The organism is Lysobacter sp. 05T417 (assembly GCF_056396405.1).
The window spans coordinates 167,941-283,283 of record NZ_JBFTLK010000008.1; the positions used below are offsets into that span (position 1 = coordinate 167,941).

The window sequence follows — 115,343 nt, forward strand, 5'->3', positions numbered from 1 at the left end:
TGAGCAATGCGGCCAGGCTCGACATCACCGGCACCTCCGCCGGCGCCAGGCGCGGCTTCTACCAGAACAGTGGCACTCTGCTCTCGCTTGGCGGCGATAGTGCAATGAGCGTCACTGGGACTTCAACGACCTCCCACGCGGTGGTATTCGACGGCAACGTCGCCTTGATTGACAAAGCCAGATTGATCGCCAGCGGAGTTTCGTCTGGTGATGGAACGGGTGTCGCGGGATCAGGTGGCGGCGCTAGCTTGAGCATCGCCGACGATGCAGCGGTCACTTTTGATGGTATTTCGGCGGGTGGCGGTAACGGTGTCGGTTTCTGGGGCTCAGTGTCGTTGACGGAGAATGGCTCTCTCGACGCAACAGGGAGATCAGAGACTTGGATCGGCGTAGAGGTAAAGAATGGTGGCACCCTTTCTCTTACTGACAATGCGCGACTGAATTTGGTTGGTACAGTTGCCGCCGGGCCTTATGGCGGTGTGTGGTTTAACCCGACTGGCGTAATGAACATATCCGGCAATAGCGTGGCCAATGTAATTGGGACCTCGGAAGGCTCTTCCGTAGGTGTTCTCTTACGCTACAACGTCTCGGAGAATGGTTCACTCAACGTGACCGGAACTTCGAAGGATGGGGCTGGTGTGCAGCTTGGGAGCGCCGTTCCCAACAGCGTATCCGGAGGTATTGTCAACATCGAAGGCACTTCCACGAGTGGCACCGGAGTATTTATTCCGGTTGATAGAGAAACCACTGTCTCCGGTTCAGGCGAGTTGAACGTGAGTGGCTCGTCTATGACCGGTTCGGGAACTCAGATTGACGGCACGGTGACCACCACCGGCGACGGCAATACGACGGTGGGCGGCACCTCGGTCGACGGCTCAGGCGTCGCTGTGACGCCGACGGGCGTGATCGACACGTCGGGCACCGGCAACACCAGCATCGCCGGCACCTCCACCAATGGCTCGGGCACGCAGATCGACGGCACGGTCAACACCACCGACGAAGGCACGTCCGCAGTCGCTGGCACGTCGCAGACCGGTTCCGGCACTCAGATCGACGGCACGGTGACCACCATCGAAGGTGGCACGTCGACGATTGGTGGCACCTCCACCAGCGGCCCAGGCGTCGATGTCGATGCAACCGGCGTGATCACCACGTCCGGCAGCGGCACCACAGGCGTCAACGGCTCTTCGCAGACCGGTTCGGGTTCGCAGATCGACGGTACGGTCAACACCACCGGTGACGGCACGGCCAACATCGCCGGCACCTCGGTCGACGGCTCCGGCGTTGAAGTGACTCCGACAGGCGTGATCAGCACCTCCGGCACCGGCGACACCAACATCACCGGTACGTCCACCAACGGTTCGGGCTCGCAGATCGATGGCACGGTCAACACCAGCGAAGACGGCGCCGCCGCGATCGGCGGCACGTCCACCGCGGGTAGCGGCGTCGACGTCAATCCGACCGGCGTGATCAACACCGGCGACAACGGCGTGACCGGCATCACCGGTACCTCGGAGACGGGTGCGGGCTCGAACATCGACGGTACCGTGGCCACCACCGGCAACGGCACGGCCAACATCGGCGGCACGTCCACCAGCGGTTCGGGTGTTGCGGTCGCTCCGACCGGCTCGGTCACCACCGCTGGCACCGGCGACACCAACATCAACGGCACGTCGTCCACAGGCACGGGCTCGAGCATCGACGGCACGGTGACCACGGCCGTGGACGGCACCTCCACGATTACCGGTACCTCCACCGGCGGTACGGGCGTCGACGTCAACGGTTCGGTCAGCACCACCGACACGGGCAATACCGGCATCACGGGCACCTCGGTGACCGGTGCGGGTTCGAACATCGACGGCACCGTGGCCACCACCGGCGACGGCACCTCGACCGTTGCCGGCACTTCGACCGACGGCACCGGCGTTGCGGTCACTCCGACCGGTGTGGTCAGCACCACGGGCACGGGCGACACCAGCATCAACGGCAACTCCGCCAACGGGTCGGGCACGGCGATCGATGGCACGGTGAGCACCACGGGCGACGGCAACGCGACCATCGGCGGCACGTCTGTGGCAGGCCCTGGTGTGGACGTCAACGGTTCGGTCAGCACCACCGATACCGGCGACACGGCCATCACCGGCACCTCGCAGACCGGCAACGGCTCCAACATCGACGGCACGGTGACCACCACCGGTGACGGTACGTCCACCATTGGCGGCACGTCCATCGATGGCGCCGGGGTGGCGGTCACGCCGACCGGCACGGTCGAGACCTCGGGCACGGGCAACACCAGCATCGATGGCACCTCGACCAATGGCCCGGGCACGGACATCGACGGTTCGGTGACGACCAGCGAAACCGGTACCTCGGCCATCGACGGCACCTCCGTTGCAGGCCCGGGTTCCAACATCGACGGCACCGTCACCACGACCGGTGATGGCACCTCGACCATCGAAGGCAGCTCGACCAGCGGTTCGGGCGTTGACGTCAACGGTTCGGTCAGCACTACCGACACCGGCGACACGGCGATCACCGGTACCTCGCAGACCGGCAACGGCTCGAACATCGACGGCGCGGTGACGACCACCGGTGACGGCAACACGACGGTGGGTGGCGCCTCCACCGACGGCTCGGGCGTCGCAGTGGGTCCGACCGGCACGATCGGCACCTCGGGCACCGGCAACACCGACATCGACGGCACCTCGACCAATGGTCCGGGTACCGACATCGACGGCGCCGTGACCACCAGCGAAGGCGGCACGTCGACGGTCGACGGTACGTCGCAGACCGGTTCGGGCACCGACATCGACGGCACGGTGGCCACCACCGGCGACGGCAACACCACGATCGGCGGCACGTCCACCAGCGGTCCTGGCATCGACGTCGATGGTTCGGTCACCACCACCGACACCGGCAACACCGGCATCGGCGGTACCTCGGGCACGGGTGCAGGCACGAACGTAGATGGTTCGGTGACGACCACGGGCGATGGCTCCACCGCCGTCACCGGTACGTCCACCGACGGCTCCGGTGTTGCAGTCGGTCCGACCGGCACAGTGGGCACCTCGGGCACGGGCGATACCAGCATCACCGGCACCTCGACCAACGGTTCGGGCACCGAGATTGACGGTGCGGTGACCACCACCGAGGGCGGTACCTCCATTGTCGGTGGTACCTCCGTCACCGGCGCAGGCGTCGAAGTCGATCCGACCGGATCGATCACCACTGCCGGCACCGGCACGACCGCGGTCACCGGCACGTCGGAGACCGGTTCGGGTGTCGACAACGCCGGCAACATCGATGCCGCGGGCAGCGGCACGACCAGCGTCATCGGCGGCTCCATCAGCGGGACCGGCATCACCAATGTCGGCACCATCCACGGTGGCGACAACGGCCAGGTCAGCGTGACGGGCGCGTCGGGCACCGGCGCCGGGCTGATCGACTCCGGTTCGATCAGTGTCGACGGAAACGCCACCGCGGTGACGTCCAACAACGGCAGCAAGGAAACCATCACCCCCAGCACCGGCGGTACGGGTGGCGGTGGCGGCAATGGCAACGGCAACGGCGGCGTGAAGCCGGTGACGGGTTCCAGCTCCAGCGGCGGCGGCGGCGGTAACGCCGGCATGGCGGTGGGCGTCCTCGGACTGGGTGCCGCCGGCTTCTGGGCGGTCAGCAGCGGCGCCGACAGCTGGCACCTGCAATCGGCCGAACCGGTCACGGTGGAATCGGACGAAGCCCAGGCCTGGGCCCAGGCACAGCTGACGCAGGTCTCGGTCGACCTCGACCAGGGTTCGGCCGGCGTCCGGCTGCAGACGCAGCAGGGCACGGTGGATCGCCAGTTGAGCTACCGCGACGGCGCCGATGGCGTGAAGCACTTCACGTCCGAGGATGCCGGCATCAAGTCCGACCTGTCGGTGGATGTGGAGACCAACGAGTACTTCTACAGCGAGCAGGGCATGGTCGATGGCAAGCCGTACACAGTGAAGGCGCACGGTTGGCTGAAGACCGGCGCAGGCCCGGTGCAGGTCGCGGCGAAGTAATCGCCCCGGCGATTGCCGGCTACAAGCGGAAACGAGCAGGGGCGCCGGGAAACCGGCGCCCTTTCTCGTTTGGCCATCGTCGCAACGCCGCCCTGCACGAGTCAGGGGTATGCTTTGCGCCCCCGCATGCAGGAAGCACGATATGAGCGCTGTTCCATTCCGGTTGCTGCAACTCGATCACGTGGTGCTGCGTGCACGCGACCCGGCGCTGATGGAGGCGTTCTACTGCGATGTGCTTGGCTGCGTTGCCGAGCGGCGCGTGGACGCAGTGGGCCTGGTGCAGCTGCGTGCCGGCAACTCCCTGATCGACCTGGTGGCCGTGTCGGGCAAGATCGGGCGCATGGGCGGTGCCGGGCCAGGGGCCGAGGGGCGCAACATGGACCATCTGTGCTTGCGCGCCGATCCCTTCGACCGCGAGCAGATCGTCGCCTATCTGCAATCGCATGGTGTGCAGGTAGGCGAGTTCGGTCGGCGTTATGGTGCCGAAGGTGAAGGTCCGTCGCAGTACCTGCTCGATCCGGAAGGCAATCTGGTCGAACTCAAGGGGCCGCCGGACGAGGTGCCGATCGATACGGCGGCGTCCAATGCCAGTACGTGAGTTGTGCCGCCGCCGGTCCTTGATCGGCTGCCTTCACGCCAGAGATCCGTAGATGCCCACCGCTGCACCCGCACCCTCGCTTTCGATCTCTGTCCGCCTGCTGGCCCTGCTCCTGGGCGGCCTGGCGATGTTCGGTCCGTTCTCGATCGATACGATCTTCCCGGCATTCCCGGCCATCGGCACGCAGTTCGGTGCCGACAAGCTGGCGATGCAGCAGACCATCAGCGTCTATCTGATCGCTTATGCGGCGATGAGCATCGTGCACGGGCCGCTGTCTGACGCGATCGGGCGTCGTCGCGTGATTCTCGGCGGGCTGTCGGTGTTCGCGGTCGCCTCGGTCGGCTGCGCGCTGGCCACCGACCTGACGACACTGCTGGTGTTCCGCGCGCTGCAGGGGTTGTCGTCCGGCGTCGGTCTGATCGTCGGTCGCGCGGTGATCCGCGACGTGCTGCACGGCCACGACGCGCAGCGGCTGATGAGCCAGGTGTCGATGATTTTCGGCGTAGCGCCGGCGGTGGCGCCGGTGATCGGAGGCTGGATCCTGGGCTGGAGCCACTGGCCGGCGATTTTCTGGTTCCTGGTGGCGTTCTCGCTGGTGCTGCTGGTGGTCACCTGGCGGACCCTGCCGGAGACGCATCCGCCGCAAGCACGCCTGCCAATGGTGCCGCGCCGGCTGTTGCGCGACTACATCGCCATCGTCATCAACCCGCGCTTCCAGCGGCTGGCCGCCGCCAGTGCGTTCAACTTCGCCGCGCTGTGGCTGTACATCGCCTCGGCGCCGGCGTTCGTGCTCGACGTCCTCAAGCTCGACGAGCGCCAGTTCGGCTGGTTCTTCGTGCCGATGATCAGCGGCATGGTGCTGGGCGCGTTCGTGTCCGGGCGCGCGGCCGGCAAGGTCAGTGGCGAGAAGCTGGTGTCGATTGGATTTGCCTGTTCGGCCGTGGCGATGCTGCTCAACCTGGGCTACAACCTGTGGACCGACACGCCGCACGTGCCGTGGGCGGTGCTGCCGATGATGCTCAATGCGTTCGGTATCGCATTGGTGTTCCCGATCGTGACGCTGTCGATCCTGGACATGTACCCGCGCCAGCGCGGTTCGGCCTCGTCGATGCAGGCCTTCACCAGTCTGGTGCTCAACGCGCTGATCGCCGGCGTGCTGTCGCCGTGGATCAGCGACCACATGCTGTGGATGGTCGGCGTGGCCAGCACGTTCCTGCTGATCGCGTGGGGGTTCTGGCGCTGGGAGGCGCGGGTAGTGCAGGCGCGGTGCGCGGGCGAGCCGAGCGCGACGGTGCCGGAAGAGAGTCTCTAGAGCCAGGGGAGACCGTGATTCCCGCGAAGGCGGGAACCCAGCGACTGAAGGAGGGCAACGCCGCTGGGTCCCCGCCCACAAGGGGATGACCGGAGTACTCAGAATTCCGGCTGTGTCGGGTAATGGTGGCGCAGGGTCAGGCCGGTCCACCAGCCGCCGCGATTCCCCGAGAAGATCGAACTGATGCTGCTTCCGTTGGTCAGGTACTCGAAGTTGTGTCCCTCGGTAGTGGGGATATCCTTCGCGAAGAGCACGTACTTGCGATATGCGCCCGACGAAATGACCTTCTTGATCTGGGACGAATCTATTCGGGTGTTCACATAAGTCGTCGACCCCCATCCCGCACCGACAAACAGTGAGAATTTGTTGGGCTTTAGTGGATCATCTGTCCGGCACGTGATCACGATCGCCTGCTCGTCCAGCTCGCCTACTTTCACGCTGCAGATGTCAGTGTCTTCGACGATCGAATAGTACTTCTGCCGCTTCCTCGTTATCCACGGCGTCTGCTCGGTTTCAAACGTTCCAGTCGTGACGTTGAAGAACTCGTTGCGGTACTTTCCCGTCGAATCGACCGGGTAGGTGTCGATGGGGCACGCGGGACGGATGGAACGTTTGCGATCGAATGACTTGAAGCACAGGAAGAACGACGGAGACAGGAGGCCGGGTCCGGAAACCAGGGTGTTGTTCAATGCGCGTCCAGCCGCAGGCGCCGACGCCGGATAGAACGTGTAGGGGCCCGGATTCGCGCCGTTCCTGTCGCCCGGTACGTGATAAGGGTTCTGGATGGTTTGTATGGTTTCAAATCTCGCCGGGACGCTGCCCTCCACGTAGCGCAGTACGTCCACTTCCACGATGCGGTGGTTCTCGACCCGATCGAGGGCCACCCATTCCTGCTGCAGCGGGTATCTTGAGACGGTAGCCCGAAGCCGCTCTGCGTACTCTGGAAAACGCACCGCCGCGCTCTCGAGCGACCGGATGGTCGAGTACTCGTGGTTGGAGGCTTCAACCATATATCGGTAACCAACGAACGGGGCCTGTCCTGGACCCTGCGCGTAGTAGCGCAGCATCGCATTCTGGAAAAAGTTCAGTTCCCGGGCGGCGGTCAACGAGACGAAGCGGAATTCGTTCTCGGGATTGCTGCCGGCGTTGATGTACTCCTCAAGATCGTTGTTCGAAGTGCCGCGGGCCAGAAACCCGTTGCGGAATATTTCCTCGGGCGGACGACTCTCGGACCGGTACAGGTACTTGGGGCGGTGTTCCTCCGCCGTTGCGTTGCCGCAGAGCAGCGCGAAGGGAATCAGCAGCCTGGCAACAAGGTTCGCTGCGTGTGCGAATGCGGTTGGTGCGCCTCGTACGAGGTCTGGTCGTACAGGAGCGGGTGTGGCGACATGCATCGTCATCCTCCTTGGTGAACGAGCGTTGTGTTGGAACAGCCGCCCAGACCTTCCCCTTCGCCCACTGGCGAACCCATAAGATTTGTCTGGTCCCGTCATGCGGGAGGGTATCGTCGCCTCGCGCCAGGACCCCTTGCAGTTCGCGTGGTGCCCGTCAGGCCTGGCGGTACACGCGGCGCAGCAGCTCGTGGAAGTGATGCACCGCAGTCTCGCGCAACGGATTCAGGCGGCCAGGCTGGTAGGAACCAGACGCCATCCCGCGCTGCACGTCCTGGCAGATGGTGAGGTCCTCGAACTGCACTTCATCGCTGAAGTTGAGGTCGGCCAGGCGTCGCGCCGCGGCTTCCTCGGACTCGTCCATCGCGTAGTAGAAGTCGAATTCGACCCGGCACTTGTCCACGCCCCTGGCGATCACGCGGTTTGTCTGCAGGCGGCCGGGGACGATGTTGAGCATCGTGTTCGGCCAGATCCAGTAATACAGCGCATCGCCGCTGCCGTAGAGGTCGTCGCCACTCTCCAGCGGGCTGAACTGCAACGAGTACCAGTCGTGGGTCTGCGTGGTGTAGCTGCGGTAATCCAGCAACCGGTTCAACCCGGGGTGCACGTGCGGGACGTGGTAACCCTCCAGGTAGTTGTCGATGTAGATCTTCCAGTTGCAGTTGATGTCGTAACCGACGCGGCGGTGGTGGCCGTAGCGTTCCAGATACCGGTCGGCGCCGACGCGCTCGTCGATGCCGGCGACCATCGCGTCGAAATCGATCGCGTGTTCGGCATCGACCGCAGCGAACACCAGACCCTGCCAAGTGCGCACCGCCAGCTGCGGCAGCTTGACGTCGGCGACGTTGAAGTCGGGCGCGGTACCCATCTCCGGAGCCGAGCGCAGCACGCCGTCGAGGGTGTAGGTCCAGCCGTGGTAGCGGCAGCGCAGCGACTTGGCGGCGAGGCCGTCGCACGCGGCCAGCGGCCCGGCGCGGTGGCGGCAGACGTTGTGGAAGACGCGGATTTCGCCATCGGCGCCGCGCACGGCGATCACCGGCAGGCCATTGAAGTCGCCGACGACGTGGTCGCCGGCGTTCTGCAATTGGCAGACATGGGCCAGGATCTGCCAGCCGCGGTCGAAGATCCGTTCGCGATCGAGCGCGACGGTGCCCGGGTCGGCGTAGTAGCGCGCCGGCAGGGAAGTGGCACGGTCTGCCGGCTGGGCGGCAAGGGCGTTGGCGTCGAGCAGGTCGGGGCGGTTCATCGGGCCAGTATGCCCAAACCGCGCCCCGCCCTCATCCCATCTTCTTCCGCCAGCGGGATAAGGGCTTACTTCTTCTCCGCGGCCACGCGCGCCTCTACATCGGCCAGCATCGCGTCCAGCTGGCCGCGGTCGTAGGCCCGCCCCTTCATCACCACCGTGTCGATGCGGCGGGTCGCGGCGATGTCCAGGAGCGGGTCGGCGTCGAGCAGCACCAGGTCGGCGGCCTTGCCGGCGGCAAGCGTGCCGTTGCTGTCGTCGTGGCCGAGGAAGCGGGCGCCGTTGATGGTCGCCGCCTGCAGCGCCTGCAGCGGCGTCAGGCCGTACTTCACCAGCAGCCCGAGTTCGTCGTGCAGGCCGATGCCCGGGTAGTTGTACGAGTTGAGGAAACCGGCGTCGGTGCCGGCCAGGATCGTCACGCCGGCGGCCTGCAGCAGCGGCAGCACCGAGGCGTTGCGCTCGAAACGCAGGTGGCGCGCGGCGATCGCGGCGGTGTCGTCCTTGGCCGCGCGCTCCACGCGCCAGGTGTAGGTCGCCTGCAGGCCGGGGCCGATGTACTTGAGGTAGTCGTCGTGGCGATGGTCGTTCTGGTCGAGATAGGCCACGACCTGGCTGCCGTTGAGGGTCGGTGTGATCGCAGTGCCGCGCCGCGCCATGTGCTTGTAGGTGGCAGTGGCGAGCTTCGGGTCGAACGTGGCGTTCCACTGGGTCCAGGCATCGCGGCTGTTGATCTCGCCGCGGGCAATGGCCTCTCCCAGTGGCTTCTCCTTCGGCGAGCCGGCCTTGAAAGCGTAGTCGATGTGCTCGACCGAACTCAGGCCGGCGGCGCTGACTTCGTCGATGGTGATCGGATAGGGCACGTGCGCGGAGGTCTTCAAACCGCGCCGGCCGGCTTCCTTCACCGCGGCCATGAACAGCTCCGGCGACAGCGTGTTGTCGGTGATCTTGACGAAGTCGACGTTCCAGCCCTGCAGCTTGTCCAGGGCGGCGTTCAATTCGGCGACGGTGCCGATCTCTATGTCGCCCGGCCAGATGGACTTGTAGCCTTCGATCTTCGGACCGGAGGTGAAGATGCGCGGGCCGAGCAGCGTGCCGGCGGCGGTGGCGGCGCGCCATTCGAACACGCTGGGGCTGAGGTCGCCTGCGCAATCGCGCACCGCGGTGATGCCATGGGCGACGTACAGCGGCAGCAGGTTGCGGTTCTCTTCGATCAGCGCGTCACCGCCGCCGAAATGCACGTGCATGTCCCACAGGCCGGGGATAGCGAACTTGCCGCTGGCATCGACCGTCTGCGTGGCGTCGAAGCGTTTGGCGCGGGCGTCGTCGACGATGGCGACGATGCGGGCGTCGCGTACGGCGATGACCTGGTGCGGGTGGCGCTTGCCGTCGACGACGTCGATCACGGTGGCGTCGCGCACCAGCAGGTCGACGTGCTCGGCGGCGCGCAGCGCGCCGCTGGCCAGGGCCAGGGCAAGGGCCAGGGCGAGGGCCGAAGTCAGCAGGGGCTTGGTCATCGTGGGTCGGGTCCGGGGTGCGCGGCAAACCAGTTGGACGCCCATTGTGGACGTTCCGGCCGGGCGACGGGATGGCCGCGGTCACGGCGCCCGCCAATGCCCATGCTAGGTTTCTCCTGTCACCCCTATGGGCAAAGGAAACGGCGATGCGCGTGCATTTCCATGGAGCGGCGGGCGAGGTCACCGGCTCGCTGCACGAGGTCGAGGCGGCCGGCCGCAGGCTGCTGCTCGACTGCGGCATGATCCAGGGCAGCCCGGAGGCGGAGCGGCGCAACCACGAGTCGTTTCCGTTCGACCCGGCCGCGCTCGATGCGCTGGTCATCAGCCATGCCCACATCGACCACATCGGGCGCGTGCCGTTGCTGGTGCGGCGCGGCTTCAAGGGGCCGATCTACGCGCAGGAGGCCACTGCCGACCTGATGCCGGTGATGCTGATGGATGCGGCCTCGATCTCCGAAGGCGACGCCGAGCGCGCCAACCGCCATCGTCGCCAAGGCGAGCCGGAAGTGCTGCCGTTGTACACGCGCGATGACGTGCAGGCGGCGATGGCGCAGGTGCGCACGCTGCCATACGACCAGCGCAGCGAAGCGCTGCCGGGCATCGACATCGCGTTCCGCGAAGCTGGCCACATCCTGGGTTCGTCGAGCATTGAAGTGTGGGCCGACGGCCGCAAGCTGGTGTTCTCCGGCGACCTCGGCCCGAAGGGAACTCCGATCCTGCGTGATCCGGCCAGCATCGACCGCGCCGACCTGGTGCTGATGGAGTCCACCTACGGCGACCGCCTGCACCGCGACCGCGCCGAGACCATCCGCGAGCTGGGCGGCATCCTCGACAAGGCCTGGCACGAGGGCGGCAACGTGTTGATTCCCGCGTTCGCTGTCGGTCGCAGCCAGGAGCTGCTGTACTGGTTCGCGCGGCACTGGGACGAGTGGCAGATGTCGCGCTGGCAGATTTTCCTCGACAGCCCGATGGCGGCCAAGGTGGTCGACATCTATGACCGCCATGCCGAATTGTTCGACGAGGACGCTCGGCGCGTGTGGCAGGACAAACCCAATCCGTTCCGCCTGCCCAACCTGCACGTCACCGTGTCGCGCGAGGAGTCGATGGCGATCAACCGGATCGAGCGCGGCGCGATTGTCATTGCCGGTTCCGGCATGGCCAATGCGGGCCGCATCCTGCATCACTTCCGCCATCGCCTCGAACGCAGGCAGACGCATGTGGTGTTTGTCGGCTACCAGGCAGAAGGGACGCTGGGGCGGCGCCTGGTCGATGGTGCGCAGTGGGCGCGGATCCACGGCTACGACGTGCGCGTCAACGCGCAGCGGCACACCGTCGGCGGCTTGTCGGCGCATACCGACCAGCACGGGTTGATGCAGTGGTACGGCGCGATCGACGGGCCTCCGCCGCTGGCGCTGGTGCATGGCGAGGACAAGGCGCGCGAGGCGCTGGCGGGTGAGATTGGCGAGCGGTTCGGAGTAAAAGCGGTGCTGGCGCGGCCGGAGATGGTGCTGGAGGTCTGAGGGGGTTACGCGCCGCGGCGCAACGCAATCGTTTCCCACGTTGCCACCAGCACCATCACCGCGGTCGTCGCCACGCCCAGTCCCAGTGCCGACAGCAGGTGCGAATTCGCCGCGGGCGCCAGTGCAGCCAGCAGCACCAGACCGGCGCAATGCGACAGCGGCGGTGAGCGCCGGTCGTTGCTGGCCCATTTGAACAGGCCATTGCCGAGCAGGTACAGCGCCGGTCCGCCAAGGATCGCCGCGATGCCCCCAGTGTCGGCATGGCCGGGGTGCGAGAGCACCAGTTCGTCGGCCACCGCGCACACGATCACGCCGCCGATGATCAGCAGGTGCAGGTAGGTGTAGTTCAGCCGCGCCAGCCTGCCCGGGTCGTCGGAGTGGGCAATGCGGTGGCTGGCGCGCTCGGCGCCGCTGTCGAAATAGATCCACCACATCGCCACGCTGCCGAGGAACGCGCTGACGAATGCAATCACCGTCGGTGTGATCCAGGGTTGCGCGGCGAAGGTCGCACCGGTGACCAGGATCGACTCGCCCAGCGCGATGATCACGAACAGCGCGCAGCGTTCGGCGAGGTGGTGGCCGTCGATGTCCCAGTCGTGCGTGTTCGCCCGCCCCAGGCCGGGCACCCAGAAGTACAGCAGCGGCGAGACGTACTCGATCGCGACGGCGGTAATCCAGTAGCCGACCCGATCGGGCCCTTCGCGCAGGCCGCCGAGGATCCAGAACACGGCCGACAGCGACAGCCACAGCGAGATGCGGACAAAGTTGCGGTAGTGGACCTCGCTGCGCTGCCGCATGACGTACGTGACGAACAGCGTGCGGCCGACCTGCATCGATGCGAACACAACCGCGAACACCAGGCCGCGTTCGCCGAACGCCGCCGGAATCGACGACGACAGCAGCAGGCCGCCGAGCATCAGCGTGAACAGCATGATCCGTACGGGCGCGCGGTCCGGGTCGAGCCAGTTGGTGACCCACGACGTGAAGATCCACAGCCACCACACCGCCAGGAACAGCAGCAGCGTGCGCAGTGCGCCCTGCACGCTGAGATCTGCCAGCAGGGAATGCGAAAGCTGGGTGACGGCGAAGACGAAAACCAGGTCGAAGAACAGCTCGACCATGGCGACGCGGCTGCTGTCGTTCTGGCCGCGTTGGCGCAGCAGGGAAGTGGTCATGCGTCCGGGAGGTCAGTGGCGCCGGTGGCGATTGGCGAACGCCAGCAGCACCAGGCCGCCGATGATCGAAACGTTCTTCATGAAGTGCAGCAACTGCGCGCCGCGCTCGGGGCCGGCCAGCGACCAGAACGGATGCGACACCAGTGCGTCGACCAGCATCGAGATGGCGGCCAGGGCGGCCGTCCAGCGCAGTTGCCAGCCGCCGGCGATCAGCAGGCCCAGGACCAGTTCGGCCGTACTGGCGACGATCGCGCCGGTGCCGATCGATTCGCCGCCGGCCCAGGCCAGCAGGCGGTAGCTTCCCATTGCGATGAACACGCTGGCCACCAGGACCCGCCCGGCCAGCCATCCGGCATTTCGCTCCATGAGCCCGGTCTCGTTTACGACTTGGGCGAAGGGTCGCACAAACGGCCGGAAACCGCCGCAACCCCCTCCATCGCGTCTCGCGGCCAACGGAGATGCTCTTCTGCCCGTGAGAGAAGGGTCGGGGTGAGGGCAGCCCGCCCCCCAGCCTTAACCTCCAGCCCCGGATCCCGCCCTCCGGGGTGGCACCGGACCGGCCTTTCGCGTAGAGTCCGCCCCGTTCAGCGCACGGCTGCCTCCCCGCAAGGGTACGTTTCCCAGGTATGCCCGCCGTTGGTCCAGACATTGGGCCAGTCAACACGGCTTTTATCCCGCACGTCTTTCGTCGCGCAGACACGGCCCGGAGCATCCGGCAGCCGTCCAATTCGATCGCTCACAGCGCGGTATCAGGGAACGCTGGAGCCATCAACGCGACAATCGATCGCGCGTCCGCGTTTTTGCGTGGGCGTGACGGGCGTCGCGAGCACAAGGAGTTCCACCACATGACGTTCGAAACCCTCGGGCTTTCGCCCGCGTTGCTGCGCGCGCTCGCAGACCAGAACTACACCGTCCCCACCCCGATCCAGGCCGAAGCGATCCCGCTGGCCATGGCCGGCCACGACCTGCTCGGCGGCGCCCAGACCGGCACCGGCAAGACCGCTGCCTTCGGCCTGCCGCTGCTGCAGCGCATGTCCAAGCAGACCCCGGTCAACGGCTTCCGTCGCCCGCGTGCACTGATCCTGGTGCCGACGCGTGAGCTGGCGGTGCAGGTCACCGAGAGCCTGCGCAGCTACGCCCGCCACGTCCGCCTGAACATCGCCGCCATCTTCGGCGGCGCCGGCATGGGCCCGCAGGTCGAACTGTTCCGCCGCGGCGTCGACGTGCTCGTCGCCACGCCGGGCCGCCTGATCGACCACATGGAGCGCGGCACCGTCAAGCTCGACGCGATCGAAGTGCTCGTGCTCGACGAAGCCGACCGAATGCTCGACATGGGCTTCCTGCCGGCCATGAAGCGCATCCTTGCCAAGCTGCCGCGCGAGCGCCAGACGATGCTGTTCTCGGCCACGTTCGAGTCGCAGCTCAAGCAGCTTGCGCTCGAGTTCATGCATCACCCCAAGCAGGTGCAGGTCGCCGCGCAGAACACCATCGCCGAGACCATCGTGCACCGCGCCCATCCGGTCGACGTTGCCAAGAAGCGTGACCTGCTGGTCTCGATCCTCGCTTCGCGCCACACCGATCGCGCGATTGTCTTCGGCCGCACCAAGCACGGCTGCAACCGCCTCGCCGAGCAGCTCGAAGAGTCGGGCCTGGCTTCGGTCGCCATCCATGGCAACAAGAGCCAGGCGCAGCGCCAGAAAGCCCTGCGCGACTTCAAGTCGGGCAAGGCCCGCGTGCTGGTCGCCACCGACGTCGCCGCGCGCGGTCTGGACATCCCCGACCTGCCGCTGGTGATCAACTACGACCTGCCGATGGTCGCCGAGGACTACGTGCACCGCATCGGCCGTACCGGCCGCAACGGCGCCAGCGGTGAAGCGCTGTCGCTGGTCGCACCGGAAGAGGGCGGCCTGCTGCGCCAGATCCAGCGCATGCTCAAGGCAGACATCGAGCTGGTCTCGGTCCCGGGCTTCGAGGCGAGCCGTCCGATCCAGATGAACGCACCGATCCCGAACCCGCGCGGCGCCAGCCAGCCGCGCAAGCCGGCCCATCGCCCGCACGGCAAGCCGGCGGCACGTCACGCGCATGCCGGTCCGAAGCAGCATCGCAGCGGCGGCCAGGGTGCAGGCCGCGGCTCGCGCAGCGGCTTCAGCGGCTAAGAAATGCGGTAGGCAAAACAAAAAGCCCCGGTCGCGAGACCGGGGCTTTTTTGTGGCGTGCCGACAACCCGTCATTCCCGCGAAGGCGGGAACCCAGCGTCGTTGCTGTTGTACGCGCAGAGCAAGAAGCGGCAAGTCACTGGGTCCCCGCCTTCGCGGGGATGACGGTCACTCAGCCGCATGCGCGGGAGTGACGGTGTCCGATCACGCCTCCGGCGGATCCGAATCCAGCACCTGCACCGGAGTGCCGCCGCCAGTCGACTCTTCGGTCATGTGCGAGTCGGTCACCAGCATCACCACGCCCGGGCTCAGCAGCGGCAGCACCGCGGCGACGAAATCGTGCGGGATCACCACGCGATCGATCGTCTCCGGTCCCAGCAACATGCCCGATGGGTCCGTGCCGCCGGGGATGCCGATCGCACTCCAGTTGGGCATGCGGGTGCCTGGCAGCAGCGGGTTGTCGCCAGGCAGGAAGCCGTCCTTGACGATGTAGGCGTGCGTGCCGAGCGGCTTTTCGGGGTTGCGGATCAGCACGCGCGAACGACCGATCTCGATGCCATTGCGGTAGACGATCACGCGCTGGTCGGCGCCGCTGAGCAGGATCGACACCGGACCTTCGGTCGACACTTCCGGCCGCCAGCGGTACTTCTGTCCATTCTCGAGCGGCGGAATCGCCGCCTCGGCACCGGTGTGCGGATCGATCGGGCTCAGTGCGCCCGGGTGCACGATGTCCTCGGGCGACTCACCTTCCTGCGACACGACCACCGTCATGCCCATGTTCGACGAATCGAACAGATGGCGCGCGAACTCGGACGGAAGATGCACGCAGCCGTGCGATTCGGGATAGCCCGGCAGGCCGCCGGCGTGCAGGGCGACACCGTCCCACGTGAGCCGCTGCATGTACGGCATCGGTGCGGCGTTGTACTTGCTGGAGCGGTGGTCCTTGTCCTTCTGCAGGATCGTGAATACACCGGTCGGTGTTTCGTAACCCTTCCTGCCGGTGCTGACCGTGGTCACGCCGATCGGAATGCCATTGCGGTACACGTAGGCGCGCTGCTCGGTCAGGCTGACCACCACCGCAAGCGGACCGGCGCGATTGTCGCCACCCCAGATCCACTCACCGGGCTTGAGCTGCGCCGGCGTGAGCGTGGCCGGGCTCGATTCGCGCGCACCCCACGATGGCACCCCCGAGTGCGCGGTCGCGCTGAGGGTCAGTGCCAGGGCCAGGGCCAGGGCAAGCAGTGAGCGTGACATCGACGATTCCATCCTTTGAACTGGGTAAAGCGTAGCCGCGCCTGGCCGCGGGAGCCAGCCAGCGGCCTCATGCGGCCTTGCGGGAACGTCAGCCGGACGTGGCGCGCGGAGCGGCGTCGTGGCGCACGAAGGTATCGCGCTTCTGCCGCGCGGCCGGGCAATTGAGCAGCGCCGAGCGCGCCAGCCAGGCCTGGTCGGGGTAATACGAGAAGACGAACTGGCCACCCTTGAGCAGGTCGATCATCGGCTTGGCCACCGCACTGCGCACGGCCGGGCAACCCCAGCTGCGTCCCAGCCGTCCCATCCGCTTGCCCTGCGCCGGATCGACATAGGGAGCGCCGTGCATGACGATCGCGCGCGCCATCGCCGCGTCGTTCACGCCCGGCTCCAGGCCCTGCATGCGCAGCGAGTAGCCATTCTTGCCGGTGTAGGTGTCGGCGGTGACGAACAGCCCCAGGCTCGACTGGTGGCTGCCATCGCGATTGGAGAAATGCGTGGCGAGGTTGTCGCCCGAGCCCTGGCCGTGTGCAACCACCTCTTCATACAGCAGCCGGCCCGCGGCGAGGTCGAACACCCACAGCCGCGGCAACAGCGACGGCCGGCTGTAATCGATGACCGCCAGCCGCCGCGCGGTGGCGCCAACGCCGCTGGCCTGTGCGCACTGCATCGCGGCCTGGGCCAGATCCAGCACCTTCGGGTCCGCGCCCGGGGCCAGACGCGCCAACGGCGAAGCGGGCAACTGCGCGGCCTCCGTCGCCGCCGGCAGCTTCAGCACCGCCGGCGCATTGACCTTGCGCGTGGCAAGGCCGGGCGTGGCCGGCAGCAGGGCGGCGGCGGCCAGGAGAAGGGTTCGGGGCTTGAGCATCCGGCTATTGTCGTAAGGCATTGCTGAACCACGTATTTTGCGGCTGAAAATTGGAATTCAAGCGCGCTCCGGCCGCGGGTTTGTTCAGTTTGGGCGAAAAAAAACAGGCCGGCGAGAAGCCGGCCTGTTTTGTGTTGGGTGGAGGGATCAGCCCTTCTTGGCGGCGATCCAGCGATCGATCTTGCCTTCGAGGATGCTCAGCGGTACTGCGCCATCCTTCAGCACTTCGGCGTGGAACTCGCGGATGTCGAACTTCGGACCCAGTTCCTTCTCGGCCTTCGCACGCAGCTCCTTGATCTTCAACTCGCCGATCTTGTAAGCCAGCGCCTGGCCCGGCCACGCGATGTAACGCTCCGCTTCCGCCGTTGCCTGCGTCTCGCTCTCGGCCGAATTGTCGAGCATGTACTTGATCACCTGCTCACGCGTCCAGCCCTTGCTGTGCAGGCCGGTGTCGGTGACCAGGCGAATCGCACGCCACAGTTCGTTTTGCAGATAACCGAAGTAGTTGTACGGATCGGTGTAGACACCCAGGTCCTTGCCCAGCGATTCCGCGTACAGGCCCCAGCCTTCGGCGAATGCGGTCTCGCCACCGAAACGGCGGAATGCCGGCAGGTTCTTCAGCTCCTGCTGCAGCGCGAGCTGGAAGTGGTGGCCCGGGATGGCCTCATGCAGGTACAGGTCCTCGGCGTCCCACGTCTTGCGCGTCGGCAGGTCGTAGGTGTTGACGTAGAAGATGCCCGGACGCGTGCCGTCCTCGCTCGGCGTCTGGTACTCGCCACCTGCCGCCGACTGCGCGCGGAACGCCTCGACCGGACGGATCTCGAACGGCGACTTCGGAATCAGCGAGAACTGCTCCGGAATCTTCTGGTTGATCTTGCCCTCGAGCGCGCGGTAGTACTCGAGCAGCGCCTTCTCGTCCTTGAAGCTGAAACGCTTGTCGGTCTGCATGAACTTGAAGAAGTCCTGCATCGAACCCTTGAAGCCGACCTGCTCCATGACCTTCTGGATTTCGCCATGGATGCGCGCAACTTCGTCCAGGCCGATCTTGTGGATCTGGTCCGGGGTCAGGTCCGTGGTGGTGCTCTGCTTGGCGTTGAACGCGTACCAGGCCGCACCGTTGGGCAGCTTGTCCAGACCGACCGTGTCGCGGGTCTTGGGCAGGTACTCATCGTTGATGTAGGCGCGCAGCTTCTTGTACGACGGCATCAGCTGATCGGCGATGAGCGCGCGGTAGGCGTCGGTCAGGCGCTTCTTGTCGGCGTCGGAGAAGTCCTTGGGCATCTGCTGGATCGGGCCCCAGAAAAGCGTGTCCTCAGGCTTGGCCTTGATCAGCGAATCCAGCTGCGGGATCACCTTGACCATCAGCGGCTTGGGCTGCACCACGCCGGCGGTGACACCTTCGCGCATGCTGGTGATCGCCGAGTCGAACAGCGTCGGCAGCTTGCCGGCACGGGCCAGCCAGTTGTCGTAGTCCTTGACGGTCTTGAACGGCTGCGCGCCCGTGCCCGAGCCCAGCTGCACGGCCAGCGACGGCAGCGAATGCATCTGGTTGATCGGTACCAGCCAGTCGGGGTACTTGAAGGACTCCAGCGTGTCCTTGGAGTCCTCCACGAAAATCTCGTAGCTCAGCAGATCCTGGCCGCTGAGGCCTTCGCTGCCGATTGCCTCGACCTTGGCCAGCCACTCGCTGGTGAACTGCTTGGTCTGCTCGCGGTACTGCGCCGAGTAATAGTCGGGCAGCTGGTCGTTGTAGCGCGGGTCGCCCTGGAAGGTGGCAGCCAGCGGATTGAACTTGAGGTTGGCTTCCCAGTAATCGGCGTACAGCTTGTTGAGCTGGTCGGCCTTGGCCTGGGAGTTCTGCGTGGCGGCGGCGGAAGCGGCCGGGGCAGGGGCGGACGCGGTTTCAGTGGCGGGCTTGCAGCCGGCGATCGCGGCGGTGACGGCGACGGCAAGCAGGAGCGGGCGAAGCTTCATGGGTGGATCTCCTTGTGAACACGTTTTCCCCGATCCCTCTCACGCTTGCGAAATGGGGAACGGGGTAAGGGTAAGGCGAGGCGTCAGCCGCCTGCTTTTTCCGAAGCAATCCAGCGGTCGATCTTGCCTTCGAGGATTTCAAGCGGCACGGAGCCGTCCTTGAGCACCTCGGCGTGGAACCTGCGCACGTCGAACTTCGCTCCCAATGCCTTCTCGGCGCGGTGGCGCAGTTCCTGGATCTTCAGCTCGCCCATCTTGTAGGCCAGCGCCTGGGCCGGGATGGCCATGTAGCGTTCGGCTTCGGCAGTGGACTGTGTCTCGCTTTCGGCCGAGTTGTCGAGCATGTACTGGATCACCTGCTCGCGGGTCCAGCCCTGGCTGTGCAGGCCAGTGTCGACGACCAGGCGGATCGCGCGCCACAACTCGTTTTGAAGGTAACCGAAGTACGAGTAGGGATCGGTGTACACGCCCAGGTCGCGGCCCAGCGACTCGGCGTACAGGCCCCAGCCTTCGCTGAAGGCGGTCTCGCTGCCGAAGCGGCGGAACTTGGGCAGGTTGGTCAGCTCCTGCTGCAGCGCCAGCTGGAAATGGTGGCCGGGAATGGCTTCGTGCAGGTACAGGTCCTCGGCGTCCCAGGTCTTGCGCGTGGGCAGGTCGTAGGTGTTGACGTAGAAGATGCCCGGGCGCGTGCCGTCCTGGCTCGGACGCTGGTAGGAGCCGCCGGCTGCGGATTGGGCGCGGAAGGCCTCGACCGGACGGATCTCGAACGGCGCCTTCGGCGTCAGCGAGAACTGCTCCGGGATCTTCTCGTTGATCTTCGCTTCCAGTCCACGGTAGTAGGCCAGCAGCGCCGGCTCGTCCTTGAAGCTGAAACGCGGATCGCTCTGGACGAACTTGAAGAACTCCTTCATCGAGCCCTTGAAGCCGGTCTGCGCGATGACGGTGGTGATCTCGCCGTGGATGCGCGTGACTTCGTCCAGGCCGATCTGGTGGATCTGCGCCGGGGTCAGGCTGGTCGTGGTGGTGTTGCGTGCGTTGTAGGCATACCAGGCCGCGCCATTGGGCAGCGCGTCGAGGCCTGAGGTGGTGCGCGTGGCCGGCAGGTAGACGTCGTTGATGAAGGCGCGCAGCTCGCGATAGGCCGGCATCAGCTGGCCTTCGATCATCGCCTTGTACTCGGCGGTCAGGCGTTGTTTGTCGGCGTCGGAGATGCCGGTCGGGAAGGCCTTGACCGGCCCCCAGAACAGCGTGTCCTCGGCCTTGTCCTTGATCAGCGCATCGAGCTGCGGGATCACCTTCACCATCAGTGCGCGCGGCTGCACGATGCCGTTCTTCATGCCTTCGCGGCTGTTGGCGATGGCCTGCGCGAACAGCACCGGCACCTGCGCGGCGCGCTTGCGCCAGGCGTCGTAGTCGGTGGTGGTCTTGAACGGCTGCGCACCGGTGCCGGAGCCGAGCTGGGCGATGGTGGCGGCGAAGTTGTAGAACTGGTTGACCGGCTGCTGCCAGGTCGGGAACTGCTCGCCTTCCAGCTGCTTCTCGCGGTCGCGCACGAAGATCTGCCAGCTCAGCAGGTCCTGGCCGGCGAGGTTGTCGCTGCCGGCCTGCTTCACCGTCTTGAGCCAGCGCGTGTTGAAGTCGTGCATCCGCTGGCGGTACTGCGCCGACAGCGTGTTGGGCAACTGGTCGTTGTAGCGGCTGTCGCCCTGGAAGGTCGCCTGCAGCGGATTGAGCTTGAGCAGCTCTTCCCAGTACTGCTCGTAGAGCGCGTTGAGGCGGGTGGCCTTGGCGGACTGGGGTGCGGTTGCCGGCGTGGGTGCGGCGAAGGCCGGCGCGGTCGCGGCGGTGGCGAAGGTCAGGGCAAGGGCGAGGGCAAGCGGGCGCAACAACGGCATGTAGGGTCCCCGGGGCAAGGCCGAATGCCCAAGCATGGCCGAGGCGGGCGGGGACCGCTTAGGTCGGAAGTCACGAAATGGGCGGTTGCCGGGGCCCTTTCGTCCTAGACCCGCGCCGCTTCCTCGCGCAGCTGCGTGGCCCGGGCCTCACCCAGATAGCGCGTGATGCCCGCACGTACCAGGTAGATCGCCGGAATAAGCGCGACCGCGGCCAGCATCTTGTAGGCGTAGTTGACCGTGCTGACGGCCAGGAACAGCGACGTCGGCCACTTCTGCGGGCCCAGCACGAAGGCGATATAGAGCACCACGAAGCTGTCCACCAGTTGCGAGACCGCGGTGGAACCGGTGGCGCGCAGCCACACGTGCTTCTCGCCGGTGATGTTGCGGATCCGGTGGAACACCGCCACGTCGATCAGCTGGCCGAGCATGAAGGCCACCAGCGAGCCTCCGATCGTCCACAGGCCCTGGCCGAACACCGCCGCGAACGCGGTCTGGTAGTCGCTCACGCCCTGCGGTTGCGCTGCCTTGACCCACCACGAAGCCGGGGCGAGCGAGATGGCGGCAAACGCGAACGCGAAGCCGTACACGATCAGCCCCGCCGCCAGCCACGAGATCATGCGCACGCCGCGGCGGCCGAAGAACTCGTTGATGACGTCGGTCATCAGGAACACCATCGGCCACAGCAGCGTGCCGGCGGTGAAACTCAGCGAGCCGGTCTGGCCGAACAGGTTCCATTCCAGCGGCGCGATGCCCAGCGTGTCCTCGAGCGCGAATATCTTCACGCCGATGAATTCCGCCAGCACCGCGTTGACGCAGAAGAATGCGCAAAGAACGATGAACAACCACACCGCGCGGTCGTCCAGCGTGCGTCCCTGGATGCTCATGCGTCAGGCTACCGCTTCGAGTTCGTGTTCGACGGCTGATTCAATCAGCGAGTTGAGACTCACGCCGCGCGCTGCCGCGACGACGGCAGCCTTCTCGTGCGTCTTTCGATTGAGTCGAAGCTGGAGCTTTCCCGAGAAGTGCTTTACGGGATCGATTCCGCGCTCCCTGCACACGTCGAGGAATGCCTGAAGCGAGCGTTCGCCTTCATCGAGTAGCTGGGCAATGCTGTCGCCGTGGAAATCGGCGCCGCCATTGAGGCCCAGGAATTCACCGCGCAGGAGGTTGGTGTCCGGATCGAAACTGATCACGGCCTTGTGGCCGCGAATCTCAAGAATGTTGGTCGTGCTCATGGTTTCACTCCGTTTTCCTCAAGCCATTTGCGGGCGCTGGCAACCGCGCCCTTGTCTGTTTCCGGCTGAGGATGGGGGCGGTGAAATACGTAAACCTGTTGCTTCCAGATAATTGCCACGCGCGATCCTTCGCGCTCCTCGACGATCGCGCCCAAGGCCACGAACAGCGCCTCGATTTCACCCCATCGGATCGTTCCTGATACCGGGCGGGCGAAGATCGCGGAGAGTGTGCAGGCGTGCCGTCGGCGTAGCTCTGACGTCCTTGTCATGCACTGCATGGTACCAATTTATGGTACCGGGTCAACTGGCGCCAGGAATGCTCAGTGCTGCTGGGCGGGAGGGCTGAACGGGATCGTGTCGGGCGAGACCGCGCCGCCGGAGATGATGAAGCTCATCGCCTGGTCGACGCTCCAGTCGGTCGGGGTGATCTTCTCCACCGGCACGATCTCCAGGTAGCCGGAGGTCGGGTTCGGCGTGGTCGGCACGTACACCGCGGCCAGCTCGCGGCCGGTGCCCTGCTCGCGCAGCGTGCGGGTGACGAAGCCAATCGACTTCATCTGCGTGTGCGGGAAGTCGATCAGCACCACGCGCTGGGTGCCGTCGGGCTTGGTCTGCAGGATGTTCAACAACTGTCGGGCGCTGCTGTAGATGGTGCTGGCCAGCGGGATGCGCTGGATCAGCGCCTCGAACCAGCCCAGCATGCGCTGGCCGAACACGCGACGCGCCATCACGCCCGAGAACAGGATCACCGCGACCGTCGCCAGCATCGCCAGCACCGTCCTGACCCACGGTTCGACCAGCCACGACAGCGACTGCGGCGACGATGCCGCCAGGTTCTGCAGTACCGGCGTCATCAGCGGCTGGCTGATGTCGGACAGCATCACGAAGACGAACTTGACCACCACCCACGTCAGCCAGATCGGCAGCAGCGTGAGCAGGCCGGTCAGGAACAGTTTCTGCAGGCTGGGGCGGTTCGGGGCGGCGCGGCCGCCGGGGATGGGCTCGGACATGGCGCGGATTGTAGGGCACGGGCCCCGGTTCCGCGCTGGCGCGCTTCAGCGCTCGCGCACCAGGCGGAAGCCAACGTCGTCGTAGCCGCGCTCGGCCAGCAGGGTCCGCTGGTCCTGGCGACTGCGCCAGGATTCGCCGGCGACCTGGCGCTGCTGGCAATTGCTGCCGCAGTCGCGCAGCCACATCGACAGGGCGCGGTTGCCGCTGTCGCCGCGCAGGTGGGCGGCTTCCTCGGCGCTGGGCAGGCGGTAGCGGCGGCCGGTCTGGGCGCTGTACCACTGCGCGTAGGCCTGTGCATCTTCGAGCGAGATGCACACCACCGGGTCGTTCTCGTCCTGCGTGAAGCCGGGCTTCTGCCAGTCGCGCGGATCGATCATGCGCAGCAGCGAGGCACGCTCGCGGCATAGCGCCGCGGTGCGGCCGTTGGAGGCGGCGAAGCGTGCGTACTCGCGGCGCGAGACCGGGCGCGGCGTCAGCGTCACGCTGACCTTGGCGCTGGCCTGCGAAGTGACATCGATCGTGGCGCCGCGGGCCAGCGCGGTGGGCATGGCCTTGGCCTGGGCGAGCAGGCGCGAATTGAGTTTGCGCGGGAGTTTGAACTGGTCGGCCAGCGCGACGGTGCGCTGCGCCTCGGGCTTGTCGCGGCGCTTGATCGCCTGCTCGAGCCGGGCATCGAGCGCCTTGCCGGCCTGGATGCGCAGCTCGGACTGGGCCGGGGAGCTGACGGTGCCGGTCTGCTGGCCCAGGTTGTTGGCGTGGGTCAGCAGTTCGATCGCGCGCGCGTCCTTGTCCTCGCGCACGCTGCGCACGATCTGCGCGGACAGGGCGAGGGTGAGGTCGTCGATGGCCTTGGCGACATCCGGGTGGGTGCTGTCGGTGTGCCATGCCAGCAGCACGCTGTCGAAGGCGTTGGCATCGTCGGGTTCGGTCAGGCGGCCGCGTTCGATCTGCTGCCGGGCGTCGTCGAGCGCGCGTTGCAACGGCGCTTCCGGCAGCGGCTGCAGCATTGCCTCGGTGGGATCGTCGGTCGTCGTCGCCGTGGGCGACGTGGCGATCAATTCGGAGGGCGTGGCTTTGTCGTCGTCGTCATCGCGGCCGATGCTGAAACCCAGCACCACCAGCGTGACAGCGGCCACGGCCAGCGCCGCCCACATCGGCGTCGCCCAGCGGCGCGACGGCCGCAGGCGTTCGAACATTTCCAGCGCTGCCGTCCACGGCTTGCGCTGCTGCACGGCGCGGATGGACGCGGTCATCTGCGCGGCATCCTGGAAGCGGTTGGCGGCCTGCTTGCACAGTGCGCGATTCATGAAGCGCTGCCAGTGATGCAGGTGCTGCGGCAGTTTCGGAATCGGATCCTGCGCGTGCATCACTGCCATCGACAGCGCGTCGGCGGCCTCGAACGGCAGGCGACCGGTCAGCATCTCCCACAACAGCACGCCCAGGCTGTAGAGGTCGGCGCGGCCATCGACGTCTTCGCCGCGCGCCTGTTCCGGCGCCATGTAGGCGGTGCTGCCGACGGCGAGTCCGGCGGCAGTCACGCGCGGGCCGAAGCCACGGCGCAGGGCGATGCCGAAGTCGGCGAGCAGCACGCGTTCGCTGTCGTCGAACAGCACGTTCTCGGCCTTGACGTCGCGATGCACCACGCCCCGTGCATGGGCGTAGTCGAGCGCCGACAGCAGCGTCAGCGCGACTTCGACCGCGCGCGGCTCGTCCTTGCTCAGATCGCGCTGGCCAAGGTGGCCGCGCGGCAGGAACGGCATCGCGTAATAGGGCAGTCCGTCGACGGTGCGGCCGACTTCGTGGATGGTGACGATGTTGGGGTGTTCGAGGCGCGCGATCGTGCGCACTTCATTCTCGAAGCGGCGACGGCTGACTTCGTCGGCAAGCGCCAGCGGCAGCATCACCTTGATGGCGACCTCGCGCGACAGCGCGATCTGGTTGCCCAGATACACGGTCGACATGCCACCGTGGTTGATCACCTTGTGCAGGTGAAAGCCGGTGATCTCCGGTAATGGCGATGTGTTGTCGATGTTGGATGCTGATCCGGACATCGCGTCCCCCTGTCGCGAAACGGGAGCATACGCCGTCATTGCGCCCAGCTCACGACGCGATCCTCACATCTGCGATGTGAAGACAAATGTGATGACGCACAGCGTCAGTTTCTGTCGGAAATGGCTTGTTTTAAGCTACTTCGGGCGCGTCCCGATGCTCGGTTTTGCGCCGCACGTAGAGCTGTTTGCGCAAACGTGCGACGACATCGCCTTCGCTGTCCACCACGTCGGTGTTGAACCATCGCAGCGTCTTGCTGCCGGTGGCGGTGGCCTGGCGCAGTTCGGCGAGAACGCGATCGTCGAGGCGGAAATCGGCATGGACGGTGCCGCGGCCGGGCTTGACGAATTCGATCTCCGCGGCCTTGTCCCAGACCCAGTAGCGGCTGCCGAGCGCGTTCATCGTCAGCAGCATCCAGAACGGATCGGTCATGGCGAACAGGCTGCCGCCGAAGTGGGTGCCGACGTAGTTGCGGTTCCAGGGGCGCATGCGCAGCTCGACATGGGCATGGCGGTAGTCAGCGGCGAGGGCGGTGACGCGGATGCCGCTGAACAGGAACGGCGGCCAGAGGTTGAGGCCCAGGCGCAGGTGACTGGCTTTCATTCGGGAGCGGGAGCGGGGTGGGGCGGCCAGCCTGCCATACGGAGCCGTATTGAGGAAGGCCCGTCCGCCGCCGGGCAGGCCTCCCCGTTCATCCGTTCAGTGGCCTCGGCGTGGCGTCAGCGCTCGGCGGCAGGATCGGGAGCGTGACCTGCGGCGCCACTCCGCTGAGGGACTGGAGGAAGGCGGTGATGTCCTCGACTTCAGCCGGTGCCAGCTGGCGGCCGAGTTGACTGCTGCCCATGATCCGGACCGCCTCGCGCAGGTCCCAGACCTGGCCGCTGTGGAAGTAAGGTGCGGTCAGGGCGACATTGCGCAGCGGCGCCGCCCGGAACGCGTACTCGTCTCCTTCGGCCCTGGTCACGGCGAAACGGCCCGTGTCCGCAGCCGGCAACAGGTGGGCGGCGGGTTTGCTGACGACGCCGAACGGGTGGTAGCTCTGGCCACCGACATTGATGCCGTTGTGGCAGGCGACGCAGCCGGCGTCCATGAACAACCCCATGCCGCGTTGCTGCCTTGCATCGAGGGCGCCGTCATCGCCGGCGAGGAAGCGGTCGAACGGAGCATCGGGCGTGAGCAGCGTCGCCTCGAACGCTTCGATGGCGCGCGCCATGTTGTCGAAGGTGATGGCGTTGTTGCCGCTGTCGGGAAAGGCCAGTGCGAATGCCCTGGCGTAGCCGGGAATGCCCTTGAGCGTCGCCACCGCGCGCGCCGGGGTGTTGTTCATTTCGACACCGGCCTGGATCGGACCCTTGGCCTGCTCGCTCAGGTCGGGCGCGCGCCCGTCCCAGAACTGGGCGGCATTGAATACGGCATTGAACACGGTTGGCGCATTGCGCGGGCCGCGCTGAAAGCCGTGGCCGATGGATGTCGGGACGTTGTCCGCGCCGGCGGTGCTGAGGCTGTGGCAGCTGTTGCAGCTGATGACCTGGCTCGATGACAGGCGCGGCTCGAAGAAGAGCATCTTGCCCAGTTCGACTTTCGCAGGGCTGATGGTCTGGTCGCGCACGGCGGCCAGCTTCTCCGGGACGGGAGTGAAAACACCCTCGGCGCGCTTTCGAAGTGCCGCTGCGGCGGAATCAGCGGCAGGAGCGGTGTGGGTGGCATGAACTCCGGCGGCGGGTGTGTTCTGCGCGGTACCTGCGTTACCGCAACCGGTCAACAGCAGCGTTGCGGCGATGGCGGGAGACAACGTGATGGCAAGTGGAAGGCGTCGCATGGCGTCTACCTGGTGACCGTCAGCTTGCCCTTCATCTGGAACGAGTGGCCGGGGAAGCTGCAGAAGAATGCGTAGTCGCCGCCGGCGGTGAGCTTCTTGCCCGGGAACGACACCGTCGTCTTCTGTCCTGCGCCGATCAACGACGTTGCGGCGATGACGCGCGCGTCGCCCTTGGCGAGGTAGTTGTTGGCCGCGCCTGCCTTGATGCCGTCGCGTCCGATGGCCTCCATGTCCTTGCTTGTCGCGATCACGACGTTGTGGCCCATCGCCGCCACCGGCAGCTTGCCGGTATGCGCCAGTTCGACCGTGATGGTCGGGCAGGCCGCCGAAACGGTGACGGTCTTGAGGTCGAACTTCATCGCGTCGTCGGCCTTGAGCGCGATGGTGCAGTTGCCCGCGGCATGGGCGAGGCCGGTTGCGGACAGCAGGCCCAGGCAGAGCAGGGAAGTGGAAACGATCTTCGTGGAAGGCAAGTGCTTCATGGACGATTCCTGGGGGAAGAAGAGGATTGACTGACGACGGCCCAGGCCGGAAAGGTGCGGCGGGCCGATGTCGGCAAGGTAGGCGCGGGTGGGCGTCGACACCTTGATCTGAGTCAAAACGGTGCGTCGATGCACCTCGTTCCCCAGGCAACGACGACCAGCACGCGCGAGGCGTGCTGGTGAAGGGAGCGGGCCGCCAGGCGGCGTGTCGCGAGCCGCGCGTCAGTCCGCGCGACGGAAGACCAGTGTGGCGTTGGTGCCGCCGAAGCCGAAGCTGTTGGACATCACCGTGTCGCAGGCCGCGTCGCGGCGCTCGCGCAGGATCGGGAAGCTCTCCGCGCGGGGATCGAGTGTTTCGATGTTGGACGAGGCGGCCATGAATCCGCCTTCCATCATCAGCAGGCAGTAGATCGCTTCATGCACGCTGGCAGCACCCAGCGAATGGCCGCTGAGCGCCTTGGTCGAAGACAGCGGCGGCACGTTGTCGCCGAATGCGGCGCGCACCGCTTCCAGTTCCACCACATCGCCCAGGGGCGTGGAGGTGCCGTGCGTGTTGAGGTAGTCGATCGCGCCGACGCCGCGGCCGTCGTAGCCGGCCAGCGCCATCTGCATGCAGCGCACCGCGCCTTCGCCCGAGGGGGCGACCATGTCGGCGCCGTCGGAGGTGACGCCGTATCCGACCAGTTCGGCGAGGATGCGCGCGCCGCGGGCGCGGGCGTGTTCGTAGTCTTCCAGCACGACCATGCCGCCACCGCCGGCGATGACGAAGCCGTCGCGGTCGTTGTCGTACGGTCGCGAGGCGCTTTGCGGGGTGTCGTTGCGATGCGTGGACAGCGCGCCCATGCCGTCGAACTGTGCGGTCATGCCCCAATGGACTTCTTCGCCGCCGCCCGCGAACACCACGTCCTGCGCGCCATGGCGGATCAGATCCGCGGCCATGCCGATGCAATGCGCGGACGTCGCGCATGCCGCGCTGATGGAGTAACTGAGGCCGCGGATACCGAACGCGGTGGCCAGCGTCGCCGATACGGTCGAGCACATCGTGCGCGGCACCATGTACGGGCCGACGCGGCGAATGCCCTTCTCGCGCAGGATGTCCGCCAGTTCGATCTGCCACTGCGGCGAGCCGCCGCCGGAGCCGGCGATCACGCCGGTGCGGACGTTGTGCATCTGTTCCTGGTCGAGGCCGGCCTCGGTCATCGCATCGTGCATGGCGATGTAGCTGTAGGCCGCGGCATCGCCCATGAAACGCTTGAGCTTGCGATCGATCCGCGACTCCAGGTCGATCTGCGGAACGCCGGCGACATGGCTGCGCAAGCCTTTCTCCGCGTACTCGGGAACGAAACTGATGCCCGCGCGCCCTTCGCGCAGGGAGTCCGTGACCGACTGGCGATCATTGCCCAGGCACGAAACCACACCCAGGCCGGTGACAACGACACGACGCATTCAGAAGCCCTCGGTGGAAGTGAACAGCCCGACGCGAAGATCCTTGGCCGTGTAGATCTGGCGGCCGTCGACGCTCACGCTGCCGTCGCCGATGACCAGCGCCAGCTTGCCGCGCATGACCCGGCGGATATCGATTTCGTAGCTGACGAGTTTTGCATCCGGCAGCACCTGGCCGGTGAACTTCACCTCGCCCACGCCCAGCGCGCGGCCGCGACCGGGTTCGCCCAGCCAGGGCAGGAAGAAACCGCACAGCTGCCACAGCGCATCCAGGCCCAGGCAGCCGGGCATCACCGGGTCGCCTTCGAAGTGGCAGGCGAAGAACCACAGGTCCGGGTTGATGTCGAGCTCGGCGCGGATCACGCCCTTGCCGTAGCTTCCGCCTTCGGTGGCGATGTGGGTGATGCGATCGAACATCAGCATCGGCGGAAGCGGCAGACGCGCGTTGCCGGGGCCGAACATGGTGCCGCCGGCGCATGCAAGCAGCTGCGCGCGGTCGAATGAATTGGGACGAGTCATCTGGAAGTACCGTGGCGTGGAACGCGGCAGTGTGGTTTCCCACAATGACGACTGCCTTGACCTGGATCAACCATCAATTTCCGTACGGTGAAGTACTTTTGTGCGGTATTCCAGGTTCCTGTGGTGCGGGTGATGCGACGCCCCGATTCATGCGCTGCATGGTTGTTGCGGTCAGAACAGCAGCGACGACATCTTGCGGCGGTAGCGGCCCACCAGGTCCTCGTCCTCGACCACCCGGAATGCGTCGATCAGCGCCTTGCGCGGCAGGCCTTCGGCGTAGCTGCGATCGCGCCGCAGCATCTCCAGGAACTGCTCCAGGCCGGCCTCGGCATTGCCGTCGACGATGTGGATGGCGCCAAGCAGATGGCGGGCGCGCAGGTCGTCGGGATTGCCGGCGATCGAGGCTTCCAGCACGGCCGCCGGCGGCGCGTCCTTGAGCAGCGAGGCGAACTCCAGGCGCGAACGCGCGCGCTGGGCACGGTCGTCGGTGGCGAGGTTGGCCGGCAGGCCGTCGAGCAGTTGCTCGGCCTCCGACACCGCGCCGGTCTTGAGCAGGGCCAGGGCCAGCTCGAGGCGCAGCTCGGCGGTGTCGGGATTGGCCGCCACGTCGGCGCGCAGGCGCACCACTTCCTCGTGCGGGTCCAGCACCGGCGCCGGGGCCTCCACCGCTTCGGTAGCGGCCGCTTCGCCCGGCTCGACACCGTGGTGCTTGAGGAACTCGCGGATCTGGCCTTCCGGCAGTGCGCCGGGGAAGCCATCGACCAGTTGCCCGTCCTTGACCAGGAACACGGTCGGGATCGAGCGGACCTGGAATGCGCCGGCCAGTTGCGGTTCCTTGTCGACGTCGACCTTGGCCAGCTCGAAGGCGCCGTTGTAGTCGGCAGCCAGCTTTTCCAGGATCGGTCCGAGGGTCTTGCAGGGGCCGCACCACTCGGCCCAGAAGTCGACGAGCACCGGTGTCTGCAGGGACTTCTGCAGGACCTGCGCTTCGAAGTTGTCGGCGGTGGCGTCGAAGACGTGGGGGGAGGCGGTTTCGGTCGTCATCAGCTCGGCTCGGGTCGGCTCGGTGGTCAGTGGCAGGAGATGGGGGCGGGCGGCGTGCTTGGCAAGCATGGCCGGGCGGTCGGCACGCTAGCATGAAGCGCCGCATTCCCGACCCGCCGGACCGCCGTGAATTCCAACTCCCCAAGCCGCGCCGCCTCGTTGTTCGATCGCCATGCCGGCACGCTGGCGGTGCTGTCGTGTGCCGCGGCCGTCTTCGGCTTCGCCGCTGTGTTCGATGCGTTTTCGCACCTGCAGCATCCGGTCGCGCTGCTCGGTTCGCGTGGGGTGCCGGGTGCGGCGGGGTTCAATCTGCTGGCGTTCATCGTGCCGGGGCTGTTGGCCGCGGTGGTGGCCTTCCGGTTGCGCGGGCGGCTGCCGGTGGGCGCCGGTCGCATCGCCGCGGTGGGCGTGTGGATGCTGGCGATTTCGGCGTTGGCGTTTGCGGCGCAGGGGTTGTTTCCGCTCGATGCCTCCGATCTGGAGAACGCGCAAAGCCAGCGGCATGCGACGGCCTGGCTGTTGTGGTGGTTGTCGTTCGCGCCGGGTGCGTTGTTGCTGGGCCTGGGGGTGAGGTCTGCGCCGGGCTGGCGCGGGTGGGGGTGGGCATTCTTCGCGGCTGGTGCACTGGCAGTGGTGTTCAACGTGCTGCCGAGCACGTGGTTGCCAGGGCCGGTGGCGCAGCGGTTGCTGTTGGCGCTGTGGTTGCTGTGCGTGTGGATGGCGTCGCGTCGCCGCTGACGCTTCGGCTTCTGAGTGGTGTCGGCTTCGGGCGGCGTCAGCTTCGGGCGTCCGCCGGGGCGAGCCCAGCTTGGGGCGTCAGCTTCGGGGTGGCGCCGTCCGCCGGGGCGGGGATTGCTACGCCCGGCAGACGACATCCTGTCTTTATGCCGGGCGTGGGCCATCCATGGCCCACTGCTCCGCAATCCCCGCCCCTGCCGTCATCCCGGCGCACGCCGGGATCCATTTGCTTTTGTAGCCGTGGGGACAAAGCCAACATCCCTGGATCCCCGCCTTCGCGGGGATGACGGTGACAACGGCGGAGATGCGACGAGAAGCCCGTGATGCCCAGAAGACGGTGACATGACGGCTCCTCGTCGCGCCCCGCATCGGACATGGATGTCCGACTAAGGGGCGGGGCAATCCCCAGCGTGGTGGGCGACGCCGCTCCGAAGGCAGGAGCCTGTGGGCGACGCCGCTCCGAAGGCAGGAGCCTGTGGGCGACGCCGTTCCGAAGCTACGTCAGCCTCGAAGACTTACAGCGCGACAGACGCCGTGTCGGCGCGCGAATCGGGCTGGCGGTACACCTTGCCGTCCTTCATCACGAAGTCGACCTTCATCACTGCGGTGATGTCCTCGACCGGGTTGCCGGGCACTGCGACGATGTCCGCGCGCTTGCCGATTTCGATCACGCCCTGGTCGTCGACGCCGAGCACCTCGGCTGCGCGGATCGTGGCGGCCTGCAGCGCTACGTTGGCGGGGATGCCGGCTTCCGTCATGTAGATGAACTCGCGCGCGTTGTCGCCGTGCGGGCCGACGCCCATGTCGGTGCCGAAGGCGATCTTGACGCCGTTCTTGTAGGCCCTGCCGGCAGTGTCCTGGATCATCGCGCCGATGCGGATCGCCTTGGGCCGTACCACCTCGGGGAAGTAACCGTCGATCTTGGCCTTGTCGGCAACGAAGCGGCCGGCGTAGATCGTCGGCACGTACCAGGTGCCCTTCTGCTTCATCAGCGACATCACTTCCGGGCTCATGTAGGTGCCGTGCTCGATCGAGGTGACGCCGCCGAGCACCGCGCGCCGGATGCCTTCCTCGCCGTGGGCGTGGGCGGCGACCCGGTAGCCGTAGTCCTTGGCGGTGTCGACGATCGCCTTGACCTCTTCGACGGTGAACTGCGGCGCGTCGCCGGATTTTGCATACGACAGCACACCACCGGTGGCGGTGATCTTGATCACGTCGCTGCCTTCCTTGTAGCGCTGGCGCACGGCCTGGCGCGCGTCGTCGATCGAGTTGATCACGCCCTCGGTCGGGCCCGGCGGGCCGATCAGGTGCGACAGCGCGTCGTTGTAGCCGTTGGTGGGATCGGCGTGGCCGCCGGTGGTGGCGATCGACTTGCCCGCCGCCCAGATCCGCGGCCCGTCGACCAGGCCCTGGTTGATCGCGTCGCGCAGGTGCGGACTGACTTCGCCGCCCAGATCGCGGACGCTGGTGAAGCCGGCCAGCAGCGTCTTCTTGGCGAAGCCGACCGAGCGGAACGCGAAATCGACGTCGTCCAGGCGGAAGCCTTCCGAGTAGCTCTGCGGGCTCGACTGGCTGCCCAGATGCACGTGCAGGTCGGTCCAACCCGGCGAGCAGGTATGGCCGGACAGGTCGATGCGCTCCAGCCCCGCCATGTCGGCCTGGCCACTGACCACCTCGGCGACCTTGCCATCGCGGACGATCACGGTGTGCGGGCCCAGCACCTTGCCGGCGCGGGCGTCGAACAACTGCCCGCACTGCAGCGCGTAACTGTCGCCGGCGGCGACGGCCGGCGCGGCGGCCAGGGCGGTGGTCAAGGACAGGACAAGCGTGGACAGGCGCATTCGGTATCTCCCCAGATGAAGCCACTACTGTAGCCGCGCGGGCGGGCCGGGCCGCTGGGACATTGGTCGCAACCTCCTGTGGCGGCGGTCACGCGGTGGCGGTCTGGCGGCCGCCGCCTGGTCGGGCGGCCGCGCGGCCCCGGCTCTTCGGGCGGCCATGCAGCCCGGGCGGAATAGCGGCCATTTGTGCACTGCGGTAGGCTTGGCGGTCTTCCCCTAGCTTTCCCTTGCCCCCCGTGTCCACAGACGCCGAAGCCGCTCAAACCGTCGCAGATCCGAACGCCACCGACATCCGGGCCTTCGATCCGCTTGCCATCGAGGCCGCCGCCCAGGGGTACTGGGACGACAGCCGCGCCTTCGAGGTCGACGAGCGCTCCGACAAGCCCAAGTACTACTGCCTGTCGATGCTGCCGTACCCGTCCGGCGCGCTGCACATGGGTCACGTGCGCAATTACACGATTGGCGACGTCATCAGCCGCTACAAGCGCATGACCGGCCACAACGTGCTGCAGCCGATGGGCTGGGACGCCTTCGGCCTGCCGGCCGAGAACGCCGCGATCAAGAACAAGACGGCGCCGGCCAAGTGGACCTACGCCAACATCGCCCACATGAAGGCGCAGCTCAAGCAGATGGGCTACGCGATCGACTGGTCGCGCGAGTTCGCCACCTGCCAGCCGTCGTACTACGTGCACGAGCAGCGCATGTTCGTGCGCCTGATGAAGAAGGGCCTGGCCTACCGCAAGAACTCGGTGGTCAACTGGGATCCGGTCGACCAGACCGTGCTGGCCAACGAGCAGGTCGTCGACGGCCGCGGCTGGCGCACCGGCGCGTTGGTGGAGAAGCGCGAAATCCCGCAATGGTTCCTCAAGATCACCGACTACGCGCAGCAACTGCTCGACGGACTGGACGCGCTGCCGGGCTGGCCGGATGCGGTCAAGACCATGCAGCGCAACTGGATCGGCCGCAGCGAAGGCCTGGAGATCCGCTTCGACGTGCGCGATGCAGACGGCAACGCCGTTGCGCCGTTGAGCGTGTTCACCACGCGCCCGGACACGCTGATGGGCGTGACCTTCGTGTCGATCGCCGGCGAGCACCCGCTCGCCCTGGCGGCGGCGCAGAAGGATGCCGGGCTGGCCGGGTTCCTGGCCGACCTGAAGAAGGGCGGTGTCACCGAAGCCGAGCTCGAGACCCAGGAAAAGCGCGGCCGCGACACCGGCCTGCGCGCCATCCACCCGATCACCGGCGAAGAACTGCCGGTGTTCGTCGCCAACTTCGTGCTGATGAACTACGGCACCGGCGCGGTCATGGCCGTGCCCGCGCACGACCAGCGCGACTGGGAATTCGCCCAGCGTTACGTCTTGCCGATCCGCATGGTCATCGTGCCGGCGCAGGTGCGTGACGCGCTGGCCGAGATTGGCCAGCACCTGGCCCGCCACGACGACCCGATGCGCAGCGCGCTCGGCGGCGCCGGTTCGGTCGATGTCTACGACACCACGGCGGCGGTGCAGGTGGTGGAAGAGTTCCAGCGTCGCATCGCTGAAGAGTCGGCCTACACCGAGCGCGGCTGGCTGGTGAACTCCGGCGAGTTCGACGGCATGGAGTTCCAGCAGGCGCTCGATGCGCTGGCCACGCGCTTCGAAGGCGACGGCAGCGGCCAGCGCCGGGTCAACTTCCGCCTGCGCGACTGGGGCGTGAGCCGCCAGCGCTACTGGGGCTGCCCGATCCCGGTGATCCTGTGCGCGAAGTGCGGCGACGTGCCGGTGCCGGAAGACCAGTTGCCGGTGGTGCTGCCCGAAGACGTCGCCTTCAGCGGCGTCGCCTCGCCGATCAAGTCCGATCCGACCTGGCGCCAGACCACCTGCCCGCAGTGCGGCGGTGCGGCCGAGCGCGAGACCGACACGTTCGACACCTTCATGGAGTCGAGCTGGTACTACGCGCGCTACACCTCGCCCGGCGCGGAGCAGCAGGTCGACGAACGCGCCAAGTACTGGACGCCGGTCGACCAGTACATCGGCGGCATCGAGCACGCGATCCTGCACCTGCTGTACTTCCGCTTCTATCACAAGCTCATGCGCGACCAGGGCCTGGTCAACAGCGACGAGCCTGCGATCAACCTGCTGACCCAGGGCATGGTGATCGCGGAAACCTTCTACCGCGACAACACCGACGGCTCGAAGGACTGGATCAACCCGGCCGACGTCGAGGTGATCCGCGACGAGCGCGGCCGCATCACGGGCGCCACGCTGAAGGCCGACGGCAAGCCGGTCGTGATCGGCGGCACCGAGAAGATGTCGAAGTCGAAGAACAACGGCGTCGACCCGCAACTGATGGTCGGCAAGTACGGCGCCGACACGGTGCGCCTGTTCTCGATGTTCGCCGCGCCGCCGGAGCAGTCGCTGGAATGGAACGAGGCGGGCGTGGAAGGCATGTCGCGCTTCCTGCGCCGCTTCTGGCGCGAGGTGCTCGAGCACGTCTCCCAGCCTGACCATCCGCAAGTGGATGCGTCGCAGCTCGACGCCGCGCAGAAGACGCTGCGCCGCCAGCTGCACGAAACCATCCAGAAGGTCGGCGACGACTACGGCCGCCGCCACAGCTTCAACACTGCGATCGCGGCGCTGATGGAACTGCTCAACCACGTCTCCAGGTTCGACGACATGAGTGACCAGGGCCGGGCCGTTCGCCACGAGGCATTGCAGGCGATGGTGCTGTTGCTCAATCCGGTCACGCCGCATGTCTGCCACGCCCTGTGGCAGGCCCTGGGCCATGCCGAGACGCTGCTGGAGGACGTGCCGTTCCCGCAGGCCGATGCGGCCGCGCTGGTGCGCGACGCGGTAACGCTGGCGGTGCAGGTCAACGGCAAGTTGCGCGGCACCATCGACGTTGCGGTGAACATCAGCAAGGAAGACGCCGAGCGCCTGGCCCTGGCCGAACCGAACGTGGCCAAGTACATGGAAGGCCTGACGGTGCGCAAGGTGATTGTCGTGCCGGGCAAGATCGTCAACATCGTCGCCGCTTGATCGGCGTCCTGGGCCCTCTCCCGCCCGCGGGAGAGGGGTTGGGGTGAGGGCCCGCCCGTCGTCACAGGCTGAACGAGCCGCCGCCCGCTATTGATGGCCACGCACGCCTCGTCCAGACTGCCCGCATGATCCGTCACCCGATCCGCCAGATGCGCCCGATCCGTCGCATGCTCCCCGCCAGCGCCGCGCTGGTGATCACCCTGGCCGTGTCGGCTTGTGGCTTCCACCTGCGCAACGCCCTCGTGCTGCCGCCGGACATGGGTCCGGTGCGGGTGGTGTCGTCGGACCGCTACAGCCCGTTGGCCGACTCTCTGGCGCAGGCGCTGACCCGCGCCGGTGCGGTGCCGGCGACCGAAGACACCAGCAATGCAACCGTGCTCGACCTGCTCGGCGAGCAGTGGGGCGACCGCCCGATCGCGCTGGACGAACTCGGCCGCGCGCAGGAGTACTCGTTGCGCTATGCGGTGACGTTCGAAGTGCGCAAGGCCGATGGCACCACGCCGGTGCCGCGCCAGACCGTCGAGCTCGCGCGCGACTACGTGTCCAACCCGGTGCAGTCGATCGGTACCGAAGGCGAACGCGAAATCCTTCAGGGTGAAATGCGCCGCGAGATGGTGGCTTCCGTGCTGCGCCGGCTCGATGCTGTCGCCCGTCACGTCAGTGCGTTGCCTGCGGCCACGCCGGCGCCTGCTGCCGAAGGGACCACGCCGGCGCCTGCCGCCGCGCCCGTCCCGCCGGCAGAAGGTGGCGGCGGCACGCCGCGCTGAGCCTGCCGTCGTCGCAATGGAACTCAAACCGGAACAGCTGGTAGCCCAGCTTGGCCTCGACCAGGCTGCGCCGCCGCCGTTGCGTCCGGCCTACCTGATCGCAGGGCCCGAGCCGCTGCGCGTGCTCGAGGCCGCCGACACCGTGCGCGCCGCTGCGCGCAGGCAGGGCATTGCCGAACGCGAAGTATTCGAGGCCGAAGGCAACCAGCGCGAACCGGACTGGAATGGTCTTTCGGCCAGTTTCCGCGCGCCCAGCCTGTTCGCCAGCCGTCGCCTGGTGGAAGTGCGCCTGCCCAGCGGCAAGCCGGGCAAGGAGGGCGCTGAAGTCATCAGCGATTTCTGCGCCGATCCGCCGGCCGACGTGGTCCTGATGGTCACTGCCGGCGAATGGAGCAAACAGCACGGCGGCAAGTGGAGCGAGGCGATCGGTCGTATCGGCCAGATCGCAATCGCCTGGGCGGTCAAGCCGCACGAGTTGCCCGACTGGATCGAACGGCGCCTGCGCCAGCACGGCCTGCGCGCAGACCGCGACGCGGTGCAGAACCTGGCCGATCGCGTCGAGGGCAACCTGCTCGCAGCCGCGCAGGAGATCGACAAGCTTGCGCTGTTGTCCGATGGCAGCACGCTCGACAGCGCGAAGATGACCGAGCTGGTCGCCGATGCCGCACGCTTTGATGTGTTCCGCCTGGTCGATGCGGCGATGAACGGGCAGGCTGCGCTGGTCGCGCGCATGCTCGCCGGGCTGCGCGCGGAGGGCGAGGCGGTGCCGGCATTGCTCGGTATGGTCGTCATGGAACTGCAGCGCGCCGCATCGCTGGCGCGAGTGCAGGCGCGTGGCGGCAACCTCGCCGGCGAGTTCAAGGCGCAGCGCATCTGGGATTCCAAGCAGCCGATGTACCGGCGCGCCCTGCAGCGCCACGCGGCGCCGCGCTGGGATGCGTTCGTGGCCGAAGCCGGTCGCGTCGACCGCATCGCCAAGGGTCGCATGCGCATCGGCGAGGAGCCGACCGACGCCTGGCTGGCGCTTGAGCGCCTGCTGCTGGCCGTGGCCGAGCCGCGCGCCGCCAGGCTGCTCGTCGCACCGCGCGGCTGAGCGTTCGCCATGGCGCTGCAGGTCTACTACGGCGGCACCTTCGATCCGGTCCATTGCGGCCACGTGGCGGTGGCGCGCGCGGTGCGCGATGGCCTCGATGCGCAGGTCCAGCTGGTTCCCGCCGCCGATCCGCCGCACAAGGACGCGACCCACGCCGACGCGATCGCGCGGGCGCGGATGCTCGATCTGGCGGTGGCCGGCGAGCCCGGGCTCAAGGTCGATCGCCGCGAGCTGCGCCGGGAGGGGCCGTCCTACACGGTCGACACCCTGCGTGAGCTGCGCGCGGAGCTGGGCCCGGACACGCCGATCGTGTGGATGGTCGGCGGCGATTCGCTGCTGCAGCTGCATCGCTGGCACCGTTGGCAGGAATTGTTCCAGTTCGCGCATGTCCTGGCGGTGGCCCGGCCGGGGTCGCATCTGGATATGGCCACCATCGCCGAGCAGTCGCCGCCGGTTCATGCGGAGGTCGCCGCACGCTGGCACCCGCCCCGGGATCTGTCGCAAGCCCCTGCTGGGGGCTTCGCGGCGTTTGAACTGGCCCTGCAGCGGCCTGAGTCCTCCACGGAGCTGCGCCGCCGGATCGCCGCTGGCGAGGCCTGGCGGGACTGGGTGCCGGCGGCTGTCGCCGAGTACATCGTCCGTCACGGTCTTTATGCCGTCCGGGACGTCACGCCAGCTTCGTTATAATCTGCATGACATAATCCAGATGCCCCCCGCGCCGAGAGCCATCGCCCCTTGAGTACCGAAGCACAAGTCATCAAGACCCGTTTGCCCGACCCGCCGCCGCCGGTAGATCTCCTGCTAAAGACGGTCCATGCCGCGGTCGAGGAACTCAAGGCCAAGGACGTCGTCGAGATCGATGTGCGCGGCAAGAGCAGCGTCACCGACTACATGGTGATCGCTTCGGGCACTTCGACGCGCCACGTCAAGTCGATCGCGAACGAAGTCGTCAAGTTCGCCAAGAATCTCGATGTCCAGCCGTTGGGCGTGGAAGGCGAGCGCGAGGCCGAGTGGGTGCTGGTCGATCTGGGCGACGTTGTCGTCCACGTCATGCTGCCGCGCGTTCGCGAGTTCTATGCGCTCGAGCGTCTGTGGACGGTCGGCGATCAGCCGCCGGGCATGGAAGACGACCAGGAGTACGAGGTCGGCTACGGCCGGCGTCGCTGAGTCGCTGTTCATCGAGTCAAGGACAACGGCGCCTGTGGGCGCCGTTTTCATTGACGTTGACCGGTCTGCAGATCACAGGTGCCCGCGCTCCCACGGTCCCGTGATCGCCACCGTGATCCCCGGCGTCTGGATGTTGACGAACAACGCCTGGCTCAACGGATCCCAGCAGGCGCCGCAGAACTCGCTTTCGCGGTAGTCGCCCTCGGGGATGACCTTGCCGGCGTTGCCGATCTGCGTCGACGTCAGCTCGATGTTGTTCTTGCAGAAGTAGAACGACTCGCCCTGGCGGGTCAGTCCGATCAGTCGCGCGCCGGGGCCGTACTGGTCGGGGCTTTCGCCGCCGTCTTCGCACAGCAGCACGCCGCCGCGCGCGCTGACGGTGATGTTGTCGGGGTTGTGCGCGGCGAGCTGGTTGCCGCTGACGAACAACGCGCGGATGCGCTGGGTCAGCAGGTCGAGCACCCATACCGCGCCGTTGCCGCGGCCCTTGCGGCCCTGTGCGTCGACGCCGGTGCTGGTGTCGACGATGAACATCTTGCCGTAGCTGTGCCAGATGCCTTCGCCGCGGCTCATGCGCAGCGCGCCGGCGCTCCAGGCCTGTGCGAACGGGCCGCTGAGGGTTTCGCCGGCGGAGATGTCGGGGAAGCCGGCCGGGGCGACGATCGTGTCCAGGTCCGGATCGGGGATGTCGACCCATTCCAGTGCGTATTCGTCGCCGATCGCGGCCACGGTGAGGTCGGCGTTGGGCCGGCGGCGCACGCGCGCGGCCTGCAGGCGCCCGCCGTGTTCGAGTGAGCCGTAGCGGCCGGCGCGATCGTTGGGAATGAAACGGTAGAGGCCGGCCTTGTTGCGGTCGTCTTCGGTCAGATAGACGATGCCGGTGCGCGGATCGATCGCCACGGCTTCATGGCTGAAGCGTCCCAGTTCCACCAGCGGACGGCCGCAGGTGCGTTCGGCCTCCGGATGCACTTCGAAGACGTAGCCGTGCTTCTTGCCGGTGCTGGAAACCGCGTCGGTCTTGATCTCCTCGCACGTCAGCCAGCTGCCCCAGGGCGTCGGCCCGCCGGCGCAGTTGACCAGGGTGCCGCCGAGGCTGGCTTCGCTGCTGCGCCATTGGCCCTGGCGCCAGGTCAGCGTGGTGGTGCCACCGCCGGCGACCTGGCCGCCGCCGATGTCGCCGCGGTCGTACATGCCTGGCGCGTTGATCGGGCTGGCTGCGCCGCGTTCGTGGTTGCGGATCAGTACCAGTTCGTTGCCGCGGCCGCGGCCACGGCCGGAGGCGTGCTTGTTGTCGCGTGGGCGTGAGCCGGGCCGGCGCAGGCCGACCACGGCCATGCCGTCATGGCGATCGGGGCAGGGCTGGCCGTCGCTCATCACATCGCCGCCCCAGGCGAAGGACCGGTAGCTGAAACCGCGCGGCAGTTGCAGCAGCGGCAGGCCGGTAGCGAGGTCTGCGACCGGCGCCAGCGGGCCGTAACGGCCGGGAATGGGGGCGAGCCGGGTGGGGTCGCCGGCGGCCAGCGCCTGGCGCGAATACAGCGCGCCAAGGCTGCCCATGGCGCCAAGCGTCATCGCGGCGGCACCGCCTTTGAGGACCTGGCGGCGGGAGAGATCCAATGCATCCATCTGCGGACTCCTGCGGGGCTGGGGGAGCCTGCAACCTAGGTGCGGGGCATGGCCATGCGATGACATGCCGATGTCAGTGCGCCGGAACGTGACACGCAGCCGGTACCATCTCTGCAATGAAAGCGAAATTGATCGCCGTCGGTGAACACGCCCCGCGCTGGGTGGCCGAAGGCTTCGGCGAATACCGCAAGCGCCTGTCGCACTGGCTGCCGCTGGAGCTGGTCGAGATCGAGCCCGGCCTGCGCGGCAAGGGCCGCGATGCGGCGCGTGCGACCCAGGACGAAGGCGCACGCGTGCTGGCGGCGTTGCCGAAGAACGCGTGCGTGGTCACCCTCGATGGACGCGGCAAGACCTGGTCGTCCGAGCAGCTGGCGCAACGGCTGGAACATTGGCGCGGGCAGGGGCGCGACCTCGCGTTCCTGATCGGCGGTCCTGAAGGGCATGCGCCGGAAGTGATCGCGCGCGGTGACGAGTCGTGGTCGCTGGGGCCGCTGACGCTGCCGCACATGCTGGTGCGGCTGGTTGCCGCCGAGCAGCTGTACCGCGCGGCGGCGTTGCTTGCGAACCATCCCTATCACCGCGCCTGATCACCGCGCCTGATCACCCCGCGCGTCCTGATCACCGCGCCAGTTTGAACTCGATCGGCACGCGCCCCAGTGCCTGCACGGCCTGGCCGTTGCGGAACGCCGGCTGGAACGTCCACTGCGTCAGCACCGCCCGCCGGGCGGCCTGGTCGAGCACGCGGTGACCGCTGCTGCGGACCACGCGCACTTCCAGCGGTCGTCCGTCGATGCCGACCAGGATCTCCAGTTCGACCGTGCCCATCAGGCCCTGACGCACCGCTTCACCTGGATAGGCCGGCGCGGGCGCCGACAATGCCTGCAGTACTGAGCCGGTGGCAGGCCCCGTCGACTCGCCGATCGTTTCGCCGGTTGATCCGCCGGGTGTGACCGGATCGACCGGTTGCAGTGCTTCGTCGCCGGGCTGGGCGTCGACCACGGCCTCGATGGGTTCGCTGCGCGCGGGGGTCAAACGTTCTGAGCGCATCGGCGCGGGCTGGGGCCTGGTCTTTTCGATCTTGACCGGTTCGGTCGGCGGTGGCTCTGTTCTAGTGGCCTTGGGTGGCAGTTCGAATATCTCGATGGTGTCTTCTTCCAGCTGCGGTGCGACCTGCGCCAACGGGACCATCAGCAGCATCGCCACCACCGCATTGACGGCGATGGCCCCGGCTGCAGCGACTATCCGGCTGCTATCGAGCTCACCGGGCTTGAACGGCCCGGCCTGGTGGTGCTGGGCGATTGCATTCGACATGGCGCGCCTCCTGTGTGGTCTGCACTGGCGGCAAACGCATCCATGGCGGCGGCGGGGTTACGGGCCCTGAAAAAAATCAGGCCCGCGCGGGGCGGGCCTGATCGTTGGACCTTGCGGGAAGCTTCAGCTCTGCGGCGCTCAGTTGCCCAGTTCGAAGACGATGTCGAGACTGACCGAGAGGGTGTTCTCGCCGGCCGCGATCGGCGTGTCGAAGGCTTCCTTGCCGCGCGCCATCGCCATCATCGGCATCGGCCGCGGCGGGGCGAAGCTGCCGCCCTCGCTGATGCTGACGATGCGGCGGACCTTCAGGCCCAGCGTCTTGGCGTACATCTGCGCGCGCGTCTGCGCCTTCTCGACCGCGGCGCGGCGGGCCTCGTCGTAGGCCTCGCCCTTCTTGGTTTCGTCGATGTCGAAGGTCGGCCCGTTGATCTGGTTGGCGCCGGTGGCGGCCAGCGCATCCATGATCCTGCCGAGCTTGGCGATGTCGCGGACGGTGATGTTGACGGTGTTCTGCGCCTGGTAACCGGTGATCGTCGGCGGCTGGTTCTCGGCGTACTTGTATTGCGGGTTGAGATTGACGCCGCTGGTCTGGACGTCGCGCTCGGCGATGCCGGCGGCCTTGATCGCGGCCACGACCTTGTTCATCTGCTCGGCATTGGCGCGCATGGCCGAGTTGGCGTCGGCCGCCTGGGTCACAACGCCGGTGGACAGGGTTGCGATGTCGGGCGCACGACGGCTCTCGGCCTGGGCCGACACCGACAGCAGGGTGCCGTCGGTCGCTACGTACGGGGTGGTCTGGGCGGGGCTCACGACGGGGAAGGCTCCAAATGCGAGGGCGGCGGCCAGCACGAGCGGGCGCAGGGCGAGCCGCGAAGACGGGCGAGAAGACGGCAGGGGCATGAACAACTCCTTGTGGTTGCGGCTAGGGTCTGGATGGTGCGGTGAACGATTCGTGAGCCTGGTCGGGGTTGGATGAGGTTGCGTGCGCTGTCGCGCAGTCAGCGCGGGTTATGCTTTCGCCGATGCTTTATCTCGCCTCCAAATCCCCCCGCCGGCACGAATTGCTGGGCCGGCTCCTGTCGAGCCAGCCTGGCCTGGAGTTCGGCGTGCTCGACCTCGACATCCCCGAGCACCCGCAGCCCGGCGAGCCGGCCGAATCCTATGTGCGCCGTGTCGCCCGCGAGAAGGCCGGGGCCGGACTGCTCAAGGTGGTCGGCAACCCGTCCGCGGTCGTGCTTGGCTCCGATACCGAGGTCGTGCTCGATGACGAGGTGTTCGGCAAGCCGGCCGACGACGCCGACGCCGCGGCGATGCTGGCCCGGTTGTCCGGACGCACCCACCAGGTGATCTCGGCAGTGTCGCTGGTTTCGCCGTCGCGCGAGTTGCAGGCCGTCTCGATTTCCGAAGTCACCTTCGCCACGCTGAGTCCGTCGCAGATCGATGCCTACGTTGCCAGCGGCGAGCCGCACGGGCGCGCCGGCGCGTACGCGATCCAGGGCCTGGCCGAGGCATTCACCACACGCCTGTCCGGCAGCTACTCCGGTGTGATGGGGTTGCCGCTGTACGAGACCGCCACCTTGCTGCGACAGTTCGGAGTGTTGAAGTGACCGAAGAAATACTGGTCAACGTTACTCCCCGCGAAACCCGTGTTGCCGTCGTCGAAAACGGCATGCTCCAGGAACTGCACATCGAACGTGGCTGGCGCCGTGGCGTGGTCGGCAACATCTACAAGGGCAAGGTCCAGCGGGTCATGCCGGGCATGCAGGCGGCGTTCGTCGAAATCGGCCTGGAGCGCGCGGCGTTCCTGCACGCGGCCGACATCATCAAGCCCGTGCCGGTCGCCGAGGGCGCCAGCGAAGGCGAGGAGGCGCCGCTGCCGCCGACGCCGACGCGGCCGATTGCCGAACTGCTGCGCGAGGGCCAGGACATCATCGTGCAGGTGGTCAAGGACCCGATCGGCAGCAAGGGCGCCCGACTCACCACCCAGCTCAGCATTCCTTCGCGCTACCTGGTACTGCTGCCGCGCACACGCGTGGTCGGCGTCTCGGCGCGGATCGAGGACGAGGCCGAGCGCGCCCGCCTCAAGAGCCACATCACCTCGCTGGCCCCGTCCGGCGACAGCCACGGTTACATCGTGCGCACCAACGCCGAGGGCCAGCCGGAGGAGCAGCTGGCCGAGGACGTGGCCTACCTGGGCCGGGTCTGGGGCCTGATCGAGGAACGTTCGCGCAGCGCCCGCGTCGGCGAACGCGTGTACGAAGACCTGAACCTGCCGCTGCGTGCGGTCCGCGACCTGATGCGCAAGGACGTCGAGAAAGTGCGCGTCGATTCGCGCGAGACCTGCGAGCGCCTGCGCGTGTTCGCCGCGCAGTACATGCCGGGCCTGGACGAGAAGATCGAGCACTACACCGGCGCGCGGCCCATCTTCGACCTGTATGGCGTCGAGGACGAGATCCAGCGCGCACTCGACAAGGAAGTGCCGCTCAAATCCGGCGGCTATCTGGTGATCGACCAGACCGAGGCGATGACCACGGTCGACATCAACACCGGCTCGTTCCTGGGCCAGCGCAACCTCGAGGAGACGGTGTACCGCACCAACCTCGAAGCTGCGCAGTCGGTGGCGCGCCAGCTGCGCCTGCGCAACCTGGGCGGCATCATCATCATCGACTTCATCGACATGATCGATTCCGAGCACCGGCGGCAGGTGCTGCGCCAGCTCGAGAAGTCGCTGGCGCGCGACCACGCCAAGACCACGGTGTACGAGTTCTCGCCGCTGGGCCTGGTAGAGATGACGCGCAAGCGCACCACCGAAAGCCTGGAGCGCCAGCTGTCGGAGGCCTGCCATGAGTGCGGCGGCCGCGGCACGCTGAAGACGCCGGAGACGGTGACGTACGAAATCTTCCGCGACATCGTCCGCCAGGTGCGCCAGTTCGATGCGCAGCGGCTGCTGGTGATCGCCTCGCCGAAAGTGGTCGCGCGCATCACCGACGAAGAGTCGGCGGCGGTGGCCGAACTGGAAGAGTTCCTCGCCAAGTCGATCCGCTTCCAGGCCGACGACCAGTATGCGCAGGAGCAGTTCGATGTGGTTCTCCTCTAGGGCGGAAGGCTGAAGCACGATGCCGACCCCCATGCGCCGCCGCCTGCGCATCGCCCGCCGTGGCCTGGCCTACACGACCGCCCTGGTGCTGGTGCTGATCGCGCTGGTGCTGGCGATCGCCAGCCAGTTGCTGCCGCTGGCCGAAAGCAATCCGCAGCGCGTCGCCGCGTGGCTCAGCGAGCGCGCCGGCCGGCCAGTCTCGTTCGACAAGGTCGAAACCGACTGGACCCGGCGCGGACCGCTGTTGCGCCTGGACAATCTGCGCGTCGGCGCCGGCGATGAGGCGTTCACCGTGGGCGACACCGAGATGCTGGTGTCGGTCTACGCCGGCCTGTTGCCTGGCCATGCCTTTTCCGAGCTGCGCCTGCGTGGCCTCGACCTGACCCTGGAACGCAGCGACGACGCGCGCTGGAAAGTGCGCGGCCTGCCCGGCCAGGAGCAGCCCGCGCGCGATCCGCTGTCGGCGCTGGAAGGCCTGGGCGAACTGCAGGTGATCGGCGGCAAGCTGTCGGTGATCGCGCCGCAGCTGGGCATCGACGCGCGCATCCCGCGCATCGACCTGCGTCTGCGCGTGGACGGCCCGCGCGTGCGCGCCGGTGTCCGCGCCTGGCCGAGCGTCGGCGTGCCCGGCGCCGCCGCCTCGCCGCTGGACGCGGTGTTCGACTTCGACCGCCAGCAGGGCGATGGCAGGGCCTACCTGGGCACGCGTCGCGCCGATCTGGCGGCATGGGGCCCGCTGCTGCAATTGGCCGGTGTCGGCAGCGAGTCCGGCCAAGGCCGCGCCGAAGCGTGGGCGCAGTTGCGAAGCCACCGCATCACCGATGTGATCATCGATGCCGCGCTCGACCGCGTCGGCCTGCGCGGCCAGGCATTGCCCGGCGGCAAGGTGCCGCGCCTGATGTTCCCGCACATCGAGGCGCGTGCGCGCTGGCGGCTGATGGACGGTGGCTGGCGCGCGGACGCGCCGAAGCTGCGCATCGACAGTGCCGGCCATGCGCAGAAGCTCGACGGCCTGGCGATCGCAGGCGGCAGCCGTTTCGCGCTGATGGCCGACCAGATCGATGCCGGCCCGCTGCTTGCGGCCGCGGCGCTGAGCGACCGGCTCGAGCCTGGCCTTCGCCAGTGGCTGCACAACACCGCGCCGCAGGCGTCGCTGCAACGCATCGAAGTGGCCGGCGTGCGTGGTGGGCCGATGCGCACGCATGCACGTATCGCCTCGTTCGGGTTCAAGGCGGTCGGCAACGCGCCGGGACTGAGCGGACTGGCCGGCGAGTTCGACGGCGATGCCGACGGCTTCAGCCTGGTGCTCGACCCGAAGTCGCCGATGCGGTTCGACTGGCCGAGCGGGTTCGGCGTCGTCCATACCGCCGCCCTGCACGGCATGGTCAGCGGCTGGCGCGAGGGCGCCGGCTGGCGCATCGGCACGCCGTCGCTGGCGATCAAGGGCGATGGCTTCGGCGTGACCGCGCGTGGCGGCCTGTGGTGGCAGGGCGACGGATCGCGGCCGTGGATCGACATCGCCGCCGACATCGACGAGACCCAGGTGCCGGTCGCGAAGGGTTTCTGGATCCATCACAAGATGTCGCCACGCGTGATCGGCTGGCTCGACGCGGCGCTGGTCGGCGGGCAGCTTCGCAATGGCCATGCGGTGGTGTCGGGCGACCTCGACGACTGGCCGTTCCGCGATCGCAACGGCCGCTTCGAAGCCGTTGCCCAATTGCATGACGCCGTGGTCAAGTTCCAGCCGGAATGGCCGGCGGCGGAAGGTCTCGAGGCCGATGTCGCGTTCATCGCCGACGGCTTCACCGTCGAGGGCCGCGGCAAGCTGGCCGAAGTCGCCATCGACCACATCCGCGCCGGCATCGATCATTACGGCGGTGGCGCGCTGACGGTCAAGGCGCAGGGCGGGGGCGACGCCGCGCAACTGCTGAACCTGCTGCGCGCCAGTCCGCTGCAGCACGACCACGCCGACACGCTCAAGAACGTGGTCGCAAGCGGACCGGCCAAGGTCGGCTTCGACATGACCTTGCCCCTGGTCCATGGCGCAGTGACGGCGATCAGCGGGACGGTGGAACTCAAGGACGCCAAACTCGCCGACCCGCGCTGGAAGCTCGCGTTCGACCAGGTCAACGGCTCGGCCATCTACGGGCGCGGCGGTTTCGGCGCCAAGGATCTGCGCGTACGCCATGACGGCCAGCCGGGGCGCTTGTCGCTGCTGGCTGGCGACCAGTACGTGAGCGACAAGTCGCACGTGTTCGAGGCCGGTCTCGATGCCGACATGGCCATTGCCGACCTGCTGGATCGCGCGCCGGAGATGGCGTGGCTCAAGCCTTACGTCGATGGCCGCTCGCGCTGGACGGTCGGCATCGCCATCCCGAAGGCGTCGTCGGGACGCGCCGTGCCCACGCAGTTGCAACTGCGCTCGGACCTGGTCGGTACCGCGCTCAACCTGCCCGCGCCGCTGCGCAAGCCCGCCGGCGACGCGCTGGCGGCGAGCATCGATGCGCCCTTGCCGATGGGCAGCGACGACATCCGCGTGACCCTGGGCAACCTGGTCTCGGTGCGCGCGCGCAGCCGCGAGGATGCCTCGGGCAAATCGCAGACCGGAGTACGGGTCGCACTGGGTGGCGGGCGTGTCGACGAAGCGCCGCCGGCGCATGGCCTGGTGGCCACCGGCCGCGCGCCGGTGTTCGATGCCATCGACTGGATCGCGATGATGTACGGCGGCGGCAGCGGCGGGCTCGCGCTGCAGCGCATCGACGTCACCGCGCAGCGGTTCAACCTGCTCGGTGGCGCCTTCGCCGACACGCACCTGGTGGTGGTTCCGGCCCCACAAGGCGCAATCGCGGTGCAGGTGGAAGGCGCGGCATTGCAGGGCGCGGCGCTGATCCCCGCCGGCGACGGTGCACCGATCGCGGGCCGGTTCGATCGCGTCTACTGGCGCGCTCCGAGGGCCGCCACCGCGGCCGCCTCCACGACGGCGCCGCCCGCGCCCGCGCCGGCAGGCAACGACGGTTTCAATCCCGCCAGGATCCCGCCGTTGACCATCGACATCGCCGACCTGCGGGTCGCCGATGCGCGTCTGGGCGAAGCCAACCTGCGCACGCGACCGAGCAGCAACGGCATGCGCTTCGAACAACTGCGCATGCGCGGCACCGGCCAGAGCCTCGACGTCAGCGGCGAGTGGAGCGGGCGCGGCGCGGCTGCACGCACGCAGATGGACGTGCGGATCGACAGCAAGGATCTGGGCACGTTGCTGGGCGGCTTCGGCATGAGCCAGCAACTGGCCGGTGGTATCGGCACGATGCATTTCGCCGCGGGCTGGAACGGCAGTCCCGCCGACTTCAACCTGGCGACGCTGGAAGGCTCGCTCGATGCCGACATCCGCGACGGTCGCCTGCTCGAAGTCGAGCCCGGCGCCGGCCGCGTGCTCGGCCTGCTCAGCCTGGCCCAGTTGCCGCGGCGGCTGATGCTGGATTTCCGCGACTTCTTCTCCAAGGGATTCGCCTTCAACCGTGCCGGCGGCAAGCTTCGATTTACTGCCGGCACTGCCCACAGCGACGCCATCTCCATCGACGGGCCGGCCGCGCAGATCAGCATCAGCGGCAGCGCCAACCTGCGCGCGCAGAGTTTCGACCAGACCATCGAAGTGCGGCCCAAGGCCGGCAACCTGCTGACTGTGGCCGGCGCCATTGCCGCCGGCCCCGTCGGAGCGGCGATCGGCGCAGCGGCCAATGCGGTCCTGCAGAAGCCGCTGGGGCAGATGGCCTCGCGCACCTACCGCGTCACCGGGCCGTGGAAGGAGCCCAAGGTCGAGGTGGTCGGCAGCGAACAGGGGCGGGCCGAACAGACCGTGCCACCGGCCCGCTGAAGGGCCGGGCCAGACCCGACGCGTCGCCGGCCCGCAGGCCCAGCCGCGGCGGTGCCGTTCGCACTGCCGGCGCCCTCCGGAGCCCGCGGCCCCGGCGCCGCAGCCTTGGAAGGCGACCACTTCGCCCGCATCTAGTGCAGCGTATAACTGCTTTTTCCACCTCTCATTCCACAGCCCGCGAGCCCCCCGACACGATGACCCTGCCCATCCAGATCGCCGAAACCCGCCTGCTCCTGCCCTCCGGGCTCGACGCCGGTGGCCTTGAGCGCACTTTCGGCACCCTGCTCGGACCTGGCATTGACTTCGGCGACCTGTATTTCCAGCACGCCCGCCGCGAGAGCTGGACGGTCGAGGACGGCATCGTCAAGGACGGCGCGCATTCGATCGAGCAGGGCGTGGGTGTGCGCGCGATCAGCGGCGAAAAGACCGGCTTTGCCTATTCCGACGAGATCAACACGCAGGCGTTGCTGGCCGCGTCGAAATCGGCGCGCGCCATCGCCCGCGACGGTTCGACCCAGGCGCCGCATGCGCTGGTGCGCGGCGGCGGTCGTGAACTCTACGTGCCCGAAGATCCGATCGACGGTTACGCCAACGAAGCCAAGGTCGAGGCGCTGCGTCGCGTCGACCGCATGTTGCGCGCGGCCGACCCGCGCGTGCAGCAGGTGATGGTGAGCCTGGCCGGTGGCGTCGACACCATCCTGGTAGCGCGCAGCGACGGCGTGCTTGCCGCCGACGTGCGCCCGCTGGTGCGCCTCAACGTGCAGGTGATCGTCGAACACAAAGGCCGTCGCGAGAGCGGCTACGCCGGTGGCGGTGGCCGTTACAGCTACGCCGAGCTGCTCGATGGCGACAAGCCCGAACAGCTGGCTCGCGAAGCGCTGCGCCAGGCGCTGGTGAACCTGGAAGCGATCGATGCGCCGGCGGGCATCATGCCGGTGGTGCTTGGCAGTGGCTGGCCCGGCGTGCTGCTGCACGAAGCCGTTGGCCACGGCCTGGAAGGCGACTTCAACCGCAAGGGCACCTCGACCTATGCCGGCCGCATGGGCCAGCGCGTCGCCTCACCGGGCGTGACCATCGTCGATGATGGCACCTTGCCGGGACGGCGCGGCTCGCTCAACGTCGACGACGAAGGCACGCCGACCAACTGCACCACGCTGATCGAGGACGGCGTCCTGGTCGGTTACATGCAGGACACGCTCAACGCGCGCCTGATGGGCATGGCGCCGACCGGCAACGGCCGCCGCGAATCGTTCGCGCACCTGCCGATGCCGCGCATGACCAACACCTACATGCTGGCCGGGCAGCACGATCCGGAAGAGATGATCCGCTCGGTCAAGAAGGGCCTGTACGCGGTCAACTTCGGCGGCGGCCAGGTCGACATCACCAGCGGCAAGTACGTGTTCTCGGCGACCGAGGCGTACCTGATCGAGGACGGAAAGATCACCGCGCCGGTGAAGGGCGCCACGCTGATCGGCAACGGCCCGGAGACGATGCAGCGGGTGAAGATGATCGGCCACGACCTCGCCCTCGATGAAGGCGTGGGCGTGTGCGGCAAGGACGGCCAGAGCGTACCGGTCGGCGTCGGCCAGCCGTCGCTGCTGATCGATCAACTGACGGTGGGCGGCACGCAGGCGTGATGATGCCGGCGGGGGGCTATTCGTCGTCGGACTCGTCGTCGCCGGTGTCGGCTGCGCCGAGGATCACGCCGCGCAGCTCCCGGTACAGTTCGCGGAACGACTGCGGCGGCTTGTTGCGGTTGCGCTCGTCGATGGCGTTGCGCACCAGTTGCCGCAGGCGCTGGCGGTCGGCCGTCGGGTACTCGTCGAGCAGTTGCGCCAGCGCGGTGTCGCCGTCGGCGATCAGGCGCTCGCGCCAGGCTTCGACGCGGTGCATGGCGGCGATTTCGCGACGCGCTGCTTCGCCGTTCTCGTCGAGGGCGTCGCGCAGGGCATTGAGGATTTCGTCGTCCTCGCGCCGCATCTGCTTGGCCAGGAACGCCAGCTGGCGCTTGTGGGCGATGTTGGCGGTGATGCGCTTGCACTCGCGGATGTGCGGCAGCAGCGAGTCGGGCACGGGCAGCTTGGCCAGCTGTGCCTCGGTCAGGGCCACCAGCTTCTCGCCCAGCGCCAGCACCTCCAGCGCCTCGCGCCGGTTCTGGCTACGGCTGGGGCTGAGGAACTCGCCGGATTCTTCGTCTCTACCACGCATGACACTTCTTCCTGGATATCGATACATCTCTCCGCGCGCAGTCGTCAGCGCCGCGGAGGGCAAAAACAGGTTCCCGGGCCCAGGCCCGCGGAACGGCAGGCCACAAGGATAAGCCATTGAACGAACTGACTCCCCAATACGCCGCCTCCCTCGGCGACAGCCATGCCCGCCTGGAGTCCCTGGCGGAGGTGTCCCAGCGCCTGCTGGAGCGCTGCCGCGCCGCCGGCGCCACCCAGGCCGAGGTGTCGTGCTCGGAAGAATCCGGGCTCAACGTCAATGTCCGCATGGGCGAGGTCGAGACGGTCGAATCCACCCGCGACCGCGGCATCGCCGTCACCGTCTACTTCGGCCAGCGCAAGGGCAGTGCCAGCACCGCCGACCTGCGCGAGGAAAGCCTCGGCGCCACTGTCGAGCAGGCCTGCGCGATCGCCCGCCACACCGAGGACGATGCCGCCGCAGGTCTGGCCGATGCCGCGCTGATGGCGCGCGACCTGCGCGAGTTCGATTCCTGGCACCCATGGGTGATCGACGCCGACCGCGCCATCGACCTGGCCCTGGCCTGCGAGCAGGCGGGGCGGGAGTCGGATGCGCGCATCGAGAATTCCGACGGCGCCTCGGTCGGCACCGGCGAGAGCATCAGCGTCTACGCCAATTCGCACGGCTTCATCGGCCGCGAACGCAGCACCCAGCACAGCCTGGGCTGCGCGCTGATCGCCGGTCGCGGCGACGCGATGCAGCGCGATGGCTGGTACAGCATCGGCTTGTCGGCCGACGATCTGGAGTCGGCCGCCACCATCGGTCGCAAGGCCGCCCAGCGCGCCGCCTCGCGCCTGCAGCCGCGGCAGATCGCGACGGGCGAGTACCCGGTGCTGTTCGCCGCCGAGATGGGGCGCTCGCTGATCGGGCACCTGCTCGGCGCCGTCTCCGGTGGCGCGCTGTACCGCCGCGCCAGCTTCCTGGTCGATTCGGTCGGCACGCAGTTGTTCCCGGACTGGTTCGCGATCGATGAGCTGCCGTTCCTGGAGCGTGGCTTCCGCTCGTGCTCGTTCGATGCCGAGGGCGTGGCCACGCGCGAGTCGCCGCTGGTCACCGGCGGCGTGCTCCAGCGCTACATCCTGGGCAGCTACTCGGCGCGCAAGCTCGGCCTGCAGACCACCGCCAATGCCGGCGGCGTGCACAACCTCCAGGTCGAGGCCAACGCCGGCGACCTCGACGCCATGCTGGCCGGGATGGGCCGCGGCCTGCTGGTCACCGAGTTGATGGGGCAGGGCGTGAACACCGTCACCGGCGACTACTCGCGCGGCGCCGCCGGATTCTGGATCGAGAACGGCCAGATCCAGTACCCGGTCGACGGGATTACCGTGGCCGGCAACCTGAAATCCATGTTCACCGCGATCGAGGCCGTCGGCAGCGACGTCGACCCGCGCTCGCACCTGCGCACCGGCTCGATCCTGGTCGGGCGGATGACGGTGGCCGGCGAAACCCAGGAGTGAGCGCTACCCCCTCGCCCGGCTCAGGGCGAGGGGCAGGGGCGCGCTTGACCTGTCACTGCCGCGAGTGGAAAGTGGCCTGAACAGTCAAGGGAGCAGACTCATGAGCGAAAACCCGAACGAACCCAGCCCGTACTCCGCGCCCCCGCCGCCGCCGGAAAGCAACCTGGGCGGCGTATCGGCCGAGCAGCGTCAGTGGGCGATGTTCGCGCACCTGTCGGCCATTGCCGGCGCCGTGCTCACCTCCGGAATCGGCGGCTGGGGCACGTTCCTGGGACCGCTGATCATCTGGCTGATCAAGAAGGACACCATGCCCTTCGTCGAAGACCAGGCCAAGGAAGCGCTGAACTACAACATCACCGTGGCGATCGTGTTCTTCGCCCTGTGGGTGCTGGTGTTCATCACCCTGGGCATCGGCTTCCTGATCGCGATCCCGGCCTGGCTGGTCGTCGGCGTGGCGTGGCTGGTGTTCACCATCATTGCCGCGGTGAAGTCGAACGAGGGCGTCAGCTACCGTTATCCCTTCACGCTGCGCCTGGTGAAGTAAGGCCTGCAACCGGGTGCGGCTGATCGCCGCGCCCGGGTTGTCATGCGCTGATCAGCGGTCGCGCTCGATCGCGAGCCGGCCCAACGCCGCCAGCGCATCGGCACGCGCACCGAACGGCGCCAATGCCGCCGTCATCGCCGCGCCGAGCTCATGCAATCGTGCACGCGAAGCCTCCAGGCCGATCAACGCCGGGAAGGTTGCCTTGTCCTGCGCCACGTCCTTGCCCGCGGTCTTGCCGAGGGTGGCGCTGTCGCCTTCGATGTCGAGGATGTCGTCGCGCACCTGGAACGCCAGGCCGAGTGCATCGGCATAGCGGTCGAGGTCGTCCAACTCGCTCGCCGATGCGCCGCCGCACAGTGCACCCATGCGCACCGCGGCACGGATCAGCGCCCCGGTCTTGAGTGCGTGCAGCGTTTCGAGATCAGCCACCGATACCGTGGCGCCGTTGCCGGTGGCAGCCAGGTCGAGAGCCTGGCCGCCGCACATGCCGGCGGCGCCGGAGGCCGTCGCCAGCGTACGCAGCAACGCGACCCGGACGGCATCCGATACCGGGGCATCAGCCAGGACTTCGAAGGCCAGCGATTGCAGTGCGTCGCCAGCCAGTACTGCGGTGGCCTCGTCGAAGGCGACGTGCACGGTCGGCTGGCCGCGGCGCAGGGCGTCGTCGTCCATCGCCGGCAGGTCATCGTGCACCAGCGAATAGGCGTGGATCAGTTCGACTGCGGCCGCGGGTGCGTCCAGGGCGTCCGCCCCGGCACCCAGCGCCGCGCCGCTGGCGTACACCAGCAGCGGCCGCATGCGCTTGCCGCCGAGCAGCACGGCGTGGCGCATGGCCGCATGCAGCCGATGCGGTGGCAGCGAAGGGTCGGGCAGGACTCGGGCGAGCGCCGCGTCGGCGCGTTCGCGCCAGCCGGCCAGGTCAGACATCACTGACGTCAGGCATCGTTGGGCGACTGGGGCGACAGTGCGGCGAAGTTCTCGGCCGCGGCCGGGTTCTGCGGGTCGCTGAGCAGGCGCACGCGCAGTTCGGCCTGCTCCAGCGCACTCTGGCAGCGGCGGTAGAGGCCGACGCCGCGCTCGTAGGCAGCCAGCGAGTCCTCCAGGCTCATCTCGCCGTGTTCCATCTTCTCGACCAGTTGTTCGAGCGCATCCAGCGATTGTTCGAAATCGCTGACAGGCGAGGCGGAGGAAGCGGCTTCATTGGCGGTTTTTCGCGACATGGGCGAAGTTTGCGACCGCGCCCGGCGGGGGTCAATTGCCGCAGCGGGTCAGTAGGCAATGCGTCGCGGTTCACGCGATCGCCATTCCCGCAGCCGCGCTACGCGCAGCCGCGGTGCGGTCAGGCGTCGTCCCAGGCCAGCCGCGCCCCGTGCTGGCGCAGCCAGGCATCGAACGGGGCCGAATAGGCCAGGTCGGCGATGGCCAGCAAGTGGCCATCGGCGTCGCTGAGCAACGGCAGCCGCTCGCGCAGCCACGGCGGCACGCCCAGGTCCTGCAGCACGTGCTTGAGTGCATGCGAATGGGTGCGCCCGGGCTGGACGATGCGTTCGCCGCCCTGGCGGGCGTGCACCACCACACCTGCGGCCAGCGCCACGGCGCCCTCCAGTCGCAGTTGCCCGCCGTGCGGCAGCGCCAGTGGGGTGTCGCCGTGCCACGGGCTGCGCCAGTGTCCGGGCAAGCGCGGGCGGATCGGACCGGCATGCAGCAGGTCGCGCCAGCTGCGCACCGCCACGCCATGCCAGGCGAATTCGGCCTCGGCGTCCTCGCCTGCCGCGAGCACGTCGGCCTCGATGCGGGCGACACCCTGGGCGGGCAAGGCGGGCAGGGCGAGTCCGGCGATCCAGCGCCGCAGCACGCGCGCGCGGCGCGCGGCCGGCATCGCCAGCAGGCGACGGCGCGAGAGACAGTGCGGGTCGGCGGTGGCGGCAGCCGCCAGCGCCTGTGCGTCGCCTTCCTCGAGCAGGTCCCGCGCCTGCGCCGACAGGCCCGCCGATTGCGCCAGCGCCGCATCGGCGTGCGGCCAGCGCTCGCGCAACAACGGCATCACGCGCTGGCGCAGGAAGTTGCGGTCGAACGCGGTGTCGGCGTTGCTGGGGTCGTCGATCCAGTCCAGCCCGTTTGCACGCGCGTAGGCCAGCAGGTCGGCGCGGCCGTGGTCGAGCAGCGGCCGCCACAGCCGGCCAGCGCCGAACCGCCGCCAACGACGCATCGCTGCCAGGCCGTCGCTGCCCGAGCCGCGCAGTGCGCGCAGCAGCAGCGTCTCGGCCTGGTCGTCACGGTGATGGGCCAGCGCCAGCACTTCGGCGGGCGCAAGCGCGTCGGCGAACGCACGATGCCGGGCGGCGCGCGCAGCGGCCTCGGGGCCGTCGCCGTCAGCGACCACGCTCACCCGCACCACGGTCAGTGCAACCTCCAGCGCTGCGCACGTCCGCGCGCAGCGCTCGGCCCAGGCATCTGCGTGCGGGTGCAGGCCGTGGTGCACGTGCACGGCGCGCAGCGGCCTGGCGCCGGGCGTGTTCGCCAGCAGGTGCAGCAGCACGCTGGAGTCCAGGCCGCCGCTGTAGCCCACGCACAAGGGCGCATCCGGGCGGTCGTGGAGGGCGGCAGGCAACGGGGGCAGGGGCGGTGCGGGCGGCATCTGCCGATGGTGCCACGGCGCTGGAATGCAGCAACCCATCGTTGGTGCTGTGTTGCCGTCGCCGTGGACGCACCATCTACCTACCCCAGACACATGGAGAGACGGTTTTGGCCCGCTTATTCGATCCCTTCGAGCAGCGCTCGCTGACCTTGCGCAACCGCCTGGTGGTCGCGCCGATGTGCCAGTACTCGGCGGTCGACGGCGTCCCCAATGACTGGCACCTGGTGCACCTGGGCAGCCGCGCAGTGGGCGGCGCGGGCGCGATCATCGCCGAGGCCAGCGCGGTCTCGGCCGAAGGCCGCATCTCGCCGGCAGACACTGGCATCTGGAACGACCGCCAGGCCGAAGCCTGGGCACGCATCGCCCGCTTCACGACCTGCCAGGGCGCCGTGCCCGGCATCCAGCTGGCCCACGCCGGTCGCAAGGCCAGCACGGCGCCGCCGTGGCTGGGCGGCATTGCCGTGAGCCAGGCCGATGGCGGCTGGTCGCCGGTTGCACCCTCGGCGATTGCGTTCAGCGAAACCTCGTCGGTGCCGCGCGCGCTGGATGAAGCGCAGTTGCACAACCTCGTCGACGACTTCGCCTCGGCCGCGTGGCGCGCGCACGCCGCCGGCTTCCGCCTGATCGAACTGCATGCCGCGCACGGCTACCTGCTGCACCAGTTCCTGTCGCCGCTGTCCAACCGGCGCGACGACGCCTACGGCGGCAGTTTCGAAAACCGCACGCGCCTGCTGCTGGAAGTGCTCGATGCGGTGCGCAAGGTCTGGCCGGAGCGGTTGCCGCTATGGCTGCGCATTTCCGCCACCGACTGGGCCGAAGGCGGCTGGGATGTCGAGCAGAGCATCGAGCTGGCGCGGATCGTATCCACGCGCGGTGTCGACCTGGTCGATGTGTCCAGCGGTGGCCTCGTGCACGGCGCGAAGATTCCGCTGGAACCGGGCTACCAGGTGCCGTTCTCGGCGCGCATCCGCCGCGAAGCGGGCATTGCGACGGGCGCGGTGGGTCTGATCACCGAAGCGGGGCATGCCGAGACGGTGATCGAACGCGGCGATGCCGATGTCGTGCTGCTTGCGCGCGAACTGCTGCGTGACCCGTATTTCCCGCGCCGCGCCGCGCGCGAGCTGGAAGCCGAGCTGCACGCGCCGGAGCAATATCTGCGGGCCTGGTGACGTGTTCACCGGAGCCGGCAAGCCGGCTCCGGTGAAGGTCGCGCCAAAACGATCGGGCCGCTTCGATCAGGCTTTCGATCAGGCTTTCGATCAGGCTTTCGATCAGGCCGCTTCGTATGCGCCGTAACTGCGCAGGCGACGGTAACGGCGGTCGAGCAGGTCCTGCGTCGACAGCGCCTCGAGCGTGTCGAGTTCGTTGAGCAGCACGGCCTTCAGGCGCGTGGCCATCTGCCGCGGGTTGCGGTGCGCACCACCGATCGGCTCGCGCACGACCTTGTCGATCAGGCCCAGGCCGAGCAGGCGCTTGGCGGTCAGGCCGAGCTGTTCGGCGGCGTCCTTGGCCTTGTCGGCCGACTTCCACAGGATCGAGGCGCAACCTTCCGGCGAGATCACCGAGTAGGTGCTGTACTCCAGCATCAGCGTGCGGTCGCCTACACCAATCGCCAGCGCGCCGCCGGAGCCGCCTTCGCCGATCACGGTGCAGATCACCGGCACCTTCAGCTCGCTCATCTCCAGCAGGTTGCGGGCGATGGCTTCGGACTGGCCGCGCTCTTCGGCGCCCACGCCCGGGTAGGCACCGGGGGTGTCGATGAAGGTCAGCAGCGGCAGCCTGAAGCGCTCGGCCAGCTTCATCAGGCGCAGCGCCTTGCGGTAGCCCTCCGGACGCGGCATGCCGAAGTTGCGCTTGATCTTGCTCTTGGTGTCGCGGCCCTTCTGGTGGCCGATGATGACCACGCTGCGGCCATTGATGCGGCCCAGGCCGCCGACGATGGCGGCGTCGTCGGAGAAGGCGCGGTCGCCGGCAAGTTCCTGGAACTCGTCGCAGATGATGCGGATGTAGTCGTTGGTGTACGGGCGCGCCGGGTGGCGGGCCAGCTGCGAGACCTGCCACGGAGTCAGGTCGCGGAAAATCTGGGCGGTGCGGATGCGCAGCTTGTCCTGCAGCGCATGTACTTCGGCATCCACGTCCACGGCCGGGGCATTGCTGGCGTGGCGCAACTCCTGGATCTTGGCTTCCAGGTCGGCGATGGGCTGCTCGAAATCGAGGTAGTTCGGGTTCATGCGGGGGCCGTTGGCCGGAAAGCCGACAGTCTAGCCGAGGCGGGGCGACCGTACCGAGACGTGTGGCGGTGCGGCAATCGGCCAGGTTCGGCCGGGTATTGAAGTCGTATTCATCCCCTCGCGGCCCCGGGCCGCGGCGGGGACATGCTTGAATCGCTCTGCCGCGCTGGAGCGGGACAGGCGAGTCGTGGGAACCATGATGAAGGGACGTGGGTGGGCCGCCCTGGCGGCGATGGCGTGCGCAATGACCGGCATCGCGCCGGTGGCTGCCCAGGGCTGGCGGCATGTCGGTGCGGTCGAGCGGGTCGAGCCGCGGGCCGACGGCGTGATCGTCGCATCCGGTCCGGCGCGGCTGCGTGTCACCGCGGTGGGCGAGGGTGTCTTCCGGGTCACGCTGGCGCCGGATGGACGCTTCGATCCGCTGCCCTCATGGGCGGTCGTGGCCGCTGCGGCGCCTGCGTCAGTCGCGGTCGCCGATACGGCCGATGCGGTCACCGTCACAGCCGGCGATGCCGTCGCCATCGTCCGCAAGCGGCCGCTGCGGGTGGAGTTCGCCGATCGCGCCGGTCACGTCCTGCTTTCCGATTCGCAGCAGATGCCGATGGCGTGGTCCGACAGCCCGCACGGCCCACGCGTGCGCAGCTGGAAGACGATGCCGGCCGACGAGCACTACTACGGCCTGGGCGACAAGGCCGGCCCCGTCGACCGCCGCGGTCGCGCCTTCACCCTGTGGAACTCCGACGCCTACGGCTGGCAGGGCAGCAGCGACCCGCTCTACAAATCGATCCCGTTCTTCATCGGCCTGCGCGCCGGCACCGCGTACGGCGTGTTCTTCGACAACACCGCGCGCAGCAGTTTCGACTTCGGCAAGGAGTCGGAGGACTACTTCTCGTTCGGCGCCGAAAGCGGCGCGCTCGACTACTACTTCATCGCCGGGCCGCAGCCGGCGCGCGTCCTGGAGCGCTACACCGCGCTGACCGGCCGCACGCCATTGCCGCCGATGTGGGCGCTGGGCTTCCAGCAGTCGCGCTACAGCTACAACCCCGAGAGCAAGGTCCGTGAGATCGCCGCGCAGTTGCGCGAACACCGCATCCCCAGCGACGCCATCTACCTCGACATCGATTACCAGCAGGGCTACGCGCCCTTCACCGTCGATCGCAAGCAGTTCCCGCACTTCGAGCAGATGATCGCCGACCTGCGCGCGCAGGGGTTGCGCACGGTGCTGATCACCGACCTGCACATCAAGCACGCACCGGGCACGGGCTATGCACCGTTCGACTCGGGCCTGGCCGCCGATGCCTTCATCCGCAATCCGGACGGTTCGCTTTACATCGGGCCGGTGTGGCCGGGTGATGCGGTGTTTCCGGATTTCACCCTGTCGCGCGTGCGCGACTGGTGGGGCGGGTTGTACCGCGACTTCACCGCAATGGGTGCGGCCGGCTACTGGAACGACATGAACGAGCCGTCGGTGTTCAACGTGCCAGGCAATACGATGTCGCCTGATGCAGTCCATCGCCTGGACGACGGCAGCCAGCGTGACCACCGCGCCATCCATAACGTCTACGGCATGCTCAATGCGCGCGCGACGTATGAAGGGCTGTTGAAGTTGCAGCCGGAGCAGCGCCCGTTCGTCCTGACGCGCGCGGCCTACGCCGGCACGCAGCGCTATGCGGCCACATGGACAGGCGACAACTCCGCCACTTGGCACCACCTGGCACAGAGCACGCCGAACCTGCTGAGCCTTGGGCTGTCGGGCATGGCGCTGGCCGGCGACGACGTCGGCGGTTTCATCGGTTCGCCGCCGCCGGACCTGTTGACGCGCTGGTACCAGCTTGGCGCGTTCAACCCGGTGTTTCGCAACCACGCCGCGACCGACACCCGCCCGCACGAGGCCTGGGTCGATGGACCGCAGCACGAGGCGCTGCGCCGCGAGGCCATCGAACTGCGCTACCGGCTGATGCCGTACCTGTACACCGTGGCCGAGGAGAACTCGCGCAACGGCCTGCCGATCATGCGGCCGGTGTTCCTGCAGTATCCGGGCGCGGAAAACTTCTACGGCAACGATCGGGATTTCCTGTTCGGGCCGGACCTGTTCGTCGCGCCGGTCAGCGATGAGCGACTGGATGCTCACCAGATCGTGCTTCCGCCGGGCGAGTGGTACGAATTCGGAACGTCGCGTCGCCACGTGGCGCAGAAGGATCCGATCAAGCTCGATCCGCGACCGGCGACCACGCCTGTGTATGCGCGCGCTGGCGCGATCGTGCCGATGCAGGCGGTGGTGCAGCACACCGGCGAGAAGCCGGCCGGGCCGTTGCAGTTGCAGGTGTATCTGCCCAAGGCCGGTGGCGAATGCAGCGGTTCGCTGTACCAGGACGATGGCGAGAGCCAGGCCTACAAGACAGGGAAGCTGCTGCGCGTCGCGTACGGGTGCGCGGTGTCGAAGCGTGGCGTGGTGCTGACGTCGCGCATCGAACAAGATGGCTTTGCGCCGTGGTGGGGCGATGTGGAGGTGACGGTGTATGGAGTGGCGCGCAAGCCGTCGGCGCTTCGACGCGACGGGCAATCGATTGCGGACTGGAGCTACGACCCGAAGAAGCAGCTGGTTGTCATCCGGATGGAGCAGGCGCGTCGCGACTGGAAGGTTGTGCTGAACCTGTGACCATCCACCGTTCGTCCTGAGCGTAGGCCCAAAGGGCCGAAGTCGAAGGACGAACGGTGTTGGAGGGGGTGACGCTGGACTCGTGACCGATGGACTCGTCAGTTCGACCAGGGCTTGGCCAGCGTCACCTTCACCGCCCTTACCCCCGGCGTCGCCCGCAGCTTCGACGCCAGCTCCGCATCGATCCGCACCGACTGTGTGCCGTTGAGATCGAGCATGCCGGCGCTGCCCTTGCGCACCAGCAGGTCGAGGCGGATCGGCGTCTGCCCCGGGCGGTTGCCGGCCAGTACCGTATCGACGCGCTGCCACGTCCCGGGTTCGCGCAGGTCCAGCCGCAGCGACAAGCGCTGCGCGTTGCGGGTGCAGACCTGCTCGTAATCCCAGCAGCGTCCCGCACGCAAGGCGAAGCCGCCGCTGAAGGTGTCCTCGCGCAGGTTGCCCTGGATCACCAGCAGGCGGTCGCGCACCAGCAGTTGCGCGAACTCGCTGTAGGTCTCGTTGAAGAAGGCGCATTCGATGCGGCCGCGGCCGTCCTCGATCTGCACGAACATCTGGCTGTCGCCCTTCTTGCGCAGGCCCACGACCTGGCCGGCGACGACCGTCTCCACTTCCTGGCGCCAGCTGCCGCGTGCGGGCTCGGGCCGGTTCTCCCAGATCTTCTCCAGGCCAGCGAGGTCGTTGCCGATGAGCGCACGCACTTCATCGCGATATGGATCGAAGGGGTGTCCACTGAGGTAGTGGCCAAGCGTGTCGCGTTCGCCGTTGAGGATCTGCGTCAGCGGCCACTCGTCGGTCTCGGGCAGGTCGATGTGCAGCGCCGGCGCGGCGGTGTCGAAGCCGCCGAACAGCGACACCTGGCCGGCCTCGCGCTCGCGCGCCAGCTGGTCGGTCGCCTTGAGCACCTCCGGCAGCTGCAGCATCAGGCTTGCGCGGTTCTTGCCGAGATTGTCGAGCGCGCCGGCCTGGGTCAGCGCCTCGAGCGCGCGGCGGTTGAGCTTGCCGCTGTCGACGCGCTTGGCGAAGTCGAGCAGGTCCGCGAACGGTCCTGCGCGGCGCGCCTCCACGATGGCTTCGCAGGCGCCGCGGCCGACGCCCTTCACCGCGCCGATGCCATAGCGGATCGTGGTTGCGTCCTTGGCCTCGAACATGTACGCCGACTCGTCGACGTCCGGGCGCAGCACGGTCAGCCCCATCACCCGGCATTCGTCGAGGAAGGAGGTGACCTTGTCGGTGTTGTCCATGTCCGACGACAGCACCGCGGCCATGAACTCGGACGGGTAGTGCACCTTCAGCCAGGCGGTCTGGTAGGCCACCAGCGCATAGGCGGCCGAGTGCGACTTGTTGAAGCCGTACTCGGCGAACTTCTCCATCAGGTCGAAGATCGGGCTGGCCTGGCGCGCGGCGATGCCGCGCTCGGCGCAGCCGGCCTCGAACTTGGCGCGCTCCTTGGCCATCTCCTCGGGCTTCTTCTTGCCCATCGCGCGACGCAGCATGTCGGCGCCGCCGAGCGTGTAGCCCGCCAGCACCTGGGCGATCTGCATCACCTGTTCCTGGTACACGATGACGCCGTAGGTCGGCGACAGCACCGGTTCCAGCGATTCGTGCGGGTAGGAGACTTCGGTGTTGCCATGCTTGCGGTCGACCCACTCGCGGTCCATCCCCGAGCCCAGCGGGCCGGGACGGAACAGCGCGGCCAGCGCGATGATGTCCTCGAAGGTGTCCGGGCGGGCGCGCTTGAGCAGCTCGCGCATGCCGCGTGATTCGAACTGGAACACCGCGACCGTGTCGCCGCGCGCGAACAGCTCGTAGCTGGCCTTGTCGTCGAGCGGCAGCGTGGTGATGTCGAGCATCGCCTCGCCGGCGGCGGCGCGGCGCTGGTTGATCGCCTTCACCGCCCAGTCGATGATCGTCAGCGTGCGCAGGCCGAGGAAGTCGAACTTGACCAGGCCGACCGCTTCGACGTCGTCCTTGTCGAACTGCGTGACCGGGCTCTTGCCGCGGCCTTCGCCGTCGTGTTCGGCGAACAGCGGGCAGAAGTCGCTCAGCGGGCTCGGCGCGATCACCACGCCACCGGCGTGCTTGCCGGCGTTGCGGGTGAGGTCCTCCAGGCTGCGCGCCAGGTCGAGCAGGTCGCGCACGTCCTCTTCGGCGTGGTAGCGCTGGACCAGCTCGGGCGATATCAGGTTGCTGTCGGACTTCGCCGCCTCCGATTCGCCCAGCGCATCGTCGAGGCAGATGCCCAGCGTGTTCGGAATGAGCTTGGCGATGCCGTCGACGAAGCCGTACGGGTGGCCAAGCACGCGCCCGGAGTCGCGCACGACGGCCTTGGCCGCCATGGTGCCGTAGGTGATGATCTGGCTGACGCGGTCGCGGCCGTACTTGCGCGCGACGTAGTCGATGACCTCGTCGCGACGGTCCATGCAGAAGTCGATGTCGAAGTCGGGCATCGACACGCGTTCGGGGTTGAGGAACCGCTCGAACAGCAGGTCGTACGGCAGCGGGTCCAGGTCGGTGATGCCCAGTGCCCATGCCACCAGCGAGCCGGCGCCGGAACCACGGCCCGGGCCCACCGGGATGTCGTGGTCCTTGGCCCAGTTGATGAAGTCGGCCACGATCAGGAAGTAGCCCGGGAACCCCATCTTGATGATGACGCCGAGCTCGATCTCCAGGCGCTCGTCGTACTCCTCGCGGGTCTTGCCGGGTGCTAGCGGCGCCTTCTCCAGGCGCTTGACCAGGCCTTCGCGCGCGCTGTTGCGCAGCCACGATTCGATGGTGTGCTCGCTCGGCACCGGGAACGCCGGCAGCGCGTATTCGCCGAGCTTCATCTCGACGTTGCAGCGGGTGGCCAGGGCGACGGCATTGTCGATCGCGTCGGGCACATCGGCGAACAGCTGCGCCATCTCGTGCGACGACTTCAGGTACTGCTGTTCGGTGTAGTCCTTCGGCCGCTTGGGGTCGTCGAGGACGCGGCCGGAAGCGATGCACACGCGCGCCTCGTGCGCTTCGAAACCATCGCGATCGAGGAAGCGCACATCGTTGCTGGCGATGACCGGAATGCCGCGCGCCGACGCCGCATGCAGGGCGAACGAATTGAACGCGTCCTCGCCGTCGCGACCGGTGCGGGTCAGCTCCAGGTGCAGGCGCTCGCCGAACGAGCCGCGCCAGTCGGCGAGCCAGGCTTCGGCCAGTTCGTGGCGGCCGCCCACGGCCATGCGGCCGGCCAGGCTGTGGCGTCCGACCAGGGCGAACAGGCCCGCGTTGTCCTCGCGCAGCCACTCCGGGCGCAGGGCGACGCCGTCGGTGCGGTGGCCTTCCATCCAGGCGCGGCTGAGCAGGCGCGACAACGTCAGGTAGCCGTTGCGGTCCCGGCACAGCAGGGTCATGTGCGAGGCGGTTTCGTTGCCGTCGGCCAGGCCCACGTCGGCGCCGATGATCGGCTTGATGCCGGCGCCTTCGGCCGCCTTGTAGAACTTGACCGTGGCGAACAGGTTGTCCAGGTCGGTCAGCGCCACCGCCGGCTGCGACAGCGCCACGCAGCGTTTGACCATCTCGGCGATGCGGATCGTCGAGTCGGCGAGGGAGTACTCGCTGTGCAGGTGGAGATGAACGAAACGGGGTGCTGTCATGCTGTCCTGGACGTCGGGCGGCTCGGTCGAACCACGACCGGCGCGGCACAGGCCAGCCTATCAGTCCGGCCGGCGCGTACAAGCCTTGACAGCCTCCCGCCGCCTCATCCATGCCCCGTGCGGCATGCGCACCTTGCAGCAGCCGTGCCGTGCAGGAGCCGTGCCGTGCAGGAGCCGTGCCGTGCAGCTGGCCCTCAACTGACCCGGAACAGTTGCGCCGGCAGATTCCACGGCACGTAGTGCTGCTCGCGCACCCACAGCATGTGCTGCCACAGCGCCAGCTCGTCCAGGCGGTCGCGGACCCAGGCCGCGCGCTTGTCCGGCGCCGGGCCGCCCGGGTGCTCGATGCGGCAGTAGTCGCAGTAGTCGCGGTAGTCCTCGACATCGTCGGCAAAGGCCGGCCAGGCCAGTTCGATCAGCAGCACGTCGTCGAGCTGGCCGAGCACCGGCGTGCGGTCGGCGATGAGGTCGTCCTCGCGGTCGATGTAGGCCAGCATCTTGCCGATCCGCGCGCGCGTGGCCTCGTCGCTGTCCCAGTCCTCGTCGGCCAGCATCGTGCGCAGTTCGTGCACGCGCTGCAGGCGCGAGTCGATGACGTCGTGGGCATGCTCGGCCGGCAACTTCAGCAGCCATGCCGACAGCTGCTGCAGCCGGTCGGCGTTGACGCGCGCGGCATCGGCATGGATCTCGTGCAGCAACTGGTCGAACTGGGCGACCGCCGCTTCCGCCAGGGGCAGGTCGTCGGCGCTGCGTCGCGCCGCCATGCCGCTGTACATGTGGTCGAACGGCAAGGGTTCGGGAGTGGGCGTGGGATGGTGCAGGCGCATGACACACCTCGCATCCGGCCGGGTGGGCCTGGGGCTCGCGCTGGGCCGGCGATGTGCGAGCCGGGACCGTCATGATGCGCCCGCTTCCAGGTGATGTCGCCGGTCGATGGTGACCCTGGCCGATGACGCAGCGCGCTGAACGCGAGAGGCCGCCTTGCGGCGGCCTCTTCCGTTGCGCTCTCAATGCACCCGGAACATGGACACTGAACCGGGCAGGTAGCTGCTCTCGCGGATCTGGCGCTCGTGCTCGGCGTAGACAGCTTCTTCAAAGCGCGCCTGTTCCCAGTCCTGGCGGCTGAACTCGAAGCCGGCGACGTTGCAGCCGCGACGCTGGGCTTCCGTGCTGCGCAGGCGGACGTAGTCGAGGTAGTCCTCGACCTCGGCGACCAGGCGCGGCCATGCGGTGTCGACGACGATGGCATCGTCGAGGCGGCCGACCTTGGGCAGCCAGTCCGGAATCAGGTCGTCACGGCTGCGGGCGTAGTCGACGATCATCTGGGCGGCATCGGCCGAATCGTTGGCTGGCTGCCACTGCGGGTCGCCGACCATCTGCTCGACCGTGGCGATCCGGCGCAGGCGCTGGCGGATGCTCGGCGGCGAGAAGTCGTGGGTGCTGCGGTCGCACAATTCGCGCGCCGCGCTGGCCAGCTGGTCGACGTCCAGCGGAGTCTGGGTCCGGCCCAGGCGGGTGAGCAGGCCATTGAAACGGTCGACATCGGCGCTGCGCAGGTCGAAGCCATTGATGTTGTGGCGGCGGCCGGAACCCTGGAAGGGGGCCTCCAGGATCGACGGAAGGGAGGCGGACAGCGAGGTCGGGGCGGAATAAATGGCGTTCATGACGGTCTCCGTGGGGGGATGTGGCACCGTTCTTGCGGCGCCGGATCAGGTTCCTCCACCGGTCCCAATGAGTCATGATGGCCGTGCGTGCCTTTCCTCATCGTCCGCTCTGGTTGATGAGGGCGCCATGAGGTTTTGCCGATGAATCCGAACGGGATGGCAGGCCAGGGCGGGCTAACCACCGAAAGTTACCGATTCGACGACATCGTGGTCGACGCGACCGCGCATACCTTGTCGCGCGCGGGAACTCCCCAGACGGTCGAGCCGAAGGCGTTCGCCGTGCTGCTGATGCTGCTCCGGCGCGCCGGCGAGCTGGTCGGTCGCGACGAGTTGCTGGATCAGGTCTGGGGTCACCGCCATGTCACCCCCGGCGTGCTGACCCGGGTGATCGCCCAGCTCCGCCATGCCCTTGGCGATGATTCGCAGCGGCCCCGGTTCATCCAGACCCAGCACGCGCTTGGCTACCGGTTCATCGGTCAGCTCAGGGCCGGCCCCGCCGCCGAGCCTGAAGCCGCCGAGCCGCCGGTGCGGGACGAGCCGGAGACCGATCCGATGGAGGGCGTCGCCGCAGTCAGGCAGTCGGTCCCGCCGTCGCTGAATGTGGCGGCCAACGAGGCCGAGGCACCACCGTCGCCGGACGACGGTGACCGGCGCCTCGACGAGGAGACGGTTGCCCGGCTCGATCCGGCCCGGTTCGATCCGGCCCGATTGGATCCGGCCCGATTGGATCCGGCCCGATTGGATCCGGCCCGAGCCGATGCCGCCCATGCCGATGCCGCCGCCGCGCCTGCGGTGGCCGTGCCGATGATCGGGCCGCCGCTGACCGCCCCAACCGTGGCGCCGGCGCCATTCCGCATTCGACGCCGCGCGCTGACGCGGCGCCGGTGGTGGCTGGCCGCCGCGGCGCTGCTGGTCATCGCCGCCGGCGGCTACTGGTTTGGCCAGCGCGACCGCGCCGTGGGGCCCGTGGCCGAGGCCTCGATCGCCGTGCTGCCGTTCGCCAGCCTCAGCACCGACAGCCGCGACAGCTACTTTGCCGAGGGCCTGGGCGTGGAAATGCACGACGCGCTGGCCGGTGTACCGGGCCTGCGCGTGGTCGCCGCACCGGGCCGGGGCAAACAGCAGGTCGACATCAAGGCGCTCGGCGCCCAGCTCGGCGTGGCCACGCTGCTCGACGCCAGCGTCCGCCGCGAGGGCCACAGGGTGCGCATCAGCGCGCGCTTGTCCGATACGCGCACGGGTTTCACGTTGTGGGCACATAGCTACGATCGCGAGACCGGTGACGTGTTTGCCCTGCAGAGCGACATTGCCGACGAAGTGGTGCAGGCGCTGGTGGGCGTACTGCCCGGCGCCGGGCTGGACACGGCCCGGCAGGCGTTGGCACGGCGTTTGAAGCCGACCGGAAACATCGCCGCCTACGACGCCTATCTCAAGGGCCAGCAGCAGATCCGCGAGCGCGGCGGCAAGGCCAACCCGGACAGCGCGATCACCTATTTCCGCGGCGCCCTCGCCATCGACCCGGGTTTCGCCCGCGCCCAGGCCGGCATCTGTCGCGCCGAGATCGACCGCTTCGAGGGCGTGCGCGACTCGGCCGCGTTCGAACGCGCGCAATCGGCCTGCAAGCGTGCATCGGACATGGATCCGTCGCTGCGCGAGGTGAGCCTGGCGATGGGCGACCTGCACCGCGCGCGCGGCGAATCCGATGCCGCCGTCGAGCAGTACACCCATGCCCTGGAAGATCCGGTGCTGCGCGCGGAGGCCTACCTCGGTCTGGCCGGCGTGGCCAGCGCACAGGGGCGTGGCGATCTTGCCGCGGACTATTACGAGCGCGCACGCAAGCTGCGCCCGCGCGATCCCGGCGTGTTCCAGCAGCTGGGCTACCACCAGTACACCAGCGGCGACGTGCCGGCGGCGATCGAGTCGTACCGCACCGCAGTGACGCTGCAGCCCGACGACTCCGACCTGTGGAGCAGCCTGGGCGGCTTGTACCAGGCCAACGGCAATGCGGCCCAGGCCATCGCCTCGTACGAACGCTCGCTGGAGATCCGCCCCAACTATGCGGCGCTGAGCAACCTGGGTTCGGTGCGGTACGACACCGGCGCCTACGAAGAAGCCGCGGCGCTGTATCGCCACGCCGCCGAGCTCGACGGCAGCGACTTCCGCCTGTGGGGCAACCTCGGCGATGCGTTGTCGGCGTCGGCCGATACCGCGGCGCAGGCGCGCGAATCGTACTTGCGTGCCGCGCAGATGGCCGAACGCTACCTCAAGCTGAAGCCCGACGACGCGCAGGGATTCGCCCAGCTGTCGTGGTACCTGGCCAATCTCGGCGAAGGCGACAAGGCGCGCTCGATGCTGGCCAGGGCCGAGTCGATCGCGACCGAACGCGGCGAGGTCGCCTTCTGGGGCGCACAGACCCTGGCCGTGCTCGATGACCTGCCCGCAGCGCGCAAGCAGCTCGATTCGGCGCGCAGGGAGGGCATCCCCCAAGTACGGATCGCGGCCACGCCGGTATTGCGGCGCGTGGCGGCCAAGGACATGACGGCATCGCGCGCCCCTTGAGGGCGGTGATATCCATGCCCGTTCCCCCGCGGGCACAACCGAGGAGCAACACAATGAAAGCAATAACGCTAGCGGTGGCGGCCATGGCCGCCGCCGGATGCCTTGCCTTGACGGGTTGCAGCAAAAAGGCGATGGCCGGCCCGGTGGAATGCGGCAAGCAGACGTCGGCGACGCAGCCGGTCATGATCACCGTCAATCCCGGGCCGAGGGTGAGCCAGGACGAGTGCGTGGTACTGCCGCTCACCAAGCTCATCTGGATGAACGCCAAGGACAACAGCACGCAGTTCGAGCTGAAGTTCCGCACCGCCAATCCGGGTGGGCAGAACCAGCCCCTGAAGGTGCCATCGCAACTGCAGGGCGGCAGCTACACCGTCAACATCGACGCCACGCAACTGGCTCCCGGCGAACGCGAGCGCCGCTACGACTACGACATCGTGGTCGACGGTGCGCGCATGGATCCGGCGATCATCATCCGCAAGGCGAATTAGCGGGACGCCATCGGCGCGCGCGCAACGCGATCGTTGCGGCGAGGCCGGCAAGTGAGTCCAGGGCCCGCGGGATGCGGGCCTGTTTTTTTGCGAGGCGCGCGCGAGCTTGAGCGCGTGCAGTCAGGTCGGCGAAGCGCAGGCGGCCAGCGCCTCGCGTACCGGCGCGAAACTGCGGCGGTGTTGCGGGCAGGGCCCATGCCGCGTCAGCGCGGCCAGGTGTTCGGGCGTGCCATAGCCTTTGTGCTGATCGAAGCCGTAGTGCGGCCATTGCGCATGCAGCTGCTGCATGTGGCGATCGCGTGCGACCTTGGCCAGGATCGACGCGGCCATGATCGTCCTGTCGCGCGCATCGCCGCCGATCCAGGCCTCGGTGACGCACGGCAGCGAGCGTGGCAGCGCATTGCCATCGATGCGCGCGATGTCGGCAACGTGGCCGACCGCGAACAGTGCACGGCTCATGCCCGACATCGTCGCCTGGTAGATGTTGATGCGGTCGATCTCCTCGACCGTGACGAACTCGATGTGCCAGGCCAGTGCCCGCTCGACGATGCGGTCGAAGAGCACTGCCCGCCGCGTCGCCGTCAGCTGCTTGGAATCGTCCAGGCCGTTGACCGGCGCGCGCCCCGGCGCGAACACCACCGCCGCCACCACCACCGGGCCGGCCAGCGGCCCGCGTCCGGCTTCGTCGACGCCGGCGATGCGCGGCGGCGACGGATGGGTCCGCGCGCTCAGGTCGAGCGTTATCTGCGAGCCGTCATCGGCCATGGCCGGCCTCGATCAATTCCGACACCGCCTGCGCGGCGCTGGCCGATGCATCGCGGCGCAGTTGCAGGTGCAGCTCGCGGAAGCGCGGCTGCAGCGCGGCATTCGCCGCCGGATCGTGCAGCCACCTTGATACCGCGGCGGCGAGATTCTCCGGCGTGCAGTCGGCCTGCATCAGCTCCGGCACCACGCGCTCGCCGGCCAGCACGTTGGGCAGCGCGTAGTTGTCGACCTTGAGCATGCCCAGGCCCTTGACCAGCGCGTAGGTGCTGGCGGCGACCTTGTAGGCCACCACCATTGGCCGCTTGGCCAGCATCGCCTCGAGCGTCGCGGTGCCCGAGGCGAGCAGCACGACGTCGCTGGCGATCATCAACGTGCGCGCCTGGCCGCGAATGATGCGCAGGGCCAGGCTCAGGGCGATGCTGTCGGCATGGCCGGCCAGCACGCGCCCGAACGCCGCGCTGGCCTGCTCGTTGGCCATCGGCACCACGACCTGCAACTGCGGGTCCTGCTTCAGCAGCAACGCCGCCGCGGCGAGGAAGTCGGCGCCCAGGCGTTCGATCTCGCCAACGCGCGAACCCGGCAGCAAGGCCAGCAGCGGCCGCGACGGGTCGAGTCCCAGTTGGCGCCGGGCGCCGTCGCGGTCCGGATCGAGCGGCATCTCGTCAGCCAGCGGGTGGCCGACGAAACGTGCATCGACGCCATGGCGCGCGTAGATGGCCGGTTCCATCGGGAACAGGCACAGCACGCGGTCGGCGCTGCGTCCGATTTTTTCGGCGCGCTTTTCGCGCCATGCCCACACCGACGGGCTGACGTAGTGCACGGTGCGCATTCCGCGCTGGCGCAGCCACTTCTCCACGCCGAGATTGAAATCGGGCGCATCGATGCCGATGAACACGTCCGGTTGCCATTCGAGCAGCCGCTTGCGGAATTGACGACGAAGCCGCAGCAGGCGGGGCAGGTGGCGAAGCACTTCGGCCAGGCCCATCACCGCCAGTTCCGAGGCGTCGTGCCAGGCGTCCAGGCCGGCGTCACGCATCTGCTCGCCGCCGATGCCGGCGAATTCGGCATTGGGGTAGCGTTTGCGCAGCGCCTCAATCAGGCCAGCGCCAAGCAGGTCGCCGGACGCTTCGCCGGCGCACAGGGCGATGCGCGGGGCGATGCGCGGCGAGGCGGGGAGGGATGGCGTGGCGGGATGCGTCAAAGCCGGCTCGCTCAGCGCAGCAGCGGCCGCTCGCCGGCATCGACGAACTCCAGCACGGCGCGCACGTCGTCGCTGTCGCCGGCCAGTTCGACCAGCTTGCTGCGCGCCTCCTCGAGGGTGCCGCCGGACATGTACAAGGCGCGGTATGCGCGCTTGATCGCGCTGATGCGGCCGGCATCGAAGCCACGGCGCTTGAGGCCTTCGCTGTTGATGCCGCGCGGGCGGCCGTAGCCGTCCTGCGCCACCATCACGAACGGCGGGACGTCGCCATTGACCAGCGCGCCCATGCCGATGAACGCATGCGCGCCAATGCGGCAGAACTGATGGACGCCGGAGAAGCCGCTGAAGATGACGTGGTCGCCGACCTCGACGTGGCCGGCAAGGGTGGCATTGTTGGAGAACACGCAGTGATTGCCGACATTGCAGTCGTGCGCGACATGCGTGTAGGCGAGCAACCAGTTGTCGTTGCCGACACGGGTGACGCCGCCGCCGGTGCCGGTGCCGCGATTGACCGTGACGAATTCGCGGAACAGGTTGCGGTCGCCGATCACCAGTTCGACGCGCTCGCCCTGGTACTTCTTGTCCTGCGGCTCACCGCCGATCGCGCAATGGGCGATGAAGCGGTTGTCGCGACCGATGCGGGTCGGGCCCTGCACGCTGCAATGCGGGCCGAAGACCGTGTTCTCGCCCACCTCGACCTCGGCGCCGATGTAGCACAGCGCACCCACCTGCACGCCTGCCGCCAGGCGCGCACCGGGTTCGACCACGGCGCTGGCGTGGACCTTGGCGGAGGGGTGGATGTGCGCTTCGCCCATGGCTCAGGCCTTCGCTTCGGCGCAGACGATCTCCGCGCAGGCAACCTGCTCGCCGGCGACGCTGGCGATGCCGGTGTAGATCGCGACATTGCGGATGACGCGCTTGAGCGTCACGTCCAGGTCGAGGCGGTCGCCGGGCACCACCATCTTCGAGAACTTGGCGTTGTCGATCTTGACCAGGTAGAAGAGCCGGCCGTCGGCGGTGGTCTGGCTCGACAGCTGGGTCAGCACGCCGCCGGCCTGCGCCAGAGCCTCCACCACCAGCACGCCCGGCATCACCGGGTGGCCGGGGAAGTGGCCCTGGAAGAAGGGCTCGTTGTTGGTGACGTTCTTGTAGGCGAGCACGCGCTTGTGCGCTTCGAACTCGACCACGCGATCGACCAGCAGGAACGGGTAGCGATGCGGCAGCAGCGTCTTGATGGTGTTGACGTCGAGCGGGAGTTGCACGGTGTGGCTCATCAGGGTTCCTTTCGGCCGGTCCGACGCAGTGGACTGCGGGCGCACGGCAGGGGTAACAGCATTGCAGTAATCGGGAGCGATTCTAGGTGCGCGGATGGACGCACCGGTGAAGGGCGTCCGGAAAGACACGGGGGCTGCAGCCAGGCAACCACCCATTGCGCCGGTTCAGTCCTCGCGCCGGCCCGGCAGTCGCCGCGCGATGGCGTCGAGCTGCTTGAAGCGCGCGGCATTCTTGCGCCAGCTGCGATTGTCCATCAAGGGCGTGCCGGAGGAATACTCCCCGGGCTCGCGGATCGAGCTGGTGACCAGGCTCATGGCGGTAATGACGACCTTGTCGCAGACCTCCAGGTGGCCCAGCACCCCGGCGCCACCGCCGATCAGGCAATAGCGGCCGATGCGGGCGCTGCCGGCGGCCGCCGAACACCCGGCCATGGCCGAGTGGGCGCCGATGAAAACGTTGTGGCCGATCTGGATCTGGTTGTCGAGGCGGACGTCCTCCTCGAGCACGGTGTCCTCGATCGCGCCGCGGTCGATGCAGGTATTGGCGCCGATCTCGCAGTCGTCGCCGATGACCACGCCGCCCAGCTGCGGCACGTTCAGCCAGCGCCCGGCCTCCATCGCCAGGCCAAAGCCGGCGGCGCCGATCACGGCGCCCGGATGGATGACGACGCGACAACCGAGCCGGACGCGGGTGACCAGGGTGACGCGCGCGATCAGTTCGCTGCCGGCGCCAACGACGCAATCGTCGCCGATGACACAACCGGCGCCGACGATTGCGCCTGCCTCGATGCGGCTGCGCGCGCCGATGCTGACGAACGGGCCGATATGGGCCTGCGGGTCGACGCTGGCGCTGGCATCGATGGCGGTCGACGGGTGCACGCCCGGCTCGCGCAGCGGCCTGGGCTCGAACAGCGCCGACATCTTCGCGAAAGCGGCGTAGGGGTCGCGGGCGAGCAGCGCGGTGCCGGCGTATCCGCTGGCGTCGTCCTCGCGCATCACCACCACGCCCGCCTGGCTTTCGGCCAGCTGGCTGCGGTACCGGGGGTTGGCCAGGAACGCCAGTTGCCGCGATCCCGCCTTGGCCAGCGTGCCGACGCCCTCGACGCTGACCGCGCCGTCGCCCTGCAGTTGCAGGGCGAAGCGCTGCGCCAGTTCGGCTGCGCTGAAAGACGGGCTGTGCATCCTCGGCACCCGCTATTGGTTGTTTAGAACGAGCCGCCGAAGGTGAACTGCAGGCGCTCGATCTCGTCGCCCTTTTCGATCACCGTGCCGCTTGCGTTCTTCACGTCATCCTGCTTCTTCAACGGGAACGCATAGCTGATCGAGATCGGACCCATCGGCGAGCGCCACATCAGCGCGATACCGGTCGAAGCGCGCAACTCACCCGCGTCGAAGGTGTCGAAGTCCTTGTACACGTTGCCGAAGTCGACGAACGCCGAGACGCGCGCGGCCGGCGTGTCGAGCAGGGTCGGGAAGTACATTTCCAGCGAGCCGACGGTCTTGAACGCGCCACCGATCGGCTGGGTGAAGGTGGGGTTGAACTGCGGCGCATCACGCGGGCCGAGCGTGTTGTCGGTGAAGCCACGGACCGAGCGCACGCCACCAGCATAGAAGTTCTCGAAGAACGGCAGGCCGTCGGCGGTGATCTCGCGGATGTAGTCGCCGTCGCCCGGCACACAGGTGGTGTTGCCCGGCGTGCGGCACAGGCTGCGGGTGGTGGCATCACCGTAGCTGTCGCCGTAGCCAAGCTCGGCGCGCGTATTGAGCACCAGGTGGCGGTTGAGCGGCCAGAACTTGGAGATGTTGTAGTTGATCTTGTAGTACTCGACCGTCGACCCGGGCAGGGTCGTTTCCAGCCAGACGCGCTGCTGCATGCCGCGGGTCGGGGTCAGGAAGCTGTCGAGCGAGTTGCGGCCCCAGCCGATTTCCGCGCGCCAGGCGTGGAAGGTGTTCTGGTTGAGCGCGTTGACGTAGTCGACGATGCTCTGCGGCGTCGAACCCGGGAACACCAGGATTTCGTTGGTGTCGATGCCCAGCATCGCCGTGACCGTGTCGGTCTCGGTGATCGGCAGCCCGAACACGGCCTGGGCGGCGCCGGAGTTGGTCGAGTACTGCGCGGTGTTGAAGTCGGAGTAGTCGAGTTCACGCCACCACAGGTTGTAGCCCAGCGACAGGCCACTGTCGGTGAAGTACGGGTTGCGGAACGAGAAGTCGTAGCGCTGCATGTAGTCGTTGCGCTGCGCCTGCACCGACACCTGGTTGCCGCTGCCCAGGAAGTTGCTCTGCGACAGCTGCACCTGCGCGGTCAGGCCCGACAGCTGCGAGAAGCCCAGGCCGAACACGAAGCTGCCCGACGTGGTTTCCTTGAGGTTGTAGACGACGTCGACTTCGTCGTTGCTGCCCGGGACCGGCACGGTCTCGACGTCGACGGTCTCGAAATAGCCCAGCTGCTGAAGGCGGATCTTGGAGCGGTCGATTGCCGCCTGCGAGTACCAGGAGCCTTCGAACTGGCGCATCTCGCGACGGATCACTTCGTCGCTGGTGCGGCTGTTGCCCTTGAAGGCGATGCGGCGCACGTTCACGCGCGGGCCCGGCACGACCTGCATGTTGATGCCGACGGTCTTGTTTTCGCGATTGACGTCCGGGATCGGGTTGACCTGGGCGAACGCGTAGCCGACGTTGCTGAGCGTGGCGATGATCGAGTCGGAACTGATCTCGAGCAGGCGACGCGAGAAGATCTGCTCGGGCTTGACCAGCACCAGGCGCTCGATCTGCTCCTTGGGCAGGATGGTGTCGCCGGTGACCTGCACGCTGGCCACCTTGTACTGCTCACCCTCGGTGACGCCGGCGGTGAGGAACATGTCCTGGCGGTCCGGGCTGATCGAGACCTGCGTGGAGTCGACGGCGAAGTCGACGTAGCCGCGGTCGAGGTACCAGGCGTTGAGCTTTTCCAGGTCGCCCGACAGCTTCTCGCGCGAGTACTGATCGTCGCGCTTGTACCAGCTGAGCCAGTTGTGCTCGCGCGATTCCCACTGCTCCAGGATCGGCTTGTCTTCGAACTTCTCGTTGCCGATCAGGTTGACGTGGCGGATCTTGGCCGCCTTGCCTTCCTTGACGTTGATGGTGACATCGACGCGGTTGCGGTCCAGGCGCGAGACGCTCGGATTGATCTCGACGTTGTACTTGCCGCGGTTGTTGTACTGGCGGGTCAGCTCCTGGGTGACGCGGTCCAGGGCGAGGCGGTCGAAGGTGTCGCCTTCCGACAGCCCCGCTTCCTTCAGGCCCTTGAGCAGGTCCTCGGACTTGATGTCCTTGTTGCCGCTGAGCGTGAGCTTGTTGATCGCCGGGCGTTCGGTGACGGTGACGACCAGGATCGTGCCCTGGCGGCCGACGTTGACGTCCTCGAAGAAGCCGGTCTTGTAGAGCGCGCGGATGGCGTCGCCTGCGCGCGAGGAGTCGATCGTGTCGCCACGCTCGACCGGCAGGTAGGTGAACACCGTACCTGCGGAAATGCGCTGCAGGCCGTCGATGCGGATGTCGCTGACGGTGAAGGTGCCGATCGACGGGGCCGCGGCCTGGCCAGCCTGGCCGGCCTGGTCTGGTGCACCCGACAGAGCGAACGGATCCACCGACTGCGCCAGCGCGGGCAGGGCTGTGGAATTCAGCGCCGCGACGAGGGCGAGGGCAAGCAGGCGGCGGTTAGGGGTTCGCGTCATTAGTACGTCCGGAAGAGGGTCTTGGAGGCCCGGAGCCGGGCGTCGGGTCGAGTAAACAGGGAGCGTCGCCGGCATCAGTGCACCAGGTTGTTCACGATGTCGTTGAAGAACGCCAGGCCCATCAGACCGGCGATCAGTGCCAGGCCGACGTACTGCCCGGCCGCCATAGCGCGTTCGCTGACTGGGCTGCCCTTGACCAGCTCGATAAGGTAATACAGCAGGTGACCGCCGTCCAAGATCGGGATCGGCAGCAGGTTCAGGATGCCCAGGCTGAGCGAGAGCATCGCCAGCATCGACAGGTACCAGGCGGCGCCATGGTGGGCGTAGTAATTGGCGGCCCGGGCGATGGTGATCGGCCCGGCGACGGTGTTCTGCACCGAGACGCGGCCGCTGAAGGCGCGGCCGATCATGGCGAACAGCTCATTGGCCTGATGCGCGCTCTCGCGGATCGCGGCCGGGACGGCGTCGATCGGGCCGTAGCGCAGAATGGCGTCCTTGGCCGCTTCCTGCGGACGGGCCGACTGCAGGCCCAGGCCCCAGTAGGCCTGGCCGGTCTGCGGGTGCTTCATGCGCGCCGGCTTGATCTCCAGCGCCAGGCGCTCGCCCTTGCGCTCGACCTCGACCATGCCGATGCCGCCGCGGTCGCCGAGCTTCTGCACGAGCGGGCCGATGTCGTCCCAGGAATTGACCGGGTCGCCATCGATGGCCGTGATGCGGTCGCCTTCGTTCAACACGCCCCAGGCCGGCTGGTCGGTCACCACGCGCCCGATCAGCGCCGGCACCAGTTCGTGGCGCGGCGTCAGGCCGATCGCCTCGACGGCGCGACGCTCGTCGAACTGCGGGGGCAGGCGCGACAGCGGCAGCTGGCGGGTGACCTCGTCGCCGCTGGCGGTGCGCACGCGCAGGCGCACATCGCTGTGATCGAGTGCGGCCGGAATCAGCGCCAGCTGCGCTTCGCTCCAGGTCGGGGTGTCGCGGTCGCCGACGGCCAGCAGGGTGTCGCCGGTGTGCAGCCCGGCGCTGGCGGCGATGCCCTGCGCCTGTCCCACCACCGGTGCGTAATCCGGCCGGCCGATCACGAACATCGCCCAGAACAGCCCGACGCAGAGCAGCAGGTTGGCGAGCGGGCCGGCTATCACAATGGCGATGCGCTTGAACACCGACTGGCGATTGAAGGCCTGGTCGAGCTCGCTGTCGGCAACGTCGCCTTCGCGCTCGTCGAGCATCTTGACGTAGCCGCCGAGCGGAATCGCGGCGACCACATACTCGGTGCCGTCCTTGCCGCGGCGCGACCACAGCGCCTTGCCGAAGCCGATCGAGAAGCGCAGGACCTTGACGCCGCAGCGGCGCGCAACCCAGTAGTGCCCGAACTCGTGGAACGTGACGAGCACGCCGAGGCTGACGAGCAACCACCAGATCGAGCCGATGAACTCACTCATGATGTCGGGGGCTCTGCGTGGAGACGTGGAGACGTGGATCGGGAGAGGCGCCAACTGCCTGCCCGGCATGACGCCGTGCCTGGGCATCGGCCTCGCGCAGGGCCGCCAGCGATGTCGCCGGGGTGGAAGGAAGCGCGGCCAGGGTGTCCTCGACCAGCGCCGGTATCGCTAGGAAACCGATCCGGCGCTGAAGAAATGCTGAAACGGCGATTTCGTTGGCGGCATTGAGCACAGCCGGGGCGGTGCCGCCGGCCGCCAGGGCCTCGAACGCCAGGCGCAGGCACGGGAACGCCTGCAGGTCCGGCGGCTCGAAATCGAGGCGGCCGTGGGCCAGCAGGTCGAGTCCGCCGACGCCCGACTCCATCCGCTCCGGCCAGCCGAAGCCGACCGCCAGCGCGGTGCGCATGTCCGGCAGGCCAAGCTGGGCGAGGGTGGAGCCGTCGACGAACTCGACCAGCGAGTGCACCAGGCTCTGCGGGTGCACCAGCACCTGGATGCGGTCGCCATCGACGCCGAACAGGTGGTGCGCCTCGATGACCTCCAGGCCCTTGTTCATCAGCGTGGCCGAGTCGACCGAGATCTTCGGCCCCATCGACCACTTGGGATGGGCGACGGCCTGTTCCGGCGTCACCTGGGTCAGTTCGGCGCGCGTGCGGCCGCGGAACGGCCCGCCCGAAGCGGTCAGCAGGATGCGCCTGAGGCCCTGGTGCGCATGCGCATCGGGCAGGCACTGGAAGATCGCGTTGTGTTCGCTGTCGACCGGCACGATGGTCGCGCCACCGGCCTGCGCGGCCTGCATCAGCAGTTCGCCCGCCAGTACCAGCGATTCCTTGTTGGCCAGCAGGATGCGCTTGCCGGCCCTGGCCGCGGCCAGTGTCGAAGGCAGTCCGGCGGCGCCGACGATCGCCGCGACGACGGTGTCGCAGGCGTCGCCCGACACCAGCGCGTCGAGTGCGGCATCGCCGCAATGCGGTTGCGTGCGCAGGCCCGCCTCGCGCAGCCCATCGGCCAGCGCCTGCAGGCCGTTGGCATCGGCGATCACGGCGTGGTCGGGCCGGTGGCGGCGGCACAGTTCGACCAGCGCGGCGACATTGCTGCCGGCGGCCAGGACACTGGCGCGCAGCCGCTGCGGATGGCGTGCGATCACGTCCAGCGCCGAGGCGCCGATCGAACCGGTGGCACCAAGGACGGCAACGCTGCGGGTACTGACGGACATGCTCAGAAGCCCAGCAAGGCCTTGCCCAGCGCGAATACCGGCAGGGCGGCCAGGACGCCGTCGAGGCGGTCGAGGATGCCGCCATGGCCCGGGATCAGGTTGCCCGAGTCCTTTACCCCGGCATGGCGCTTGAGCAGGCTCTCGAACAGGTCGCCGACCACGGAGAAGAGCACCGCGACCAGCGCGACCAGCGCAACGGCTGGCAGCTGCGTCACTTTCGCACCAGCAAACAGGGCAAAGGCGACGCCGACGATGACGCCGGCCACCACGCCGCCGAGCAGGCCCTCGAGGGTCTTGTTCGGGCTGATCCGGGGCGCCAGCTTGCGCCCGCCGAACAGGCGGCCGCCGAAGGTGCGGCCGGCAAAGTAGGCGCCGGTATCGGCGGCCCAGACGATCGCCAGCGCGGTCAGCAGCCAGCGGTGGCCGTTGGGCGCGGTCGAATGGATCCAGGCCAGTGCGCACCAGGCCGGTATCATGCTCAGCGCACCTGCGGCGAGCTTGAACACGCGCGCATGGGTGTCATGGTCGCTGGCGAACTCGTACCGGCCCAGCCAGAACAGCGCCAGCAGCCACCAGATCACGCCGATCATGATCGCCACCTGGAACAGCGCCATCGTGTAGCCGTCGCTGGAGCGCGAGGCCCATACCAGCGCCACCATCACCGCAAGGTGGGCCACCAGCAGCACGGTTCGCGCCAGCGTGTCCTCGATTTCGGCCAGGTCGAACCACTCCCACAGGCCGGCCAGGAACAGCACCGCGGCCAGGGCCACCATCCACGGCGTGGGCAGCAGCAGGATCGCGGCGATCGCGAGCGGCGCCATCACCAGGGCGGCGAGCAGGCGGGTTCGGGTCATTCGGAGGTCTCTTTGGTGGCGGGCCGGACTGGCGCCGGCTCCGGCGACGGCGCGACCTGGGCGCCGGTCAGGCCGAAGCGGCGCTGGCGGCCGGCGTAGTCGTCCATGGCGCGCTGCAGTGTCGCCGCATCCAATTCAGGCCACAACAGGTCGGTGAACCACAATTCGGTATAGGCCAGCTGCCACAACAGGAAATTGCTGACGCGCGTCTCGCCGCCGGTGCGGATGAACAGGTCGGGAGGCGGCAGCTCGGCCAGGCAGGTGCGGGCGCCGAGGGCGTACTCGTCGATGTCCTCGGGCGCCAACCGGCCGGCGGCGACGTCCTGGGCCAGCGAGCGCGCCGCCTGGGCGATGTCCCAGCGGCCGCCGTAGCTTGCGGCGATGGTCAGGTGCAGGCGGGTGTTGGCGCGGGTGCGGTCTTCGGCCGAGGCCATCTGCTTGCCGATCGCTTCGGCGAAGCGTTCGCGCTCACCGATGAAGCGCACGCGCACGCCGCGGCGGTCGAGTTCGTCGACCTCGCGCTCGAGCGCGCCAAGGAACAATTTCATCAGCGCGCCGACTTCCTCTTCCGGCCGGCCCCAGTTCTCGCTGGAGAAGGCGAACAGGGTCAGCGCCTCGATGCCCTGTTGCAGGCAGAAGTCGATGCAGACGTTGACCGCGCGCGCGCCGGCACGGTGGCCGATGACGCGCGGGCGGCGTCGGCGCTCGGCCCAGCGCCCGTTGCCGTCCATGATGACGGCCAGGTGGCGCGGAACGCGTGCGGCGGCGATGGCAGGTTCTGAAGACATGGCGGGACGGGTAGACCCGTCAAACCGCCATAAGTTCTTGCTCCTTGGCCTTGACCACTTCATCGACGTCCTTGATCGCGGCGTCGGTGATCTTCTGGATCTCGATCTCGGAGCGGCTGACGTCGTCTTCGGTGATCTGCTTTTCCTTCAGCAGTTCCTTGACCTGGTGGTTGGCATCGCGGCGGATGTTGCGGATCGCGACCTTGGCGTCCTCGCTCTCGGAGTGGACGAGCTTGGACAGTTCCTTGCGGCGCTCCTCGGTGAGGGCAGGCAGGTTGAGGCGGATCACGGTGCCGGCGGTGTTCGGGGTCAGGCCGAGGTCGGAGGCGAGGATCGCCTTCTCGACCGGGCCGACCATCTGCTTTTCCCACGGCGTGATGAGGAGCGAACGCGCGTCGGAGACCTGGACGGAGGCGACCTGCGACAGCGGCATGTCGGAACCGTAGTAATTGACCTTCAGGTGGTCGACCAGCGCGGTGGAGGCGCGGCCGGTGCGGATCTTGATCAGGGTGTGGCGAAATGCTTCGACGCTCTTGGCCATGCGGTTCTGGGCATCTTTCTTGATCTCGTTGAGCATCGCCGGCTCCGTTCCATTAGCGGTAATCGCGGGATTATAGCCAGCCGGGGCCGCCCCAGCGACCTGAGGCAGTCCGCGGGGCCGGCAGGAGCCGGTGGGAGGGTTCCGCGCTGATGGCGCTGGCCGCAGCAGGCCGCAGCAGGCCGAAGCAGGCCTAGTGGCCGTGACTGTGCTCGTGCTGGTCTTCGTGCCCGTGCCCATGCTCGTGCGCACCCCCGTGCGGCGCGCGATCGTGGCGATCGTGCTCGCAGGCCCGGCCCAGCTCGACCTGCAGAGTGGGGTGGTTGATGCCGAAGCGGTGATCGAGCTCGTGGTTCAGCCTGTCGATGAACTCGTCATGGTCGCCCTGGTCGGGGCGCACCAGGTGCGCGGTCATGGCGATCTCGCCCGCGCCCAGCGACCAGATATGCAGATGGTGGACGGCCTGCACGCCGGCCTGCGACGACAGGAAGGCCTGCACCTGGCTGCGGTCGATGCTCGCCGGCACCGCGTCCATGGCGGCGTTGAAGGCATCGCGCAGCAGGCCGAATGCGCCGATCGCCACCACCGCGCCGATCAGTACGGCAATCGCCGGGTCCAGCCACTCCCAGCCCAGCCACCACATGCCGGCGCCGGCGAGCACGGCCGCCAGCGATACCGCGGCATCGGCGATCAGGTGCAGGAACGCGCCGCGGCGGTTGAGGTCGTGCTCATGGCCGTCGCGAACCAGCCAGGCCGCGCCGAGATTGACCGCGATGCCCAGCACCGCCACCAGCATCACCGGCAGGGCCGGGATGTCCGGCGGTGAATTGAATCGCCGCACCGCCTCCCAGGCCAGTGCCCCGGAGAACGCCACCAGCAGCAGCGCATTGGCCAGCGGCGAGAGCAGGGTGGCGCGGCGCCATCCATAGGTGTGGCGATCGGTCGGCGCGCGCTTGGCCAGCACCGCCGCGCCCCAGGCCAGGCCCAGGCCGAGCACGTCACCGAGGTTGTGCAGGGCATCGGACAGCAGCGCCAGCGAGTTGGTGGCGAAACCGTAGCCGGCCTCGATCGCGGTGTAGGCGAGATTGATCAGCGTGACCGCGGCAAATGCGCGGGTCGCGTTGGCGGCGTGGTTGTGATGTCCGTGTCCCATGCGGGCATGGTGGCACGAGGGTGCGGGCGGACTCTATTACAAGGGCGCCGAAGCGCCCCTCATCCGCCCTTCGGGCACCTTCTCCCGTATCGGGAGAAGGGAACCTCAGGGTCAGGCGTTGCGGCCCTGCACCAGCGTGCCGATGTGTTCGCCGTGCAGGATCTTCAGCAGCGTGCCCGGCTGGCCCATGTCGAAGATGCGCAGCGGCAGGTCGCTGTCGCGGCACAGGGCGAAGGCGGCGGTGTCCATCACCTGCAGGTTGCGGGCGATCACCTCGTCGTAGGTGAGCTTGTCGTAGCGCACCGCGTCGGCGTGCTTCTTCGGATCCTTGTCGTAGACACCGTCGACCTTGGTCGCCTTCAGCAGCAGGTCGGCGCCGATCTCGATCGCGCGCAGCGCCGCGCCGGAGTCGGTGGTGAAGAACGGGTTGCCGGTGCCGGCGGCGAAGATCGCCAGGCGGCCCTTCTCCATGTGGCGGATGGCGCGGCGGCGGATGTAGTCCTCGCACACGTCGTTGATCTTGATCGCGCTCATCACCCGGCACTTGGCGCCGAGCTTCTCCAGCGCGTCCTGCATCGCCAGGGCGTTGATGACGGTGGCGAGCATGCCCATCTGGTCGCCGGTGACCCGGTCCATGCCGCCGGCAGCCAGGCCGGCGCCGCGGAAGATGTTGCCGCCGCCAATGACCAGCGCGACCTCGGCCCCGGCTTGCTGGGCCTCGATCACCTCGCGCGCCAGGCGGCTGATCATCTTCGGGTCGATGCCGTAGTCCTCGTCCCCCATCAACGCCTCGCCAGACAGTTTGAGCAGGACACGGCGATAGGCGAGCTGGGACATGGCGACCTCGTTGGGATGGGCAAACAGCGGAATTGTACGGGATCGGCGGCGACTGGCCCCATGAGGGCGCGGCGGGCGTGGCGGCCGCAGCAACCGGCATTGCGTCGCGGCCGCTTCGTGACCGCGGTCGGGAACTGAACGAATGCCGCGACGCCGGGTGGGGTGGGGTCGCGGCCGCTGCGTTGTGGAGGCATGGGACAGCCCGTGCCGACGCCAGCGACTCCAGACAACAGCGCAGCCGCGTCGCCGCGGACCATGCCTGTCCGCTGGTACGCGTGCTACAAAGTGCGCGGCCGCAGTCGATCCTACCGCGCCGGAGCCAGCCCTTCCCGCCATGCGCACGAACACCCGCTCGTCCTCCGCCGCACACCTGGATCGCTGCCGCCCTGGCCGCGTGCGGTGCATGGCAGAGTGAATGTCGCGATGATCGAGGCGATGGCGCCAACCCTTCCGCGAGACGAAGAACCGGTCGCCGCTGCGGCAAGCGCCGACGGCGACGGCTTCGACCGTTTCCTGCGCGAGCACCAGGCGGCGCTGATCGCGTTCCTGGCGCGGCGCGCGGGCGACGAGGACGCCAAGGACATCGCCCAGGAGGCGATGGTGCGGTTGATGCGCTATCGCGCCCAGCCGGCCGACCAGTTGCGCCCGCTGATGTACCGCATCGCCCTCAATGTCCTCAACGATCGCGGCCGCCGCGACTCGACGCGGCAGGCGTCGGCGCATGTCAGCCTCGACCAGGACTTCCTCGGGCTGGCCTCGGCCGAGCCCAGCCATGACCAGCGCATCGCCAACGAACAGGAACTGGCGCTGGTGCGCGCGGCGATCCTGCAGCTGCCCGAACGCTGCCGCCAGGTCTACCTGCTCAATCGGATCGACGGAATGAGTTACAGCCAGATCGCAAGCCACTGCGGGATATCGGTGAAGGCCGTGGAAAAACACATCGGCAAGGCGCTGGGACTGCTGCGGCTGAAGCTGAAGAACAGCGGCATCAGCCGCGAGGGCCAGGCATGAATACCGGGGCGCTCGGGCACGACACCGGTGTAAGCCAGGCCGAAGCCTGGCTGGCGCGGCTGATGTCGCCCGAATGCGAGCCGGACGAGCGCGCTGCGTTCGAGGACTGGCTGGCGCAGTCGCCAGGCAACATCGCCGCCTACCTCCAGGCCGAGCGGATCCACGCCCTCGCCGCCGCACTGGCCTCGGACGACCTGCTGCGTGCAGCAACCCATGCGGCGCGGCGCACGCCTTCGCCTGCGGCAAGCCCATGGCGGCCGTGGCTGCCGGTTGCCGCTGCCGCGGCGCTGGTCGCTGCCGTGGCCACTGCCTATCTGTGGCCGCGTCCGGTCGAGCAGGCAGTGGTGAAGCAGTTCGTGACCGCGCGCGGCCAACCGCGTGAGTTCACCCTCGTCGACGGCACCGTGCTGCGCCTGGATACGGGAACCGATGTCGTCACGCGATTCGACGGCCGCCAGCGCCTGGTCGAACTGCAACGCGGACGTGCCCAGTTCGTGGTGGCCGCCGATCCAGCGCGTCCGTTCCTGGTCACGGCCGGCGCGGGCACCGTTCGCGATATCGGCACCACCTTCCAGGTCAGCCGCATCGATGGCCGCGTCAATGTCGGCCTGCTCGAAGGCCGCGTCGATGTGTCGGTCGGTAGCGGTTCGGCGGTGCGTCGCAGCGAACTGGCGCCGGGCGAACAGCTGACCATCGATGGCAACGGCGCCATTGGCGCCAGGCAGCCGCTCGACCTGGTCGCGGCGCACGCGTGGCCACAGGGCGACCTGGTGTTCCGCCAACGCCGGCTCGACGAGTTGCTGGCCGAGATGAACCGCTATTCGCCGGTGCGGATCCGGCTGCAGGACCCGGCGTTGGGCGCGCTGGAGGTCAGCGGCGTTTTCCATGCCGGCGACCAGGAAGCACTGGCCGCCGCACTCGAGCGCGGCTGGTCGTTGCAGGCCCGGCACCAGGATGCGGGTGGCCAGGGTGTTGACGAGATCGTGCTCTCGCGTCAAGCCCAGTAGTTGTTCAATGGGGCAACCAGTCCCGCCCGGGCGCATTGCCACCCCCGCCGGGCTCCCGTAAGGTTCGTCCCAGCTCAGCCCGTTCAACGGACGAATGGCCAGGTCGTTCCGCTTCACCCTTGCCATCGTCGGCGCTCTCTCATGGGGCTGCATGGCGGCTGTCAGTTCCGCGGCAGAAGGCGCGGCAAAGAGTGCGGCCGCGCCGGTGCGCGTGGTCATCCCGGCCGGAGATCTGGACCGTGCCCTGCAGGCACTGGCCACGCAGGGACGGGTGCAGATCCTCTACGCGCCCGGGCTGGTCGAAGGACGCCAGGCGTCCGGCCTGCAAGCGCGGTTGCCGGCCGCGGAAGCGCTGGCGATATTGCTGCGCGGGTCGGGCCTGCGCGCCGTCCCGGTCAACGCCAACACCTTCCTGATCGAAGCCGAAACAGGCTCGACGGCCATTGCGCCGGCCTCGGCACCTGCGCGCGGCGACGGGCCAACCGAACTGGCCACGGTGCAGGTCACCGGCACGCACATCCCCAGATCGAGCATTGAAGCGGTCACTTCGGTTCCGCTGACCCGGATCAGCCGCGCCCAGATCGAGGCGAGCGGCTACCAGACACTGTTCGAGCTGCTCAGCTACCAGCCCGGCATGGTCAGTCACCATCCGGTCGACGTCGCCACCGACGGCGGTTTCCAGTCGCAGCAGCCGTTCGCGGCGGCAGCCACCACCAGTCTCTACGGCCTGGGCCCGCGCGCCACGTTGTTCCTGCTCGATGGCCGGCGCATGGCCAACTACGGCCTCGCATCGGCCGACCTGGGCGGGCTGACCGATCTCAACGGGATCCCGTTGAGCATGGTCGAGCGCATCGAGATCATCCGCGGTGGCGCGTCGGCGATCTACGGCGCCGACGCGATGGCCGGCGTGGTCAACATCATCCTCAAGAAGGGCCAGACCGGCGGCGAAGTGGTCGGGCGTTACGGCCTGTCCGAGCGTGGCGATGCCGAACAACGGCGGTTCTCCTTCAACTACGGCCACGTCCGCGATGACGGCGGCAGCTGGTCGATCGGTGCCGATTACCTGCATCGCGATGCGCTGCTCGGCGAGGACCGCGCCTGGCGCAGCGCCGACCTGCGGCGCTTGGGGCTGGGCGACCAGCGCGTGCCGCTGGCCTACTTCAGCACGCAGGGCCTCGAGCATTGGGCGTGCCCGGACCAGATCCGTGACGCGGCGGGCGAGTGTTACCTCGACAAGCCCCGCTACGTCACGCTGCAGCCCGAACTGGAAAGCACCGCGGTCTACGGCTACCTGCTCCAACCGGTTGGCGACACCGTCAACCTGACCGCATCCATGCGCCTGAGCCAGGTGCAGCAGCGCCTGCAGGGCGCGCCGTTCCACGCCGCGGTCTTCCTGCCCTTCGGTCATCCGGACGACTGGTTCCAGGGCAATGCCACGGTCCTGAACTACGCGTTCTTCGACATCGGTCCGGTGCGCAGTCGCAGCACCGCGCGCAGCAGCGACCTCACCGTGGGGCTGGATGGCTATCGCGGGGAGTGGCAGTGGCGGGTCGACCTGGCGCACCACCAGAACAACGTCGAGAACCTGATCGACGGACTGGTGAGCAACAGCGCCACGGAACGCGCGATCAACGACGAGAGTTACCGCTTCAACGGCGTCGGCAACCCGCAGGCGCTGCTGGCCGAGCTGTCGCCACGGGTGCAGGTGGAAGGGCAAGCGCAGTTCGACCAGCTGGCCTTCAGCACCAACGGCGCGTGGTTCTCGTTGCCCGGAGGCCAATCGCAGGCCGCGTTCGGGCTGGAATGGAATCGCGACGGACTGCGCAACCGTCCCGACGCGCTGATGCTCGCCGGCGACATCGCCCTGGGCGCGCAGAAGATCGATATCGACGAACACCGCAACAGCTCGGCGGTCTATGCCGAGCTGAGCATGCCCATTGCGACCTGGCTCAATGCCGACCTGGCATGGCGGGTCGACCACCGCCAGGGCTACGGCAGCAAGTCATCGCCCATGCTCGGCGTCAAATGGATGGTGTCGAAATCGCTGACCCTTCGCGGCACCGCCGCCACCGGCTATCGCGCGCCGACCCTGTTCGAACTGCGCCGGCCCACCGTTGCCGACTCGCTCGACGTGGTGGAGATGAGCGACGCCCTGGCGCCCTGCCAGCTGCCGGTTCCGGCCGATGACGGCACCATCTTCTGCATCGTGTCGCTGGGCGCGGTGGAGAATCCGGACCTGCAGCCGGAGACATCGCGCAGCTACATCCTCGGCGCGGTGTGGGCGCCGACGACCAACTTCGACGTCAGCCTGGACCGGTTCCGCATCCTGCGCCGCAACGAAATCCTGAGCACCAGTGCCTTGGCCAACCCGACGCTCTACCCGGATGCGCTGGTGCGCGACGAGCAGGGCGGCCTGTATGCCATCAATGACTACTTCACCAATGTCGGCCGTACCGAAGTGGATGGCTGGGAACTGCAGTCCGAATACCGGATCGACATCGAGCGGTACGGCCGTTTCAGGCTGCGCCTGGCAGCCAGCTACCTCGACAGCCTCGTGCGCCAGGCCAATGCTGCCAGTCCGGAACTCGACTACGCAGGCCACGGCGCGCCGCAGCGCTCGGTGCTGGCCGGTGCCGAATGGAGCATCGGCGACTGGATCACCGCGCTGAACCTGCACGAGCTGGGCCCGTCGGATGTGGCCGCGCCGGGCCAGCCGTGCCCCCTGCGCAACGCCAGCGCCCGCAAGTGCACCACCCCGGCCTGGACCACGGCCGACCTCTACCTGGCCTATGTCGGGCTGGTCGGCTGGCGGTTGTCGCTGAACATCAACAACCTGACCGACCATCAGCCGGTCAACTACGACCCCGACAAGCTCGGCTACGACATCGCCTACGACGACCCGCGCGGGCGCTATTACCTGGTCAGCGCCGCGTACCGGTTCTAGGCCGTCGCCGGTCGCCGCAGTGCGACTGCCGTCGCGTTTCAGCGCGGGCGCGGGAAAAAATCCTTCCTGCGGGGTAGGGGGGTGGACCGGCTGCTGCGTTACTGGCCATGAACCTTCCGGAAGGAAGGCTCACGCGCCACGGATGGCGCACCTATTCGTATCGCGATTGTCCGCGCTGCCCCGCGGGCTGTACGAGTGGCAAAGGCTTCCGGACGAAGCATCACGCGCCACGGATGGCGCACTTCAATCGCATCGACCGGGCCCCGCGATCCAGCTCCCCCGCGGATCGCGACCGGCATGCACGCAGGCTTCGGGATGAAGCATGGGGCGCCAAGGATGGCGCCATTTTTCGACGGTGTTGACCATTCGTCCGTCGCGGCTACTTTAGGACGCTTCTCATACACAGCCGTCAGCGGCGGTGGTCAGATGGGGCGTCCGCGTTTATCCAGTTCTGGCGGACACGCAGCACGCCATCAAGTACGCCATCAAGAGGGGCCTCCACCAGACTTCCGCTGTCACGCGAAGCCCGCGTGTCGCAATGGCGCAGCCTTGCCTCAACGAACAACTTTGCGCGCCAGGAAGGTGCGTAGCCGGGTGGGTTTCCACGGACCCACCGCGGTAAATGCCGGGGGCCTCCCCCCTGCGTCCGGTATGTCTGGGGAAGTCGACGGATCGGCTTCTCCAGACCCCTTGGGCTGCTCTCTCAGTGGAAGCCCCTGGCAATGGAGACTGCAACTTTGGCGCACTCTCTCGTCGGGTGCCGCCCGCACCCTGATCAAGATCGCAGCGCTACGACCGGACGTAGTGCACGAAGCCATTGGCGGCGGCGACACCGGAGTCAAGGCAAAGCCGGCCATGCCCCGCAGCGGCAGTGCTGCGGTCGTCAAGAAAAGCGGGGCCATCCACGCCAAGGCCGCCCCGGGTGCCAAGGCTGCCACTCTGCGTCAGGCCAAACCCGCAGTTGATACAAACAAAAAGGCCGCGATCGCTCGCGGCCTTTCTGCTTGCTGCCTGCGCCAGAAGCGCCGTCAGGCTTACGCCAGGCCGGCCTGCTTCATCACTTCGGCGGCGTAGTCCTCGACCACCTTCTCGATGCCTTCGCCAACGGCCAGGCGCTGCATCGTGACGACGTCGGCGCCGGCGGCCTTGAGCACCTGCTCGACAGTCTGGTCGGTGTTGAGCACGTACGGCTGGCCGTACAGGGTGACCTCGTTGACGATCTTGGCGATCTTGCCGCTGATGATCTTCTCGAGGATCTCGGCCGGCTTGGCCTTGTCCTTGTCGGACATCTTGGCCAGCTCGATTTCCTTTTCCTTGGCCACGAACTCGGCCGGGACGTCGGACGCCTTGATGTGCGGCGGGTTCATTGCGGCAACGTGCATCGCGATGCCGCGGGCCAGTTCGGCGTCGCCGCCCTTGACCTCGACCAGCACGCCGATGCGGCCGCCGTGGACGTACGCGGCAACGTTGTTGGTGCTGTCGACGCGGGCCAGGCGACGGACCTGCACGTTCTCGCCAACCTTGGAGATGACGGCGGCGCGGGTTTCTTCGACCGTCTCGCCGCCGTCGACCTTGGCCGACTTCAGCGCTTCGGCGTCGGCGGCGTCGGAGGCCAGGGCGGCCTTGGCGACGGCTTCGGTGAAGCCCAGGAAGTTGTCATCCTTGGCGACGAAGTCGGTCTCGGAGTTGATCTCGACCAGCACGGCCTTGCCGCCGTCCTGGGCGACCGCGATGCGGCCTTCGGCGGCGATGCGGCCGGCCTTCTTGTCGGCCTTGGCCAGACCCGACTTGCGCAGCCACTCGGCCGCGGTGTCGATGTCGCCGTTGTTCTCGACGAGTGCCTTCTTGCACTCCATCATGCCGGCGCCGGTGCGCTCGCGCAGTTCCTTGACGAGGGAAGCGGTGATTTCAGCCATGGGGATTACCTCGGAATTCGTTGGATGTGCGGATCGCGCCAAATCTCGCGCCGGCCATGGCTGGCCGATGCGTGGCGCGTCCGCGAAACAATGTCGGTACGACCGGTGCGATGCGACCGCGCATGATCGCGCGGCCGCATGACGCGGGTCTTACTCGGCGGCGTCGGCCTTCTTGGCCGGTGCCTTCTTGGCCGGGGCGCGGCCACGCGGGGCCTTGCGCTCGGCGCCGTTCTCTTCGCCTTCGGCGGCGGCTTCGGCGAAGTCTTCCTCGCGCACGCCAGCCGGCGTCGGCGCAGCGGCCTTGCCTTCCAGCACGGCGTCGGCGGCGGCACGGGCGTACAGCTGCACGGCGCGGATGGCGTCGTCGTTACCCGGGATGGCGTAGTCGACCAGGGCCGGATCGTAGTTGGTGTCGACGACGGCGATGACCGGGATGCCGAGCTTCTTGGCTTCCTTGATCGCGATGTCTTCGTGGCCGATGTCGATCACGAACAGCGCGTCGGGCAGGCGGTTCATTTCCTTGATGCCGCCCAGCGAGGCTTCCAGCTTGTCGCGCTCGCGGCGCAGGCCCAGCACTTCGTGCTTGACCAGCTTCTGGAAGGTGCCGTCGGTCTCAGCCGCTTCCAGCTCCTTCAGGCGCTGCACCGACTGCTTGACGGTGCGGAAGTTGGTCAGCGTGCCGCCCAGCCAACGCTGGGTCATGTACGGCATGTTGCAACGCTCGGCTTCTTCCTTGATCGACTCGCGCGCGCTGCGCTTGGTGCCGATGAACAGGATCATGCCGCGCTTCTGCGCGATACCCGAGATGAAGTTCATCGCGTCATTGAAGAGCGGAACGGTCTTCTCGAGGTTGATGATGTGGATCTTGCCGCGGGCGCCGAAGATGTACGGACCCATCTTCGGGTTCCAGTAACGGGTCTGGTGACCGAAATGGACGCCGGCTTCCAGCATCTGGCGCATGGTGATCTGGGGCATTGCTTAACTCCAAGGCAGTGGAACCGGCCGCCGGGTAGGGTATGGCGGCTGCCCTCGGCGGTGCCGGGGGCAATGGTTCCGGGGTTGGGCCTCCCCGCTGCGTCCGTGACCGAACCTGGCGGTCCCGAAGGACCGCAGGCACCCCGGCACGAAGGGTTGCAGCGGGTGTGTATTCGCCTGCTCGGGGCCTGCTGGCCCGGTTGCTGCGCCCGGCGTGGGCGATTGGAAAGGCACGAAGACCCCGCCAAGCCGCGGGATTGTAGCTGGAACGGGCGGTTACGGGCAAGCTGGGGCTCGGTTGGACCCTGAACGGGCCGCAGATAGGCGATAATGGCGCCATGGCCATCACCATCAAAACCCCCGAAGAGATCGAGAAGATGCGCGTCGCCGGCCGCCTGGCCGCCGAGGTCCTGCAGATCGTCGCCCCGCATGTGAAGGCGGGCGTGACCACCGAGGAACTGGACCGCATCTGCCACGATCATATCGTCAACGTGCAGAAGGCAATCCCGGCCAACGTCGGCTATAAAGGTTTCCCCAAGACCGTGTGCACCTCGGTCAACAACGTCATCTGCCACGGCATCCCGAGCCCGGGCAAGGTCCTCAAGGACGGCGACATCGTCAATATCGATGTCACGGTCATCAAGGACGGCTGGCACGGCGATACCAGCCGCATGTACCTCGTCGGCGAGCCGTCGGTCATGGCCAAGCGCCTGGTCGACGTGACCCGCGAGGCGATGTTCCGCGGCATCCGCACGGTCCGCCCGGGCGCGACGCTGGGCGACATCGGCGCGGCGATCCAGCAGTACGCCGAGGGCGAACGCTTCAGCGTCGTGCGCGAGTACTGCGGCCACGGCATCGGCCGGATCTACCACGAAGACCCGCAGGTGCTGCATTACGGCCGCGCTGGCGAAGGGCTGGTGCTCAAGCCCGGCATGACCTTCACCATCGAGCCGATGATCAACGAGGGCGCGCGCCACACCAAGCTGCTGCCCGACGGCTGGACCGTGGTCACCAAGGACCGCAAGCTTTCGGCGCAGTGGGAGCACACGGTGGTGGTCACCGACGACGGCGTCGAGATCCTGACCCGCGTGCCCGGGGACGACAACGACCTATGACCGCTCCGGTCGCCGACGCCGGGTCCAGCGCAGGAGGATCCTCCGCGAGACCGGCGGCGAGACCGGCGGCGGAGCCCGGTGAGCAGGCGGCTGCCATCCGCAGCGCGCTCGCCGCGGTAAGCGCCGGCCTGGCGCAGCGCTTCGACAGCGATCCCGACGCCGACATCGACCGCCTGCTGCAGGCGCGGACCGGCGCGGTCGACACCCAGGTGCGTGCCGCCTGGGCCAGTTGCCTGCCGGCCGGTGCGCCGTTGGCGCTGTTCGCGGTCGGTGGCTACGGCCGCGGTGAACTGTTCCCGCAATCGGACATCGATCTGCTGGTGCTGGCCGAACCGGAGGCGCAAGCCGCGCACGCCGAGGCGCTGGCCGCATTCGTCGCGCTGCTCTGGGACGCCGGCCTGCCGGTCGGCCACGCGGTGCGTTCGGCCGCGCAGTGCACCCAGGCCGCCGCCGACATCACCGTCCTCACGGCGATGCTGGAAGCGCGCCCGCTCATCGCCACCGTCGAGGACATGCATGCCCTGCAGGTCGCCACGGCGCCGAGCCAGGTATGGCCGGCGCGCGAGTTCTTCGGCGCCAAGCGCGAGGAACTGCGACTGCGCCATGCCCGCTACGACGACACCGCCGACAACCTCGAGCCGAACCTGAAAGAAGGCCCCGGCGGCCTGCGCGACGTGCAGACGCTGCGCTGGATGGCGCTGCGCATCGTCGGCACCGGCGACCTGGAGTCGCTGGTGGCGATCGGCCAGTTCGGCGCCGACGAACTGGCCACGCTGGAACGCGAGCGCCGCGCGCTGTCGCGCCTGCGCTTTGGCCTGCACCTGGTCGCGGGCAAGCGCGAGGAGCGCCTGCGCTTCGACTACCAGAAGCTGCTGGCCGAACGGCTGGGCCATGTCGACAATGCCGACAACCTCGCCGTCGAACAGATGATGCAGGGCTTCTACCGCAGCGCCGCGCTGGTGCTGCGCATCGGCGAGCGCCTGCTGCAGCGCTTCGAGGAGCAGATCGAGGGCGAGACGGCGCCGGTCGCCATCGACCACGCCTTCGAACTGCGCCGCGATTACCTGGCCGCGCGCGACCCGCAATGGCCGCGCGATGCCTACGACGTGTTCTCGCTGTTCGCGGTATGGGCGGCGCACGATGCGGTGCGCGGGCTGCATTCGCAGACCGCGCGCGCACTGGCCGAAGCGCTGTCGCGGATCCCGGCCTTCCAGCAGGCCGAACCGGCGCTGCGCGAGCGCTTCATCGCGCTGCTGCGTGGACCGCACCCGGTGCACGCGCTCGAGCGCATGGCGCGGCTGGGCGTGCTTGGCCGCTGGATCCCGGCGTTCGCCAAAGTCTCCGGGCGCATGCAGTTCGACCTGTTCCATGTCTTCACCGTCGACCAGCACACGCTGGCGGTGCTGCGCAATCTGGCGCGCTTCGCCTCGGGCATCGTCGATGAGCGTTTCAGCATCGCCCACGAAGTCTGGCCGCGCCTGCGCAAGCCGGAACTGCTGCTGCTGGCCGGCCTGTTCCACGACATCGCCAAGGGCCGCGGCGGCGATCATTCCGAGCTCGGTGGCGAGGACGCGCGGATCTTCTGCAGCACCATTGGCCTGTCGCGCGCCGACACCGCACTGGTCGAGTGGCTGGTGCGCCAGCACCTGCTGATGTCGGTGACCGCGCAGAAGCAGGACATCGCCGATCCGGAGGTGATCCACCGCTTCGCCGGCAAGGTCAACGACCGCGAGCACCTCGATCATCTTTACCTGCTGACCTGCGCCGACATCGCCGGCACGTCGCCCAAGTTGTGGAACGCATGGAAGGACCGCCTGCTGGCGGACCTCTACACCGCCACGCGCCTGGCCTTGCGGCGCGGACTGGAACATCCGGTCGCCGGCCTCGAGCGCGCCGGCGAAACCCGCGACGCCGCGCGCGCCATGCTGGCCACGCTCGGTTTCGGCGAGGAGGAAGTCGACCAGCTCTACGCGCGCATGCCCGAGATCGGTTTCCAGCGCAGCCGTCCCGACCAGATCGCCTGGCAGGCGGCATCGCTGCGCGGCGTGGCCATCGGCGAGACGCGCGTGCGCGCCCGTGCCGTGGGCGAGCACGCCGGCGCGCTGGAAGTGTTCGTGCACTCGGCCGACCGCGACGGCCTGTTTGCCGCGATCGTCGCCACGCTCGACCGCCTCGGCCTGGCGATCCAGCAGGCGCGCGTGCTCGACGGGCCCAACGCGATGATCTTCGACAGCTTCGAAGTGGTGCCGATCGACCCGCGCTGCCCGCCAGGCATCGATGAGCTCGAACAGCGCCTGGCCGCGGCGCTGGACGGTCCGCTCGACCGCATCAAGCCGACCCGGCGCACGCAGCCGCGCCACCTGCGCCATTTCCGCATCAACGCGCAGGTCGGATTCGACACCCTCGGCGACGACGCACGGACCATGCTCAGCCTGGTCTGCACCGACCGCCCGGGCCTGCTTGCCGACGTCACCCAGGCGATCCGCAGCCAGGGCCTGCGCGTGCACGACGCCCGCATCGCCACCTTCGGCGAGCGCGCCGAAGACGTGTTCCAGCTCACCTGTACCCAGCCCGACGGGCGCGATGGCGCGCTCGATGAAACGCAACAGCAGGCCCTGCGCGATGCGCTGCTGGCCTGCCTTGAAGGAGATCGTTGATGAGTTCCGAGAAGAAGCCCGCCCGCAAGACCACCCGCAAGGCCGTGCGCAAGAAGGTTGCGCCGAAGGGGCCGGGTATCGACGAACTGAAGTTCATGATCGACAGCGCATTCGAGCGCCGCGCGATGCTGACCCCCGACGAGCTGGAAGGCTCGACGCGGCCGACGGTGGAGCGGGTGATCTCGGGCCTGGAGAGCGGCGAGTTCCGCGTCGCCGAACCCGACGGCAAGGGCGGCTGGACCGTCAACGAATGGCTGAAGAAGGCGGTGCTGCTGTACTTCCGCGTCAACGACATGCAACTGGTGGAAGGCTATCCGGCGCCGGCGTGGGACAAGGTGCCGGCGCGCTTCGAAAGTTTCGGCGAGGCCGATTTCCGCAAGCTCGGCGCGCGCGTCGTGCCCGGCGCGATCGCACGCCGCGGCTGCTACATCGGCAAGGACGTGGTGCTGATGCCGAGCTTCGTCAACATTGGTGCGCACGTGGGCGAGGGCACCATGGTCGATACCTGGGCCACGGTCGGTTCGTGCGCGCAGGTCGGCAAGCACTGCCACCTCTCCGGTGGCGCCGGCATCGGCGGCGTGCTGGAGCCGCTGCAGGCCTCGCCGACGATCATCGAGGACCATTGCTTCATTGGTGCGCGCTCGGAAGTCGTCGAAGGCTTCGTCGTCGGCCACCACAGCGTGATCGGCATGGGCGTGTTCCTCGGCCAGAGCACGCGCGTGTACAACCGCGCCACCGGCGAGGTCAGCTATGGGTCGGTGCCGCCGTACAGCGTTGTCGTCTCCGGCCAGCTGCCGGCCAAGGACGGATCGCACTCGCTGTACTGCGCGGTGATCGTCAAGCAGGTCGACGCCAAGACGCTGTCCAAGACCAGCATCAACGAGTTGCTGCGCGGCTTGGCGGACTAGGTCTGACAGCCACCCGAACCCGTCATTCCCGCGCAGGCGGGAACCCAGTGACTTACGCCGTTGACGCATCGAGTCGCTGGGTCCCCGCCTTCGCGGGGACGACGATGTACAACGAGCAGGATCGAAAAAGATGACCACTCTTTACGGCCTCAACAACTGCGACACCTGCAAGAAGGCGCGCAAGTGGCTTGACCGCTTCGGCCTCGGCTACGCCTTCGTCGACTATCGCGACGAGCGCCAGTCGCCGGAACAACTGGTGGAATGGAAGGACCAGCTCGGTGGCTGGGACGCGATGATCAACAAGTCGTCCACCACCTGGCGCGCGCTGCCCGACAACCGCAAGACGCCGGGCTCCGATGCCGAGTGGAAATTGCTGCTGAAGGAGTACCCGCAGTTGATCCGCCGCCCGCTGGTGGTGAGCGACGACGGCAAGGTCAGCCAGGGCTTCAGCGACAACGGCTTCAAGCAGCGCTTCGGAGTCGGTGCGCTGGGATGATTGCGATGAGCGACGTACTCGACCTCACCTGCGACCTCATCGCCCGCGCTTCGGTCACTCCCGACGATGCCGACTGCCAGGCGGTGATCGCCCAGCGCCTGCTGGCCGCCGGATTCCGTTGCGAGCACATGCACTACGGCGATGTCGACAACCTGTGGGCCGTGCATGGCGGCGATGGTCCGACACTGGTGCTGCTCGGACATACCGACGTGGTTCCGCCCGGTCCGCGCGATGCCTGGGCCAGTGATCCGTTCCAACCGCAGATCCGCGACGGTGTGCTGTACGGACGCGGCGCGGCCGACATGAAAGGCAGCGTCGCGGCGTTTGTCGTGGCGCTGGAACGTTTCGTGGCCACCCATCCCGATCATCCGGGCCGGGTCGCACTGCTGCTGACCTCCGATGAGGAGGGCGATGCCGTCCATGGCGTGCGCCGTGTTGCGCAGACGTTCCGCGCGCGCGGCGAGCGCATCGACTGGTGCGTCACCGGCGAGCCGTCATCCATGGTGAAGCTGGGCGACCTGCTGCGCGTGGGCCGTCGCGGCACGCTGTCGGCGAAGCTGACGGTGCACGGCGTGCAGGGCCACGTGGCCTACCCGGACAAGGCGCGCAACCCGATCCACCAGGCCGTGCCCGCGCTCGCCGAGCTGACCGCGCGGCGCTGGGACGAAGGCTACGAGAGCTTCCCGCCGACCAGCCTGCAGATCAGCAACATCCACGCCGGAACGGGCGCCAACAACGTGATCCCGGGCGAGCTGGAGGTGTTGTTCAATCTGCGCTTCAACCCCAGCTGGAGCGCCGAACAGCTCGAGCAGCAGTGCGAAGCGGTGCTGCAAAGGCACGGGCTGGAGTTCAGCGTGCGCTGGCAGCGTGGGGGCGAGCCGTTCTATACCCCGGAAGGCGCGCTGCGTGCCGCTGCGCGCGACGTGCTTGGCAAGTACTGCGGCGTCGCGCCGGAGGAAAGCACCGGCGGCGGTACTTCGGACGCGCGCTTCATCGCGCCGCTGGGTGCGCAGTGCATCGAGATCGGGCCGGTGAACGCGTCGATCCACAAGGTCGACGAGCACGTCGCCGTCGCGGATCTGGAGGCATTGCCGGGTCTGTATCTGGCGCTGCTGGAACGGATGCTGCTGCACTAGCGACCAGGCCCCTCTCCCGCATTCGGGAGAGGGACGAGTGCAGTCCCTTACTGTGGCGCCAGCTTCAACGTATGCCGTGTCTCACCCGGCAGGAACGACGTTGGCCGGCCGTGCACCCAATCGTCATGACCGGCACCCCAGAACGGCGACAGCAGGTGACCGCTCTGGCCACCGGGCATGTGAATGATGCCGTCGGCCTCGTGGCCAGGCGACACCACCATGCGCTCGGACGCACCGAAGTTGGGACCCTGCACGCGCGGCATGCCGCTGTCGCCGGGCAGTTCGTCGGCGGCCATGCACAGCACCGGCTTGGCGAACGCGGGCAGGGCGCGGCTCAGCGGATGGCAGATCTTCGCGGTGTTGCGTTCACCCCATGTGCGCTGGGCAAGCGGGCCCTTGCCGGCAAGTTCATCGCGAACGTCGCGCGCGGCATCTTCGAACAGCGCATCCCACGAGGCGAACCGGCGCGGCAGCAGGTTGGCAGGGCGTTGCGTCACCAGCGGCCAGGCCACGCCTTCGAAATGCGACAGGTTGGGCATCTCGAAGTCTTTGCCCAGTGCTGCCTGTGCCGGCGCGGTGAGGCCGTCGAGCAGGCGGTCGTGCACGGCCAGGCGCCAGGCGCGGACGACGCGGTAGCTGACCGAGTCGGTGCTGGCGTGGCCCTGCCAGGTCGGCGATGCGGCAGCCAGTTCGTGCAGCGCCGGTGACTTCTCCGACGCGCCCTGGTCGCGCAGCAATTGCCACCAGCGGCTCAGGAACAGTGCGCGGTCGTCGAGCTGGATCGCCAGCAGGTCGCGTTCGCTGAAACGCTGTTTGGCGAACAGGTCGTCGCGGATCTGCCGTGCCCGCGCGCCATTGGCGTAGCCACCGTCGCCGACACGCGCGAGCAGGGCGCCATCGACGACGCGGGCGTTGGCGCTCCACATGCGCTGCACGGTGCCGGCCGGCAAGGCGATGCCCGACGCGGTGGTGATCGGCCACGGCGGGCACGTCGCGGCATCGCTGACGGTGGTGGCGGTGCAACTGGCCTGGCGCACCGGCACCGGGCCGAGCAGGCGCCAGGTGATGCGGCCGTCGCGACCGCCGATGGCGAGGTTCTGGCCCGGGATCGCCGTGTGGTCGGCCATCTGCAGGGCATCGTCGAGCGAGTGCGCGTGCAGGAAGTTGGCCAGTCCCAGGTTCATCGAACCGGGCTGGTGCGCGACCCAGCGCAGGGCCAGGCCACTGCCATCGGGCTGGCGGAACAGGATCGGCCCCCATGCGGTTTCATCGACCGGGAACTCGACATCGGCCTGGCCGGCAACACGGATGTGCTCGACGTTGCGGGTCACGCCTGCGCACGGCTCCTTGCAGGCCGGCTGGCGCTGCCAGTCGAGCCAGTCGCCATAGCTGTTGGTGAAGCCCCAGGCGACCTGGCCGTTGCTGCCGACCACCAATGCCGGCAGGCCCGGCAAGGTGAAGCCGGTGGCGTCGACGCGGCCGTTGGCGGCACGCGGTTCGGCGTAGCGCAGGCGCGCACGGAACCAGATGTTGGGCGCGCGAAGGCCAAGGTGCATGTCGTCGGCGACGATCGCGCGGCCGTCGGCGGTGAGCTGGCCGGATACGGCGAAGTTGTTGCTGCCCACGTCGGAGCGCTCGGGCACGTTGGCCGGGCGGTCGGCGGCCGAGGGCACCGGCAGCGTGCGCAGGTCGAGTGTCGCCGCGTCGGGCAGGGTGGCATCTCCGCGCGGCCGGCCGGCCAGCGGTGCGTCCCAGCTGCTGCCGTCGTGATCGAGCAGCGCGTACAGCGCCGCCGGCACGTGCGGCTTGAGCTTCCACATCGCCAGCTCGCGCGCGTTGCTGGCGTCCTGCAGGTCGAAGTACATGGCGTAGCCGGCCAGCGCGGAATCTTCCAGGCGCCACGGCTCGGGCTGCGTGCGCAGCAGCAGGTAGGGCCACGGCCGCACCTTCAGTGCCGCCAAGCCGGCGTTGACGCCATCGACGTAGGCCTGCGCCATCGGCCGCTTGTCGCCGAGGACCGCGTCGAGATGGGCGCTGACGCGCGCGCGCATGCGGTGCACGCGGCGCTGCTTGTCGGTGTCGATCGCGGCCGGGCCGAACAGCGCCGACAGCTCGCCGGCCGAGGCGCGGCGCAGCAGGTCCATTTCGAAATAGCGTTCCTGCGCATGGACGTAGCCGAGCGCGCGCATGGCGTCGGCCTCGTTGGCGGCGTCGACGGTGACCACGCCGAGTGCGTCGCGCTGGATCGAGACGGGCGCCGACAGGCCGGGCAGGGCGAGTTCGCCGTCCAGGCTGGGCAGGCTGCCGCGCATCAGCCACCAGATCGCGACGGCGATCGCCACCAGCAACAGCAGCAGCACGAGCAGGCTGCGTTTGATCACTTTCTTCATGGTCCCCATCGATGGTTTGTTTCCCCGCACTAGTGTGGCGCAAATGCGGGGGGGCAAACTGGCCGCTCGTCCTGTCGCGTGCCCTTCGCGGGGAGGGGCTTGCAAGTGGCCGCGACCTGACGCAGGATCGGTCCATGTCTTCCGTCCAGGCCCTTGCCCACGCCACCCGAGCCGCTCAGCGCGGCGGTGCGCCCGTGGCCGGCCTGAACAATAACAACCGCAATAACGCCAGCCTCCCGCGGGCCGGCGATTAGCGCGCACAAGACACGCTAACTCGCTCACGAAGCCCGCGCCAAAAGCGCGGGCTTCTTCGTTTTGCCTCCGCGCCACCCATTCCCGCCCACGAAACAAGCCCACCCAGGAGTCCTCCCATGTGTTCCATCCTCGGCATATTCGGCCTGCAACCCGGTGACGACGCGCAGGCGCTGCGCCGGCGCGCACTGGAGCTTTCGCAACGACAGCGCCACCGCGGCCCCGACTGGAGCGGCGTCCACCTCGACGACGACGTGATTCTCGTCCATGAGCGCCTGGCCATCGTCGACCCGGCCGGCGGTTCGCAGCCGCTGCACTCGGCCGATGGCGAGCTGGCGCTGGCGGTCAACGGCGAGATCTACAACCACCGCGAGCTCGAACAGCAGCTGCGCCAGCCCTACGCGTTCCAGACCGCCTCCGACTGCGAAGTCATCAGTGCGCTCTACCGCGAGCGCGACGACACCGCCGCCTGGCTCAACGAGCTCAACGGCATCTTCGCTTTCGCGCTGTGGGATGCCGGGCGCAAGCGCTACCTCATCGCGCGCGACCCGATCGGCGTGTGCCCGCTGTACTGGGGCCACGACCGCGACGGACGCCTGTGCGTGGCTTCGGAAATGAAGGCGCTGTGCGACGTCTGCGCCGATGTCGCCCAGTTCCCGCCCGGCCACTACTACGACAGCGCCAGCGGCGAACTGGTGCGTTACTACATCAAGGCCTGGCGCGACTACGACGCCACCCAGGGCGTGGCAGTGGACCGGCAGGAACTGCGCGAGGCCTTCGAGCGCGCCGTGCACCGGCAGATGATGAGCGACGTGCCGTACGGCGTGCTGCTCTCGGGTGGACTGGACTCCTCGCTGGTGGCGGCCGTGGCGGCGCGCTACGCACGCAGGCGCATCGAGGACGACGATGCCAGCGAAGCCTGGTGGCCGCGTCTGCACTCGTTCGCCATCGGCCTGGATGGATCGCCCGACCTGGCCGCGGCCGAGATCGCGGCCAAGGCGCTGGGCACGGTGCACCACGGTTTCACATACGCGTTCGAGGAGGGCCTGGATGCGCTGCCGGAAGTTATCCGCCACATCGAAACCTACGACGTCACTACCATCCGCGCCTCCACGCCGATGTTCCTGCTGGCGCGGCGGATCAAGGCGATGGGGGTCAAGATGGTGCTTTCAGGCGAGGGCAGCGACGAAATCTTCGGCGGCTACCTGTACTTCCACAAGGCGCCCAATGCGCGCGAATTCCACGAGGAGACCGTGCGCAAGATCGACGCCCTCCACAACTACGACTGCCTGCGCGCGAACAAGTCGATGATGGCCTGGGGCGTGGAGCCGCGCGTGCCGTTCCTCGACGTCGAGTTCATGGACGTGGCGATGCGCATGGACGCGCGCCACAAGATGGCCGGCATCGGTCCCGATGGCGTTCGCCGCATCGAGAAGTCGATCCTGCGCGAAGCCTTCGACGGTTACCTGCCCGAGTCGATCCTGTGGCGGCAGAAGGAACAGTTCAGCGATGGCGTCGGCTATGGCTGGATCGACGGACTCAAGGCGCACGCGCAGGCGCAGGTGAGCGACCGCGTATTCGCCGCGGCCGCCAGCCGCTTCCCGGTCAACCCGCCGCAGACGAAGGAGGCCTACCTGTACCGCCACATCTTCGAGCAGTTCTTCCCCAGTGCCGCATGCGCCGAGACCGTGCCGGGCGGCAAGTCGATCGCGTGTTCGTCGCCGGCGGCGATCGCCTGGGATGCGGCGTTCGCGACCATGGCCGATCCGTCCGGGCGCGCGGTCGCAGGCGTGCACCAGGCGGCATTGGGGTGACCCTCAGACCGCCTTCGAGAACTGCCTCGATGCGGCCGCCGCCGGCTCGTGAAGGTAGCGATCGAAGCACGCCGCGATGACCCGCAGCAGCAACCTGCCGCGGGCAGTGGCAAGGATGGCGCTGGTCGACACCTCGACCAGGCCGTCGTCGCGCAACGGTTGCAGGCGCTGCAGCGCCTGCGCGAAGTAGTCGGCGAAATCGATGGCGTGCCGGCGCCCGGTCGCGGCGATGTCGACCGCGCCGTGGCACATCAGCTGCTGGATGACGTCGGCGCGCACCACGTCGTCGGCGTCCAGGCGCATGCCGCGCCACAGCGGCAGGCGACCGTCATCGATGGCGCTTTCCCAGCTGGGGAGGTCACGCGGGTTCTGGCTGAAACTGGCGCCGACGTGACTGATCGCGCTGACGCCCAGCCCGATCAGGTCGCTGTCGGCGCACGTGGTGTAACCCATGAAATTGCGGTGCAGGCCGCCGCGCGCCTGCGCCCGCGCGAGGTCGTCGCCCGGCAGGGCGAAATGGTCCATGCCGATGTAGATATAGCCCGCCGCGCCGAGGCGCTCGATCGCCTGCTGCAGCAACCCGAGCTTCACCGGCGCTGACGGCAGGTCCTCGTCGCGGATCTGCTGTTGCGGGCGAAACAGTGCCGGCAGGTGGGCGTAGCTGTAGACGGCCACGCGATCCGGGCGCGCGCGCAGGACGGTGTCGAGCGTGCGCCCGAAACCCCGCGTCGTCTGCAACGGCAGGCCGTAGATCAGGTCGACATTCACCGAGCGCAGGCCGTGCCTGCGACAGGCCTCGATGATCGCCAGGGTCTGCTCGACGCTCTGGATCCGGTTGACCGCCTGCTGCACCGCCGGATCGAAATCCTGGACGCCCAGGCTGGCACGGTTGAAGCCGGCCTGCGCGAGGCGACCGATGTCTTCGGCCGACACGAAGCGCGGATCGAGCTCGATCGAGCAGTCGCGTTCGCCGTCCGCGGCCAGGGTGAAGTGCCGGTCGATCACGTCCAGCAGCTCGGCAATCTGGTCGGGTGCCAGGAAGTTCGGCGTTCCCCCGCCCAGGTGCAGTTGCGTGACCGGGCGATCGCGATCGAACAGCGCCGACATCATCGCGATCTCGCGGTACAGCCGGACCAGGTAGGCGTCGCCGCGGGCGCGGTCGCGGGTGATGATGCGGTTGCAGCCGCAGTAGAAGCAGGGGCTGCTGCAGAACGGGACGTGCACGTAGAGCGACAGCGGGCGCGGGATGGGGTCGCCGTTGCTGATGTTCGCCATCTCGCACAGTTCGTCGGCCTGGAAAGCGGCGGAGAACTGGGGGGCGGTCGGGTACGAGGTGTAGCGCGGCCCGGGGCGGTCGTAGCGGCGGAGCAGGTCGGGATCGAAGGCGAGGGTCGGCAGGGCCATGTGCACAGGCTAGGCCGCGAGCGCCCCGGCCGCCTTGATCCGGGTCAAGTCAGGCCGGTTTGCACCGTGCTGCCGGCCGTCAGCTGCGGCGCTGGTCGATGCGGTAGACCGCGGTGTCGAGTGCGCTGACGCCTTCTTCGACGAACTTCGGCTGTTGCGCCAGGATGTCGCGCCGTTCCAGCGTGGTCACATTCCACGCGCGACCGTACAGTTCGCGCACTTCGTCCTCGCCGACGCTGAACGGCGGGCCGTCCTTCTCGTGCTGCGGGTATTCCAGCGTGATCACCAGGCCGCGGCATCCGGCCGGCAGCCTCGGGTAGACCTCGTCGACATAGCGCCGACGCAGCGGCGCGGGCAGGGCGATCAGGGCGGCGCGATCGAACACCGCCGTGCAATCTGCCAGCACGGCCGCATCGAGCGCGAAGGCATCGCCGCAGATCAGCTCGATGCCGCCCGCGCGGTAGTGAACCCCGTAGGTCGACTCACTGACTTCAGGCTCCAGGCCATGTTCGTCGAAGAATTCCTCGACCGCGATGCGCGACAACTCGACCCCGAGCACACGCAGTCCCTGCGCGGCGAACCAGACCATGTCCAGCGTCTTGCCGGCCAGCGGCACGAACACGCGACTGCCGGCAGCCACCTGCAACGACGGCCAATGCTTGAGCAGCAGTGGCGTCGGTTTGTCCTGGTGGAATCCGATCTGCTTGTCGCGCCAGCGCTGGTGCCAGAAGTCGGGTTGCATCGCCTACTCGACCGACAACCCTTCCACCTTCTGCCAGCCGCGCGGCAGCAACCCGCCACGCGTGGCGCGTGCGCCGACGTAGGCATCGAGATCCTTGAACGACAGCGACATCGTGCGTGCGCCGGATCTCACCACCAGCGTCGCGCCCGGCGCCACCACCGCCACCGCGACCACGCGCTCGGTACCGAGCTTGGCCTTGGGGATGTCGATCAGCTTGTTGCCCTTGCCCTTGTCGAGCTCGGGCAGTTCGCCAACCGGGAAGGTGAGCAGGTGGCCGACATTGGTCACCACCGCGATCCGTCCCTGTTCGCCGTCGGCAACCAGTGCCGGCTGGATGACATTGGCGCCCGGGGTCAGCGACAGCATCGCCTTGCCGGCCTTGTTGCGGCCGGTGAGGTTTTCGAAGCGGGTGACGAAGCCATAACCGTGCGTGGAGGCCAGCACGAAGCGCTGGTCGTTATCGCCACTGGCCAGGGCCTGGAACGACGCGCCCGGCGCCGGCGAGAAGCGGCCGGTGAGCGGTTCGCCATTGCCACGCGCCGACGGCAGCGAGTGCACCACGGTCGAATAGGCGCGGCCGGTCGAATCGAGGAAGGCGACCTGCTGCGTGCTGCGGCTGCGGGTCGCGGCCAGCAGTTCGTCGCCGTCGCGGTAACTCAGGCCTGCCGCGTCGATGTCGTGGCCCTTGGCCGCGCGCACCCAGCCCTTGCCGCTGAGCACGACCGTCATCGGCTCGCTGGCCACCAGCTCGGTCTCCGACAACGCCTGCGCGGCGCCGCGTGCGACCAGCGGCGAGCGGCGCTCGTCGCCGAACTTCTTGGCGTCGGCGATCAGCTCGTCCTTGACCAGTTTCTTCAGCTTGGCCTTGCTGTCGAGGGTGGCGACGATGCGCTCACGCTCGGCTTCCAGTTCGGCTTCCTCGCCGCGGATCTTCATCTCTTCCAGGCGCGCGAGCTGGCGCAGCCTGGTCTCGAGGATGTAGTCGGTCTGCTCGTCGCTGAGCTTGAAGCGCGCCATCAGCACCGGACGCGGTTCGTCCTCGCTGCGGATGATCCGGATCACCTCATCCAGGTTGAGGAAGGCGATCAGCAGGCCTTCCAACAGGTGCAGGCGACGCTCGACCTTTTCCAGGCGGTTCTTGAGGCGACGCGTGACCGTGTCGGTGCGGAACGCCAGCCACTCGCTCAGGAAGGCCTTGAGTCCCTTCACCTGCGGTCGGCCGTCGAGGCCGATCACGTTGAAGTTGACCCGGAAGCTCTTCTCCATGTCGGTGGTCGCGAACAGGTGGCCCATCAGCTGTTCGGCGTCGATGCGGTTGCTGCGCGGCACCAGCACGATGCGCGTCGGGTTGGCGTGGTCGGACTCGTCGCGGATGTCTTCCAGCCACGGCAGCTTCTTGGCGCGCATCTGCGTGGCGATCTGCTCGATCACCTTGCCCGGCGATGCCTGGTAGGGCAGCGCGGTGATCACCAGGTTGCTGCCGTCCTTCACGTACACGGCACGGGCGCGCACGCTGCCCAGGCCGGTTTCGTACATGTTCAACAGGTCGGCGCGCGGGGTGATGATCTCGGCAGCGGTCGGGTAGTCGGGGCCGAGCACGTGCTCGCACAGATCGCGCGTGGTCGCGTCCGGATCGTCGAGCAGGCGCAGGCAGGCGCTGACGACCTCGTTGAGGTTGTGCGGCGGCACGTCGGTAGCCATGCCCACGGCAATGCCGGTGGTGCCGTTGAGCAGCAGGTGCGGCAGGCGCGCCGGCATCCAGGTCGGCTCTTCCAAGGTGCCGTCGAAGTTCGGCGTCCAGTCGACCGTGCCCTGGCCCAGTTCACCCAGCAGCACTTCGGCGATCGGGGTGAGCTTGGACTCGGTGTAGCGCATCGCCGCGAACGACTTGGGGTCGTCGGTCGAACCGAAGTTGCCCTGGCCCTCGACCAGCGGATAGCGGTACGAGAACGGCTGGGCCATCAGCACCATCGCCTCGTAGCAGGCGCTGTCGCCGTGCGGGTGGTATTTGCCGATGACGTCGCCGACGGTGCGCGCGGACTTCTTCGGCTTGGCGCCGGCGTTGAGGCCGAGCTCGCTCATCGAATAGATGATGCGGCGCTGGACCGGCTTGAGGCCGTCACCGAGGAAGGGCAGGGCGCGGTCGAGCACCACGTACATCGAGTAATCGAGGTAGGCGCGCTCGGCATACTCGCGCAGGGGGATCTGCTCGAAGCCGTGGAAGGCCGGACGGACGGTTTCGTTCATGGGGATGGCGATACGAACCTGGAATGAGTCGTTGGGCCGATTTTAACCGCGCACGATGGCGCGGCTGTTGGCCGGGTCGCATGTTCTGCCTGCGCCGTCGCACTGCGAGCGACGCAGGGCGGCGGTCAGCGGTGCGCTTCGCCGTTGGCTTCGGGCGGGTTGCGCACCGACAGCACCTGCAGGCGGGCGGTGCGGCCGCCCGGCAGCGGCCATTCGATCGAGTCGCCCACGTGCAGGCCAAGCAGGGCGCTGCCGATCGGCGCCAGGATCGAGACCTTGTCGGCGCTGCCGTCGGCGTCGCGCGGGTAGACCAGGGTCAGCTCGTGCTCTTCGCCGTCGGTCTCGTCGCGGAAGCGTGCGGTCGTGTTCATGGTGATGACGTCGGCCGGCATTTGCGCCGGCTCGACGACTTCGGCCCGTTCCAGCTCGGCTTCCAGCGCCGAGGTGTCGATGCCCTCGGCGATCGGCAGCTCGAGCAGGGCCTCGATGCGCTCCACGTCCAGGCGCGACATCAGCAGGGGCGGGGGACTCGGGTGGTTCATGGATGGGTCTCCAATAGCAGCGCGGGCGACGCACCGGGTGCGTCGCCCGCCATTTAGTGATGTACGGCGACCATAGCCCCGAATCCGGAAGGCGGCAACCGGGGCATCGCGGCCGGGTTCATTGAAGGTCCACGGAGCTCGTCTGCGGATGCCGGCGTTCGGCGGGATGACGGGCCGGCAACGCGGATTCAAAAAATTTGTCACAAGGCGTTGACAAGGTGCCCGCCGCAACGCAACATACGCGGCCTCGCACGGCGCAAACCGTTGCAGAGAGCCCAGGTGGCGGAATTGGTAGACGCACTAGTTTCAGGTACTAGCGGGTAAAACCGTGGAGGTTCGAGTCCTCTCCTGGGCACCATTCATTCAGGGTTTACCACCCTCACAAAAACCCCGCCCCGGCGGGGTTTTTGCGTTTTACCGCCGCGATGAGATGTCGCGCTCAGGGTTGCACCGGATAGTGCAGCAGGACCTTGACGCCGGTCCACCAGTCCTTCCGCCCGCCGGAGAAGATCGTTCCCAACGGCGTCTTCCTGGTCCAGTAGTCGAAGTGGATCCCCCTGTTGAGCGTCGGAATGTCCTCTGCGCGGATGCGGTAGTACATGTACCCATTCTCGTACTTCGCTTCATGGACCCGGTCCGATGAGATTCTCGTGTCGACATACGTGTTGACCTTGCCGCCTGCCGAAATCAGCACGTCGAACCGGTTGGGGGAGTAGAGCGGGAACTTGCCGGCCGGGCATCGGATTTCGATGACGTCCGATCCGCTTTGAATGTTCGCGTCGCAGATGCTCGTGGACTCGATGACCGAACGTCCGCGGGTGGTCCTGATCGTTCGCCAGGGGGTCAATCCGCTGTCGTCCCTGACGGTCTGTGTATTGAAGAATTCGTTTTGTGCGGCGTCGCTCTGGGCAAAGTCGCGCTCGCAGCCGGGTTCAGCGGCGCGCCTGGAGCGCGTGGAGCCGAAGCACGTCGCAAACGACGCCGAGAATCGGCGCGCGGCCGGTGCATTCCCCAGATAGCGGGGCTCGGTGATGCGGCCGGGCTGGAAAATGAAGGGCCCGGGATTGGCGCCGGCCCGGCTGCCGGCACGGTAGTGCGGATTCGGGATCGTCTCGCGAACGTGGAATCGCGCGGGAGAGGAGCCCCGGACGTGTTCGAGCACTTCCACGTCGACGATGCGGTGGTTCTCGACGACGTCCAGTCCCACCCATTCGCGCTGGTGTGGATACCTCAGGAGCGTATTGGTCAGTTGCGCCTGGGCCTGGGGGTGGGCCGCGGCTGCATGTTCGAGCGACGCAATGGTCGAATACTCGAAGTTGCCGGCCTCGATGCGGTACCGGTAGCCGACGAAGGGCCCCCTGTCACCGCCGCCGGCGGCGTAGTAGGCAAGCATGGCGTTCTGGAAGAAGTTCAGGTCCCGGTCGTCGGTGAACGATATGAAGCGGAACTCGTTGGTCGGGTTGCTTCCGGTGTTGATGTAGGCATCCAGGTCGATGTTGGCGGTTCCCCGGGCGCGGAACCCGTCCCTGAATATCTCAGCGGGAGGGCGGCTGTCTGATCGATAGAGGTAGGCGGGGCGGTCCTGGGCTGCCACTGCGGCACTCAGCAGTAGCAGAGCGAGGAGAATCCAGCGGGCAATGGGAGGGCGACGTCGGGTTGCGTCCGTGGGTTTGTGCATGTTTTCTCTTCCTGATTGGCGGGGAGGGGGCACGTGCCTGAAAAGTCGACACCGGGTCCTCGTCCATCGGTCCGATTTCCAGTGCGTTGCCCCATCGGAGTTAGGCCTTGGCGCGGCCGGAGAGAACATGGGGAAACGCCCAGGAAGCGGGCAGGGATTTACCGCGACACCGAGTTCATCTCGATGTGCGACCATGTCTGAATGAGTAAAAAACCCCCCAGTCGCGGCAAGTCCGGCTCCAAATCCGCCTCGCGCAAGTCGTCCGGCGCCCCCACGAAGACGGGTAAGCCCGGCGGGGCCGGCAAGCCCGCCAAACGCCCCGGCTGGCTGCCCGAGCCGCCGCCCAATTTGCCGGCCCGCGCCGGAGGCGGCGGTGGTCGCCAGGGCGGATTCCACGATCCCCACGCCGAGCGCGAAGCCGCCCGTTACGCCGAGCCGATCGCCAGCCGCGAAGTGATCCTGCAACTGCTGGCCGACGCCGATGGCCCGATGCCCGCCGAGGAACTGGCCGAGCGCCTGGAACTGTCCGCGCCGGAGCGGTTCGACGCCCTCGGCAAGCGCCTTGGCGCGATGGTTCGCGATGGCCAGCTGCTGCGCAATCGCATGGGCGAGTTCCTGCCGGCGCAGCAACTGGCGCTGGTGCCGGGCGTGGTGATCGCCAACCCGGACGGCTTCGGCTTCCTGCGCCTGGAAGGTGGCGGCGATGATCTGTTCCTGCCGCCGATGGAAATGCGCAAGGCCATGCACGGCGACCGCGTGCTCGCCAGCGTCACCGGCGTGGATCGCCGCGGCCGCCGCGAAGGCGCGATCACGCGCGTGCTCGAGCGCCGCCTCAATCGCCTGATCGGGCGCTTCGTGCTCGAGGCCGGCATCAGCTATGTCGTACCGGACGACCGCCGCATCCAGCGCAACGTGCAGATCCCGCCGGACGAGCGCCTTGGCGCGCAGAACGGCCAGCTGGTGGTCTGCGAACTGCTGCAGGCGCCCGATCCGCAACGACCGCCGATCGGCCGCGTGCTGGCGGTGCTCGGCGATCGCCTGACCGCCTCGCTGGCGGTGCAGGCGGCAATCCACGGCCATGAGATCCCGCACGAGTTCCCGCAGGACGTGCTCGACGAAGCATCGGCGGTATCGCTGACGGTCGACGCCGCCACTGCGGCGCAGCGCGTGGATTTGCGCCAGCTGCAACTGGTGACCATCGACGGTGAGGACGCCAAGGACTTCGACGACGCGGTCTATTGCGAGCCCAACCGCGACGGTTTTCGCCTGGTGGTGGCGATCGCCGACGTGTCGAGCTACGTCCGTCCCGGTACGCCGCTCGATGACGAGGCGCAGAAGCGCGCAACCTCGGTCTATTTCCCCGGCTTCGTCGTGCCGATGCTGCCGGAGACATTGTCCAACGGCATCTGCTCACTCAACCCGAAGGTCGACCGCCTGTGCTTCGTCTGCGACATGCAGGTCGACAGGAATGGCGAGGTCACCGGGTCAAAGTTCTACGAAGCGGTGATGAATTCGCACGCGCGCCTGACCTACACCCAGGTCTGGAACGCGGTCGGCGAGGGCATCGCCGCCGACGCGCGCGAGGAGGCCCTGGGCCAGATCGGGTCGCTGCTGCCGAATGTCCAGCGCCTGCACCAGCTCTTCCAGGTCCTGAAGAAGGCGCGCGAGCGCCGCGGTGCCATCGAGTTCGAGTCCAGCGAAGTGCGTTTCGTGCTCGGCCCGAAGGGCGAGGTCGTCCAGGCCGGCATGCTGCAGCGTAACGACGCGCACAAGCTGATCGAGGAATGCATGATCGCCGCGAATGTGGAAGCGGCGAAGTACCTGCTCGAGCACCACGTGCCGGCGCCGTACCGCATCCACGAACGGCCGCCGGAGCAGAAGTACGCCGACCTGCAGGAGTTCCTCAAGGAATTCAAGCTGCGCATGCCGCCGTGGAGCAAGGTCGAGCCGCGTGACTTCACGATCCTGTTGAAGAAGGTGCGCGAACGTGCCGACGCCACGCTGCTCGAGTCGGTGCTGCTGCGCAGCCAGTCGCTGGCGGTGTATTCGCCCGACAACGTTGGCCATTTCGGCCTGGCGCTGGCGGCCTATGCGCACTTCACCTCGCCGATCCGCCGCTATCCCGACCTGCTGGTGCACCGTGCGATCAAGTACGCGCTGACCGGCGGCCGCCCGGAGAAGTACCGCTACTCGCCCAGCGAAATGGCAGCGCTGACGCTGCAGTGCTCCGAGCGCGAGCGCCGTGCCGACGAGGCCGAGCGCGAGGTCGACGAGCGTTACCGTGCCGCCTGGATGGAGCAGCACGTCGGTGGCGAGTTCGAAGGCGTGATCAGCGGTGTGACCAGCTTTGGCCTGTTCGTCGAACTCGACGATTCCAAGGTCAACGGCCTGATCCACGTGACGCAGCTGCCGCACGACTATTATCATTTCGACCCGATCCGCAAGACCCTCGGCGGCGAACGCACCGGCCGCGAGTTCCGTCTCGGCGACCGCGTCCGCATCGTGGTGATGAAGGCCAGCGTCGAGGACCGCAAGATCGACTTCAAGCTGGTCGAGGAGCGCGGCGCCAAGTCGTTGCCACCGCGCGGACAGCCGGCCAAGCGCCCGAAAAAACCCTACTGATGGACACGCCCGCCCCGGCACTGGCCTGGCGGGCCACGAGAGAATGCAATGAGTCAGAAGCAGTGGATTGCCGGCATCAACGCGGTCGCGGCCGCGCTCGAACACGATGCCGAGCACGTGCGCGAGGTGCTGATCGAGGCGGGCGCCAAGAACCCGCGCATCGTCGAGATCGAAGCCAACGCGCGGCGCCTGGACATCGACGTGCGCCGCGTCGCCACGCAGGCGATCGACGGCATCGTCGGCGACCTGCGCCACCAGGGCGTGGTCGCTCGCTATGCCGCGGCCAAGACCTGGAACGAGAACGAGCTGGAAGCGCTGGTCGAGGGCGCCGAAGGCCGCGCGCTGCTGCTGATCCTCGACGGCGTGCAGGACCCGCACAACCTCGGCGCCTGCCTGCGCAGTGCGGCCGCGGCCGGCGTCACGGCGGTGATCATCCCCAAGGACAAGTCGGTGCAGGTCAATGCGACCGTACGCAAGACATCGGCCGGCGCGGCCGACAGCGTTGCGGTGATCCCGGTGACCAATCTCGCCCGCACGATGCGCGACCTGCAGAAGCTCGGCGTCTGGCTGTACGGCCTGGCGGGCGAAGCCGAAACCTCGCTGTATTCGCTGGACCTGCGCGGCAACGTCGGCCTGGTGCTCGGCGGCGAAGCCGACGGACTGCGCCGGCTGACGCGCGAGAACTGCGACCAGCTGGTGAAGATCCCGATGCCGGGCGCCGGCAGCCTCGGCGTCGAGAGCCTGAACGTCTCGGTCGCGTCGGGCGTGACGCTGTTCGAAGTCGTGCGCCAGCGCGGAGCGTCGAAGTAACGCCTGGTTACATGCGCGACAGCGAACGGTTTGCCGCCCGTGCTACCGTCTCGCCCACACAAGGAAGCGGGGACGACCCCGCCTCTCCATCATCGCAAGGGGACGGCCCCACCTTGGATTGGAGACGTTGTCATGCCCTGGATCATTCTCGTACTCGCCGGCCTGTTTGAAGTGGGCTGGGCGATCGGCCTCAAGTACACCGAGGGTTTCAGCCGGTTGTGGCCGACGGTCGGCACGCTCGCGGCGATGGCGATCAGCCTGGGCCTGCTCGGCATCGCGATGAAGTCGCTGCCGGTCGGTACCGCTTATGCGATCTGGGTCGGTGTCGGTGCGGTCGGCACCGTGATCCTCGGCATCGTGCTGTTCAACGAGCCGGTGAATGCATTGCGTCTTGTCAGTGTCGGCCTGATCGTGGCCGGACTGGTCGGACTGAAGCTGGCCTCACCCTGAGATCGGCGCGGCGCCCGGTAGTGGCGTCGGCCAGGCATTGACGATCTTGCAGAACAACTGCGCGGTGCGCTCGGTGTCGTACACCGCCGAGTGCGCCTCTTCGCCGTTCCAGTCGAAGCCCGCGGCCTGCACGGCGCGGGCGAGCACGGTCTGGCCGTAGGCGACACCGGCCAGCGTCACCGTGTCGAACACGCTGAAGGGATGGAACGGGTTGCGCTTGTGGCCACTGCGCGCGACCGCGGCATTGAGGAAGTTCAGATCGAAGTGGGCGTTATGGCCGACCAGGATCGCGCGCTGGCAGCCATGCTTCTTTGCCGCCGCCCGCACCGGCGCGAACACGGCCTCGAGCGCGGCGCGCTCGGGCAGGGCATTGCGGAAGGGATGATCGACGTCGATGCCGGTGATCTCCAGCGACTTCGGGTCGATCTCCGTTCCCGCCGCAGGCACCACATGGCTGCTGGTGATCTCGCCGACCACCAGCAGGCCATTGGCATCGAGGTCGATCGGCGCCACCGCGATCTCGAGCAGCGCGTGCCGGTTCCAGTCGAAGCCGCCGGTTTCCACGTCCACGACGACCGGAAGGAAGCCCCGGAAGCGGTTGGCGAGCGTGGGAGTGGCGGGGGAAGCGGGGGGAGCGCCGGCGTCAGTCATGACAAAAGCCTAGCAGACGCGCAGATCAGCCATGCAGGTCAGTGTCCGCAGCGCCTGGCGGCCAGCGGAAGCAGCAACAGGCCTGCGGCGGAGATCAGCAGCCCCGGCATCGGCAACAACATCGCCACCACCGGGCCGCTCACCAGCAGGACCAGGCCCCAACCCAGGGCATCGCCCTGCGGCCGCGGCGGCGACTGGGAAGCCAGGCGCGCAATCAGCGCATCGACGCTGAGGCGGCCGGCGCCGTTGAAGATCAGTGGCACCAGCATCACCAGGAAGATCAGCGGCAGTTTGTAATTGCCGGCGCCGTCGTCGCTGATCGCATAGCCTTGGGCCAGCTGCGCCAGGCCCATCCAGTCCGTCGGCCAATGCACCGCGGCGGTCGCCACGACCGTGAGCACGAACAGCGACGCGGCGAAGAAGCGGGTGCCCAGGCCGAGCAGCAGCGCGATGCCGCCCACCAGCTCGAACCAGGTCGCCATCGACCAGCTCAGCTGCGCCGGAACGCGATCGAACGGGAACGGGAACGCCTCCATGATCTGGCCGAACCAGTTCTCGCCGCGGAATTTCTCGCGACCGGCTTCGAAGAACTCCCAGGCCAGGACCAGGCGCAGGCCCAGCGGGGCCAACCAGGCGCCGATTCCTTCGAGGCGGTCGCGGAATGCGGTCAGGCCGCGGTTGCTGTCGGACATCGTGGTGCTCCTGTTGGACGGCGCCGCTTGGCGCCAAGTCCATACAAGAGGCATCGATCAGGCAAAAGGATTCGCGCGTCGAACGCCGGGCACGACACCGTTGCTGCGCAGCTGCTCCAGCAGTGCCGAACCCTGTTCGACGAAGGCTTCGACATCGCCGTGACCCGCCTCGGCTGCCAACGCCTGCAACTGCTCGCGTCCACTGAGCTGCGGCGATTCACCGAGGCGCTGCACCAGGCGGAAGGCCAACGGACTCAGTTCGGAGAAGCGCACCACGCCATCGGCTTGGCGACGCAGCAGCAGCAAGGTGGGTGTCGGCGGCGGCTGTTCGGGCTGGAAGTCCGGACCGATGCGGTGGACCGGCCAGGCGTAGGCCAACGGCCACGCCAGCGGCGAGAGGACGGGCACGGCGTCGAGGAGGTCGCCTGCGACGTCGATGTCGATGTCCGCGTGGAGGTCGGCTTCGGCAAGCTGCAGCGACAGTTCCACCCACTCGTAATGCGCCAGCTCCAGAAGGAAGGCAGGATCGTCGTGGGCATGCTGGTCATGAGCACGCTCGTCGTCGGCGCGGACTTCCAGATAACGCAGGAACTCGCGCGCGATTTCAGGAAACAGCGGCGTATGGCAGCGGTAGTCGCGGAAGAAATCGCGCACCAGCGCTTTCCAGCGGCGCTCGCCAAGCAACTCGCTGATGACTGGGAAGTTGCCCGACAGCAGGCCTTCGATGTTGTTGAACAGCAGGTCGCGATAGATCGCCAGGCGGCGCTCCTCGAACCCTTCCGGCGCCGGACTGGACTGCGGGTCGCGCAGGTGCCGGGTCAGCGCGAACTGCTGCGCGCGCAGGCGATCGGGAGCCTCAAGCATGGGCGCGCCTGGCGTGGTTCGGCGACGCGTCGTCGATCAGCTTGCGGATCGTCGCCAGCTCGCCGACCAGCTCGGCGTACGGCGGAAAATTGAAGTCGCGTTCGAGCAGGGTCGGGCGCAGGCCGTGGATGCGATAGGCCTCGCCGAGCAGCGCCCAGACGGCGTCCTTGACCGGAGCGCCATGGGTGTCGACCTTGAGGTCGTCGGCTTCGTCGTAGTGGCCGGCGACGTGGATGTAGGCGATCCGCTCGCTGGGCAGTGCCGCGAGGAATGCGCTGGCGTCGTAGCGATGATTGATCGCATTGACGAAGATGTTGTTGACGTCGAGCAGGAGGTCGCAGTCGGCCTCACCGAGCACGGCGTTGATGAAGTCGATCTCGCTCAACGCCGGCTGGCCGCGGTTGGCCGGAGCGGGGGCGTAGTACGAGACGTTTTCGACCGCGATGCGACGGCCGACGATGTCCTGGGTCCGGCGGATGCGCGCGGCGACGTGGTGAACGGCTTCTTCGGTGAACGGAATGGGCAGCAGGTCATACAGCTGGCCGTCGTCGCTGCAGTAGCTCAGGTGCTCGCTGTAGAGCGGGACGCGGTGCAGTTCGAGGAAGCGGCGCACGCGTTGCAGGAAGGTCTCGTCCAGCGGCGCCACGCCGCCGAGCGAAAGGGTCAGGCCGTGGCAAACCAGGGGATGGCGCGAACTGAGCGCCTGCAGCGCTTCGCCGAACCTGCCGCCGACGCCGATCCAGTTCTCCGGCGCGCATTCGAGGAAATCGAAATCGCCGCTTTCGGCGGTCTGCAGCGGGCCCAGGAGGGCCCGCCGCAAGCCGAGGCCGACGGCACCAGGATCAAGCTGGCGGTTGCCGTCCGGTGTCATGGCTCAGGCCATGCCACCGCACTTGCCTTCGCCGCACTTGCCTTCACCGGCCTTCTTCTTGTCGGCGCCGCACTTGCCTTCGGTCGCCTTGGCCTCGTCGGCGCTGATGAAGCCGTCCTTGTTGGTGTCGTGCGCGGCGAACTTGCTGGTATCGCCCTTGTGGGCGGCGCCGAACTCGGCCTTGGAAA

Annotated in this window: 91 protein-coding genes, 1 tRNA gene and 1 pseudogene (2 of these 93 only partly in view); 35 read left to right on the top strand and 58 right to left on the bottom strand. The window is 67.9% G+C overall.

Going from position 1 to position 115,343, the window contains the following annotated elements; translation table 11 throughout:
• From AC1DER_RS15615 to AC1DER_RS15625, 3 genes are all read left to right on the top strand, one after another.
• Positions 1–4,043 carry the 3' portion of a two-partner secretion domain-containing protein gene (locus tag AC1DER_RS15615; protein WP_477246281.1) on the top strand. It extends 1,885 nt beyond the left edge of the window, so the window shows 4,043 of its 5,928 coding nt (coding positions 1,886–5,928); its start codon lies beyond the left edge, outside the window; it ends in the stop codon at positions 4,041–4,043.
• 142 nt (positions 4,044–4,185) lie between these two features.
• Positions 4,186–4,641 carry a VOC family protein gene (locus tag AC1DER_RS15620; protein ID WP_477246279.1) on the top strand — a complete coding sequence of 152 codons (456 nt, stop codon included), beginning with the start codon at positions 4,186–4,188 and terminating at the stop codon, positions 4,639–4,641.
• A 52-nt stretch (positions 4,642–4,693) separates the two neighbouring features.
• Positions 4,694–5,953 (top strand): multidrug effflux MFS transporter, encoded by a 1,260-nt coding sequence (locus AC1DER_RS15625; protein ID WP_477246277.1) that lies wholly within the window; start codon positions 4,694–4,696, stop codon positions 5,951–5,953.
• Between the two features lie 98 nt (positions 5,954–6,051).
• Here AC1DER_RS15625 and AC1DER_RS15630 read toward each other — a convergent pair whose 3' ends face one another.
• The 3 genes from AC1DER_RS15630 to AC1DER_RS15640 form a co-directional block, all read right to left on the bottom strand.
• Positions 6,052–7,347 carry a hypothetical protein gene (locus tag AC1DER_RS15630; protein ID WP_477246275.1) on the bottom strand — a complete coding sequence of 432 codons (1,296 nt, stop codon included), beginning with the start codon at positions 7,345–7,347 and terminating at the stop codon, positions 6,052–6,054.
• Between the two features lie 154 nt (positions 7,348–7,501).
• A complete protein-coding gene (locus AC1DER_RS15635; RefSeq protein ID WP_477246273.1) occupies positions 7,502–8,590 on the bottom strand; it encodes an aromatic ring-hydroxylating oxygenase subunit alpha in 1,089 nt (362 codons plus the stop codon).
• 65 nt (positions 8,591–8,655) lie between these two features.
• Positions 8,656–10,101, bottom strand: coding sequence for an amidohydrolase family protein (locus AC1DER_RS15640; protein ID WP_477246271.1), 1,446 nt, complete (start codon positions 10,099–10,101; stop codon positions 8,656–8,658).
• 146 nt (positions 10,102–10,247) lie between these two features.
• Between AC1DER_RS15640 and AC1DER_RS15645 the strand changes: the two genes are divergently transcribed.
• Positions 10,248–11,621 carry an MBL fold metallo-hydrolase gene (locus tag AC1DER_RS15645; RefSeq protein WP_477246269.1) on the top strand — a complete coding sequence of 458 codons (1,374 nt, stop codon included), beginning with the start codon at positions 10,248–10,250 and terminating at the stop codon, positions 11,619–11,621.
• A 5-nt stretch (positions 11,622–11,626) separates the two neighbouring features.
• On the opposite strand, the gene AC1DER_RS15650 is transcribed toward AC1DER_RS15645, so the two are convergent.
• A complete protein-coding gene (locus AC1DER_RS15650; RefSeq protein ID WP_477246267.1) occupies positions 11,627–12,796 on the bottom strand; it encodes a low temperature requirement protein A in 1,170 nt (389 codons plus the stop codon).
• A 12-nt stretch (positions 12,797–12,808) separates the two neighbouring features.
• Positions 12,809–13,162, bottom strand: a complete 354-nt coding sequence (locus AC1DER_RS15655; protein WP_441817402.1) for a DoxX family protein — start codon at positions 13,160–13,162, stop codon at positions 12,809–12,811.
• A 479-nt stretch (positions 13,163–13,641) separates the two neighbouring features.
• Between AC1DER_RS15655 and AC1DER_RS15660 the strand changes: the two genes are divergently transcribed.
• Positions 13,642–14,952 carry a DEAD/DEAH box helicase gene (locus AC1DER_RS15660; protein WP_441817401.1) on the top strand — a complete coding sequence of 437 codons (1,311 nt, stop codon included), beginning with the start codon at positions 13,642–13,644 and terminating at the stop codon, positions 14,950–14,952.
• Between the two features lie 204 nt (positions 14,953–15,156).
• Here the strand turns inward: AC1DER_RS15660 and AC1DER_RS15665 are convergent, their stop codons facing one another.
• The 15 genes from AC1DER_RS15665 to trxA all read right to left on the bottom strand — a co-directional run bounded on the left by AC1DER_RS15665 (position 15,157) and on the right by trxA (position 30,542).
• On the bottom strand, positions 15,157–16,206 hold the full coding sequence (locus tag AC1DER_RS15665) for a L,D-transpeptidase (RefSeq protein ID WP_477246264.1): 1,050 nt from the start codon (positions 16,204–16,206) through the stop codon (positions 15,157–15,159).
• Between the two features lie 88 nt (positions 16,207–16,294).
• The gene (locus AC1DER_RS15670) at positions 16,295–17,071 is read right to left on the bottom strand and encodes a murein L,D-transpeptidase catalytic domain family protein (protein ID WP_477358133.1); all 777 of its coding nucleotides are present in this window, start codon (positions 17,069–17,071) and stop codon (positions 16,295–16,297) included.
• Positions 17,072–17,218: 147 nt separating this feature from the next.
• Positions 17,219–19,045 carry a DUF885 domain-containing protein gene (locus AC1DER_RS15675; RefSeq protein WP_477248507.1) on the bottom strand — a complete coding sequence of 609 codons (1,827 nt, stop codon included), beginning with the start codon at positions 19,043–19,045 and terminating at the stop codon, positions 17,219–17,221.
• An 83-nt stretch (positions 19,046–19,128) separates the two neighbouring features.
• Positions 19,129–20,940 (bottom strand): DUF885 domain-containing protein, encoded by a 1,812-nt coding sequence (locus AC1DER_RS15680; protein WP_477248505.1) that lies wholly within the window; start codon positions 20,938–20,940, stop codon positions 19,129–19,131.
• A 104-nt stretch (positions 20,941–21,044) separates the two neighbouring features.
• A complete protein-coding gene (locus AC1DER_RS15685; protein ID WP_477248503.1) occupies positions 21,045–21,824 on the bottom strand; it encodes a queuosine precursor transporter in 780 nt (259 codons plus the stop codon).
• 3 nt (positions 21,825–21,827) lie between these two features.
• On the bottom strand, positions 21,828–22,175 hold the full coding sequence (locus tag AC1DER_RS15690; protein ID WP_477248501.1) for a type II toxin-antitoxin system HicB family antitoxin: 348 nt from the start codon (positions 22,173–22,175) through the stop codon (positions 21,828–21,830).
• Positions 22,172–22,444, bottom strand: a complete 273-nt coding sequence (locus AC1DER_RS15695; protein ID WP_477248499.1) for a type II toxin-antitoxin system HicA family toxin — start codon at positions 22,442–22,444, stop codon at positions 22,172–22,174. The genes AC1DER_RS15690 and AC1DER_RS15695 overlap by 4 nt, the downstream gene beginning before the upstream one ends.
• A 51-nt stretch (positions 22,445–22,495) precedes the next feature.
• The gene (locus tag AC1DER_RS15700; protein WP_477248497.1) at positions 22,496–23,185 is read right to left on the bottom strand and encodes a DUF502 domain-containing protein; all 690 of its coding nucleotides are present in this window, start codon (positions 23,183–23,185) and stop codon (positions 22,496–22,498) included.
• A 45-nt stretch (positions 23,186–23,230) separates the two neighbouring features.
• Complete coding sequence (locus tag AC1DER_RS15705; protein WP_477358135.1) at positions 23,231–25,237, bottom strand: bifunctional serine/threonine-protein kinase/formylglycine-generating enzyme family protein; 2,007 nt, start codon at positions 25,235–25,237, stop codon at positions 23,231–23,233.
• A gap of 130 nt (positions 25,238–25,367) precedes the next feature.
• On the bottom strand, positions 25,368–25,838 hold the full coding sequence (locus tag AC1DER_RS15710; protein ID WP_477248491.1) for a DUF4442 domain-containing protein: 471 nt from the start codon (positions 25,836–25,838) through the stop codon (positions 25,368–25,370).
• 88 nt (positions 25,839–25,926) lie between these two features.
• Positions 25,927–27,054, bottom strand: coding sequence for a cytochrome-c peroxidase (locus tag AC1DER_RS15715; protein ID WP_477248489.1), 1,128 nt, complete (start codon positions 27,052–27,054; stop codon positions 25,927–25,929).
• A 5-nt stretch (positions 27,055–27,059) separates the two neighbouring features.
• Complete coding sequence (azu, locus tag AC1DER_RS15720; RefSeq protein WP_477248487.1) at positions 27,060–27,536, bottom strand: azurin; 477 nt, start codon at positions 27,534–27,536, stop codon at positions 27,060–27,062.
• Between the two features lie 222 nt (positions 27,537–27,758).
• Entirely contained in the window at positions 27,759–28,982 is a 1,224-nt protein-coding gene (gene fabB / locus AC1DER_RS15725; protein ID WP_477248485.1) for a beta-ketoacyl-ACP synthase I, read from the bottom strand.
• Positions 28,983–29,498 (bottom strand): 3-hydroxyacyl-[acyl-carrier-protein] dehydratase FabA, encoded by a 516-nt coding sequence (fabA, locus tag AC1DER_RS15730; protein WP_441817389.1) that lies wholly within the window; start codon positions 29,496–29,498, stop codon positions 28,983–28,985. It lies immediately after the preceding gene.
• A gap of 171 nt (positions 29,499–29,669) precedes the next feature.
• Positions 29,670–30,542 (bottom strand): thioredoxin, encoded by an 873-nt coding sequence (gene trxA / locus AC1DER_RS15735; RefSeq protein ID WP_477248483.1) that lies wholly within the window; start codon positions 30,540–30,542, stop codon positions 29,670–29,672.
• A 126-nt stretch (positions 30,543–30,668) separates the two neighbouring features.
• On the opposite strand from trxA, the gene AC1DER_RS15740 reads away from it, so the two are divergent.
• The gene (locus tag AC1DER_RS15740) at positions 30,669–31,280 is read left to right on the top strand and encodes a DUF998 domain-containing protein (protein ID WP_477248481.1); all 612 of its coding nucleotides are present in this window, start codon (positions 30,669–30,671) and stop codon (positions 31,278–31,280) included.
• Positions 31,281–31,795: 515 nt separating this feature from the next.
• Here the strand turns inward: AC1DER_RS15740 and AC1DER_RS15745 are convergent.
• A complete protein-coding gene (locus AC1DER_RS15745) occupies positions 31,796–33,121 on the bottom strand; it encodes a metal-dependent hydrolase family protein (protein ID WP_477248274.1) in 1,326 nt (441 codons plus the stop codon).
• 290 nt (positions 33,122–33,411) lie between these two features.
• Between AC1DER_RS15745 and leuS the strand changes: the two genes are divergently transcribed.
• The 5 genes from leuS to rsfS all read left to right on the top strand — a co-directional run bounded on the left by leuS (position 33,412) and on the right by rsfS (position 39,165).
• Complete coding sequence (gene leuS, locus AC1DER_RS15750) at positions 33,412–36,138, top strand: leucine--tRNA ligase (protein ID WP_477248288.1); 2,727 nt, start codon at positions 33,412–33,414, stop codon at positions 36,136–36,138.
• Positions 36,139–36,305: 167 nt separating this feature from the next.
• Positions 36,306–36,905: an LPS-assembly lipoprotein LptE gene (locus tag AC1DER_RS15755; RefSeq protein ID WP_441817553.1), complete on the top strand. Its 600-nt coding sequence runs from the start codon at positions 36,306–36,308 to the stop codon at positions 36,903–36,905.
• A gap of 16 nt (positions 36,906–36,921) precedes the next feature.
• The gene (holA, locus tag AC1DER_RS15760; protein WP_477248276.1) at positions 36,922–37,998 is read left to right on the top strand and encodes a DNA polymerase III subunit delta; all 1,077 of its coding nucleotides are present in this window, start codon (positions 36,922–36,924) and stop codon (positions 37,996–37,998) included.
• A gap of 9 nt (positions 37,999–38,007) precedes the next feature.
• The gene (gene nadD / locus AC1DER_RS15765; RefSeq protein WP_477248278.1) at positions 38,008–38,685 is read left to right on the top strand and encodes a nicotinate-nucleotide adenylyltransferase; all 678 of its coding nucleotides are present in this window, start codon (positions 38,008–38,010) and stop codon (positions 38,683–38,685) included.
• A gap of 48 nt (positions 38,686–38,733) precedes the next feature.
• Complete coding sequence (rsfS, locus tag AC1DER_RS15770) at positions 38,734–39,165, top strand: ribosome silencing factor (protein WP_441817383.1); 432 nt, start codon at positions 38,734–38,736, stop codon at positions 39,163–39,165.
• Positions 39,166–39,237: 72 nt separating this feature from the next.
• Here rsfS and AC1DER_RS15775 read toward each other — a convergent pair whose 3' ends face one another.
• Positions 39,238–40,791, bottom strand: coding sequence for an alkaline phosphatase PhoX (locus tag AC1DER_RS15775; protein WP_477248280.1), 1,554 nt, complete (start codon positions 40,789–40,791; stop codon positions 39,238–39,240).
• 116 nt (positions 40,792–40,907) lie between these two features.
• Between AC1DER_RS15775 and rlmH the strand changes: the two genes are divergently transcribed.
• Positions 40,908–41,378 (top strand): 23S rRNA (pseudouridine(1915)-N(3))-methyltransferase RlmH, encoded by a 471-nt coding sequence (gene rlmH, locus AC1DER_RS15780; protein WP_441817381.1) that lies wholly within the window; start codon positions 40,908–40,910, stop codon positions 41,376–41,378.
• Between the two features lie 31 nt (positions 41,379–41,409).
• Here rlmH and AC1DER_RS15785 read toward each other — a convergent pair whose 3' ends face one another.
• The gene (locus tag AC1DER_RS15785; RefSeq protein ID WP_477248282.1) at positions 41,410–42,102 is read right to left on the bottom strand and encodes an energy transducer TonB; all 693 of its coding nucleotides are present in this window, start codon (positions 42,100–42,102) and stop codon (positions 41,410–41,412) included.
• Between the two features lie 138 nt (positions 42,103–42,240).
• The gene (locus tag AC1DER_RS15790) at positions 42,241–43,002 is read right to left on the bottom strand and encodes an SIMPL domain-containing protein (protein ID WP_477248284.1); all 762 of its coding nucleotides are present in this window, start codon (positions 43,000–43,002) and stop codon (positions 42,241–42,243) included.
• A 122-nt stretch (positions 43,003–43,124) separates the two neighbouring features.
• On the opposite strand from AC1DER_RS15790, the gene AC1DER_RS15795 reads away from it, so the two are divergent.
• From AC1DER_RS15795 to tldD, 4 genes are all read left to right on the top strand, one after another.
• Positions 43,125–43,709 (top strand): Maf family protein, encoded by a 585-nt coding sequence (locus AC1DER_RS15795; RefSeq protein WP_441817378.1) that lies wholly within the window; start codon positions 43,125–43,127, stop codon positions 43,707–43,709.
• Positions 43,706–45,199, top strand: coding sequence for a ribonuclease G (gene rng / locus AC1DER_RS15800; protein ID WP_441817377.1), 1,494 nt, complete (start codon positions 43,706–43,708; stop codon positions 45,197–45,199). The genes AC1DER_RS15795 and rng overlap by 4 nt, the downstream gene beginning before the upstream one ends.
• Before the next feature lie 19 nt (positions 45,200–45,218).
• A complete protein-coding gene (locus AC1DER_RS15805) occupies positions 45,219–49,070 on the top strand; it encodes a YhdP family protein (protein ID WP_477358138.1) in 3,852 nt (1,283 codons plus the stop codon).
• Between the two features lie 194 nt (positions 49,071–49,264).
• Positions 49,265–50,707 carry a metalloprotease TldD gene (gene tldD, locus AC1DER_RS15810; protein ID WP_477358141.1) on the top strand — a complete coding sequence of 481 codons (1,443 nt, stop codon included), beginning with the start codon at positions 49,265–49,267 and terminating at the stop codon, positions 50,705–50,707.
• 16 nt (positions 50,708–50,723) lie between these two features.
• On the opposite strand, the gene yjgA is transcribed toward tldD, so the two are convergent.
• Entirely contained in the window at positions 50,724–51,278 is a 555-nt protein-coding gene (yjgA, locus tag AC1DER_RS15815) for a ribosome biogenesis factor YjgA (RefSeq protein WP_441817374.1), read from the bottom strand.
• 125 nt (positions 51,279–51,403) lie between these two features.
• On the opposite strand from yjgA, the gene pmbA reads away from it, so the two are divergent.
• Positions 51,404–52,771 carry a metalloprotease PmbA gene (pmbA, locus tag AC1DER_RS15820; protein WP_441817552.1) on the top strand — a complete coding sequence of 456 codons (1,368 nt, stop codon included), beginning with the start codon at positions 51,404–51,406 and terminating at the stop codon, positions 52,769–52,771.
• A 100-nt stretch (positions 52,772–52,871) separates the two neighbouring features.
• Complete coding sequence (locus AC1DER_RS15825) at positions 52,872–53,315, top strand: DUF4870 domain-containing protein (RefSeq protein WP_477244882.1); 444 nt, start codon at positions 52,872–52,874, stop codon at positions 53,313–53,315.
• Between the two features lie 51 nt (positions 53,316–53,366).
• Here AC1DER_RS15825 and ispA read toward each other — a convergent pair whose 3' ends face one another.
• From ispA to tilS, 3 genes are all read right to left on the bottom strand, one after another.
• A complete protein-coding gene (ispA, locus tag AC1DER_RS15830; RefSeq protein WP_477244880.1) occupies positions 53,367–54,242 on the bottom strand; it encodes a (2E,6E)-farnesyl diphosphate synthase in 876 nt (291 codons plus the stop codon).
• Between the two features lie 8 nt (positions 54,243–54,250).
• Complete coding sequence (locus AC1DER_RS15835; protein ID WP_441817371.1) at positions 54,251–54,535, bottom strand: exodeoxyribonuclease VII small subunit; 285 nt, start codon at positions 54,533–54,535, stop codon at positions 54,251–54,253.
• Positions 54,536–54,654: 119 nt separating this feature from the next.
• Complete coding sequence (gene tilS / locus AC1DER_RS15840) at positions 54,655–55,953, bottom strand: tRNA lysidine(34) synthetase TilS (RefSeq protein WP_477358144.1); 1,299 nt, start codon at positions 55,951–55,953, stop codon at positions 54,655–54,657.
• Between the two features lie 107 nt (positions 55,954–56,060).
• Here tilS and AC1DER_RS15845 point away from each other — a divergent pair, with 107 nt between their 5' ends.
• Positions 56,061–57,122 (top strand): NADH:flavin oxidoreductase/NADH oxidase, encoded by a 1,062-nt coding sequence (locus tag AC1DER_RS15845; protein ID WP_477244876.1) that lies wholly within the window; start codon positions 56,061–56,063, stop codon positions 57,120–57,122.
• 102 nt (positions 57,123–57,224) lie between these two features.
• Here the strand turns inward: AC1DER_RS15845 and AC1DER_RS15850 are convergent, their stop codons facing one another.
• On the bottom strand, positions 57,225–58,184 hold the full coding sequence (locus AC1DER_RS15850; RefSeq protein ID WP_441817368.1) for an acetyl-CoA carboxylase carboxyltransferase subunit alpha: 960 nt from the start codon (positions 58,182–58,184) through the stop codon (positions 57,225–57,227).
• Positions 58,185–58,383: 199 nt separating this feature from the next.
• On the opposite strand from AC1DER_RS15850, the gene AC1DER_RS15855 reads away from it, so the two are divergent.
• Positions 58,384–60,843: a glycoside hydrolase family 31 protein gene (locus tag AC1DER_RS15855; protein WP_477244873.1), complete on the top strand. Its 2,460-nt coding sequence runs from the start codon at positions 58,384–58,386 to the stop codon at positions 60,841–60,843.
• 98 nt (positions 60,844–60,941) lie between these two features.
• On the opposite strand, the gene dnaE is transcribed toward AC1DER_RS15855, so the two are convergent.
• The 3 genes from dnaE to AC1DER_RS15870 form a co-directional block, all read right to left on the bottom strand.
• Positions 60,942–64,469, bottom strand: coding sequence for a DNA polymerase III subunit alpha (dnaE, locus tag AC1DER_RS15860; RefSeq protein WP_477358147.1), 3,528 nt, complete (start codon positions 64,467–64,469; stop codon positions 60,942–60,944).
• A gap of 194 nt (positions 64,470–64,663) precedes the next feature.
• Positions 64,664–65,296 carry a YkvA family protein gene (locus AC1DER_RS15865; protein ID WP_477244869.1) on the bottom strand — a complete coding sequence of 211 codons (633 nt, stop codon included), beginning with the start codon at positions 65,294–65,296 and terminating at the stop codon, positions 64,664–64,666.
• A gap of 180 nt (positions 65,297–65,476) precedes the next feature.
• Positions 65,477–66,133, bottom strand: a complete 657-nt coding sequence (locus tag AC1DER_RS15870; RefSeq protein WP_441817364.1) for a YkvA family protein — start codon at positions 66,131–66,133, stop codon at positions 65,477–65,479.
• A 141-nt stretch (positions 66,134–66,274) separates the two neighbouring features.
• On the opposite strand from AC1DER_RS15870, the gene AC1DER_RS15875 reads away from it, so the two are divergent.
• Positions 66,275–68,692, top strand: coding sequence for a tetratricopeptide repeat protein (locus tag AC1DER_RS15875; protein ID WP_477358150.1), 2,418 nt, complete (start codon positions 66,275–66,277; stop codon positions 68,690–68,692).
• A gap of 53 nt (positions 68,693–68,745) precedes the next feature.
• On the top strand, positions 68,746–69,180 hold the full coding sequence (locus AC1DER_RS15880) for a hypothetical protein (protein WP_477244865.1): 435 nt from the start codon (positions 68,746–68,748) through the stop codon (positions 69,178–69,180).
• Positions 69,181–69,300: 120 nt separating this feature from the next.
• Here the strand turns inward: AC1DER_RS15880 and AC1DER_RS15885 are convergent, their stop codons facing one another.
• The 13 genes from AC1DER_RS15885 to pyrH all read right to left on the bottom strand — a co-directional run bounded on the left by AC1DER_RS15885 (position 69,301) and on the right by pyrH (position 82,961).
• Entirely contained in the window at positions 69,301–69,945 is a 645-nt protein-coding gene (locus AC1DER_RS15885; protein WP_477244863.1) for a ribonuclease HII, read from the bottom strand.
• Positions 69,935–71,146, bottom strand: coding sequence for a lipid-A-disaccharide synthase (gene lpxB, locus AC1DER_RS15890; RefSeq protein WP_477244861.1), 1,212 nt, complete (start codon positions 71,144–71,146; stop codon positions 69,935–69,937). The genes AC1DER_RS15885 and lpxB overlap by 11 nt, the downstream gene beginning before the upstream one ends.
• Before the next feature lie 11 nt (positions 71,147–71,157).
• Positions 71,158–71,961: an acyl-ACP--UDP-N-acetylglucosamine O-acyltransferase gene (gene lpxA, locus AC1DER_RS15895; protein ID WP_441817359.1), complete on the bottom strand. Its 804-nt coding sequence runs from the start codon at positions 71,959–71,961 to the stop codon at positions 71,158–71,160.
• Between the two features lie 3 nt (positions 71,962–71,964).
• Positions 71,965–72,420 (bottom strand): 3-hydroxyacyl-ACP dehydratase FabZ, encoded by a 456-nt coding sequence (gene fabZ / locus AC1DER_RS15900; RefSeq protein WP_441817358.1) that lies wholly within the window; start codon positions 72,418–72,420, stop codon positions 71,965–71,967.
• Positions 72,421–72,585: 165 nt separating this feature from the next.
• Positions 72,586–73,602, bottom strand: a complete 1,017-nt coding sequence (lpxD, locus tag AC1DER_RS15905) for a UDP-3-O-(3-hydroxymyristoyl)glucosamine N-acyltransferase (protein ID WP_477244858.1) — start codon at positions 73,600–73,602, stop codon at positions 72,586–72,588.
• Positions 73,603–73,625: 23 nt separating this feature from the next.
• Complete coding sequence (gene bamA, locus AC1DER_RS15910) at positions 73,626–76,136, bottom strand: outer membrane protein assembly factor BamA (protein WP_477244856.1); 2,511 nt, start codon at positions 76,134–76,136, stop codon at positions 73,626–73,628.
• 74 nt (positions 76,137–76,210) lie between these two features.
• Positions 76,211–77,575, bottom strand: coding sequence for an RIP metalloprotease RseP (gene rseP / locus AC1DER_RS15915; RefSeq protein ID WP_477358153.1), 1,365 nt, complete (start codon positions 77,573–77,575; stop codon positions 76,211–76,213).
• A complete protein-coding gene (locus AC1DER_RS15920; RefSeq protein ID WP_477244852.1) occupies positions 77,568–78,791 on the bottom strand; it encodes a 1-deoxy-D-xylulose-5-phosphate reductoisomerase in 1,224 nt (407 codons plus the stop codon). Before AC1DER_RS15920 ends, rseP begins: the two co-directional genes overlap by 8 nt.
• Before the next feature lie 2 nt (positions 78,792–78,793).
• Positions 78,794–79,645, bottom strand: coding sequence for a phosphatidate cytidylyltransferase (locus AC1DER_RS15925; protein WP_441817355.1), 852 nt, complete (start codon positions 79,643–79,645; stop codon positions 78,794–78,796).
• Complete coding sequence (gene uppS / locus AC1DER_RS15930) at positions 79,642–80,433, bottom strand: polyprenyl diphosphate synthase (protein ID WP_477244850.1); 792 nt, start codon at positions 80,431–80,433, stop codon at positions 79,642–79,644. The genes AC1DER_RS15925 and uppS overlap by 4 nt, the downstream gene beginning before the upstream one ends.
• 19 nt (positions 80,434–80,452) lie before the next feature.
• Positions 80,453–81,010 carry a ribosome recycling factor gene (frr, locus tag AC1DER_RS15935; protein ID WP_441817353.1) on the bottom strand — a complete coding sequence of 186 codons (558 nt, stop codon included), beginning with the start codon at positions 81,008–81,010 and terminating at the stop codon, positions 80,453–80,455.
• Between the two features lie 154 nt (positions 81,011–81,164).
• The gene (locus AC1DER_RS15940) at positions 81,165–82,124 is read right to left on the bottom strand and encodes a cation diffusion facilitator family transporter (RefSeq protein WP_477244847.1); all 960 of its coding nucleotides are present in this window, start codon (positions 82,122–82,124) and stop codon (positions 81,165–81,167) included.
• Between the two features lie 111 nt (positions 82,125–82,235).
• Positions 82,236–82,961 carry a UMP kinase gene (pyrH, locus tag AC1DER_RS15945; protein ID WP_441817351.1) on the bottom strand — a complete coding sequence of 242 codons (726 nt, stop codon included), beginning with the start codon at positions 82,959–82,961 and terminating at the stop codon, positions 82,236–82,238.
• A gap of 435 nt (positions 82,962–83,396) precedes the next feature.
• On the opposite strand from pyrH, the gene AC1DER_RS15950 reads away from it, so the two are divergent.
• From AC1DER_RS15950 to AC1DER_RS15960, 3 genes are all read left to right on the top strand, one after another.
• Complete coding sequence (locus AC1DER_RS15950; protein WP_477244845.1) at positions 83,397–83,972, top strand: RNA polymerase sigma factor; 576 nt, start codon at positions 83,397–83,399, stop codon at positions 83,970–83,972.
• On the top strand, positions 83,969–84,979 hold the full coding sequence (locus AC1DER_RS15955; protein ID WP_477244843.1) for a FecR family protein: 1,011 nt from the start codon (positions 83,969–83,971) through the stop codon (positions 84,977–84,979). The genes AC1DER_RS15950 and AC1DER_RS15955 overlap by 4 nt, the downstream gene beginning before the upstream one ends.
• Before the next feature lie 94 nt (positions 84,980–85,073).
• Positions 85,074–87,923 carry a TonB-dependent receptor domain-containing protein gene (locus AC1DER_RS15960; RefSeq protein WP_477244841.1) on the top strand — a complete coding sequence of 950 codons (2,850 nt, stop codon included), beginning with the start codon at positions 85,074–85,076 and terminating at the stop codon, positions 87,921–87,923.
• A gap of 1,034 nt (positions 87,924–88,957) precedes the next feature.
• On the opposite strand, the gene tsf is transcribed toward AC1DER_RS15960, so the two are convergent.
• Together tsf and rpsB are read right to left on the bottom strand one after the other, a co-directional pair.
• Positions 88,958–89,839, bottom strand: a complete 882-nt coding sequence (gene tsf, locus AC1DER_RS15965) for a translation elongation factor Ts (RefSeq protein WP_441817346.1) — start codon at positions 89,837–89,839, stop codon at positions 88,958–88,960.
• A gap of 150 nt (positions 89,840–89,989) precedes the next feature.
• Positions 89,990–90,814, bottom strand: coding sequence for a 30S ribosomal protein S2 (gene rpsB, locus AC1DER_RS15970; protein WP_241918905.1), 825 nt, complete (start codon positions 90,812–90,814; stop codon positions 89,990–89,992).
• A gap of 338 nt (positions 90,815–91,152) precedes the next feature.
• Between rpsB and map the strand changes: the two genes are divergently transcribed.
• The 5 genes and pseudogenes from map to dapE all read left to right on the top strand — a co-directional run bounded on the left by map (position 91,153) and on the right by dapE (position 97,126).
• A complete protein-coding gene (gene map, locus AC1DER_RS15975; RefSeq protein ID WP_441817345.1) occupies positions 91,153–91,929 on the top strand; it encodes a type I methionyl aminopeptidase in 777 nt (258 codons plus the stop codon).
• Positions 91,926–94,586, top strand: a complete 2,661-nt coding sequence (gene glnD / locus AC1DER_RS15980) for a [protein-PII] uridylyltransferase (protein WP_477244838.1) — start codon at positions 91,926–91,928, stop codon at positions 94,584–94,586. The genes map and glnD overlap by 4 nt, the downstream gene beginning before the upstream one ends.
• A gap of 62 nt (positions 94,587–94,648) precedes the next feature.
• A pseudogene (gene dapD, locus AC1DER_RS15985) lies at positions 94,649–95,494 on the top strand (2,3,4,5-tetrahydropyridine-2,6-dicarboxylate N-succinyltransferase); the annotation flags it as partial.
• Between the two features lie 130 nt (positions 95,495–95,624).
• Entirely contained in the window at positions 95,625–95,990 is a 366-nt protein-coding gene (locus AC1DER_RS15990) for a Spx/MgsR family RNA polymerase-binding regulatory protein (RefSeq protein WP_441817343.1), read from the top strand.
• Between the two features lie 5 nt (positions 95,991–95,995).
• Positions 95,996–97,126 (top strand): succinyl-diaminopimelate desuccinylase, encoded by a 1,131-nt coding sequence (gene dapE, locus AC1DER_RS15995; protein WP_477244836.1) that lies wholly within the window; start codon positions 95,996–95,998, stop codon positions 97,124–97,126.
• A 47-nt stretch (positions 97,127–97,173) separates the two neighbouring features.
• Here the strand turns inward: dapE and AC1DER_RS16000 are convergent, their stop codons facing one another.
• Positions 97,174–99,516, bottom strand: coding sequence for a penicillin acylase family protein (locus tag AC1DER_RS16000; RefSeq protein ID WP_477244834.1), 2,343 nt, complete (start codon positions 99,514–99,516; stop codon positions 97,174–97,176).
• 371 nt (positions 99,517–99,887) lie between these two features.
• Between AC1DER_RS16000 and asnB the strand changes: the two genes are divergently transcribed.
• Positions 99,888–101,582 carry an asparagine synthase B gene (gene asnB / locus AC1DER_RS16005; RefSeq protein WP_477244832.1) on the top strand — a complete coding sequence of 565 codons (1,695 nt, stop codon included), beginning with the start codon at positions 99,888–99,890 and terminating at the stop codon, positions 101,580–101,582.
• Positions 101,583–101,585: 3 nt separating this feature from the next.
• Here the strand turns inward: asnB and hemN are convergent, their stop codons facing one another.
• The 4 genes from hemN to rnk form a co-directional block, all read right to left on the bottom strand.
• A complete protein-coding gene (hemN, locus tag AC1DER_RS16010; RefSeq protein WP_477244830.1) occupies positions 101,586–102,986 on the bottom strand; it encodes an oxygen-independent coproporphyrinogen III oxidase in 1,401 nt (466 codons plus the stop codon).
• A 79-nt stretch (positions 102,987–103,065) separates the two neighbouring features.
• Complete coding sequence (locus AC1DER_RS16015; RefSeq protein WP_477244828.1) at positions 103,066–103,728, bottom strand: thiopurine S-methyltransferase; 663 nt, start codon at positions 103,726–103,728, stop codon at positions 103,066–103,068.
• Positions 103,729–103,731: 3 nt separating this feature from the next.
• Entirely contained in the window at positions 103,732–105,975 is a 2,244-nt protein-coding gene (gene parC / locus AC1DER_RS16020; RefSeq protein WP_477244826.1) for a DNA topoisomerase IV subunit A, read from the bottom strand.
• Positions 105,976–106,100: 125 nt separating this feature from the next.
• Positions 106,101–106,517 carry a nucleoside diphosphate kinase regulator gene (gene rnk, locus AC1DER_RS16025; RefSeq protein ID WP_477244824.1) on the bottom strand — a complete coding sequence of 139 codons (417 nt, stop codon included), beginning with the start codon at positions 106,515–106,517 and terminating at the stop codon, positions 106,101–106,103.
• Positions 106,518–106,790: 273 nt separating this feature from the next.
• Here rnk and AC1DER_RS16030 point away from each other — a divergent pair.
• Positions 106,791–106,875, top strand: a tRNA-Leu gene (locus tag AC1DER_RS16030).
• A gap of 81 nt (positions 106,876–106,956) precedes the next feature.
• Here the strand turns inward: AC1DER_RS16030 and AC1DER_RS16035 are convergent.
• Positions 106,957–108,195, bottom strand: a complete 1,239-nt coding sequence (locus AC1DER_RS16035; RefSeq protein ID WP_477244822.1) for a hypothetical protein — start codon at positions 108,193–108,195, stop codon at positions 106,957–106,959.
• 201 nt (positions 108,196–108,396) lie between these two features.
• On the opposite strand from AC1DER_RS16035, the gene rnr reads away from it, so the two are divergent.
• The 3 genes from rnr to sugE all read left to right on the top strand — a co-directional run bounded on the left by rnr (position 108,397) and on the right by sugE (position 112,077).
• Positions 108,397–110,817, top strand: a complete 2,421-nt coding sequence (gene rnr, locus AC1DER_RS16040) for a ribonuclease R (protein WP_477244820.1) — start codon at positions 108,397–108,399, stop codon at positions 110,815–110,817.
• Between the two features lie 48 nt (positions 110,818–110,865).
• Positions 110,866–111,627 (top strand): 23S rRNA (guanosine(2251)-2'-O)-methyltransferase RlmB, encoded by a 762-nt coding sequence (gene rlmB / locus AC1DER_RS16045; protein WP_477244818.1) that lies wholly within the window; start codon positions 110,866–110,868, stop codon positions 111,625–111,627.
• A gap of 132 nt (positions 111,628–111,759) precedes the next feature.
• A complete protein-coding gene (gene sugE, locus AC1DER_RS16050; RefSeq protein ID WP_441815899.1) occupies positions 111,760–112,077 on the top strand; it encodes a quaternary ammonium compound efflux SMR transporter SugE in 318 nt (105 codons plus the stop codon).
• Here sugE and rnt read toward each other — a convergent pair.
• The 5 genes in view from rnt to AC1DER_RS16075 are tightly spaced (at most 57 nt apart) and all read right to left on the bottom strand, a layout consistent with a single transcriptional unit that may run on beyond the window.
• Positions 112,069–112,728, bottom strand: coding sequence for a ribonuclease T (rnt, locus tag AC1DER_RS16055; protein ID WP_477244815.1), 660 nt, complete (start codon positions 112,726–112,728; stop codon positions 112,069–112,071). The genes sugE and rnt overlap by 9 nt on opposite strands.
• Before the next feature lie 38 nt (positions 112,729–112,766).
• Complete coding sequence (locus tag AC1DER_RS16060; protein ID WP_477244813.1) at positions 112,767–113,420, bottom strand: HvfX family Cu-binding RiPP maturation protein; 654 nt, start codon at positions 113,418–113,420, stop codon at positions 112,767–112,769.
• A 57-nt stretch (positions 113,421–113,477) separates the two neighbouring features.
• Positions 113,478–114,284 (bottom strand): HvfC family RiPP maturation protein, encoded by an 807-nt coding sequence (locus tag AC1DER_RS16065; protein WP_477244811.1) that lies wholly within the window; start codon positions 114,282–114,284, stop codon positions 113,478–113,480.
• The gene (locus AC1DER_RS16070) at positions 114,277–115,155 is read right to left on the bottom strand and encodes an HvfB family MNIO-type RiPP peptide maturase (protein ID WP_477244809.1); all 879 of its coding nucleotides are present in this window, start codon (positions 115,153–115,155) and stop codon (positions 114,277–114,279) included. Before AC1DER_RS16070 ends, AC1DER_RS16065 begins: the two co-directional genes overlap by 8 nt.
• A gap of 3 nt (positions 115,156–115,158) precedes the next feature.
• Positions 115,159–115,343: the 3' portion of an HvfA family oxazolone/thioamide-modified RiPP metallophore gene (locus AC1DER_RS16075; protein WP_441815904.1), read on the bottom strand. Its footprint extends 202 nt past the window's final position; 185 of the gene's 387 nt are visible here — the last part of the coding sequence; the start codon falls outside the window, past its right edge — the gene reads right to left on this strand; its stop codon occupies positions 115,159–115,161.

Bases quoted from the DNA above. Each gene is read 5' to 3' on its own strand.
- AC1DER_RS15620 (WP_477246279.1), top strand. From the start codon at position 4,186: ATGAGCGCTGTTCCATTCCGGTTGCTGCAACTCGATCACGTGGTGCTG.
- AC1DER_RS15625 (WP_477246277.1), top strand. From the start codon at position 4,694: ATGCCCACCGCTGCACCCGCACCCTCGCTTTCGATCTCTGTCCGCCTG.
- AC1DER_RS15630 (WP_477246275.1), bottom strand. From the start codon at position 7,347: ATGCATGTCGCCACACCCGCTCCTGTACGACCAGACCTCGTACGAGGC.
- AC1DER_RS15635 (WP_477246273.1), bottom strand. From the start codon at position 8,590: ATGAACCGCCCCGACCTGCTCGACGCCAACGCCCTTGCCGCCCAGCCG.
- AC1DER_RS15640 (WP_477246271.1), bottom strand. From the start codon at position 10,101: ATGACCAAGCCCCTGCTGACTTCGGCCCTCGCCCTGGCCCTTGCCCTG.
- AC1DER_RS15645 (WP_477246269.1), top strand. From the start codon at position 10,248: ATGCGCGTGCATTTCCATGGAGCGGCGGGCGAGGTCACCGGCTCGCTG.
- AC1DER_RS15650 (WP_477246267.1), bottom strand. From the start codon at position 12,796: ATGACCACTTCCCTGCTGCGCCAACGCGGCCAGAACGACAGCAGCCGC.
- AC1DER_RS15655 (WP_441817402.1), bottom strand. From the start codon at position 13,162: ATGGAGCGAAATGCCGGATGGCTGGCCGGGCGGGTCCTGGTGGCCAGC.
- AC1DER_RS15660 (WP_441817401.1), top strand. From the start codon at position 13,642: ATGACGTTCGAAACCCTCGGGCTTTCGCCCGCGTTGCTGCGCGCGCTC.
- AC1DER_RS15665 (WP_477246264.1), bottom strand. From the start codon at position 16,206: ATGTCACGCTCACTGCTTGCCCTGGCCCTGGCCCTGGCACTGACCCTC.
- AC1DER_RS15670 (WP_477358133.1), bottom strand. From the start codon at position 17,071: ATGCTCAAGCCCCGAACCCTTCTCCTGGCCGCCGCCGCCCTGCTGCCG.
- AC1DER_RS15675 (WP_477248507.1), bottom strand. From the start codon at position 19,045: ATGAAGCTTCGCCCGCTCCTGCTTGCCGTCGCCGTCACCGCCGCGATC.
- AC1DER_RS15680 (WP_477248505.1), bottom strand. From the start codon at position 20,940: ATGCCGTTGTTGCGCCCGCTTGCCCTCGCCCTTGCCCTGACCTTCGCC.
- AC1DER_RS15685 (WP_477248503.1), bottom strand. From the start codon at position 21,824: ATGAGCATCCAGGGACGCACGCTGGACGACCGCGCGGTGTGGTTGTTC.
- AC1DER_RS15690 (WP_477248501.1), bottom strand. From the start codon at position 22,175: ATGAGCACGACCAACATTCTTGAGATTCGCGGCCACAAGGCCGTGATC.
- AC1DER_RS15695 (WP_477248499.1), bottom strand. From the start codon at position 22,444: ATGACAAGGACGTCAGAGCTACGCCGACGGCACGCCTGCACACTCTCC.
- AC1DER_RS15700 (WP_477248497.1), bottom strand. From the start codon at position 23,185: ATGTCCGAGCCCATCCCCGGCGGCCGCGCCGCCCCGAACCGCCCCAGC.
- AC1DER_RS15705 (WP_477358135.1), bottom strand. From the start codon at position 25,237: ATGTCCGGATCAGCATCCAACATCGACAACACATCGCCATTACCGGAG.
- AC1DER_RS15710 (WP_477248491.1), bottom strand. From the start codon at position 25,838: ATGAAAGCCAGTCACCTGCGCCTGGGCCTCAACCTCTGGCCGCCGTTC.
- AC1DER_RS15715 (WP_477248489.1), bottom strand. From the start codon at position 27,054: ATGCGACGCCTTCCACTTGCCATCACGTTGTCTCCCGCCATCGCCGCA.
- azu (WP_477248487.1), bottom strand. From the start codon at position 27,536: ATGAAGCACTTGCCTTCCACGAAGATCGTTTCCACTTCCCTGCTCTGC.
- fabB (WP_477248485.1), bottom strand. From the start codon at position 28,982: ATGCGTCGTGTCGTTGTCACCGGCCTGGGTGTGGTTTCGTGCCTGGGC.
- fabA (WP_441817389.1), bottom strand. From the start codon at position 29,498: ATGACTCGTCCCAATTCATTCGACCGCGCGCAGCTGCTTGCATGCGCC.
- trxA (WP_477248483.1), bottom strand. From the start codon at position 30,542: ATGACGACCGAAACCGCCTCCCCCCACGTCTTCGACGCCACCGCCGAC.
- AC1DER_RS15745 (WP_477248274.1), bottom strand. From the start codon at position 33,121: ATGCGCCTGTCCACGCTTGTCCTGTCCTTGACCACCGCCCTGGCCGCC.
- AC1DER_RS15755 (WP_441817553.1), top strand. From the start codon at position 36,306: ATGCTCCCCGCCAGCGCCGCGCTGGTGATCACCCTGGCCGTGTCGGCT.
- holA (WP_477248276.1), top strand. From the start codon at position 36,922: ATGGAACTCAAACCGGAACAGCTGGTAGCCCAGCTTGGCCTCGACCAG.
- nadD (WP_477248278.1), top strand. From the start codon at position 38,008: ATGGCGCTGCAGGTCTACTACGGCGGCACCTTCGATCCGGTCCATTGC.
- AC1DER_RS15775 (WP_477248280.1), bottom strand. From the start codon at position 40,791: ATGGATGCATTGGATCTCTCCCGCCGCCAGGTCCTCAAAGGCGGTGCC.
- rlmH (WP_441817381.1), top strand. From the start codon at position 40,908: ATGAAAGCGAAATTGATCGCCGTCGGTGAACACGCCCCGCGCTGGGTG.
- AC1DER_RS15785 (WP_477248282.1), bottom strand. From the start codon at position 42,102: ATGTCGAATGCAATCGCCCAGCACCACCAGGCCGGGCCGTTCAAGCCC.
- AC1DER_RS15790 (WP_477248284.1), bottom strand. From the start codon at position 43,002: ATGCCCCTGCCGTCTTCTCGCCCGTCTTCGCGGCTCGCCCTGCGCCCG.
- AC1DER_RS15795 (WP_441817378.1), top strand. From the start codon at position 43,125: ATGCTTTATCTCGCCTCCAAATCCCCCCGCCGGCACGAATTGCTGGGC.
- AC1DER_RS15805 (WP_477358138.1), top strand. From the start codon at position 45,219: ATGCCGACCCCCATGCGCCGCCGCCTGCGCATCGCCCGCCGTGGCCTG.
- tldD (WP_477358141.1), top strand. From the start codon at position 49,265: ATGACCCTGCCCATCCAGATCGCCGAAACCCGCCTGCTCCTGCCCTCC.
- yjgA (WP_441817374.1), bottom strand. From the start codon at position 51,278: ATGCGTGGTAGAGACGAAGAATCCGGCGAGTTCCTCAGCCCCAGCCGT.
- AC1DER_RS15825 (WP_477244882.1), top strand. From the start codon at position 52,872: ATGAGCGAAAACCCGAACGAACCCAGCCCGTACTCCGCGCCCCCGCCG.
- ispA (WP_477244880.1), bottom strand. From the start codon at position 54,242: ATGTCTGACCTGGCCGGCTGGCGCGAACGCGCCGACGCGGCGCTCGCC.
- AC1DER_RS15835 (WP_441817371.1), bottom strand. From the start codon at position 54,535: ATGTCGCGAAAAACCGCCAATGAAGCCGCTTCCTCCGCCTCGCCTGTC.
- tilS (WP_477358144.1), bottom strand. From the start codon at position 55,953: ATGCCGCCCGCACCGCCCCTGCCCCCGTTGCCTGCCGCCCTCCACGAC.
- AC1DER_RS15850 (WP_441817368.1), bottom strand. From the start codon at position 58,184: ATGAACCCGAACTACCTCGATTTCGAGCAGCCCATCGCCGACCTGGAA.
- AC1DER_RS15855 (WP_477244873.1), top strand. From the start codon at position 58,384: ATGAAGGGACGTGGGTGGGCCGCCCTGGCGGCGATGGCGTGCGCAATG.
- dnaE (WP_477358147.1), bottom strand. From the start codon at position 64,469: ATGACAGCACCCCGTTTCGTTCATCTCCACCTGCACAGCGAGTACTCC.
- AC1DER_RS15865 (WP_477244869.1), bottom strand. From the start codon at position 65,296: ATGCGCCTGCACCATCCCACGCCCACTCCCGAACCCTTGCCGTTCGAC.
- AC1DER_RS15870 (WP_441817364.1), bottom strand. From the start codon at position 66,133: ATGAACGCCATTTATTCCGCCCCGACCTCGCTGTCCGCCTCCCTTCCG.
- AC1DER_RS15875 (WP_477358150.1), top strand. From the start codon at position 66,275: ATGAATCCGAACGGGATGGCAGGCCAGGGCGGGCTAACCACCGAAAGT.
- AC1DER_RS15880 (WP_477244865.1), top strand. From the start codon at position 68,746: ATGAAAGCAATAACGCTAGCGGTGGCGGCCATGGCCGCCGCCGGATGC.
- AC1DER_RS15885 (WP_477244863.1), bottom strand. From the start codon at position 69,945: ATGGCCGATGACGGCTCGCAGATAACGCTCGACCTGAGCGCGCGGACC.
- lpxA (WP_441817359.1), bottom strand. From the start codon at position 71,961: ATGGGCGAAGCGCACATCCACCCCTCCGCCAAGGTCCACGCCAGCGCC.
- fabZ (WP_441817358.1), bottom strand. From the start codon at position 72,420: ATGAGCCACACCGTGCAACTCCCGCTCGACGTCAACACCATCAAGACG.
- lpxD (WP_477244858.1), bottom strand. From the start codon at position 73,602: ATGCACAGCCCGTCTTTCAGCGCAGCCGAACTGGCGCAGCGCTTCGCC.
- bamA (WP_477244856.1), bottom strand. From the start codon at position 76,136: ATGACGCGAACCCCTAACCGCCGCCTGCTTGCCCTCGCCCTCGTCGCG.
- rseP (WP_477358153.1), bottom strand. From the start codon at position 77,575: ATGAGTGAGTTCATCGGCTCGATCTGGTGGTTGCTCGTCAGCCTCGGC.
- AC1DER_RS15920 (WP_477244852.1), bottom strand. From the start codon at position 78,791: ATGTCCGTCAGTACCCGCAGCGTTGCCGTCCTTGGTGCCACCGGTTCG.
- AC1DER_RS15925 (WP_441817355.1), bottom strand. From the start codon at position 79,645: ATGACCCGAACCCGCCTGCTCGCCGCCCTGGTGATGGCGCCGCTCGCG.
- uppS (WP_477244850.1), bottom strand. From the start codon at position 80,433: ATGTCTTCAGAACCTGCCATCGCCGCCGCACGCGTTCCGCGCCACCTG.
- frr (WP_441817353.1), bottom strand. From the start codon at position 81,010: ATGCTCAACGAGATCAAGAAAGATGCCCAGAACCGCATGGCCAAGAGC.
- AC1DER_RS15940 (WP_477244847.1), bottom strand. From the start codon at position 82,124: ATGGGACACGGACATCACAACCACGCCGCCAACGCGACCCGCGCATTT.
- pyrH (WP_441817351.1), bottom strand. From the start codon at position 82,961: ATGTCCCAGCTCGCCTATCGCCGTGTCCTGCTCAAACTGTCTGGCGAG.
- AC1DER_RS15950 (WP_477244845.1), top strand. From the start codon at position 83,397: ATGGCGCCAACCCTTCCGCGAGACGAAGAACCGGTCGCCGCTGCGGCA.
- AC1DER_RS15955 (WP_477244843.1), top strand. From the start codon at position 83,969: ATGAATACCGGGGCGCTCGGGCACGACACCGGTGTAAGCCAGGCCGAA.
- AC1DER_RS15960 (WP_477244841.1), top strand. From the start codon at position 85,074: ATGGCCAGGTCGTTCCGCTTCACCCTTGCCATCGTCGGCGCTCTCTCA.
- tsf (WP_441817346.1), bottom strand. From the start codon at position 89,839: ATGGCTGAAATCACCGCTTCCCTCGTCAAGGAACTGCGCGAGCGCACC.
- rpsB (WP_241918905.1), bottom strand. From the start codon at position 90,814: ATGCCCCAGATCACCATGCGCCAGATGCTGGAAGCCGGCGTCCATTTC.
- map (WP_441817345.1), top strand. From the start codon at position 91,153: ATGGCCATCACCATCAAAACCCCCGAAGAGATCGAGAAGATGCGCGTC.
- glnD (WP_477244838.1), top strand. From the start codon at position 91,926: ATGACCGCTCCGGTCGCCGACGCCGGGTCCAGCGCAGGAGGATCCTCC.
- AC1DER_RS15990 (WP_441817343.1), top strand. From the start codon at position 95,625: ATGACCACTCTTTACGGCCTCAACAACTGCGACACCTGCAAGAAGGCG.
- dapE (WP_477244836.1), top strand. From the start codon at position 95,996: ATGAGCGACGTACTCGACCTCACCTGCGACCTCATCGCCCGCGCTTCG.
- AC1DER_RS16000 (WP_477244834.1), bottom strand. From the start codon at position 99,516: ATGAAGAAAGTGATCAAACGCAGCCTGCTCGTGCTGCTGCTGTTGCTG.
- asnB (WP_477244832.1), top strand. From the start codon at position 99,888: ATGTGTTCCATCCTCGGCATATTCGGCCTGCAACCCGGTGACGACGCG.
- hemN (WP_477244830.1), bottom strand. From the start codon at position 102,986: ATGGCCCTGCCGACCCTCGCCTTCGATCCCGACCTGCTCCGCCGCTAC.
- AC1DER_RS16015 (WP_477244828.1), bottom strand. From the start codon at position 103,728: ATGCAACCCGACTTCTGGCACCAGCGCTGGCGCGACAAGCAGATCGGA.
- parC (WP_477244826.1), bottom strand. From the start codon at position 105,975: ATGAACGAAACCGTCCGTCCGGCCTTCCACGGCTTCGAGCAGATCCCC.
- rnk (WP_477244824.1), bottom strand. From the start codon at position 106,517: ATGAACCACCCGAGTCCCCCGCCCCTGCTGATGTCGCGCCTGGACGTG.
- AC1DER_RS16035 (WP_477244822.1), bottom strand. From the start codon at position 108,195: ATGCACAAACCCACGGACGCAACCCGACGTCGCCCTCCCATTGCCCGC.
- rnr (WP_477244820.1), top strand. From the start codon at position 108,397: ATGAGTAAAAAACCCCCCAGTCGCGGCAAGTCCGGCTCCAAATCCGCC.
- rlmB (WP_477244818.1), top strand. From the start codon at position 110,866: ATGAGTCAGAAGCAGTGGATTGCCGGCATCAACGCGGTCGCGGCCGCG.
- sugE (WP_441815899.1), top strand. From the start codon at position 111,760: ATGCCCTGGATCATTCTCGTACTCGCCGGCCTGTTTGAAGTGGGCTGG.
- rnt (WP_477244815.1), bottom strand. From the start codon at position 112,728: ATGACTGACGCCGGCGCTCCCCCCGCTTCCCCCGCCACTCCCACGCTC.
- AC1DER_RS16060 (WP_477244813.1), bottom strand. From the start codon at position 113,420: ATGTCCGACAGCAACCGCGGCCTGACCGCATTCCGCGACCGCCTCGAA.
- AC1DER_RS16065 (WP_477244811.1), bottom strand. From the start codon at position 114,284: ATGCTTGAGGCTCCCGATCGCCTGCGCGCGCAGCAGTTCGCGCTGACC.
- AC1DER_RS16070 (WP_477244809.1), bottom strand. From the start codon at position 115,155: ATGACACCGGACGGCAACCGCCAGCTTGATCCTGGTGCCGTCGGCCTC.